The following is a 115,343-nucleotide window of genomic DNA, read 5'->3' on the forward strand; positions in this document are numbered from 1 at the left end:
TTGATAGTTTTGAATTCCTTTCCTCTAATGTTTTTATTCAAGTACTTTTTTTATATATATAGGTTGATAGTACTCTTTACTATTACTTTAACTGAATAGCTTTTTGTTTTGTAATTTATAATAATATATATCGAACAAGTTATTAAAGTCTTTTGCTAAATAAACTGATATATAAAATTAAATCTAAAAAGATATATAAACTATATATAACAAAAAAGACTGCTTATTTTTCATAGCAGTCTTTTTAATTTTTCAGATATGTTCTAGCAGATTATCTTTTAGCTCTGTATTCGCTAACAGTTAATTGCTTTCTTCCTTTTGCTCTACGTCTTGCTAAGACTTTTCTTCCGTTAGCTGATGCCATTCTTTCACGAAAACCATGCTTGTTTCTTTTCTTTCTTTCTGAAGGTTGAAATGTACGTTTCATCGGTTGTTATCTTATATCTTTATATTCGTTAATCTTTTTCGAGGTTGCAAAGATAGCATTTATTTTTTATATTCCTACTTTTAATTGTTTTTTTGTGTAAAAAATTTTAGGTGTAACCGTAAGGTAGTTATAGGTTTATAGTCATAAACAAGGTTATTGTAGGTTATTTCTTCAATTTACATGACAAATGTTACTATTAGTAAACTTCTTCTTAGTTGTTATTTTTATATGTTCTGTCAAGAAAGAATAAATCTTGATTGTTCTTTTATATTAAGGTAACTTATATTTTGTTTTCGTGAAATCAATTTTATACTTATCAATAAAAAAAGCTATCATTAATGATAGCTTTTTCAATTCATTATAAAGTAGTAATATGAATATTACCCGTTAATTTTAGCAATTCTTTGAATCAATTCAACAACTTTGTTAGAATATCCCCACTCATTATCATACCAGCTCACTACTTTAACAAATTTAGGGCTTAATTGTATCCCTGCTTTTGCATCAAAGATTGATGTACGTGGATCTGTAATAAAGTCAGAAGAAACAACTTCTTCATCGGTATATCCTAAAATTCCTTTTAATTCACCTTCTGATGCTTCTTTCATTGCTTTACAGATTTCATCATAAGTTGTTTCTTTAGCTAAATTTACTGTTAAGTCAACTACTGAAACGTCTAAAGTTGGTACACGGAATGCCATACCTGTTAATTTTCCGTTCAAAGAAGGAATTACTTTTCCAACTGCTTTAGCAGCTCCAGTTGAAGATGGAATTATATTTCCTGCTGCTGCTCTACCTCCCCTCCAATCTTTTGCTGATGGTCCGTCAACAGTTTTTTGAGTAGCAGTAGTAGCATGTACTGTAGTCATTAATCCTTCTAAAATACCAAATTTTTCATGTAATACTTTAACTACCGGAGATATACAGTTTGTTGTACAAGATGCGTTAGAAATAAATTGAGTACCTTTTACATAGGTATTATCGTTTACTCCGCATACAAACATAGGGGTATCATCTTTAGATGGAGCAGACATAACTACATATTTTGCTCCGGCGTCGATGTGACCTTGTGCTTTATCTTTTGTAAGGAATAAACCTGTTGATTCTACTATATATTCTGCTCCGATATCACCCCATTTAAGATCTGCAGGATTTTTTTCAGCAGTTACTCTAATTGCATTTCCATTTACTACTAATTTACCATCTTTAATTTCAATCGTTCCATCGAATTTACCATGAACAGTATCATATTTTAGCATATAAGCCATATATTCAACATCAATAAGGTCATTGATTCCTACAACTTCAATATTTTCATTATGTTGAGCCGCACGAAATACTAATCGTCCTATACGACCAAAACCATTGATACCAATTTTAATTTTTGACATAATACTTTACTTTTTTAAGTTTGTTTCTAAATTAATTTTTTTATTTTATCTATGTAGATAAGATATCTGCTACTTTTATTAGATCCTTATCTATTTCATTATGCTTTTTGATTGCTTCTTCTATAGGAGTAAAAACGATTTTGCTTGATTGCATTCCTGCCATTACATTAGATCTACCCGCCATTAATCCTTCAACTGCAGCAACACCTAACCTTGAAGCCAACACTCTGTCGGCAACTGTAGGAGATCCTCCTCTTTGAATATGACCTAAAACGGTAACTTTAACGTCAAATTCAGGGTATTTCATTTTAGTAAATTTAGCCAAATCATATACTCCTCCTAATTTTTCTCCTTCAGCTACTACTACAATACTGGATGTTTTTCCTTTTTGTTTTGCATTGTCAAAAGAAGAAAATAAATCTTCAATACTATCTTTTTGTTCAGGTATAAGTATATCCAAAGCTCCGGTAGCTATACCGCTGTTTAAAGCAATAAATCCGGCATCCCTTCCCATAACTTCTACAAAGAAAACTCTATTATGCGAAGTGGCTGTATCTCGGATTTTATCTATTGCATCAACGACGGTATTTAATGCGGTATCATAGCCTAAGGTGAAATCTGTACCGAATATATCGTTATCGATAGTTCCGGGAATTCCAATAAAAGGTACTCCTTGTTCTTTTTGGAAAACAGTTCCACCTGTGAAAGATCCATCTCCTCCTATGACTACTAATGCATCTATATTATGTTTTTTTACTGTTTCTGCTGCTTTATTTCTTCCTTCAATAGTTCTAAATTCATCGGAACGTGCAGATTTGAGCTCAGTTCCTCCTCTATTTATTAAATTTCTTACTGAACGAGGACCTAAATCAACAACCATATCATTAATCAGTCCATCATATCCCATTCGTATTCCACAGCATTCTATTCCATAATAATTAGCTGCTCTTACAACTGATCTTATGGCAGCATTCATCCCGGGAGAATCTCCTCCTGAGGTTAAGACACCTATTTTCTTAATTTTATTTGTGTTTTTAGACATGTTTTTTTATATAGATTTTTACATTCTAAGATCATACAAATATACTAATCATTTGTGGATTATGCATTAAGAAAAGGACATATATAATAAAATATATATCATGTGATTTTATATTGATTTAAAATTAATTTTTTCTTAATTTTGTAGCTATCACCTTTAATTTTAAGGTAACTTATTTATTTTATATCCACATTTTAAATTAGATATATTACGAAGTTATTAGTATAATAAATTGTATTGATAATTTACAGTTTTATATATCAAAAATAATACCATATTCCTTTATAATACAACATTTATACAGCTTCTTAGTCGTAAAATAAAAAATCATTTATGCTGATTTTCATAAATTTTTTATTAATTATTTTAAACTTCCTACCATGTCTTCCGGTCTAACCCATTGATCAAATTGTTCGGCAGTTACTAAACCTAAATTAATTGCTTCTTCTTTTAATGTTGTTCCGTTTTTATGTGCTGTTTTAGCAATTTTGGCAGCATTTTCATACCCTATATGTGTATTTAAGGCTGTCACCAACATTAGGGAATTATTAACGAGTTCTTTTATTCTTGTATAATTAGGCTCAATTCCGATGGCACAATGATCGTTGAATGATTTACAAGCATCTCCCAATAGTTGGGCTGATTGTAAAAAATTATAGGCCATAACCGGTTTAAAAACATTGAGTTCATAGTTTCCTTGTGTACCGGAAAAAGAGATAGTTGTATCATTACCCAATACTTGAGCACATACCATGGTAATTGCTTCATTTTGTGTAGGGTTTACTTTGCCCGGCATAATGGAAGATCCGGGTTCATTTTCAGGTATAAATAATTCTCCTATTCCGCTTCTAGGTCCGGATGCTAATAGTCGTATGTCTTGAGCTATTTTAAAAAGTGAAACGGCTAATTGTTTTAATGCTCCGTGTGTTTCAACTATTGCATCATGAGCTGCTAATGCTTCAAATTTGTTAGGAGCAGTAACAAATGGCAATCCGGTAAATTTAGATATATATTCTGCAACTTTGACATCATACCCTTTAGGAGTGTTCAATCCTGTCCCTACAGCTGTTCCTCCTAAAGCTAATTCTGATAAATGCGTCAGGGTATTTTTTATAGCTTTAATGGCATGATCCAATTGAGCTACGTATCCGGAAAACTCTTGTCCTAAAGTTAAGGGGGTGGCATCCATTAAATGAGTCCTTCCTATTTTTACTACATCTTTAAATTTCTCTGATTTTTTTAACAATGTATTCCTTAATTTTTCAACTGCCGGTAAGGTATGTTTTACCACCTTTTTATAGGCTGCAATATGCATTGCTGTTGGGAAGGTATCGTTTGAAGATTGGGATTTATTTACATCGTCATTAGGATGAATAGGACTCTTTTCACCTAGTTTACCTCCACCTAATACCAATGCTCGATTAGATATTACTTCATTGACATTCATATTGGATTGAGTTCCTGAACCGGTTTGCCATATAACAAGCGGGAATTGATCATTTAATTCTCCTTTACTGATTTCATCACATACTTTGGCTATTAAATCCCTTTTTTCTGAAGGTAATACTCCTAAATTAGTATTAGCATACGCGGCCGCTTTTTTTAGATAGGCAAATGCTTCAATTATCTCTTTGGGCATTGATGCCTCCGGTCCAATCTTAAAATTATTTCTTGATCTTTCTGTTTGGGCGCCCCAATATTTGTCAGCGGGAACTTGTACTTCTCCCATAGTATCTTTCTCTATACGGTAATTCATGGTTATGTTTTTTATTTTATATGAATCTTTCAAAAATCATACAAAAATAAAAAATCAGCCAAAAAGGCTGATTTTATTACTTCTATTATAGTGATTGATTTACTTTTTCTTATTTTTATTTTGATTCATTTTTTGTTCTTGAATCTGTTTTTGTTGCTCTTGGGCTTGTTCCAACATGGATTGCATTTTTTGCTGCCATTTACTTTTTTTCTTACCCGGCTTTGTTTTGTTCTCTTGCATCTTAGCATGCAACTTTTCTTCATTGATCATAAAGTTTTTAATCAATAAGATTAAAAGTATATTTATAGCATTGGATACTAAATAATACCAAGAGAGACCTGATGCATATGAATTTAACCAAAATATAAACATAACCGGCATCAAATACATCATAAACCTCATATCCGGCATTCCTTCTTGTGTAGGTGCCTGCATGGTAGAGGTTGACATTTTAGTATAAATTAATAATACTAAACAGTATAATATTGTAAACAGACTTATGTGGTTTCCGTAAATACTTGATAAAATCGGAATATGTGTTGTCCATTCATAAATAGAATCATAAGCGGTCAGATCATCTGCCCAAAGGAAGGACTGTCCTCTTAAAGCTATATTATTCGGGAAAAATCTAAATAATGAATAGAAAATAGGTATTTGTATTAATGCCGGTAAGCATCCTGCTAGTGGATTAACCCCTACTTTTCTATATAATTCCATCGTAGCTTGTTGCTTTTTAATCGGATCTGAATTTTTGTGTTTTTCGTTTAATTCGTCAATTTCCGGTTTTAAAATTCGCATTTTTGCTCCTTGAATGTATTGTTTATACATAATAGGAGAGGTAACTAATTTTACCACGATGGTCATTAAGAAAATTATCCATCCTGCTGCAATACCGAATTTTGATAAAAATTCATAAATCCATAAATAAAATATACAAAGCCATTTCATCCATCCAAATGGAATGTTGTATGAAAACTGTTTACTGTCTCCATTATCTGCTTTGTAAGATTTCAATAGATCATAATCTAAGGGTAGAAAATTCCAAGTATATTTTTGATTAATTTCTCCTTGTTGGATAGGAACTATACTTGTAAACGTAAAATTCTTAAGATAATCAGGGTTATCTCTTTCTGCTTCTTGTGTACCTTTGGATTTGTAAAATCCGTTCTGTGCTTCTAAAATAGTTGCAAAGAATTGTTGTTTAACACTAATCCAATCTATTTTGTCTTTATCTTCTGTAAATCCGTTTGTATCGTAATCAGTTTGAGAATAATCGTTTAAACTGTATCTAAACTCTGTATAAGTGGTTTCTTGTGATTTTCCTTTTTCAAGAGCGATCGCATTTTGATTCCAATATAATTCGGCATCTTGCTGGGAGGTAATTTTTGATAATCCTTTCGATACAACCTGAAAATCTAAAGAATATTTTCCTTTCAGTGCATAACGAAATTGAATAAAACTCGTATTATCTAAATTCGCAGTTAAAACGGTTACATTTCCTTCCGTTGATGGTGTAAAAACTAAATCTCTTGTATTAATTATTTTACCTGCCTTATCTTTAAATGAAATATTGAAATCGGTATTTTCATTATTTACAAGATATAAAGGTTTTTTGTGAAGGGTTGTATCCTTATCATAAGCCGTCCATTTTTTTAAACGTACTTCACGTAGTTGAGCTCCTTGTGTGCTGACTTTAACTTCTATTTCATCATTTGAAAAAGGTAATAATTCTACCTTAGCCTGAGCAAGTGAGTCTAACTTTACGGGTGCTGACTTATCATTGGTATTCTGAGAGATATTTTCAGATTTGATTTGTTGCTGTTCGGATTTTTGGGCTTCATCTATCGCCTGTTTTTGTTGATTATTAGAATAAATCAAAAATCCAATTAAAATAATCCCTATAAGAATAAAACCAATCAGCTGGTTTTTATCAAATTTGCTTTCCTGTTGCATTCTTTACTTTGTTTATCTGATAATTTTGAGATGCTTTAACTAATGCTAAAAATAATGGGTGGGGTGAAGCTACCGTACTTTTATATTCCGGATGGTATTGTACACCTATAAAGAATGGATGATCTTTTACTTGTATAACTTCCACCAACCCTGTATCAGGATTAGTTCCAATGGCTTCTAAACCATTGTTTTCAAACTCACTTATATATTCATTGTTAAGCTCGTATCTATGTCTGTGTCGTTCTTCTATATTTTGTGCATTGTAGATTTTTTCTGCTATAGAGCCTTTTTTAAGTTTACATGCCCATGCTCCCAGTCTCATAGTGCCTCCTTTATTGGTGACATTTTTTTGTTCTTCCATTAAACAGATAACCGGAGCTGAGGTATGCAAGTTAAATTCAACACTATCTGCATCTTTATATCCAAGTACGTTTCTAGCAAATTCTATGACCGCAATTTGCATACCTAGACAGATTCCTAATACAGGTATTTTATTAACTCTAGCGTATTGACAGGCTATAATTTTTCCTTCAATTGCTCGATCTCCGAATCCGGGAGCTATTATAACTCCATCCACACCTTTTAAATAATCGGAAATATTTTCATAAGTAAGATCACCGCTGTATATCCAACGAATATTTACTTTAGTTTCTAAAGTAGCGCCTGCATGTATTAGAGCTTCTACAATAGATTTATAGGAATCTTGAAGAGATACATATTTTCCTACTAAGGCTATTTCAACATTACTCTTTGGATTTTTATATTTATCCAGAAAATCATTCCATTGTTTTAAATCCGGTTTTTTATCTGTGGATAAACCTAGTTCTTTTAACACTAATGCATCAAAATTCTGATTTTGCAGATATAAAGGAACTTCATAGATGGTAGGAAGATCTTTACTTTCAATTACATTATCAATATTAAGGTTACAGAATAATGCTAATTTAGAGCGTACTTCTTTAGATATTGAGCATTCTGTCCTACATACCAGAAAATTGGTTTGTACTCCATATTCCATAAGTTGACGTACGGAATGTTGAGAAGGTTTAGTTTTTAACTCTCCACTGGCTGCTAAATATGGAATTAAAGTTAGGTGTACTACAATCGAATTTTGATATCCTAATTCCCAGCGTAATTGACGTACGCTTTCAACATAAGGCAAGGATTCAATGTCTCCTACCGTTCCTCCTATTTCAGTAATAATGATGTCAAAATCTCCTTTTTTGCCTAATATTTTAATTCTTCTTTTTATCTCATTAGTAATATGAGGGATTACCTGTACCGTTTTTCCTAAAAAGTCTCCTCTTCTTTCTTTATCAATAACTGTTTGGTAAATTTTTCCGGTAGTAACATTGTTGTCTTTGCTGGTAGGACTATTTAAGAATCTTTCATAGTGCCCTAAATCTAAATCAGTTTCAGCTCCATCTTCAGTAACATAGCATTCTCCATGCTCATAGGGATTTAGAGTTCCCGGATCAATATTAATATATGGATCGAGTTTTTGAATGGTTACTTTGTAACCTCTGGCTTTTAAAAGCATTCCTAAAGATGCAGCGACAATTCCCTTTCCAAGTGAAGAAGTAACACCACCTGTAACAAATATATACTTTGGAGAAGATTGGTCAGACATAATTTTAAAGTTTTGAAAAAATTTAGTTTATATAGTTTAGAATAGTTCAGTCAGTACCAATAAAAAAAGGCAAGCTACCTGCATCACACCGCTACAACCGTTTACCTTTGCTGCGTTCCCACCCTGGAGGATTCACAGGAGCTGGTTGTGCAGGACTTGCCGGTGCAAAAGTATAACTTTTTATAAATAATACAAAATTATAAGGCTTTTTTGAATAATATTTTTTTCAGCACTTTTTGAATCATTATATTAAAAATAAATACTGATTTCAAATAAAAATAATCCTATTTTACAACATTAGGTGCTATATATTATTTTATCTTTTTGAAATTTGATGAAGATTATTTATTAATTGATAATTATTAATATAAAAATTTCAAGAAAAGGATTTATAAAGTTTACTATTTTAATTTCATCAATTGAATAATTAATTTAAGTCAATTTTCACTAAATTTAATACATATTATTTTAAATTTCTTTTGCATCAAATTATCCTTTTATATAAAAGATAACACTAATGATATATTAATTTAAAAATTTTTAATTAAAGCTATTTAAAAGAAGTATAATTATACTTTTTGTTCATCAATTATGAATCAAAATATCATACTCTTATTTATCTTAATCAAAAAAAATAATTACTATATTAGCTACTGATCAAAATACTAAACAAAATGAGCATAAAATTGCGGCTAATTATTCTTGTTTTTCTTCAATATTATATTTGGGGTTCTTGGTTAATATCCTTAGGAGGATATGCCGGATTACCTATAACTGAGGGTGGTTTAGGATTTACCGGAATCCAAATTGGAAGTTTATTTGCAACTATGGGATTTACTTCTCTTTTTATGCCCGGCTTATTGGGTATAGTTGCCGACCGATGGATAAATGCTGAAAAATTATTAGGTATAAGCCATATTCTAGCTGCCATATTTATTTTCATGGCTTCTCAAGTTAAAGAATACCATATATTTTATCTTTTGCTATTCCTGCATACATGCTTTTATATGCCAACCATATCATTGACTAATTCTGTTTCTTATAATGCTCTTGAAAAAAATGGTTTAAATTCAGTTACCGATTTTCCTCCTATACGAGTTTGGGGAACCATTGGTTTTATTGCAGCTATGTGGACGGTTGATTTCTTAGGTTTTGCCAGAAGTTCTGTTCAACTTTTCATTAGCGCGGGAGCCGGAATTATTATGGCCTTATATTCCTTTACGATGCCGGCTACACCACCAACTAAAAATGTTGATAAGAAAGGATTAGTACATGCACTAGGCCTGGATGCTTTTGTTTTATTGAAAAATAGGAAAATGGCTATATTTTTCTTTTTTTGCATGCTGTTAGGTTGTTCACTTCAAATAACCAATGCTTTCGGAGGTCCTTTTTTAGATAGTTTTAAATCCACATATCCCGATTCTTTTGGCGTTAAACACCCTAACTTATTATTATCTATTTCACAAATTTCTGAAACTTTATGTATTTTGCTAATACCATTCTTTTTACAAAAATTTGGAATCAAAAAGGTGATTATGATAAGTATGTTTGCATGGTTTCTACGTTTCGGACTGTTTGGATTAGGAAATCCGGCTAATAAAATTTATCTTTTAATTTTATCCATGATTGTATATGGAATGGCTTTCGATTTTTTCAATATTTCAGGATCTTTGTTTGTAGATAAAGAAACTGATAAGAGTATGCGTTCCAGCGCTCAAGGGTTATTTATGATTATGACGAACGGACTGGGTGCTATTTTAGGAAGCTACGGTAGTGGATGGGTGGTTGAGCATTTTACAGTCAATGGCATTACCAATTGGCCATATGTTTGGTTTACTTTTGCAGCTTATTCTCTAACAATTTTTATCATTTTTCCATTTGTATTTAACCCTAAAAAATCTTCTTAGAAATTAGATATTTTCAAAATGGACTATTAAAAATATTTTTATTTAAGAATAAATATTTGCGTTTTAGTAAATAACCATCCTATTAAAACGCCGACAAATGCTCCTGAAAGAACATCCAGAGGAAAATGTACTCCTACATATATTCTGCTATAAGATACCAAAATAGCCCAAGAGAATAATAAAATGGATGAATATTTATATTCTTTTTTAAAAAGAAAAGTTAAATAGGTAGCTAAACTAAAAGAATTGGCAGCATGTGCGGAAAAATAACAATAGGATCCTCTACATTTTTCAATCACTAGCCTAAAAACCCCTTCTAATTCTGGATTTCTACAAGGTCTTGGTCGCTGAATCCAATTTTTAACCAATGAGGATAAAGAATCGGTTAAAGAAATCATTAACGCAATACTTAAACCGATTAAAAGAACTTTTTTCCATCCATATTTTTCTAAAATAACTAAAAATATAAAAAAATATGTAGGGATCCAATAGTATTCATTAGTTATAAATAACCAAAAAGCATCAAATTTTGGGCATCCTAAATTATTTAAATATAAAAATAATTCTTTATCCCATTTTATAATTTTATCCATTAACTTCTTTTTACAGGACCGTCGAACGTATCATCCATAAAATCATTTAAATGATCAGTAGCCTCACTTACCTTTTGATCCATATTTTTTTTGGCCTCATTTATTTCATCTTCAATTTCCTTAACTGATCCGTTGTCATCAACTTGAGACATGATTTCTCTTTTAATATTATCGGTGGCATCTTTCATAGCTCGTACCCCCTGACCTAACCCTCTTGCTATTTCAGGAATCTTATCAGGGCCAAATAATAAGACCACTACTAAAAGTATAACTATAATTTCTCCAAAACTCACAATATCTACATTTATTTTTTACAAATTTACAACTTTCTCATATGTATTGTCCGATTTTAAATGAATTTAACGTATTCATATTAATTAAATTCTAATAAGTGCTTGTAATAATTATTTTAAATAATAAATGAGAATTTTTATGTGTGAAATATCATTTTAAGCCTAACAATCCTGTAAAATTCAAAATTCACTTACCCTATACATATTGTTTATAAAAAAAGGTCTTGAAATTCAAGACCTTTTTTTTATTACAACATAAAATATTTATTTTATAGTGGATACTTTCGTATTTGAATGTTCTTTATCATAATTATATTTAGTTAAATCATAAGATAAAGAAGATGCTATGTATATAGATGAATACATACCAAATGTAAATCCTAAAAATAGTGCAAACATAAACCCTTGTAAAGTTTCACCGCCGAAGAAGAAGATAATAACTGTTACCATAATTGTAGAAACACCCGTATTAATAGTTCTTCCTAAAGTATGATTAATTGCATCGTTATATAATTCCTCTAAAGTCATTAAGTGGTGCGCATTATTTTTCTTATTTTCTCTAATCCTATCAAATACAATTACAGTATCATTAATTGAATAACCGATAATGGTTAAAATAGCAGCAATAAAGGATTGATCTATTTCCACGGAAAAAGGTATGATTTTTAGCCAACTCAACACGGAAAATGCACCCATTACAACTATCGAGTCATGTAATAAGGCTGCAACCGCACCGGTCGACATTTGCCAATTTCTAAATCGTACCAAAATGTAAATGAAAATACCTGCTAATGCAATAGATACGGCAATAACTCCATTTCTAACGATCCCACTGGCTACTGTAGGACCCACTTCTGAACTTGATTGAATTCCATAAGGAGTACCTTTTACAAAACTTTCTTTAGAATAATTAGCCGGAAGATAATTTTTTAATCCTGTATATAATTTTTCACGAATTACCACATCAATATTCGGATCATTACTATCCATTCCATATTTAGTAGTTATTCTTACTTGATTACCTTCTCCATATTTTTTAGCATTAATATTCGAAGATTCTCCATCAGTAGTAAATAATTTTTCTAATGATTCGGTTACTTCTTCCGGATAAATATTTTTTTCCAGTTTAATTACATAAGTTCTTCCTCCCGTGTAATCTACCCCTTTATCAAAACCTTTGGTGAACATGGAAACCAAGGCAATAACCATTATAACCAATGAGAAAATATAAGCATATTTTCTTTTTTCCATCCATTTAAAATGAACATTGGTAAACCAGTTTTTAGTTATGCTTGTAGCTAAAGAAAAGTTTTTACCTTTTTCCATAGAACCATAAATAAGCATACTGGTTATAAATATTGCAGTAAATAGGGTACAGAAAATACCAATAACTAAGGTAACCGCAAAACCTTTGATCGGTCCGGTGCTAAATAAAAGCACGATACCCACAATTAATGTGGTTAAGTTTCCATCAATAATTGCTGCTAAAGCATGTTTTTGTCCTTCAATAAATGCTTGTTTTAGAGGTCTTCCTCGTCTCAATTCTTCTTTAACTCTTTCAAAAATAATAATGTTAGCATCTACTGCCATTGCCATAGAAAGTACTATCCCTGCAATTCCGGGAAGAGTTAAAACAGCACCCGTGGAAGCCATAATACCTATTAAATAAAATAAATTTAATATAAGAGCTATATTCGCGTATAAACCTGCTTTTCCATAGTAAAAAATCATCCATCCTAAAATAAACAAGTAGGAAACAACTATAGATATCAATCCATTGTTTATAGATTGTTGACCCAAAGTTGGACCTACAATTTCTGATTGGATAATTTTTGCTTTTGCCGGTAGATTACCGGATTTTAAAACATCAACCAAATCGTTAGCTTCTCTTTCTGTAAAATTACCGCTAATAACTGATTGACCGTTAGGAATTACTGAATTGACATTAGGAGCAGTATAAACTACATCATCAAGAACAACTGCAATGGGTTTACCAATATTTTTTTCAGTCATATTTTTCCAAACCAAGGCACTTTCCGGTCCCATTTGCATACTTATTTGTATTCTGTTGAATTGGTCGAAAGTTAAACCTGCTTCAGTAACTGCCCCGACTAAAGGAGCTTTGTTATTTTTAGTTCCACGAATGGCATATAATTCTAACTCGTTGTTAGATTGGGAATCTGGTTTAGAAGCCCATAATAATTTTATATATCGTAAACCAATCGGTAATAATTTTTTAGCTTTATCTGAATATATAACTTTATTAATTGCTGCTGTATCAGATAATTTAGCAACTGCTAATGCATTGGATCGATTAGACGGTTTCAATAAGGGCGTTAATTTGTTATTAGCAACCTTTAAATTAACATCCATTAGATAGGACCATGCGGTAGGTTGATCATACACTTCCCAAAACTCTAATCTCGCAGAAGTCTGAAGTAATTTTTTTACACGATCAGCATCAGTAACTCCCGGTAATTCTACTAATATTCTACCGGTACCGGGTACTCGTGCAATATTGGGTTCATCAATATTTAGTTTTTTGATACGGGCCCTTATAACATCTATTGCTTTAGTAACTTTGGATTCAATAACTCCGGAAATATATTTTTCAACTTGCTCGTCTGTTGTGTTATGTTGAATTTGATTGGATAAATCTCTAGTACCAAAAACATCAGGACTAGATAACTTTAAATCCGGCTGATTTAATTCTGATTTAGCTGTTTGAAATGCTTTAAAAAAATTAGCTGTATAGGTATCCCTGGATTTCACTTCCTCCGAAGTAGCTATATCTAAAGCTTTTCTAAATACCGGATTTTCTGAATTATCTGCCAAATCCAACAATAGATCTTTTTCGGAAATTTCTAATAATAGATTTAATCCGCCTTTAAGATCCAATCCTAACTTCATTTCATTCTTCTTGGCATCATAATAATTCATCTTAACTATTCCGAGATTCAAAGTATCTTTAGCTAATTTATCAAGCTCAGCTTTTTTACTCGCCTCCGTTCCGTTAGATAAACTGTTTGCTTTAGATTCTATACGGTTAACATATAATGTTGGAAATAATTCAGCCAAACATATTAACCCAAGAACAATTGCAAAAAATTTAACAAGTCCTTTTCCTTTCATTGGTAAGTTTTAATTATAAATAATGTATTTTTATTTGGTTTGCAAATATAACAGTCTATTTGATGACTGGCAATTATTTATATATTTTTTTGCTCATTAAAATAAATACTTTCAATAATATGCATAAAATTTTAAAATAAACTTATAAATAAAAAGTGTAAAAATTATTTTTATAAAAACTTGCCGTTTTATATTTGTATTTTAAATAATTATGGAAAAGGAAGAAATTGAAAAAGCAGTTGAAATTTTAAAAAAAGGAGGAACTATTCTGTATCCCACCGATACCATCTGGGGGATTGGATGTGATGCAACCAATGAGGAAGCCATTGAAAAAGTTTTCAAATTAAAAAATAGGGATAAATCTAAAAATTTAATTATTTTGGTAGAATCTGAAAGAAGGCTTCAAGAATATGTTAATGTTTCTTCATTGGCTTGGGATTTGATTGATTTTGCAAACAAGCCATTAACCATAATATATGATAAACCACAAAATTTGCCTGTTCTATTGATTTCTGATGAAAATACTATAGGAATTCGTTTAACGCAGGATCCCTTTTGTAAAAAATTAATTTCAAAACTTAATAAACCCTTGGTGTCGACCTCTGCAAACATCAGTGGTGAACCATCTCCGGAAAATTTTTCATCAATTTCTTGCAAAATTTTGGAAGGTGTGGATTATATAATAAATTTGCGCCACGAAGAAAATATGCAATTTGCATCTTCTTCCATTATACAACTATCTGAGGATGGACGAATTAAAGTAATTAGAGAATAAATACTAAATGAATTTAAGCCACGCAATACAAAATCCTATTTTTAAACTGATAACCCATGTTGTTTCGGACAAAAAACAACAAACTTTTGTTATCGGAGGCTTTGTTCGTGATCTCCTTTTGGAAAGACCGAAAGTTAAAGATATTGATATTGTAACTGAAGGTAGCGGTATTGAATTAGCTTTATCCGTTGCAGATAAACTACATTCCAAACCAAAAGTATCCGTTTTCAAACGTTTTGGTACCGCTATGATCCATGTTAAGGATTATGATGTTGAATTTGTGGGTGCGAGAAAAGAAAGTTATTCTTTTGATAGCCGGAAACCTTTTGTTGAAACGGGTACTATAGAAGATGACCAGAATAGAAGGGATTTTACTATTAACACATTAGCGATAAGCTTAAATGAAGAAAATTTTGGAGAATTGGTCGATCCATTTAATGGATTAGAAGATTTAAAAAGAAAAATCATTCGTACGCCTTTAGATCCTGAAATTACCTATTCAGACGATCCCTTACGAATGATTAGAGCCATACGTTTTGCAACTCAGCTAAATTTTACTATTGAATCATCTTCTTTTCTTGCGATTAAAGAAAATGCAGAACGATTTGATATTTTATCAAAGGAAAGAATTACGGATGAGTTTAATAAAATTATGATGTCTCCTCAACCTAGTATTGGTCTGAAATTATTATATGAAGCAAATCTTTTACAACGATTTTTACCGGAACTAACCGATTTGCAGGGTATTGAAGAAGTTGAGGGACAAAAACATAAAGATAACTTTTTTCATACTCTTGAAGTAGTTGACAATATTAGTAAAACTACAAATAATTTATGGTTAAGATGGGCTGCTTTATTACATGATATTGGTAAAGCTCGAACTAAAAAATTTGATAAAAAAATAGGTTGGACATTTCATTCTCATGAATTTGTGGGTAGTAAGATGGTTCTTTCCCTATTTAAAAGATTAAAATTACCTCTGGGCGATCCCTTAAAATATGTTCAAAAACTAGTTCAGAATAGTTCGCGTCCCATATCACTTATTACAGATGATGTATCGGACAGTGCTTTGAGAAGATTATTATTTGATATGGGTGATGATTTGGAAGATTTATTTTTACTTTGCAAAGCTGATATCACAACAAAAAATATAAAGAAACAAACCCGTTTCAAGCAAAATTTTGATTACGTTGAAGAAAAAATAAAGGAAGTCGAAGAAAAAGATAAAATAAGAAATTTTCAACCGCCTATTACCGGACATGACATTATGGAAGCTTTCGAAATTATTGAAGGAAAACAAATTGGTACAATTAAGGAAGCAATTAAAGAAGGTATATTAGAAGGCACTATTACAAACGACTATAAAAACTCATACAACTATATGTTACAATTAGGAAAAAAATTAAATTTAAAACGTAAAAACTAGACTATATGATTTATAAGATTAGAGTAATTCTTGAAACAGAAGGGGACGTTTTTCGAGACATTGAGATTAAGGATTTGCAAACATTGTGGAATTTATATGAAGGCATTAAAAGTGCTTTTAGTCTACAAGGTGACGAGTTAGCTTCATTTTATAAGTCTGATGATAATTGGACTCAAGGCACAGAGATTCCTTTAGAAGATATGGATGAAGATGGCGAGGGTGAGACCATGTCAGACATATATATTAAAGAAGTTTTTACAAAAGTCGGAGATAAAATGTTATTTGTTTATGACTTTATGAAAATGTGGTCTTTTTACGTAGAATTGTTAGAAATTATTGATAGAAAAGCGATAGGTGTTTATCCGTTAACGGTGTATCGTTTTGGTAAAATGCCTTTAAAAGCACCTGATAAAAAGTTTACTTCACCATCAAATATTGACGATTTCAGTGATGTGGGTGATGTTGACATGAATATTAAATTTGACGACGATGACGATTCCTATGACGACGATGATGATGATTCGTATAATGATGACGAACTTCTAGACGAGGATGAATTATAGAAACAAAAAAAGGAAATTAAATAAAATTTAATTTCCTTTTTTTTATTTAAATTTATAAATTTTCACATATAAATTCCATATATAAATTTACTAATAATATAGCTTATAGATCGTATTCATATTTTCTATCCAAAACAAAATCTTCCATAAATTTGGTCGTATAATCTCCTTTCAAGAAATTTGGATCATCCATAAGCTGTCTGTGTAAAGGAATAGTAGTTTTAACCCCCTCAATATAAAATTCATCTAATGCTCTCTTCATTTTAATAATAGCTTCACTTCGTGTAGGAGCTGTTACTATTAATTTAGCAATCATAGAATCATAAAAAGGTGGAATTGTATATCCTGAATAAACATGTGTATCAACTCTTACTCCATTACCTCCGGGAATATTCAAGGTAACTATTTTTCCGGGTGATGGACGAAAATCACTGTAAACATCTTCTGCATTAATTCTACATTCTATGGAGTGTCTTTGCGGATAAAAATTATTTTTAGGAACTTTAGCACCTGCTGCTAACTCTATTTGAAGTTTTAATAAGTCTAAGTCGGTAATTTGTTCAGTGATCGGATGTTCAACTTGAATTCTCGTATTCATTTCCATAAAATAGAAATTTCCATATTTATCAACTAAGAATTCAATTGTACCTACTCCTTCATATCCTATATATTCTGCTGCTTTTACAGCTGCTTCACCCATTTTTTTTCGTAATTCTTCTGAAACAAATGGAGAAGGCGTCTCTTCTGCTAATTTTTGATGACGTCTTTGAACTGAACAATCTCTTTCAGAAAGATGGATAGCCTTACCATATTTATCTCCGGCTATTTGAATTTCAATATGTCTAGGTTCTTCAATAAGCTTTTCCATATACATACCCCCATTCCCAAAAGCAGCTTCGGCTTCTTGAACTGCAGATTCCCAAGAACTTTTAAGGTTTTCCTCTTTCCAGATAGCTCTCATTCCTTTTCCACCACCTCCGGCTGTTGCTTTAAGCATAACAGGATATCCTATTTCTTTAGCAATTTTAACAGCATCTTCATACGATTTTATTAAACCGTCTGAACCCGGTACAGTGGGAACTCCCGCCTCTTTCATGGTTGCTTTTGCAGAAGCCTTATCTCCCATTCTTTCTATATTTTCAGGAGTACCACCGATGAATTTAATTCCCATCTTTTGACAAGATCTTGAAAAATTAGCATTTTCAGAAAGGAAACCATATCCCGGATGAATAGCGTCTGCGTTAGTAACTTCTGCAGCTGCTAAAATATTCAATTGTTTTAGGTAGGAGTCTTTACTTGATGAAGGTCCAATACATACTGCTTCATCTGCAAATCGTAAATGTAAGCTCTTAGCATCTGCCGTAGAGTAAACAGCAACCGTTTTAATACCCATTTCTTTTGCTGTTCTAAGAATTCGCATAGCGATTTCTCCTCTATTAGCAATCAAAATTTTTTTAAACATACACTTTAACTTTTAATTTTGATTATTTAAGATGGATCTACTAAGAATAAAGGTTGGTCAAATTCAACGGGTGAAGCATCATCAACTAAAAATTTAACAATTTTTCCTGAAACTTCTGATTCTATTTCATTGAATAATTTCATTGCTTCTATCACACAAACTATACTGCCTGCACTAACAGTGTCTCCTATATTAACAAATGCTTCTTTATCAGGGGAAGGTTTTCTGTAGAATGTACCAATCATTGGAGATTTTATAGTTACATACTTAGATGTATCTTCATCGTTCTGGGTAGCTACTGATTGGTTAGTTACAGTTGGCAAAGAAGCTACCGGATGATTTGTCACAGCTTGTATTGGTTGAGAAACTTCCGGTGTATATACTACTGAACCACTTTTGGTTTTAATGGAAATCTCAAATTCTTCTGTCTTATATGTTACTTCTGCAACATCTGATTTAGATACAAATTTAATTAAATTTTGAATGTCTTTAATGTCCATGAGCTAGAGCTTTTATTTAAATTTTCCCAAATGTAAAGGAAATAAATTAATTTTATACAGAAAAAAACCATTTAACTAATAAATTAAATGGTATTATATTTTTAGATTCTAACTAACTTAGATTTACTCTTCAACTTCTTCAACAGCCTTTTCCATAACTACTTTTCCTCTGTAGTATAATTTTCCTTCATGCCAGTATGCACGATGGAACAGGTGCAATTCTCCGGTTGTTGAACATTTAGCTAATTGAGGAACTGACGCTTTATAGTGAGTTCTTCTTTTATCTCTTCTTGTAGATGACTGACGTCTTTTAGGATGTGCCATAATTCTTCCTTAAATATTTTTTTATTTTATATTTTATTCGCCTTCTTCATCAGACAGGCCATACTTTTCAAGTAAATGGGTATGTTCGTCCTCATATCCTTCGGAATATTTAGGATGAACATGTTTCATAGGTATGGATAAAAGCACACTTTCATAAATTAATTGAGACACATTTATACTATGAGAACCTAAAGGTAAAATTAAAACTTCTTCATTACTATCATCATAAGATTCTCCAAACTTAACTAATGTTTTGATTTCATTTTTAACGGCTTGTTCATATTCTTCTCCGGATATATCACATTCTAAAACTACAACACCTTCTGTTTTTACTTTTAATTCTAAAAAAGAAGAATGTTTTATAATTTCAATGTCAACCTCAATTTTAGGACTTTTAAACTCCTGTATGAAATCAAACAATTCAAAAAATGGTTGCTCAATACTCATCTTAAAGCTATGGCTTCCAAGCTTTAATGATGAAAATAAAATATCATAATTGCGTAACCTTTCCATAAATATGGTTTGCAAAGTTAAGTATTAGTTATTAAAACTACAAATTTTTAATTTATTTTTAATTGGATGTAAGTTATTTAGTTAAACTGCCATATAATGTATATAAAAATAAATTTATCTAATTTATTTATTATTAGTATATATTTATAATTATTCTTTTGAAAATTTATAAATTTGTTAGAGAATAATTATCAATGAAAGATTATGCATTTTATTCAGGGTTAGGTTTTCAACTCATGGTAACCATATTAATTTTCACGGGAATTGGTTATTATCTAGATGAAAAATATCTTTCTATGAAACCTTTATTTATAATAATTTTCAGCTTATTAGGAATAGGAATCGGACTCATCAATATCATCCGCCAAGTATTAAGAAAACAAAAATAATATAAATCATATTTTCTTGGGTAGCAAACATTAAAATATGATAAAAATCATACACATGGAATGTGTTTTAAAAATATTTATATTTGCATATACATGAATCAGAAAAATATGATAAAATTTGCATTTAGCTTTTTAGTCTTAATTTTTACCTTTAATTTCACTTTTGCTGAGGGTACTACTAAAAGTAATGATTCAGAAACATTTAATCCTACTGAAACTGCCATGCACCATGTTAAGGATTCTCATCAATTTGAAATATGGGGCGATGATGTCACACTCTATTTACCTGTAATCCTCTGGACTGATAATGGATTAGTACTGTTTTCTTCTAAAGAATTTAAAGGAAATGATGATGGAGAAGTAGTAGTAGAGAAAAATGGAATGAGATTTATTAAATTTCATGAAAAAATATATTATGCTAATACCAAAAAAAATGCATCGGGGGAATATATAACAGAATCATCCCAAATTGTTCATTTGGACGATCAACATCATCCTATCAATAAAGCTCCTTGGGATTTTTCAATTACTAAAAATATATTTTCTATGTGGCTTTCCCTTGGGATTTTATTAATTGTATTTATTTCAGCAGCCAGATATTATAAATCAAAATCTTATAACGGAGTTCCTAAAGGAGTAGCTGCCGTTGTTGAACCTTTGATTGTATTTGTAAGAGATGAAATAGCTATACCAAATATCGGAGAAAAAAAATATAAAAAATATATGCCTTATTTGTTAACTGTATTTTTCTTTATATGGTTAAACAATGTTATGGGGTTAATTCCATTTTTTCCATTTGGAGCTAACCTGACAGGAAATATAGCTGTTACTTTTACATTGGCTGTTATCACTTTTATAATTACTAATATTAGTGGAAATAAAAATTACTGGAAACATATATTTTGGACTCCCGGCGTACCTGTACCGATGAAATTATTCTTAGCACCCATTGAAGTTATCGGTATTTTTACCAAACCCTTTTCATTAATGGTTCGATTATTTGCTAATATAACCGCCGGACACATTATTATTATCAGTTTAGTTTCTTTAATTTTTATATTTAAGTCTTATTTTGTAGCTCCTGTATCTATAATTGCAGTAGTCTTTATAAGTGTAATTGAAATTTTAGTAACTGCCTTACAAGCATATATATTTACAACTCTTTCTGCACTATATTTCGGTATGGCAACAGAAGATAATCACGAAGAACATTAATTTTTAATATATAATAAACATGGGAATGTCAGTAATTGGAGCAGGTTTAGCTGCTATTGGAGCAGGAATTGGAATCGGTCTTATCGGTGGAAAAGCGATGGAGGCTATTGCAAGACAACCTGAAGCTCAAGGAAAAATTCAGGCTTCTGCATTAATCTTAGCTGCATTAGTTGAAGCAGTTGCTTTATTTGCAATTGTGGTATCTTTGATTAAATAAGAAGAAAAATAACAGAAAACTCGAAATGATAACGGTTGGTTATTCGAGTTTTCTTTTAATTAAAAAAACATTTATTTAAACTCTTATTATAAAAAGTTAAAAAAGATATAAAATATGGATTTATTAACTCCTTCAATTGGTTTAATATTTTGGATGACTATTTCCTTTATAGTTTTATTAATAATTTTAGGAAAATATGCTTGGAAACCTATTTTAAAAGCCTTAGAAAATAGAGAAAACTCAATACAGAAATCTTTAGATGAAGCTAAAAATGCGCGGGAAGCAATGGCTAAATTAACCTCTCAAAATGAGCAAATTTTAAAAGAAGCTCGTATGGAGCGCGAAGCCATTCTTAACGAAGCCCGTGAAATTAAAGATAAAATTATCAACGATGCCAAAGATGCTGCTACTGCAGAAAGCAATAAAATTATTCAATCAGCTAAAGAAACCATTAATGCGGAAAGAATATCTGCGATCAATCAAATAAAAAGTGAAGTGGCAGATTTATCCGTTAATATAGCAAAAAAAGTTCTTCAAAAGGAATTATCTTCTCCTGAAGAGCAAAAAAAGCTTATTGATTCATTAGTAAATCAAGCAAAATTAAACTAAAATGTCAGTAGTTAGACTTGCTAAGCGCTATGCAACGGGTTTATGGGAGTATGCCCTATCTTTACATGAAAGTGAAACTATTATTAAAGAGATGAAATCTTTAATTGATATAATCAATCAAAATAAAGATTTTCAATTCTTTTTAAAATCCCCTATAATTGAAACCCATAAAAAAATTAACATTGTAAACGAAATTTTCAAATCCTTCTCTCCTACTTCTCGTAATTTTATTACTTTAGTAGTAAGGCATAAGAGAGAAAATGATTTATTGGAAATAGCACAACAAGTCTTGGAATTATACGATGTATATAATGGCATACAACGCGTTGAAATTATTTCTGCTGTACCATTAGATCAAGAAACCGTAAGCAAAATTTTAAATTCATTCCCAAAAATTAACCAAGAAAAAGCAATTATTGAAAATAAAATAGATGCATCTCTTATTGGAGGATATATTTTACGTATGGGTGATCAACAAATCGATGCAAGCGTAAAATCCGAACTAACTAATATTCAAAAAAAATTAAGTAATAAAATATTTTAATTTTTTAGCTATAACTTATAAATAAAAAGACCACAATGGCAGATATAAAACCAGCAGAAGTTTCTGCAATTTTAAAACAGCAATTATCAAATTTCGATCAAAATATTTCCTTAGAAGAAGTGGGAACGGTTTTACAGGTTGGAGATGGTATTGCCCGTATATATGGACTAAGTAACGCTGAACAAGGAGAACTAGTAAAGTTTTCCAATGGATTGGAAGGAATGGTTCAAAATTTAGAAGAAGATAATGTAGGGGTGATTCTTTTGGGTAAATCCAATGGCATAAAAGAAGGAGATATCGTTAAAAGAACTAAAACGATTGCATCTATCGATGTGGGTGAAGGAATGATAGGAAGAGTTGTCGATACTTTAGGTGCTCCAATAGACGGTAAAGGTCCGATTTCCGGAGAATTATACAGAATGCCTTTGGAAAGAAAAGCACCCGGTGTATTATTTCGCCAACCCGTAAATGAACCTTTGCAAACCGGTATTATAGCAATAGACTCTATGATTCCTATCGGTAGAGGCCAAAGGGAATTAATTATTGGTGACCGTCAGACCGGAAAATCTACAGTAGCCATTGACACTATTTTAAATCAAAAAGAATTTTATGATCAAGGCAAACCCGTATATTGTATTTACGTAGCTATTGCCCAAAAAGCATCTACAGTTGCGCAAATTGTTAAAACATTAGAAGATAAAGGAGCAATGGCTTATACGGTTGTGGTTGCCGCTAACGCTTCTGACCCTGCTCCTATGCAGGTTTATGCTCCATTTGCCGGAGCTTCCATCGGAGAATTTTTACGCGATACCGGTAGATCTGCATTAATTATCTATGACGATCTATCTAAACAAGCAGTTGCTTATCGTGAGGTTTCCTTATTATTAAGAAGACCTCCGGGACGTGAAGCGTATCCGGGTGACGTATTTTATTTGCATTCCCGTTTGTTAGAAAGAGCCGCTAAAATTATTGATAATGATGAGGTTGCTTCAACTATGAACGATTTACCGGAATCTTTAAAAAGTAAAGTTAAAGGGGGCGGATCATTAACAGCTCTGCCAATCATTGAAACTCAAGCAGGAGACGTTTCTGCGTATATTCCTACTAATGTAATATCTATTACAGACGGACAAATATTTTTAGAATCGGATTTATTTAATTCAGGAGTAAGACCTGCGATCAACGTTGGTATTTCTGTATCACGTGTAGGTGGAGCTGCTCAGATTAAACCTATGAAAAAGGTATCCGGTACACTTAAGATTGACCAAGCGCAATTCCGCGAATTGGAAGCATTTGCAAAATTTGGTTCCGATTTAGATCCGGCTACTGCCGCTGTTATTGCAAAAGGAGAGAGAAACGTTGAAATATTAAAACAGTCCGTTAACTCACCCATGCCTGTTGAAGAACAAATTGCTATTATATATGCAGGAACTCAAAATTTATTACGTGAAGTTCCTGTCAATAAAGTTCAAGATTTTAAAAGAAATTTAACGGAAACATTACGAACTCAACATGCCGATTTATTAAAAAGTTTAAAAGAAGGTAAAATAGATGATTACATTACTTCTTCTTTAGATACGATAATAGCCGGAGTTGTAAAAAATTATTCATAAATTAAAAAGAATATTCTAGAAAATGGCAACATTAAAAGAAATACGAAACCGAATTGCCTCTGTAAATTCGACTATGCAAATTACAAGTGCAATGATGATGGTTTCTTCATCTAAACTGAAAAGAGCGCAAGATGCTATTGTAAGATTACGCCCCTATTCAGAAAAAATGCAAGAATTATTATCAAATGTTAGTCCTTTTCTTGACTCTGATTCCGGTGGTGCAGAATATGCTAAAAAGAGAGAACTTAAAAAGGTTTTATTAGTTGTCATTACTTCCAATAAAGGACTTGCCGGGGCCTTTAACTCTACTATAGTTAAAGCTGTTAAAAATCTATTGGAAAATGATTATAAAAATACTCAAGTTGACCTTTTAACAATAGGAAAAAATGGATATGAAAATTTAAAAAAATCTGTATCTATATATAAAAATTGCAGTTCTCTATGGGATGCGCCAACCTATGAAAATTCTTGTAAAATATCTGAAGAACTTATGCAGTTGTTTTTAAATGGTGAATATGATCAAATTGAATTGGTATATAATCGATTTAAAAATGCGGTAGTTCAGCTTTTACAAGTCGAGCAATTTCTACCAATTGAACTTTCTAAAAATACCAATGATTCTTCCTTAGTTAGCGATTATATTTATGAACCCTCTAAGGAAAGTATTTTAACACATCTTATTCCTACTTCATTAAAAACTCAGCTTTTTAAAGCGATATTGGACTCAAATGCTGCAGAACATGGAGCAAGAATGTCTGCTATGCAGGCTGCCACAGACAATGCTAAAGCATTAAAAAATCAACTATCCATATCGTATAATAAAGCTCGTCAAGCATCCATAACCAATGAATTAATTGAAATTGTTAGTGGAGCTCAAGCCTTAGAAAATTAAGATTTTAAAATTATAATCTATATAGAAAAAGGTTACTATAAACGTAACCTTTTTTATTTTTATCCGGTTTTGGTTCAAATTTTGAGGGATTAAGAGCATAATTAAACCTATTAAAAAATCAAATAATGAATAATTTTGCCTTTGTAAATCCTGTAAAAATTTTATTCGGAAAAGGTATGATTTCCGAAATTACCAAAGAAATACCCTTACAAACTAACATATTAGTCATCTATGGTGGAGGGAGCATCAAAAAAAATGGTGTATATGAACAAGTAACGAATGCATTAAAAGGGTATCAATGGTTTGAATTTTCAGGCATTGAACCGAATCCTCACTATGAAACTTGTATGCGTGCTGTTGAATTTATTAAACAGAAAAATATCGAATATGTATTAGCTGTAGGGGGCGGTTCGGTTATTGATGCGACCAAATTTATAGTTGCAGCAGCTTGTTTCGATGAGGGAGATCCTTGGCGAATTCTTGCAGATCCTACTGTGGTTATAAAAAAAGCACTTCCTTTTGGTACTATTTTGACTATTTCTGCCACCGGATCAGAAATGAATACCTATTCTGTCATTACAAAAAATGAAACCCAAGAAAAATTATCTTTCAGCTCACCAATAGTCTATCCAAAATTTTCTGTATTAGATCCAAGTGTAACCTATAGTTTACCTCCGGTTCAAACCAGTAATGGGGTTATCGATGCCTTTGTGCATGTTATTGAACAATATCTAACGTATCCTGTAAACGGTTTATTACAAGATTTCATGTCTGAATCCATTCTAAAGACCTTAATCATTGAAGGACCTAAAGCTTTAAAAGATCCTAAAAATTATGATGTTCGAGCTAATCTGATGTGGGCTTCAACTTGGGCTTTAAATGGTTGGATTGCTTGCGGTGTACCACAGGATTGGTCTACTCATATGATAGGACATGAATTAACCGCTTTCTACGAAATAGATCATGCGCAAACACTGGCAATTGTACTTCCCGGAGTAATGGAAGTATTAAAAGAAGAGAAAAAAGATAAAATTCTTCGATTGGGAAGAGAGGTTTTTTCTTTACAAGCCGATTCTGTCGACGAATTGATCAAAGATACTATTAGTGCGGTTGAATCCTTTTTCCATAGCATGAATTGTAAAACCAGACTTTCTGATTATAATTTAGGAGAGGAAGCTATAAACCGAATTTCTGAACGAATAGAAAAAAGAGGTTGGCAATTGGGTGAACATCAAAATATTAAATCCCAAGAGGTTAAGAAAATATTAGAATTAAGAAAATAGAAAATTAATTTAGAATTCCGTCTTATAAATCAGGATAGTTTCCTATCCTGATTTTTTATTGCTTAAAAATTATATTTATTATAAACTTGATAGCGTATGATTGTTACCTAATCTTTTCCGTAACAAAATCTACAATTTCCTGAGTACTCTGATAATCGAACCAATTAACTGACTCATCTCTTCGATACCAAGTTAATTGTCTTTTAGCATATCTGCGTGAATTCTTTTTGATTTCATTTACGGCAAATTCTAAGGAAGAATTTCCATCGAGATAGTCAAAAAGTTCTTTATAACCAACGGTCTGTAACGCGTTTTTATGTCTATATGATTGCAAAGAAATAACTTCCTCCAATAATCCTTTTTCCATCATTAAGTCCACTCGTTTATTAATCCTATCGTAAATAAGATCACGAGAAGCTGTTAAACCGATTTTTACGGATGTAAAATTTCTTTTTTCTACCAGATTTTTTCTAAATGAACTGTAAGGTTTTCCGGTTCCTCTAAAAATTTCCAACGCTCTCATTACTCGCTGCGGATTATTATAATCCACTTGAGAATAATATTCGGGATCGTTCTTTTTTAGTTCTTCTTGTAAATAGGATAGTCCCTTTTCCTGTATTTCAACCATTAAATCTTCTCTGACTTTAGTATCTATATCGGGAAAATTATCTAAACCTTCATTAACCGCTTTTTCATAAAGACCAGACCCTCCTACCATAATGAGTTGATCATATTTATTAAAAAGCTCGTTTATCTTTCTTAAAGCGTCTTTTTCAAAATCGCCTACTGAATAATCTTGAGCAATACTTAAATTTCCTATAAAATGATGAGGAACTAAAGATAATTCTTCGAATGAAGGAGCAGCAGTTCCAATCTTTAATTCTTTGTAGAATTGTCTGCTGTCACAAGATACTATCTCTGTTTTTAAATTTTGAGCCAATTCAATAGATAAAGCCGTCTTTCCTATTCCTGTAGGCCCTACTATAGACCATAAAATTTTCGAATTTTTATTCAATGACAATAGTATTACGTTTTTGCTTTTCCCATGCTACATACTTATCAACTTCTTTGAATAATTTGGAAAATGCAAAAAAGGCAATAGTTAAATCATCAAGAAAACCTATGCCTACTAAAAAGTCTGGTATAAGGTCAATGGGAGATAGCACATAAATAATTAAAAAGGTGAAAATAAAAAGATTTTTAATTCCCGGTTTATATTGTCCCTTTAGAGAAGCCCTTAACATTCTAAATAAAACAGGAATTTTGGAAATAAATGATTTATCTTTAGATACTGCACCTACCAAATGTTTTACTTTCATTTTTTTATACTTGATTGATTAGCTAATTTCAATTTCTATTCCAAATATCACTCTCTGCCGCATTTGCAATTGACACCTCCTCCGCATTTTTTCTTTTTGGAAAAAAAAGTTTCCCTAAATAATTTAATCAAATACCAGACAGCTACTAGTAAAGTTAAGGCTATAAATGCATATTGAAGATAAATATTCACAACTAGTTAACTATTTAGATTAATTCTATGCGAAGATACAATTTTATTTTAAAATATTCTTTTATAAATGATTATTTGCTTTTCAATATTGTAATGGTTTTCAACTAAAAAAAACTTATTTTTGTAGAAATTTAGATGTTTTTTATTATGTTTAATAAAGAAGACGAAGAACTAGACCATTTCACACATACAGAATATACTCCTATTCGATCGGATGCCTTTGTTTTATCTCCTGAAGAGAAACAAAAAGCGATTCAAGAGCATTTTACTAAAATTATGCATATTCTTGGATTAGATTTGAATGACGATAGTTTAAAAGATACTCCTAAAAGAGTTGCTAAAATGTATGTAAATGAAATTTTTGGAGGACTTCTTCCCGAAAATAAACCGGAAGTGTCTACATTCAAAAATAGTTACAAGTATCGTCAAATGCTGATTGAAAAAGATATTACGGTTTATTCAACTTGTGAACATCACTTTCTGCCTATAATCGGAAGGGCACACGTTGCTTACTTTTCAAATGGAAAAGTTATCGGACTGTCTAAAATTAACCGAATCGTAAATTATTATTCCAGAAGGCCTCAGGTTCAAGAACGGCTCACCAGACAAATTGTTGAAGCTATTAAAGAAGTATTAAATACTAATGATGTTGCTTGTGTGATTGACGCTAAACATTTATGTGTTAATTCGAGAGGCATACAAGATACGGAAAGCAGTACGGTTACTGCTGAATTAAGTGGCTTGTTTTTAAACAATCCTACAACAAGAAAAGAATTTTTACATTATATTGGTATTGACTCCCATTTCAAAATTTAAATATGCGCAGCTATCTGAACAATCAAATAAAATTATATAATTCTTTACACGGTAAAAAAGAAGTATTTACCCCTTTGCATGAAGGTTTTGTAGGAATGTATGTGTGCGGTCCAACAGTATATAACAAAGTGCATTTGGGTAATTGCCGAACTTTTTTATCTTTTGATGTTATCAACAGATACTTGCGTCATTTAGGATATAAAGTAAGATACGTTCGTAATATTACCGATGCCGGACATCTTACCGATGATAATTCTGAGGATAAAATTTCAACGCGGGCTCGCCTGGAAAGAATAGAGCCTATGGAAGTCGTACAAAAATATTCTCTTAATTTTCATAAGGTCTTAGATCTATTTAATATGCTTCCTCCCGATATCGAGCCTACAGCTACCGGCCATATTGTAGAGCAAATAGAGCTAATAAAGAAACTATTGCATAAAGGTCTGGCTTATGAAGTCAACGGGTCTGTTTATTTCGATGTAAATAAATTTGATTTAGAAGGAGGCAACTACGGTGAATTAAGCGGCAGAAAAATAGAAGATATGATTGCCAATACTCGTGATTTAGACGGACAAGGAGAAAAAAGGAATCCTCAAGATTTTGCATTGTGGAAAAATGCGTCTCCTGAACATATCATGAGATGGCCTTCTCCTTGGGGAAACGGATTTCCGGGTTGGCATTTGGAGTGTACCGCAATGAGTACCAAATATTTAGGTAAAAAGTTTGATATTCATGGAGGGGGTATGGATCTTAAATTTCCGCATCATGAATGTGAAATTGCTCAAGCTAAAGGGTCTTTTGGTGAAGAACCTGTAAATTATTGGGTTCATACGAATATGCTTACCTTAAACGGACAAAAAATGAGTAAATCTACGGGTAATACCATTTTACCTGAAGAATTATTTAGCGGTGAAAATAGTTTTATTGAAAAACCTTTTCATCCGATCATTGTTCGTTTTTTCTTTTTACAAGCTCATTATAGAAGTGTCTTAGATTTATCCAACGATGCTATTATTGCTGCCGAAAAAGGATATTTCCGCTTAACTTCCGCGATTGAAAAACTCCCACATATTGCTGCTTCTGAAACTTCAAGTTATAACATTCAGGAATGGATTGATACTTGTTATGAAGCATTAAACGATGATTTTAATACTCCGGTATTAATTTCACATTTATTTGATATAGTTAAACTTATAAATAATTTAGATTTAAAAAAAGAAACACTAACTGCTACTGATTTAAAAAAGTTAAATACTGCCATTCATGTTTTCTTCTATGATATTCTAGGATTGGAACTTTTATCTGACACTATGAAAGATACCGGTAAACTTGATCAAGCCATGAAAGTTCTTATTGATTTAAGAAATAAAGCAAGACTTGAGAAGGACTGGGCTCTTTCTGACGAGATTCGTAATCGTTTGTCGGAAGCCGGTATTAATCTTAAAGATGGAAAAGAAGGAACAACTTTTGAAATTGAATAATTAAATGATCACAAAAAATGAAAAATATCAGTTATTTTACTATTATTTTAATTCTGTTAGCTTGTTACAGCTGTTCAAAATTAAACAAAAAAGAATCGGCAACTATTATTGCACCTGAAAATGTAATGAATGTTGCTGCTTCAAAAAAAGCTAAGGCAGAAATTACCGGAGAACAAAGCGGTGTATCCATTGCTAACGAAAAAATTAATGTTTGGAATATCGTTTACAGAGACGACAAAGGTAATTTACATTCAACTATTATAAAGAAAATGCCTGAAGATAAAAGTAAGGTAGGTGATTCTTTGTCTATTTATTATGATGAAACTAATCCTATGTCACTTCCTATTCACGAATCTCAATATGATGAAATGAATAAGTAAGTTACGTACTGAAAGCAGACACAGTTAAATTTCTAAAGGATATTTACGTCTTTTCTAATAAATTTATGATAAAAAAAATATGTATCTGTTTATTTTTACTAGTATTTACGATTATTGGTAAAGCCCAGCCTGCCACCTCGACTCAAATAATCAAGGATATTAAGGTAATCACTTTTTCAGATTTTGAAAATATTATTGAGAAAGAGAATGATAAATTTTTAGTCGTTAACTTTTGGGCTACATGGTGTATGCCTTGCGTTGTAGAAATTCCTTCCTTTATGAAAGTAAATGAAAGGTTTAAGGATAACGTCGGTTATAAAATGATCTTAATAAATTTAAATCCTGTTAAAAATATTGAATTTGTTAAAAAGTTTATACGTAAATATTCCATTTCAACCGAAGTTTATCTTCTAAATGATCTTGAAAATATGGATAAATGGATTCCTGCTATTGACCCATTATGGGAAGGAAGTATACCTGCAACCGTTTTTTATAAAAATGGAAGTAAGGTTTTATTTAAAGAGCAATTACTTAATGAAAAAGATTTAAAATCTATAATTATTGCCAACTTATAAAGTTGAATAAAGCTTAATTCATTCTCATTATGATAGTAATTGCTTTTTTTGTGGTATACACTAGTTAGCTTTATACTTTATTTTATACTGATACTATTTTATCTAAAGAATATATATTATAGATTGATTTCTTTCAATTAATTTTAAATATATTGGAAACCTTTAAAGTTATGGTTCTATCATTAATAAATTCAATCACAGTATCATTTGATAGTTTTTAGGAAACATTTAAAACACAACCATAACCCTTCCTTGTATTAAGTTAATGTTTTCTTTATTGGTTCCATAATTGTTATAAGGTCCTAAATTTAGGTAGGAATAATTAACTTTAAAACCTATGTATTTATTTAGATAGTAATTCACCGCTAATGATAAATCACTCATTCTCCCCCCTTTTAAAATTTCCGTATTATAGACCCCGTCATTAAGATCTGTATAATCATATCTAATAGCCATTTCCAAAGTATGATCTCCCGGTTTTTTCAATCGTCTGTCTCCTAAATTATATTTATAGGTTTTGTCTCCAAGTATTAAAAAACCCGTTTGCACATAAAAACCATCGGCGTTATACGAATGATTATTTGCTTTTCTATTGATATGAATCGAATAATATTCGCCTTGCAAAAAAGCAGGGCCGGCAGTCGCTAATAATTCCGTCACCCATCTGTACTGATCTTTTACGTTATTGATGGTTATGTCTAAGGGTTTCTTTTTTTCAACATTTGTATTTAAATTTCCGGAGTAACTCATAATCCGTTTGGTTTTTTTATTATCATCCAAACCATCACGATTACCGTTTCTATACTCTCCCGATATTCCTATATGAACTAATTTATCATTAGTACTGACAGGATCAACTGAAAATTTTCCTACAAAAGCATATCCTTGATTTCCTTCTTTGCTGTTGGTTATTGCATCGCTATCTGTATAAAAGCCACCGCTATAATATATTCTTTTATTCCATTTAACATAGGTAAAACCCAGCTGTCGACCCGAACCAAAAACTTGTGAACTAGCTGCCGCTGTCATAAATTTAAGCCATGCAGAACTTTCCCAATTTTCCAACCCGAGTTGCTCTCCGGCATATCCCAACTTAACCCAGGAATTTTCATTTATATTATAAATTAAATGGATGTCTTTGGTATTTACTTTTTTATCGGAAAAACCAAAATCTATTTTTGCATCCCATTTTTTATATCGCATTTTGGAGGTTAATCGCACATCAGATATAGTCATTCCATTACCCAATGGAGTTTTATCATCAAAATAAACAGCTCCGTCAAAAGCTATTCGACCTCCCATGGTTATTTTTATATTGTCCTCAGTATTCGTTCCTGTTTTTATTTCGAGTGTTTGAGCTTTAACAGAACTAACTAAAACGATAAGAAATAACAGACCAATTAAATTTTTTCTATTCATAATTGCAAGAACTTCAAAATATTTCCTCTGAACATTTTTAGATTGTTTAATTAATTCAGAGGAAATAAACTTAATTAATATTACTTCATTATGTAATCAACGGGTTTACCTATGGCACCGTTAGGCATTTGTATTTTTAATAATGCAGATATGGTAGGAGCAATATCTGTCATATAAACTTCTTCTGTAGTGCTTCCGTGAGGAATTTTCCAGCCCATTAAAATAAAAGGTATGTGCGCATCATCCGGTCCCCAAGTACCATGCGTACCTCCTTTGGTTGGATCATAGTATTCAAAATCATAAGATCCTCCATCTAAAATAATCTGTATTTCTCCGGAATATTCTCTGTTATACCCGTTAATGATTTTTTCTTTAATATATTGAGGAACTGTTGCTATAGATGCTTTTTTCATATCAACGGCATATAAGACCCCTTCCAGGGTTTGAAGATAATCAATACAGGTTTGTTTAAGATCTTCTAAATTTATTGAGGCTTGTTTAATTGCAGTATAGTTGAAATTTACTTGATAGTTATTAAAACTTCTAACTAAATCGTCTCTTCCGTATTTTGATTTCAAATAATCATTGATTTTCTTTTCATAAGGAGTTAATCTTCGAAGTGCACCGGCCATTTTATTGTCATTCATAAAATTTGCATTAGGTATTCCTGCATGATCGGCACTTAGAAAAACCAGGTAATTTCCTTTTCCTACTTTACTGTCTAAATGGCTAAACAAATCTGCTAATTCTTGATCCAATTTTATATAGGAATCCTCCGTTAGTATTGAATTGATTGAATAATGGTGAGCCATTTTATCGGGAGAAGAATAACTTATTGCTAAAAAATCGGTATCTCCTGATTTGTTATTTCCTAAATTCTCATGATCAATCGCCAACTTAGCTATATCTGTCGTGGTCGTGTTTCCATAGGGTGTGTATTGAATCAAGCTTACACCTAATGTTTTCATCATTTGGGAAGTCTTCATTGGAAAAGAGGGAGTTTCATATCCTTTAAATCCTACTTCATATTTACCCAGCATTTTGATATCCGGACTTTGTATGTAAGTTGAAATGGGATACGTTGGATTCCAATCTTTACTTAAATATTTTTCCGGCATATTTTTAGAATTATATTCTTTTAACCATTTCGGTAATTCTTTCATATAGTAGGTACTGGTTATCCATCTTCCGCTTTTTGCATCAAACCAATAGGCAGCATCCGCTGCATGTCCTGCTGGTAATATACTTCCTCTGTCTTTTAAAGAGATACCTATTACTTTTGATCTAGAATTGGTAGCATATTTAAGTTGATCGGTAACTGTTGATACTTTTAAATTATACGGAGACATTTTCCCTACTTTGTTTTCCGGATCATCCAATCCTACCCCTTTTACTTTGGAGTCTTCTGTGCAATAAATGCTCCTGCCGGTGTTTTGCTCTATATAATCATTTCCTGCAATTCCATGTATGGAAGGAACTGATCCGGTATAAACCGTACTGTGTCCTATGGCTGTAAATGAAGGAACATAATTTACCATGCAGTTCTCAAATGAAAATCCTTCATTTAAGAGTCTTTTAAAACCTGCATTTCCATATCTGTCATACAAGCGATATAGGTAGTCCCATCGCATTTGGTCTACAATGATACCAACTACTAACTTGGGTCTTTCTACCTGTGTTCTATTTTGTGCTTCTAATGATCCATATAGGGTCATCAAAGTCAGCAATGTGAGAGTAATTTTTTTTATTATCATATGGTGTATATAGTTCAAAAAATTGGTTACAAAATAAAGATATTTTTATATGTATTATATAATTATATTATATATATTGTAGCTTTACATTCAATCTTTTATCAATTTTGTTATTATTTAAAATAAGACAACATAAATTGCCATTAATTTAATATAATTAAATCTATAAATTAAATCAATTTATTGAAATTATCGTAATAAATCCTAATGATATTTATTATTTATATCTTGTTTTCAAATATAAAAAAATTTATCAATTAAATTAATAATATTTTTAATTTCAATAAAATTTCTTTTATATGGATTGTAAATCTATTAAAATGATTTAAGCTATAAATTTAATAAAGGTTTTTAAATTATATAATTTATCGGAAAAGATGTAAAAAAATAGAGGTTTATCTATGTTATATCTTTTAAGCAATATGCTTCTTTTTTAGTGAAATAATTATCAATAGATTAAATAGATTAAAGAAGAATGAAGAAAATTTTTAAATAGGTAATTTTCATTTGAATTAGATAAAATGCTTTTATAAAAATTTTAGCTTCAATACTGTTTAGGGTATTGAAGCTAAGTTTAAAATGCGAATAAATTAATTTATCTGTATTCTTTTTTAACCTCTTCGTATGCATTTACAATATCCACTTGAGTGTTGTCTTTTAAACGTCGGATGGTGTATGAAATAGGCGCAGATGAGGCTACTAGAGCTTTTTTTCCTAATAAATTCATATAATCCATGAATTGATCGTAATTAGTAACTATTTCGGATGGACCTCCTAGTACTGAAACTTTAATTTTATTAGAGTTAAACAACCTTTTAAATTCCTCATTCTTTTGATAATTCCCGCCAACTGAAATTCTACCAATTTTAAAGTCTACAGCCCCTTTAACCATATTACCGGTTTCTTGTGATGACTTTTTAGTTTCAATCAGCAAATAGGCCACTCTACCATAATCTATACTGCTGATATATACCGGTTCGTAAGGACCGCTATCTAAAACACTAATATCACCTTGTACCCAATTTGACCAATGCACCGGATCTATACCCGCAGAATATACGGTTTGTCTTAACTTAACCAAAATATAGCTGGATGATTTCACATTTGACTTATTATAATCATAATCAAAAGAGGAATTCGCTATACTAGCAAAATTTGCTTTTATATGCAGGTTGATTGTCTTTTTAAAACTCTCCTCTGTTGTAACATGCTCACTTTCATACGTATAATTTGCAGGTATATATTCTTCTGGAAAATAACCTGTATTATTTAATTTTAGATCCGATAAGGCTTGAAAAACTTCACTTCCTTTAGGAACAACATCTTTTTTAACATTAACATTGACTCCTTGGATAGTAAGAAACAAAGTAACCGGATTAAAAGAATTATGAAGTACTACCGGATCATACTTTCCATTTAAAAACGATTCCCCCCTAAGTATGCTTCCCGGATATAAGATTGTTTTTTCAATATTTGCTTCACTCATAATATCTGCAACCGAAAATTCGTTGTACCGACGCGTAACAATTTCGTATTCTTTACGGGGAACGCCATCAGCATCTATACTTGTATTTCCAGTAAATTTTGTAGAGATTTCCTTATCCGGTTCGGAATGAAATTTCACTTCACGCAATCCCCTACTACCGGAAACCGCATCATCGTCGCTACTGCAAGAGCTAAACACATTACCAAAGATAAATCCGAAAATCAGAACGGATACTAAATTTTTTTTCAAAGTCATTTCTGTATAGTTTTAGATTATTATAATTAAAGATTATTATTTCCTTCTGTTCCCCAATCATCTTTCCTTCCATAGAAAACTACGGGAATATTTTTGTATTCGATATTGGTGGTTACCCCATTTACTTCTTTTTTGAAAACAATTTTATCAATTGTATTTACCGTATATGCATTTTTACCTCCTTCCACTCTTTGTACTTCATAAAAATCTCTATTCTGTTTATTGCGAAAATTAGATTGCTCGAAACTTCGCGAATTATAATATACGTTATAGGTAAGATTCTCAAGATATTTATCATATTCTTCATTACCTGTGTCAATATAAAGTTTATGAAATACTCCTCTCAAGGAATGTTGCCATGTTGATGATTTCCTAAGCCTGATTTCATAATTGTAAGCAACAATTCTCACTGAATTAAAATACAGATCACTTTTTGAAATTAGTTTATTAGGAATTTCATTGTTTTCAGTATTTACAATAAAAGCAGTGTAGGCATGACTAAAATTACCTGCCTTTTTGATATAAAGGGTAAATTTACCTTGCTTTTCTAGCGTATTAATTTTATCAACCTTCTTATTTTTGTAATAAAGATCATAATCTTCTCCTAAAATTTGATGCGAAACAGGACCTCCGAGTTGAGGCATGATAGTAAATGCTTCATCCGATTTAATAGTGACACCAGTAATTTTATAAGCTATTACAAGTGAATCTCCAACTTGAAGATTATTCATGGTTGATCCACGGGATGTTCTGACAAATTTTAATGAGAATGTTGGATTTTCAATTAGAGTTTGATCTATAGTTTGATTTAAATTATTATCATCGGAATCGCTACAGGAATTGATACCAATATATAGCAAGAATAACAGTATTAATTTTTTCATAGTATAGTTTAGATTTTTTTATTAATACTTTATTAACGTAAAATTTAATTTATTATTTTATAATTAACTAAAATTAATATAGTTTTGTTCTATTAACGCAACAAATACTAATTAATTTAATATATTTACTAAATATTAAATCCTAAAATTATTTATATTAGAAAGAGAATTTTAATATCGCATCTGACATTTGGATAACATTTAAAGCATAATACTTAAGCAAAATTCAAAACGTAATTACAGTACATATTCATTTTATAACAAGCCAATTTCCCTTATTAAAACATTTAGCTTCAATACCAGAAAAGGTATTGAAGCTAAAATTTAGATATAGATAAGCACTATTTTTATCGGAGCTCTTTTCTGACTTCTTCGTAAGTGTTCACAATTTCAACTTTTGTATTATCTTTCAAACGACGAATGGTATATGAGATTGGCGCGGAAGAAGAAATGATAGCATCTTTTCCATATAAATTCATATAATTAATAAATTCGTCATAAGTAGTAACTGTTTTGGAAGGCCCCCCCAACACGGAGACATTGATTTTTTTTGAATTAAATAGTTTTCTTAATTCCTCATTTTTTATATAGTTTTCTCCTGATGTTAAATTTCCTATCTTGTAATCAACTGCACCTTTTACCATTTTACCGGCTTCCTTCGCTGTTTTATTAGTCTCAATTAATAAATAAGCTACCCTACCATAATCTATGTTGCTGATATATACCGGTTCATACAAACCAACTTCCGAGCCTTTTATATTACCTTCTACCCAATTAGACCAATTGGCGACATCAATACCTGCTGAGTAAACTGTTTGTTTTAGTTTTACTAAAACATAGCTGGATGACTTTACACCGGAGTTATTATAATCATAATCAAAAGAGGAATTTACAAGGGTTGAAAAATTAGATTTTACATGTAAATTGATAATTTTCTTAAAACTTTCTTCTGTAGTAACTTGCTCACTATCATATGTGTAATTAGCAGGAATATAATTATCAGGAAAATAACCGGAATTATTTGTTTTTAATTCGGTCAGAGTTTGTGAGACTTCACCTCCTTTAGGTAAAACATCTTTTTTTATACTAACATTAACCCCATTGATAGAAAGATACAATGTAACCGGATTATATGAATTCGTTAGGTTTAATGGCTCATAGTTACCTTTAATAAAGGACTCTCCCCTAAGTAAAGATCCTGGATATAAAATAGTTTTTTCAATAGTAGCTTCTTTCATTAAATCCGCTGTTGAAAACTCATTGGAACGACGAATAATAACTTCATATTCCTTACGTGGAACACCATTTTCATCCACGCCCGTATTACCTGTAGGCTTTGCAGATATTTCCTTATCTGACTCATAAAGAAATCGTACGGGACGAAAAAAATTAATATTTGAATCAGCATTATCATCACTGCTACATGAATAAAAAATACTACTTAGCATAAACCCGGAAAGAATACCGGATAATAAACGTTTTTTAAAAATCATTTTTTATAATTTTAGATTATTTATTAATATTATTTTTTCATAAATAGCTGATATCTTGATTAAAAATATTTACATTAAAATCATTTCTAAAATTCATATAAACAATAAAAAGCACTCAAAATATATATCTTTTCATATCAAGATAATAAAATTAAAAAATAAATATAATTATAATAACGTAAAAAAGAAGATAATTATTTTATTATAATATATATTTTAATTTTTTTTGTTCTATTATCATACTTAAAATATAATATTTAACCTGTATACATAAATTACTCTGATTTTTTTTATATAAAAAAAGGAGAATTAAAATTTTAATTCTCCTTTCTTTAATTCATAGAGTTAGTATGAATACAACGGTAACCAATAACCTAATTAACCCAAAATTTCTTTCACTTGTTTATACACATTTTCAGGGGTAAAACCTAGTTTTTGATCTAAAACTGCAGCCGGAGCAGAATATCCAAAAGAATTCATTCCCCAGATTTTTCCATTTTCTCCAACCAATCCTTCAAGAGTAACGGGAAGCCCTGCAGTTAATCCGAATTTCTTTTTATTTTTAGGTAAAACCAACTCTTGATAGTCTTTAGGTTGTGATCTGAATAATCCCTCTGATGGTACGGATACAACTCTTGTTTTTATACCGTCTTTTTTTAGTAATTCAGCTCCTTCCACCAGAGTGGAAACTTCTGAACCGGAAGCCAGTAAAATTATTTCATATCCCTCATCTTCCTGTACTATGTAAGCTCCTTTAGAAGTTTGTAAGGATTCATTAAATCGATCTTGTATAGTCGGTAAATCCTTAATATTTTGTCTAGACAAAATCAAAGCTGTTGGAGTATTTGTATTCTCCATTGCTAATTTCCAAGAAACAGTTGTTTCCTGAACATCTGCCGGTCTTAAGACTAACATGGAATTTTTACCTTTATGGTTTTGCAACTTTTCCATTAAACGTATTTGTGCTTCTTGCTCCACAGGCTCATGAGTGGGCCCATCCTCTCCCACTCTGAATGCATCGTGCGTCCAAATGAATTTAACCGGCTGTTCCATTAATGCAGCAACCCTAACTACAGGTTTCATATAATCAGAAAAAACGAAAAAGGTGGCACACGCAGGAATTACTCCTCCATGAAGACTCATTCCCACACATAAACAAGCCATAGTAAATTCAGCTACCCCTGCTTGTAAAAATGCTCCTGAAAAATCGTTTTTGGTAAATGGACGGGTGTGCTTTAAGAAGCCATCCGTTTTATCAGAATTTGACAAGTCGGCAGAAGATACAATCATGTTGTCAACTTGTTTAGCTAAAGTTTCCAACACCGTTGAAGATGCTGCTCTTGTAGCGGCATTGGGTTTTTGAGTAATTTCAGACCAATTGATATTTGGTGCAGCACCTGAAAACCATTTTTCCATTTTTTCGGCTAATTCAGGATTTTCTTTTACCCATTGTTCTTTTATTTCTTTTTTATTTTTTACTATTTCTTCTAATTCTTTGGCTCTATTTGCATATAATGCCTGAACTTCAGGAAAAATAATAAATGGGTTATTCGGATCACCTCCTAAATTTTCGATGGTTTTTGCTAAGTTACCTCCGGCTTCCCCTAATGGTTGACCGTGTGTGGATACTTTATTTTCAAAGGATTGCCCATTGGCATCCACGGCTCCTTTTCCCATGATAGTATTTCCTATAATAAGAGTAGGCCTGTCGTTAACTGCTTTTGCTTCATGTAAGGCTTTACGTATTTCTAAAGGATCATTTCCTTTTATAGTAATTACTTTCCAACCCCAGGCTTCATATTTTGCTGCTACATTTTCTTGATTAACTTCTTTTACTTGAGTAGAGAGTTGTATTCCGTTGGAATCATAAAACATAATTAGATTATCCAACCCTAAATGTCCGGCTATCCTTCCTGCTCCTTGAGATACTTCTTCTTGAATCCCTCCGTCTGAAATAAAGGCATAAATGGTTTGATTCATTAAATTTCCTAATCGAGCTTTTAAAAACTTTGCAGCTATTGCCGCTCCCACAGCATAAGCATGACCTTGTCCTAAAGGTCCGGAAGTATTTTCAACTCCCCTTTCAACATCTAACTCAGGATGTCCCGGAGTAACACTTCCCCATTGACGAAAATTCTTAAGGTCATCCATCGAGTATTTTCCGGCCAGTGCCAAAACTGAATATAACATGGGCGACATATGTCCCGGATCCATAAAAAATCGGTCCCTTCCTTCCCATCTAGGATTTTTGGGATCGTATTCCAAAAACTCCGAATATAATATATTAATGAAATCAGCTCCCCCCATGGCTCCTCCCGGATGGCCTGATTTTGCTTTTTCTACCATTGAAGCAGCTAATATTCTAATATTGTCCGCTGCTCTATTTAATGTTTTAATATCAGTCATTGTACTTTATAAAATTTTGGATTTCAAATTTACACTTTAATTGCACTTACTTCAATTATTCAGAGCAATATTGTGAAAAATTTGATTATTGAATTATTATTATTCTTTTATATAATTTTTAAAAGGGCGAGTTCTGTCTCTATCTGTTCACAGAGACAGATCCTCCAATACCCTTGAAAACTAATTTATATGATCTCTTTGATATTTTCTAAACTCAAGTATTTATTAAATTCTTGATTGTAATGTTTATTATATTCTTGGTTAGGATAATAGATATTTGAAATTTCCATTCCCATTTTACTCTGTGCTTCGGGTAAATTTTTATATACACCCGCAACTACAGCTGCACACATGGCAACTCCCAAAGCACATGCCTCACGGGTTGCAATAACTTTAATAGGCATTCCAATAACATCCGACATGACTTGCATTACATATGGTGATTTTTGAGATATCCCTCCAACGGCAATAATTTCTTTAAGTTTTATTCCGTTGTCTATAAATCGGTCAATAATATTTTTAGCCCCGTAAGCAGTTGCTTCTACCAAGGATTTATAAACTAAAGGAGCTACACTGGATAAAGCTATTCCTGTTATCGTTCCTTTTAATTCATAATCCACATTAGGAGATCTTCTGCCATTGATCCAATCGGTAGATACAATCTGACTGTCTTTGGGAGGTATGATTTTCGCTTGTCTGGCCAAATTAGGAATCATTTCAGCATATACCTCATCTCTTAAACTTTGCCGTGTCTCCGGATCTCCGATATTCGATTTTAGCATTATATTATCTAAAGGCCACATTAGCAATCTCTTAAACCAGGCATATAAATCTCCAAAAGCCGATTGACCTGCTTCAAATCCTACCATACCGGGAAGAATAATGTCATCTGCTTGTTGAGGAATTCCCGGAACTAATTTATTTCCTAAGCTCTTAGGTCCTACGGTAATGGCACAAGTGGAAGTTCCCACAATTTCCACCATAGCTTTATCTTTTACTCCCGCACCAACTGCACCTGCATGACAATCCAAATTACCGACGGCAATAAGTACATGTTCCGGAAGACCTAATTTATTAGCCCACTCTTTGGTGATCGTTCCCGCGACTTGGTCGCAAGTATATGCTTCTTTGTTAAATGTATCTACTAAGCCATCTAAAGACGGATCCAATGATTTAAAGAATTCATTGGGAGGATATCCCCCCCATTCTTTATTCCACATCACTCGAGATCCGGCTATTCCCATTCCTCTTTTTATCTCTTCGGGCTTAGTTAACCCACAAAGTAAGGCAGGCAGCCAATCACTGGACTCAACGAAAGAATAGGCGGCTTGTCTAATTTCGGGGATCTTAAATATATGTAATGCTTTGGTCCAAAAGTGTTCTGTGGAATAATCACCACAACCGGCAGACTTAGTATAGTCTATATGCCATTTTTTTGCAAAGTCATTCAGATATTCATTATCTTTTTGTCCTGTGTGATCTTTCCATAAAATAAACATAGCATCAGGATTTTCGGCAAATTCCGGCAACAAAGACAACGGGGTTCCTTCTTTATTTACCGCTACCGGCGTTGAACCGGTCATATCTGTACTGATGGCTTTCACGCGAGCGGCTGCTCCCGGCACTTTATATAAAACATCTTTAACGATATATTCGAGAACTTCGAGATAATCTAAAGGGTGTTGTCTAAATTGGGTCTTTACAGGATTACAATATAATCCTTTTTTCCATCTTGGATATTCTTTGATTGATAAGGCTAATTCTTTTCCGGTTTCTGCATCCATTAAAATTGCTCTTCCGGAATCTGTACCATAATCTAATCCTATTACTAAATTATTGGATAATTGCATTTTTTTGGGTTTAGTTTGAAGTTTTGTTTGATTGGAGACGGCGATCATTATTTTTTTACTATCCTCCGTCTCCGTAATATTATGGTTTTCCAGTTAGCTCTTTTACTTTTTCTAACCGTTTGTATTTTTCATATTCAACATTGTAATGTTGGTGATTTTGTTCGTTAGGATAGTAAATTGTTGAAATTCCCATTCCCATTTTTTCTTGAGCATGTTCCAATTTAGAATAAATTCCGGCGGTTACAGCTGCACACATCGCCACTCCTAAGGCACATGCTTCCCTGGTTGCGATAACTTTTATAGGCTTGCCTAAAACATCTGATAAAATTTGCATAACATAAGGAGACTTTTGGGAAATTCCTCCTACTGCGATAATTTCCTCAATTTCAATTCCATTGTTTATAAATTGTTCTACAATAGCTCTTGAACCGTATGCGGTTGCTTCTACTATGGATTTATATAGTAAAGGAGTACTGCTGGATAATGCCAACCCTGTGATAGTCCCTTTCAATTCATAGTCAACATTGGGCGTCCTTCTTCCATTAATCCAGTCAGTGGCTATAATATGGCTGTCTTTTGCCGGTATAAGTTTTGCTTGTCTGGCCAATTCAGGAATCATTTTATCATAAACTTCCTGAATTACTTTATCTTTTGTTTCTTTATCTATATATTCGATTTTTGCAAATATTTCTCGCAACGGCCACATTAAAACCCTTTTAAACCAAGCATAATAATCCCCGTAAACGGATTGTCCTGCTTCATAACCTACCATTCCGGGAATTATGGAATCATCTGCCTGACCGGATATTCCCGGAATTAACGGGTTATTTTCACTTTTAGGTCCTACAATAATATCGCATGTGGATGTCCCGATAATTTGAACAATGGCTTTATTTTTTACTCCTGCTCCAATTCCTCCTGCATGGGCATCTATATTTCCGGCAGCTACTTTAACGGCTGTGGTTAATCCTAATCTGTTAGCCCATTCTTCTGATAAATTTCCTATCGTTTCTACACAGGTATACACTTTTTTTGAAAAGGTGTCTACAATTCCATCTAAAACGGGATCTAATTCTTTAAAGAATTCATTAGGTGGATATCCTCCCCATTCTTTATTCCACAACACTTTAAATCCGGCTGTACATATATTTCTTTTTAAGTCTTCCGGTTTTTTTACCCCTATTATTAAATTGGAAAGCCAATCACAAGCATCTACAAAAGAATGCCCGATTTCTTTTATTTTGGGATCTTCTCTGAATATGTGAAGAGCTTTAGCCCAAAAATGTTCTGCAGAGTAATTTCCACCTCCTCCTGAATATCGGGTATAATCGGTATGCCATTTTTTGGAAAATTCGTTGATATGCTCGCAATCTTTTATTCCTGTATGATCTTTCCATAAGATAAACATCCCGTTGGGATCATCTAAAAAGTCTTCTCGTAAAGCTAAGGGGGTACCTTCTTTATCTACTACCACCGGAGTAGAGCAGGTAACATCTATTGCTAATGCTTTAACTCTTTCTTTTGCTACCGGAACTGTTCTAACTACTTCATTAATTATATATTCTAATACTTCAACATAGTCTAAGGGATGGTGCCTGAATTGGTAATTCACCGGATCGCAGTACATACCTTTTTTCCATCTCGGATATTCTTTTACTGAGAGTGCTAATTCTTCGCCGGTTTCAGCATCCATTAATATGGCTCTCGCTGAATCAGTTCCGTAATCAACACCGATTACTAAATTGTTTGAAATGCTCATCATTTTTTTGTTTATTCAGTTGGTTTATAGTAATTATTTGTTTTTTTCTTGTCCATAATAAGCATTCGCTCCATGTTTTCTTTCGTAATGTTTATGGATCAATGCTTCTTTCAATCTTGGGGCTTGGGGATTTATTTGCCTTGTTAAATAAGCCATTTTTGCTACATTTTCTAACACCGCACTATTGTAAACTGCTTTTTCAGCTGTTTTACCCCAGGTAAAGGGCGCATGGCTTCCTACCAATACCATTTCCATCTCTTTATGACTTAATTTTTTTTCTTTAAGAATATTGAGAATCTGGAAACCTGTTTGGTATTCATAGTCTCCTTGGATCATCTCATCACTCATAGGCGGAGCACAAGGTATATCAGAAATGGTATGATCTGCATGGGTTGTACCGAATATGGGAATATCCAATAAAGATTGCGCCCATGCGGTAGCATAGGTGCTGTGCGTGTGTACAATTGAGTTAACGTCTTTCCAATGTTTGTATAAAACGGCATGAGTGGGTGTGTCTGATGAAGGTCTTAGTTTACCTTCGACCACTTTACCGTCAAAATCAACCAGTACCATATCATCGACCTTTAACTTATCATAGGGCACTCCGCTAGGTTTAATAGCAAAAACTCCTTGATTGTGATCTGCGACACTTACGTTACCCCAGGTAAATAAAACTAAATTCAATTGGGGTAATAATTTATTGCCTTCGAATGCTTCTTCTTTTATTTGAGCATATTTTTTCATAGCTTTATTTTATATGTGAATATTCTATCAGGTTGCCTAATACCTCTATACTCGGCAAGACAATATCCAATTCAGGATCAGCTTTTTCCGCATCTTCCAACGTAGCTTCTCCGGTTAGTACCAATACTCCGAAAGCTCCGGCATTATGAGCCATCATCATATCTGTGTAAATGCGATCTCCTACCATAGCCACTTCATCCGGCTCTAAATTTTTCGCTGACAATATCCCGTCTAACATTTCTTTTTGTGGTTTACCCAACACAATATCCGGTTTTCTTCCCGTAGCGGTTTCTATAGATGAACATATAGAAGCACAATCAACTAAAACTACCGGTTTGTCGGTCGGACAAACTTTATCGGGATTGGTTGCTATATAAATTTTTCCTTGTTTCGCCCACCAAGCTGCTCTGCATAATCTTTCATAATTTAAAGTCATATCAAAAGCAACAATTAATGCATCGGGCTCATCTTGTGCTGAGTCTTCAGTAGATATATATCCTGCCTTATTGAATTGTTTGATCATACTGGGTGTTCCCAATATGAATAATTTTTTGATTTGTGGATGTTTCGCTTTTAAATAATCTATGGTTGCTACTGCGGATGAGTACATTTCTTCTTCTGAAGCATCAATTCCTAATCCTTCTAATTTTTGCAGGTAGTCTGAAATACTTTTAGACGGATTATTGGTAAGAAAAGAATAGCTTATGCCTAATCTTTTAAGTTGATTTAAAAAGCTTACTGTATATGGAAATAAAGTTGAGCCATTGTAAATCGTTCCATCCATATCCAAAGCCACATGTTTGAGCTTTTTTACTTTTTCTAAAAGAACATTTGAAGTCTTTTTTATATCTGTGATATAATTATTCATGCAATTTATATTTAAAAGATATAAAGGATATGCATGTAATTTTTTTATTACATGAATATCCTTTTAATTTATTTTCCTCTTAATGCTCCTTTTTCGCTGAATAATTCTTCAATCCATTGATCAAAATATCCTGCTCTGTAAGCAAAATCTAAAATTGTATATCTGCTTCGGATCTTATGTGCTCTGTAAAAACTATCTTTGAGTCTTTTTCTGGTAATACCGATTTCTTCAGGTTCAACAGGTGCTCCTACGGCTGCCAATCGTTTTTTTGTTTCCTCAAAAGGTATAACTTGATTTCTTAGTTTTTCTTTTAATTGCGGCCAATTCTTTTTAATTTTATTTAATTGTTCCCTTAATTCCTCTTTGGTAACGTATTTATCTGTAGTTTGGGCCACAGCAAAGGGATGTATTTCAGTCCCTGCAAACATTTCATCTATCTCTTTTAATTGAGCTTCCAGGGTCGGCCATTTTTCAACTGCCGCTTCAACATCAAGCCTGTCTATAGATTCTTTTAACATTACTTCATACAAAGCGGTAATTGCTAATGTACCAATACCTACTTTAAATCCATGCGATGGGGCTTGTTCATCTTGATTAGGATATAAACCGAATTTTTTGGCCATTTCTCCTTTGAAGGTGTGATGCTCCATATCCCACAGATGGCTGAATTGATGTTCTGAACCGGATGCCGGACGGCTTACTCCTGCCCCCCATGATTCCATGGATTGCATGGCGAAACCGCCTAGCATTAATCCTTCTGTTAATAATTCAATAGCTTTTGGATTTCCATTTTTTGCTCCTGCCGGATCTTGCAATGCCTCTGCCAGTCCATCTTGTACTATATTCCATGCACTAGTCATGGGCTCAATGCCTTTTTTTGGGTGATTGGGATCGGCTAATTCTGCAGCTAAAATCCAATCTGCTCCGGATACTACTTTAGCATATAAATCGGCATATCCGGAAGCGGTCATCAAAGGGGGAGCAGCAGCAATAATATCAATATCAGCTACTAAGGCTTGGGGAGCTTCACAGGCATGAGTGATTTTTGCTCCTTTGTTGGTTATGGATGCACCTGCCGAAGAATATCCATCCATGGATGCGGCAGTAGCAACACACATATACGGTCGTTTTAGTTCGGAACTTGCTCGTTTCGTAAGATCGTTTATAACTCCTGAACCAACCGCAATAGGTGTTACGTCTTTATCTTTTAAATAATCTCTTATTTTCTCTACAAATATATAATCTGCATATAAATTAGGATCATCTAAAATATACGGTTCTTCTCCTTCCAATCCGGCTTTTTGTAATGCTTCATGAACTTTTTTTCCTGCTACTCTATAGGTATTAGGATCTGCTATAATAATTGCTTTTTTTCCGGGAAATTGTTCCTTAAATATTTGCGGTACATCCTTTAAGATATTGGATTCTATTTCTAGAAACTTTGTTTCAGTAGCTTGTTTTAAAGCTGATTTAATGCTTTCTTTAGACATTTTATTTTTTATTTTTTGTGGTTTGTGATTGATATGGTCTCTTATTAAGTTTTAAAGTTTTTTAGAGTCTTCTAAAAACTTGGCTAATCCAATATCTGTTAATGGGTGTTTTAGTAAATCAAGTATGGGAGCTAAAGGAGAAGTAATCACATCAGCTCCTATTTTCGCACAATTGATAATGTGCATGGAAGATCGTATGGATGCGGCTAGTATTTGGGTAGAATAACCGTAGTTATCGTATATTTCTCTTATTTCAGCTATCAGGTTTAAACCGTCTGTTGATATATCATCTAATCTTCCTATAAAGGGAGATACATAGGTAGCTCCTGCTTTTGCCGCAAGAAGTGCCTGACCGGGTGAGAAAACTAAGGTACAATTAGTTTTAATTCCTTTACTTGAAAAATATTTAATAGCTCTTATCCCATCATGGATCATAGGAACTTTAACAGTTATTTGCTTATCAATTTCTGCTAATTCTTTTCCTTCTTTAATGATTCCTTCGTAATCGGTTGAAAGTACTTCTGCACTTACATCTCCATTTACGATTTCACATATTGCTTTATAATGAGCATATATGCTGTCCTTTCCGGTTATTCCAACTTTTGCCATAATGGAGGGATTTGTGGTAACTCCATCAAGAACTCCTAGATCCTGAGCTTTTTTAATTTGCTCTAAATCTGCTGTATCAATGAAAAATTTCATTTTTTTATTTTTTATGGTTTTATAATTGATTTGATTGTTTTAAAACATATTGTCCGGTTTTTATTTTAATTAAAATAACCTTTAACTAATACGTATAGTCCTGCAGCAAGTAATCCCCCTACTATTGGAGCAATGGAAGCGTACACAATTCCATATCCCCAATCACTATCTCCTTTGCCTTTTAAAGGGAGGATTTGATGAACTAATCTAGGCATTAGATCTCTGGCAGGATTTAAAGACCATCCGGTAACCCCTCCGTAAGCCATACCGATTGCAAATATCATAAATCCGGCAGGTAATGCTCCTAAAGATCCGAATCCTACCATCGAATGAGTAAATTGAGGAATACCTGTTGAATTTTCAATAATTACTCCTCCGTGATTGGCACTCATGGATAGCCCAATAAATACTAAGAAAAAAGTACCTATAGCTTCAGAGGAAAAATTCTGAATTGAGTTATTTTTTCTAATAGATGCATTGGTTGCAAAAACGCTTAAAAGTTTACTTGGATCTGAAGAAGTAGCAGTTAAATGACCTCTATATACAAAAGAAACAAGTAGAGCCCCTAAAAAACAACCGATAAATTGCGCTGTTATATACGGAAGAACAAATTTAGGATCTAAAACCCCTGCAGCCCATTGTGCTATGGTAACTGCCGGATTGAAATGCCCACCCGTATCAAATGGAGAAGAAATAATTACCGACATAGCTACAGCAAAACCCCAGCCAAGTGGCCCGCTTAAGGCTGCCTTATTACCTTCTCCGTATGATTTGTCTAAAGTAAGGTTCATGCTTATCCCACATCCTAAGGCTATTAATGAAAAAGAACCTAGTAATTCTCCTATAAATTTTGTTGCAACGACTGAATCCATAATCTTTAATTTTAGTTTTGATTTGAAATTTAATTTTATTGAATTTTTGTTTTACATAATTAAAACGTAACAAATGTATTTACTAAATCGAAACTAAACAATAATAAAACAAAATTTTTTTTTATAAATATTAAAATTATTTTAGCATAAAAATAGATTAAAAAGAATTAATTTATTATCTTTGTTGTTGATTGACAAATATTTATATATAAGTTTAACTATTTTCCAAATCGAAACTAATTACATTACCCTCTTCTGACAATTTAAATATTTTCGTAAATTTGATGCATAAAGCATTACGTTTAATTTCGTCCATGTCATTATATATCAACCTATGAAGAACAATAACATAAATAATATAAGACAACAGGAAATTTTAGAAGAATTAAATTTCAATCATTATGTTTCTGTAACAGACCTTTGTAAAAAATTAAATGTGTCTGCCGTTACCATTAGAAAAGATTTGACTCATCTGGAGAAGATCGGTAAATTATACAGAACCCACGGCGGAGCAACTCGAGAATCTTTTATTGTTAAGGAAAGACATGTTAATAAAAAGGAAACGCTACAGGTTGAAGAGAAATCGAAAATAGCCAAAGCGGCTCTTAATTTTATTGAAGATAATGATTTTATTACGATTTCATCAGGAACTACCACACAGATGGTTGCTCAGGTAATTGAAAATAATTATACTAAGTTAACCATTCTTACCTCTTCTTTAAAATCGGCTATGCTATTATATGGCAATCCAAATTTTGATGTAATACAACTGGGAGGAGACGTTCGAACCAAGTCAGGGTCTGTTATGGGGCCTTATGCGGAATTAATGATCAGTAATTATTCTTGCAGTAAACTTTTTATTGGCGGCGATGGGGTCGATTTTGATTTTGGCCTTTCCACTTCAAGTACTATGGAGGCTAAAATGAATCAATTGATGATTCAAAATTCAGAAAAGGTTATTGTTTTAGCAGATTCTACCAAAATTAGTAAAAGAGGATTTGGCAAAATAACTGATTTGGATAAAATACATGTTTTAATTACCGATGAAGGCATTAAAAAAAGAGATGTTGAAAGATTCGAAGATTTAGGTATTGAAGTTGTTATTGCACGATAAAATAAACCGGCTTTACTATCATAAAGTTAAGTTAAATTATTATGGAATTATCTGAATCTTTGATATCATAATCTCCAATTTTCTCCCTTCTCAATTTAGTCAAATACCCTCCAACTCCTAAGCTTTGTCCAAAATCATGAGCTAATGAACGGATATAGGTCCCTTTACTGCAATGGACTAAAAATTCTACATAAGGCAGATTAATGTTAGTGATTTTAAAATCGTAAATGGAAATTTCACGAGAAGGAACTTCAATAGCTATTCCTTTCCTTGCAAATTCATACAATCTTTTCCCATCTTTTTTTAAAGCAGAAAATACCGGAGGTTTTTGACTAATGGATTCCCCTATGAAATCCTGTACTGCCTCTTCTATATCTTTTATTTGTAAATGATTGTATTCTTTGGGATTAAACTCTTCTGTTTCTAAGTCATAGGAAGGAGTTTCTACTCCTAATTTAATTTCTCCGGAATATATCTTGGATGCATCTTGAATTTGTTGTATTTGTTTGGTTGCTTTACCAACGCATACAATTAATAAACCGGTTGCTTTGGGATCTAATGTTCCCGCATGACCTACTTTGATTTTCTTTAAATTAAATTGCTTTTTTATTTTCCATTTAACTTTATTTACTATATCAAATGAAGTCCAATCTAACGGCTTATCTATTAAAAATATTTTACCTTCCAGTAATTCGTCTAAATTCATTCATTCCTAAATTTAAAAGCAAATATAAACAACTAATATTTTAAGTCCATTTTTGAATATTGAAAAATATCGTAATTTTGCAAAAAGCAAATCAACCTTGTTGCTTCTATTTTTTATAGAAGAGGAAAGTCCGGACACCAAAGGATATCACAGCGGGTAATGCCCGTCCATCGTAAGATGAGGACCAGTGCAACAGAAAGGAAGTACAGTTCGGCTGTAGTGAAATCAGGTAAACTCTGTGAGGTGCAATGCTATGTATACCGGATTTATAAGGGCTATCCGTCCGATGCCGGGGGGTAAGCAGATAGAAATAAGGAGTAATTCTTATTCTAGATAAATAACAAGGCTTTTCAGTAATGAAAATGACAAAATCCGGCTTATTGATTTGCTTTTTTTATTTGTATATGTATAAAATAAGCTTGGATTTTATCCTATCCATTCATTGACATGTTCTCCTAATCCCATACTTATAGCCTTTGCTGATATGGTGAATGTTTCTGTAATCGAGGATCTACCTAATCCTAAGGAATCAAATTTTTCTTTATATTTTACTACATAACCGTCCGTAAAATTTAATTCTTTTAAAGGGGTGTTAGAATCCTTTTTTGTAAAGACTACTTTGCCATTTTTCTTTTCATAGCTATTAGTCATCCATTCAAAAAAACGAGTTTCATTAGTTGATCTTAAAGTTATCTCAATTCTTCCTCCTCTAATTTGTGCTGATGGTCGCCCGGTTGGATCTGTTTCTTGCGCTAATGAATAATTTACATTGATAATATTATATTTTCTTCCGGCTACCTCTAATCGTGCTCTAAATGACATAATAATAATGATTTTTAGTGAATTTTTCAAATTTTACAAATTTACGTATTTGAAAGTAGATAGTATTTTTCCATTAGTTAAATGCTTGTTAAAAATAAACAGCCCTATTTTGATAAACTTTATCTCTATATCATAAAAATATATGAAAATTAACTTTCATAATGCTCAATATTTTAGCAACTATTTATAACAATAAAAAAAAGAGATATTTATAATATCTCTTTTTTTTATAATTTAAATTTTTCCTAATTATTTCTCAATTAAAACATTTCCTGTCATTTCTGATGGAATAGGTAAGCCCATTAACGTTAATATGGTAGGAGCTATATCTCCTAATTTACCTTGTTTTAAATTGTATTTTTGATTATCTACTACAATTAAAGGGACTAAATTAGTTGTATGTTGAGTATTAGGTGAGCCGTCTTCGTTCTTCATTTTGTCAGAATTTCCGTGATCTGCAATAATCAGAGTTGTATATCCATTTTCTAACGCTGCTTTACAAATATCTCCGGCACATTCATCTACTACTTCCGCCGCTTTAACTGCTGCTTCAAATACTCCGGTATGACCTACCATATCCGCATTGGCAAAATTGAGACATACAAAATCCACTTCTTTTTTTTCTAATTCGGGAATAATAGCATCTCTTATATCATATGCAGCCATTTGTGGTTTTAAATCATATGTTGGCACATCTTTAGGAGATGGGGCTAAAATTCTTTTTTCATTTTCAAATACTTTTTCTTCTCCTCCTGAAAAAAAGAATGTCACATGTGGATACTTTTCGGTTTCGGCAATTCTGATTTGTTTTAAAGCTGCATTTGCTATCACTTCACCGATTGTATTTTTAATCGTATCTTCTTTGAATATGACACGAATGTTTTTGAATGTTTCATCATATTCCGTCATAGTAACGAAATATAAATCCAATTTTTTAATTCCAACTTCCGGGTGGTCATGTTGAGATAAAACATCCACTATTTCTCTCGGTCTGTCGGTACGGAAATTAAAACAGATCACAACATCACCTTCTTGTATTTTGGCTACCGGATTATTATTTTCAGTTACAACGATAGGCATAAGAAACTCATCAGTAATTCCGTCTTCATACGATTGCTGTATAGCTTGTAAAGGATCTTCTGTTTCATTTCCTTCAGCATTTACCATTACATCATATGCTATTTTAACTCTTTCCCAACGTTTGTCTCTATCCATAGCATAGTATCTTCCTACAATAGAAGCTAATTTTGCATTGTTATCTTTGCAAAATTCGATGGTATCTTTTATAAAACCTTTACCACTTTGCGGATCACAATCTCTCCCATCGGTAAAAGCGTGTACAAAAACATTAGGTACATTCGAAGAGTTTGCCGCTTCTACTAGTGCTTTTAAATGGCTTATATGTGAGTGAACACCTCCATTGGATACTAGCCCGATGAAGTGTACCGGTTTATTATTTTGTTTAGCATACTCAAATGCTTTTTTTAATTCTTCTTCATTTCCTAAGGTTCCGTTTTCTACGGCTAAATTTATCTTTGTCAAATTTTGATAAACCACTCTTCCAGCACCTAAATTCATATGCCCTACTTCTGAATTCCCCATTTGTCCTTTAGGTAATCCAACATCCAATCCATAAGTTACTAAAGTGGTATTGGAATATTTTTGAAAACAGCTGTCCATAAAAGGTGTATGAGCATGGTCAATAGCAGATACACTTTTATCTGTGGCTATTCCCCATCCATCCAGAATCATTAAGATTACTTTTTTATTCATAATTTATTATTTTTTTGTAAAATTAATCTATTTTTATGCGTATTTTTAATTTTAAAGTTACTGAATTTTTATGATTTTTGTTGAATATATATCGATAATCCATTCTTTTTTCTAATAAAAAAAGACTTGGCAATCAAGTCTTTTATATATTTAATAATTCATGATCTAGCGTTTATTCAACGGTAACAGATTTTGCTAAATTTCTAGGCTGATCTACATTAACCCCTCGTAATACAGCTATGTAATATGCTAACAATTGTAAAGGTATAACGGATAATAGCGGAGTAAAGCATTCTGAAACATCAGGAATTTCAATGGCTTCGGTTACCATATCTTTAACTACGGTATCGCCTTGGGTAACAATTGCAATTACTTTACCTTTTCTTGAATTAATTTCCTGTATATTACTTACAATCTTTTCATAATACCCTTTTTTAGGTGCAATGACAACAACCGGCATATTTTCATCAATTAATGCTATAGGCCCGTGTTTCATTTCTGCTGCCGGATATCCTTCTGCATGGATATAGGATATTTCTTTTAATTTTAAAGCACCTTCTAAGGCGATAGGATAATTATAACCTCTACCTAAATATAGGAAGTTTCCTGCTCCAACGTATTGCTCAGCTATCTTTTTAATTTGATTTTCAGTATTTTTGATTACTTCTGCTACCCTTTCCGGTATAGTCTCCAATTCTATGATCAGACTGTTGAATCGTTCTTTACTTATGGTACCTTTGTGTTTAGCCAATTTAAGTGCTATCATTGCCAATAGGGCAAGTTGAGCAGTAAATGCTTTGGTGGAAGCAACGCCAATTTCAGGACCTGCATGAGTGTAAGAACCGGCATCAGTTAAACGTGCTATTGAAGAGTCTATAACATTACAAATACCGTAAATAAATGCTCCTTTTTCTTTTGCTAATTTTAATGCAGCAATTGAATCAGCTGTTTCTCCTGATTGAGATATTGCAATAACGATATCTTTATCTGTTATTATCGGGTTTCTGTATCTAAATTCAGAGGCATACTCTACTTCAACCGGTATTCTGGCTAAATCTTCAATAAGATATTCTCCTACTAACCCGGCATGCCAAGAAGTTCCACATGAAATAATTATAATCCTTTCTGCATTTAAAAATTTTTCTTGATAATCCCAAATTCCCGCCATTTGAATTATGTCTTCATTTACTAATAACCTTCCCCGCATAGTATCCATAATAGATCTGGGTTGTTCGTGGATTTCTTTTAGCATGAAATGTTCATAACCTCCTTTTTCAATTTTTTCTAAACTCGTTTTTAATTCATGAATTTGAGGATTTACTTTTGAGTTATCTTTTATTTTATAAACATCTACTCCTTTTAGAGTTATAGTCGCCATTTCTCCGTCTTCAAGATAAACAACTTCATTGGTAAACTCAATGAAAGGAGAAGCATCTGAAGCTATAAAGTATTCATTTTCACCTATACCAATTGCTAAAGGGCTACTTAATCTTGCTACTACAATTTCTTGCGGTTGGTCTACTTCCATAACTGCTATGGAATAAGCACCTACAACTTCATTTAAAGCATATCTGACAGCTGTTGATAAATCTACAATTTGTGTCTCTTGCATATACTGTATCAAGTTCACTAATACTTCAGTATCGGTTTCACTTTTAAAAGTATATCCTTTAGAGGTCAGCATTATTTTTAAAGTTCCATAATTCTCAATAATACCGTTGTGAATAATTGCTAATTTTCCATTATTTGATATATGAGGATGTGCATTTATATCACTAGGAACCCCATGAGTGGCCCATCTTGTATGTCCTATTCCTACGGTTGCTTCAGAATTTAAATCTTTACATTTAGCTATTAAATCGGATACTGAACCTTTTGTTTTTCTTAATTCAAAGGCTCCGTTTTCATTTAAAACTATGCCCGCACTATCATAACCTCTATATTCTAACCTTTTTAAACCGTTTAATATTATGGGTAAGGCTTTTTTATTTCCAATATATCCAGTTATTCCACACATAATTTAATGTTTTTTAGATTTTTTTATATTAAATATAAATTTAATTTTTAGTATACAATATTTCTAATCTTAACTTCTTATCTCCAGAATTTTTATTACCATAAAAAGTTAATCGGAAAGGTTCATAAGCTCTTGTCGTCTTTGAATATCCTAAATATTCATTACTGTTGGTAGAACGGGTTATAAAATTACCCATTTCTACAAGTATTTCATCATTAGGTTTATTTTTTTCTACAATATCTTTGATTTGTTTGGTAACGTTAAGTGTATAATATTGGGGATTAGTTTCAAAATCGTACTTTGGATTAAAGAAATAACCCGCTAAACCGGAGTAAAAAGTTAAATCAGGCAAAAACTTCTTTTGTGTATAATTATATCCGTATATATAATCAGGTTTTGACTGTACGTTTTCTGTAAGGTGAAATTTCAATTTTGCTCCCGTAATAGCCCAATTGTGATTTTGTACCGAATCTTTTATTGCTTCTAATTGTGAATCATCTAATTTAAGATGAATGGAAGGCCCTCCCATACCTTGTAAAAATAAAATGGATTCACCTAACAGCTTATCCGGATTCTGCATTTGCTGCTTAAATTGAGAACTGGCAGTATTACGATTATAAAAGTTATATTCTCCAACCATCGAATTATAAGCCGAATTCATGGTAAATGAATAAGTTGCTGGTGTAAAATTATCTGATGATTGATCTTTATATCTATAATAAGCAATTAAGGTCATTTTGCTTACCGGGAAATTAAACATAAATTTTGAATTTTCATCGACCGGTTGTATTTTAATTCCTTTAAAATACTGAATAAATCGTGAATTATCACTAATATCTGCGCTTCCTTTTTTACTGAAAAAATATTGGTAGAAATAATCGGGATCTAATTTTATTCTATATCCGGCAGCAGTAGGTTCTGAAATAACTTTTCCATCACTTGTTTTTACCGATATACTGGTCAGTGAATCCCCTAATAGTGCAGTTCCTAATTTATCGCCAACATCAACTGTTTTATTGGAATAAAACTTAGAGGAGGTTGATTCCAAAAATGTATTAATCCTATTTACATTAACTTCCATGGAATTACCTGCTTTACCTAAATAGGAAGCTAATGTATATTTTTTAACGTATTTTATCGTATCGACACCACTGGTACTTCCGGGATTTAAAATGATTTTCTTTTCTTTGTAAGAAGAGGAATTGAATGCCGGATTAAGGCTTAATACAACAGAATCGACTTGCTGAATAGTACCTCTGATTTCATCGGCTGTACTTAATCTTACTTGAATATTAAAAGAGGCTTTTGATTTCCCAAATGTATTATCTTCATAAATACCGATTAATCCACTTCCTAGAGTGTTATAATCTGCTCGAATAGTATCGTTGTTAGAAATATTATACGCAACCAGATCAACAAATGTTTTATTTCCTTCTAATTTATCAGGTATTAGGTTAGCTCCAATATCTGTTGTATCGTTTTCACAACTTAATAAAAAAAAGGTTGGAAGTAAAGTTAGAGCTAATAACTTTACTTGAGACTTAAATATTTTCATAGTTGTTTTACTCTTGGATATTTATTTCGCTGGTGACGTGATAAATTTCTTTGACATCTTCATTTTGAATAAAATCAAATTTAGGATTGCTTGATTGTTTAAACATGTCTTCCAATTCGTCAATTAAAACTTCTTCGCCTTTTACAATAGTGTCGGATCCTTTCATGGCTTCCTTGATAATACTTACGTATTTGTTATCAGTTAAGTAATTTAATTTACTTGTATCTATATTATCAAATTCCAAAATATCTTTAAGATTATTGCTGAAAATCCCGTTACTTCCTTGGTTATAAACCGATGTGATCACTTTTATATCACTGAAGAATGCATCATTAGCATAATTAGTTTTCAAATAAATTGGTAAAAAGCTGGCCATCCATCCATGTAAATGAATGATATCGGGTATCCAATTTAATTTTTTTATTGTTTCTAAAACACCTTTGGTAAAGAAAACAGCCCTTTCATCATTATCTTCAAACCATTCATTTGCTTCATCTTTATAGGGAGATTTTCTTTTGAAATATTCATGATTTTCAATGAAATAAACTTGCATCCTTTCTCCCGGAAGAGAAGCAACTTTAATAACCAATGGCTGATCTAGGTCATTTATAATCAAATTCATACCTGATAGCCTGATTACCTCGTGAAGCTGAAATCTTCTTTCATTTATTTGCCCGAATCTAGGCATAAAGATTCTAACATCATTTCCTTGTGCAAACATTTGTTTGGCTAAATTGTAAACTCCTGATGAAATCGGATTTTCGTCAAAGTATGGTACTAATTCTGAAGTAACGTGAAGTATTCTTTTTGAACTCATTATAAATTGAAGGCTGATTATAATTTAACAAAGTTACAAAAAATTAATCAAACTGTAGTAAGTTTGCATTTTAAACCATGACATTCGTCATTTAAATCTAAAGTATGTTATTATTAAAAACCAGAAATGAATTATTTGATTTCATTCAATATATCCACGCTAAAAAATTAACTTTAGGATTTGTTCCTACTATGGGTGCACTTCACGAAGGCCACCTTTCTCTTTTTAAAAAAGCTATTGAAGATAATCAATATACTATAGGCAGCATTTTTGTAAATCCTACGCAATTTAATAATCAAGCGGATTTGATTAAATACCCTCGCACGGAAGAAGCAGACATTGCAAAATTGGAAAGTGTCGGTTGCGACGCATTATACTTACCAAGCGTTGAAGATTTATACCCAAATGGGTTGGAATGTGAATCAATAGATATGAACGGATTGGATGTTGTTATGGAAGGAGCTTTTCGCCCGGGTCATTTTCAAGGTATGGCAACGGTTGTAAAGCGTTTGTTATTACAAGTTCAGCCTACCAGAGCCTATTTTGGTGAAAAGGATTTTCAACAGTTACAAATTATTCGCCAAATGGTCAAAACCTCACAATTGCCTGTCGAGATTTTAGGAATGCCAATCATACGTGAATCCAACGGTTTAGCTATGAGTTCACGTAATATGAGGCTTACTGAGGAATTTAAGAAAAAATCATTATTTATATATCAATCATTACTTAAAGCTAAAGAATTATCTTCCCATTATGCTCCTGAAAATGTGATTTGCAAAATTGAAAAATTGTATCTCAATTCAGATTTAAAGTTGGAATATTTTACTATAACTGAAGAAGAATCACTACAAACGGCTCAGTTTTTTGATCCCTCTAAACACTATAGGGCTTTTATAGCAGTCTATGCCGGAGACATCCGTTTGATTGATAACATTCAAATAAGATAAAGCTTAATATAAATTATATCATTACAGACCATTAAAAAACTATTACATTATTTATTTTTAAATTATAAATACTTAATCTTTACTTAAATAATATTTATCTTATAACCTTAACTATTTATTTAAATTATAATATATTAAATATAGATTTATTATATTTATGTTTAATTATTACAGTTTTTCAACTATTTATATTTTAACTATTTTTAAGTTTTTTGATTTTGGAGATTATACGATTAATTATTATTTTGGTCTGAATAATACATTGAATACATGAATAAAAAATTAAAAAATATTCTTACAGTTTGTATATCTGTTATAATTGCCGGTGGACTAATGTTTTTAGTTTCTAAAAGCTTAGGTGGTGATTTTATAGAAAAAACCATATCAACTGCAAAAAAAGCAAACTATTTTTGGATAAGCATGGCTGCTATCTTCGGTTTAGGGGCTTATTGGATCAGAGCTGTCCGATGGAATTTACTTTTAGAACCCATGGGCTATAAAATTAAAAATTCGAATGCTTTATGGGCTCTTTCATTTGGGTATTTTTTAAACTTAGGAATTCCAAGAATGGGAGAAATAGGAAGAGCAACTGCTTTACAAACCGTAGAAAAAGTACCTTTTACCAATTCTTTTGGTACTATCGTTACTGAAAGAATTATCGACTTATTTTTTATGCTATTTTTTATTCTTTTAGCTTTAGTTTTTAATTATTCAACATTACTGTCTTTTTTTGAATTACTAAGTAAGAATAAAACGAATAATCCTGATGAAAAAAATTACACGCTTTATATTTCTATACTTGTCGTAATTTTATTATGCTGTATTCTAATGTATGTATTCAGAAAAAAATTGCTTCATTTATCAATTATTAAAAAAATAGTATTTTTCATAAAAGGAATTATTGACGGTTTAGTTTCAGTTTTTAAATTAAAACAAAGAGTGAAGTTTATTTTATTATCCTTCGGAATATGGATATGTTATTTTTTTGCTTCTTATCTTGTAGTTTTTGCCTTGCCAGAAACTTCTTCTCTTCCTATCCAAACAGGCTTTTATATTTTAGCCGTAGGTACTTTAGGCATGTTAGTACCTGCATCGGGAGGCATAGGTGCTTTTCACCTTGCAATGATGATCGGGTTTTCGGCTTTACATTTACAATCCGGAAAATCTCTAGATGAAGGTAAAGATATTGGCTATTCTTATGCAATACTTGCTCACAGTTTACAAATGGTTTTAATGATTATAATGGGAATCATTTCAATAATTATGCTCACAAGGAATAAAGAAAAAACAATAATTTAAAATTAAAAAAGTGATAAACTTTTTAATTATAACAAATTAGTTATATTTTATAAAAAATAAAAAAGCTGTTCGTTTTGAACAGCTTTTATTTTGATTTATATAGAATACTATAGATTCTAAATTAATTTCGAAAACTTTATGAGTATTAGTTTTCTGATTCGTCATCTGCAGAAGCAGCCTTAACATTTCTAGATGTTTTCACAGCTGCAATTACAGTATTAGCCGGATGCAATATTTGGTAATCTTTTAATTCAACTTTAGATACTTCAAATTTATTACCAACATCTAAAGAAGTTACATCTATAACAATTTCATCCGGTAAATTTGCTGGAAGGGCTTTAACTCTAAGTTTTCTTAAGTTAACACGTAATACACCTCCTCTAACAACTCCTTTTGCTCTACCGGTTATTACCACAGGTACTTCCATAGTAACATATTTTTCCGGATTTATTTGATAAAAATCAGCATGGATTATCTTATCTGTTACCGGATGAAATTGTAGATCTTGCAAAATAGCATCTATTTTTTCTCCATCTATTTCCAAAGTAACTGTGTGTGCTTCAGGAGTATAAACTAAATCAGTAAAGCTTCTTTCTTTAGTAGAAAAATGGATTACATTTTTTTCTCCATAAACAACACAAGGAACTTTTTCAGCATTACGTAAGGCTTTTGAAGAATTTTTACCTACGCTTTCTCTTTTTTCTCCTTGAATTGTAATTGATTTCATATAATATTTACATTATAAATTTTTTACTTATTGATTCTCTGTTATGTACCAAGTTCATCACTTCTCCAAACAAAGGGGCGCAAGATAACACTTTTATTTTACTTACCAAAGTATTTTTTAAAGGAATTGAATCAGTTACAATCACTTCCTCCAATTTAGAATCGTTGATCCTGTCATAAGCAGCACCTGAAAAAATAGCATGTGTTGCCATAGCTCGTACACTGGTTGCTCCTGCATCCATTAATATATCAGCCGCTTTAGTTAAAGTCCCTGCAGTATCAATCATATCGTCTACTAAAATCACATTCCTTCCTCTAACATCTCCGATTAAAGTCATAAAATCGACATTATTGGCTTTTTTTCTTTCCTTATAACAAATAACCACATCAGCATCTAAATATCCCGCATAGGTTCTTGCTCTTTTTGCTCCTCCCATATCCGGAGATGCAATAGTTAAGTTGTCTAGATTTAGTGATTTTACATAATTAATAAATATTGCAGACGCAAATAGATGATCAACCGGAATTTCGAAAAATCCTTGAATTTGATCAGCATGTAAATCCATAGTCATAACACGCGTTGCACCGGCAGCAGTCAATAAATTGGCTACCAATTTTGCTCCAATCGGAACACGAGGTTTATCTTTTCTATCTTGACGCGCTAAACCAAAATAGGGAATTACAGCTGTTATCTTATCTGCAGATGCTCTTTTGGCTGCATCTATCATTAACAACATTTCCATCAAATTATCTGCCGGTGGAAATGTTGACCCTATAATAAAGACTCTGGAACCTCTTACCGATTCTTCTAAACAGGGTTGGTATTCACCATCACTAAAATCAAAGAAACTCATTTTCCCTAGGGGCATTCCATAACTTTGTGATATTTTTTCTGCTAAAGAAACACTTTCTCTAGTCGAGAAAATATGGACTGGTTGAATCATTTATATGTGTTAAAAATATTTTCTGAAAACGAGTACTGCAAATTTATGATTTTTTTAATCATACCATAATAAAACTGAACAAAATTTGTTCAGTTTTATTAAATATTTGCTTTATCTTTAAGGAAACTTAACTGCTTGATATAGATTAGGATTAACGGAAGGAAGATTCGATTTAAATTTAAAGTTTATACTTTTAATAAATTCATTAGCTATAATGGCATACCCTCTTCCGGTTGGATGTATACCATCTAATGAAAAAAATCCTCCTGTTATAAATTCATTGGTATAACTTACTCCGTTGTAAAGAATACCTTCTTTTGTTTTTAAATTTTTAATTAGTGAATTTGTATCTGTGATTGCCAGATTATACTGTTTTGCTACAGTTTCAATGCTCTCATTAAATGCTTGAGTTGCATCTTTGATGGTTAGAATCTCCTTATCGGTCAAAACATATTGATCCTCTATAGGTTTTGAAGTTCCTCCTCCCGTTTTTAAAATGGAAGATACCGACAATAGAAATAAATCTTTTGAGGTAGACATCCTTATAGAAGGAAGTCCCATCGCATCTAAATTTGTTAAATTCTTATCTATTATTACTCCTCCATTAGCTTTATCTTCCGTAAAAACAATTTTTCTACTTGCGGCTTCTTCTTCTGTAATTATATTTTTTGCTTTTGCTTGATCCAAACCGGAATTATACTTTTGATAGGAAGCATTTAAATTTTTTATTTGCTGCGGTGTAAATTGATTGGCTTTAAAAGGTAAGGACGAAACTTTATTGAAAAAAGGAAAATCGGTAACGTCCGGAATTGTAGCTACCACTCCTTTTGCCGAATTTGAGGTAAGTGTTTGTACCAATGTACTATAAGCATTCTGAAAAGTTGAAATATCTGTAATCACAGCCGATCCATCTCCTCCGGAAGTGGCATAGCTTAAAATATCATTAATTCCAATCCATAAAGAAAAAAAGGTAGGATCTTGTTCCATTACATCTTCTACCACCGTTGCATTGGGCTTAGAAGCAAATCGTACAAAATAAGGATTGGATTTTTTGGAAGCTAAATGAGTCGGATTTCCATATCCCGCTGTAAGCAAATGAAATGATTTAGCTCCAGGAATACCCATATTTTGATATCCATCTTTTGAATATATATTTGCCAGTGTAGTTGTTCCTACACCCTTACTGGTAACCGGAGTAAGAGAACCCTCGGCTACTACCAATATTTTTTTATTATCTACTTTCGCACTCGGAATTCCTCCTAATTCATCTGCCATAAAAGGAATATTAAATTTTTGACAGCCTGAACGCTTCATTTGCTCGGCAATCATTAACGGAAAGGATTCCTTTTGTCCTGATATATACAGTGCATTATCTCTAAAACCTGCAGTAAACGAATCTCCTAAGGCTATATATTTAGAAAAATTTGCATCTCCCGAACTAAATACCGTATGTATATCTTCATTAAAGTCATTATTGCATGAAAGGAAAAAAATAAACATTCCTAACCAAAGCATTAGTATATTCTTACTCATTTCTAATATTTTAAAAAGTATTCCAAGCTAATCCCAGCCCGAACATAAAGCTATGCATCTTCACATCTCCTTTGAAATTATAAAATTTATTTACTACTTTTCTTGAATTACCAACATAATACATCCCTGTCATATCAAGCATTAATTTATCTTTTAAGAATTTATAACCAATACCTCCTGTTATGGCATTATTATCTGTACTTGGCATTTCCGGACTCCAATAGTCTTTACTGATCGGTGAAGGATCGTAGTAGTATCCTAAACGAACATCCAACTTATCAGATACGGAATATTCTGAACCCACTCTAAATGTATGAGTGTTATGTAAATTTTTAGGCGATGTGGATATCGTTGGATCGTTGGGATCATTGCCTACCTTATTTTGATTGAAATCAATTGTCAAAGCTTTGTATTTATTCCATCCCGAAATATTCAAATCGGTGGAAATCGTCCATTGAGGCAAAAGCCTATAGGTTAATCCCAGCGTGATTTCAGAGGTAAGGGGTAACTTTGCATTAAATCGGTCATTTTCCGTAGGAAATGACTCACTTCCCACTAATGATTTTGGAAGGTAGAACCGGGCTTTTCCGTTGACCGCATGAATATCGATATTGGAACGATAGGCTATACTGACATCCAAATTTTTAATCGGTCTGATATACATACCTACATTATACCCATTACCGGTTGCATTTTTATCAACCAGTTTCATTCTCCCGTCTATTGAAGATATAGCTTTTTGCAGATTAACGCTTCCTAAAGCATATATATATCCGGCACCCACGCTAAACCAATCATTTAGACGATAAGCTACTGTTGGTTGAAAGAAATACGACCGGATAGTTATTTTAGTAATTAAATCTTTACCTTCCCAATTTTGTCCCCAATCGACGCTGCTGCCGAAAGGAGTAGTAAAGCTAAAAGCAACGGATAGTTTATCAGTGGCTTTGTAGGCAATATTAAACAGAGAAGGCGTACTTACCGGATTATCTGTTTTTGTTTTATATAAAGTAGGTTTATTTTGAAAATCAGCTTTTCCCATTATTATGAAAGTTCCCGCTGCAATGCTTAATTTTGAGGGTATAAATGATATACCTGCCGGATTGAAGAAAGCAACACTTGCATCTCTGGTGTGGGCACTGGTATGTGCCATAGCTGCTTGTCTCGCTCCTTGAAGTGAAACTCTAAACCCTCCTCCTTGCATTATAATAGATGTCATAATAAAGAACATAAATACTGCTTTTCTCATCATTATAAATGTCATAGTGTAGCAAAACTATAGGATTTTTACGAAATTAATAAATTTCTATACGTTCAATTTTTGATTTGATAACATACCTTAAGTTTTTATTTTATCCCTATTACACAAATCTTTTGGTATCTAGTCTATTAAATAATTTTTGATTTTATTTAGATTAAATACAAATAATTCATATATTTGCTTGAGAATATTAAAAAGGTGTTTAGTTATAAAATCATGCTTACCCATAAATCCCTTTCATTTTTAAAACCAGCACAACAAGCAAAAGTTATAGGATTTTCTGAAGAAGATATACCCACAAAGATTTTAGAAATGGGAATAGTTCCCGGTGTTTTTGTTAAATTAAAACGTCAAGCTCCTTGGAACGGTCCTCTTTTTATTGAATACGGTAAAGAGAAAAGCACGGTAATGTTGCGTAAGGAAGAAGCAGATTGTATATTGATTGAAATGCAATAGAAAAAAACAATGAGTATTAAAACTATTGCTCTCATAGGAAATCCAAATGCCGGAAAAACAACACTTTTTAATCAACTAAGCGGATTACATCAAAAAACCGGAAATTATCCGGGTATTACCGTTGAAAAAAAAGAAGGTAAATTTACCTATAAAGATACTGACTATAGGCTAATTGACCTTCCCGGGATATACAGTCTTTGTCCTTCTTCAGCTGATGAAGAGGTGGTATTAACAATTCTTGCCAATCCTGATAATTTTCACTATCCTGATATTATTATAGTAGTAGCCGATGTGCATAATATGAAAAGAAGTTTATTTCTGTATGAACAAATCAAAGATTTAAAAATTCCTACTATTTTAGTTATTAATCAGATTGACAATATTGAAAAAGAAGGAATTCTAATTCGAGACAAAAATTTAGCCGATAATTTTTCTACTCCTGTTGTGCTTGTTAGTTCCAGAAAAGGTAAAGGTATTGATGAATTAAAAGAAATTATAAATAATGGTTTTGTCAATGAATCGTTCGAAACTTTTCAATATCCTAAAGAATTTGAAAAACCGGTAAGAGAATTATCCAATAAATTTGAAATTGATGATTATCTCGCTTGGCTTTTCTTGGCTCAAACAAAAACGAACAACATCCCGAGTGCGTATCGTGAAAATGTATCGGAAATTATAAATAAGTATAAGTTGATTCCTAAAAGGCTTCAACTTAAAGAAACTATTTTAAGGCATCGCCAAATTGATGATCTTGTAGAAAAAGTTGTCTATAAAGACCCAAACTATCAGTCTTTCACGAACAAATTCGATAAAATTGCAACACATCATTTTTGGGGATATTTTTTATTTTTTTCAATCCTATTTTTAATTTTTCAAGCTTTATTTTTTTTGTCAGGTTATCCTCAAGATTGGATTGAAACTCTTTTTTCCAATACTAGTGAAATTCTCGAAGCTTATTTACCGAACGGACCACTATCGGAGCTCATTACGCAAGGTATAATTCCCGGAATTAGTGGAGTTGCTGTATTTGTCCCTCAAATTGCAATTTTATTTTTCTTTCTGTTGATTATGGAAGAAAGCGGTTATATGGCTAGAGTTGTATTTTTGATGGATCGATGGTTCCGACCTGTTGGACTAAACGGGAAAAGTGTTGTTCCTTTATTATCCGGTGCCGCTTGTGCTATTCCTGCAATAATGTCGGCACGAAATATTGAAAATTCAAAGGAACGATTAATTACAATTTTGGTTACACCATTTATAACTTGCTCGGCTCGCCTTCCGGTATATTCCATCATCATCGCTTTAGTAATTCCTAAAGGAAATGGAATCTTTAATTTACAGGGCATTGTTATGATGATTATGTACTTATTGGGAGTCATAATGGTTTTTATAAGTGCATCCATTGCCAGCAAATTAATAAAATCTAACTATAAAAGCTATCTTATTTTGGATATGCCGAATTATAAAGTTCCTTTTTGGAGAAATGTATTTTACGGTTTATTTGAAAAATCATTAAGCTTTATAGCTAATGCCGGTAAAATCATCGTTGCTGTCAGTGTCATACTTTGGGCCTTAGGAAAATTTGGAAAGATAGACGAAAATGGTAAAACAAATTATCTGGCAGATGTTCCTTTAGAAAATTCTTATTTAGGAAATTTCGGAAAAGTAATTGAACCGGTTTTTAAACCTTTAGGGTATGACTGGAAAATTGATATTGGTATTCTTTCTTCATTTGCTGCCAGAGAGGTTTTTGTCGGAACCATTGCTTCCATATACAGTTTGGAAGATGATGGCAGTGAAAATCTTAAATTAAAAGAATTAATGAGAAAGGATCTAAACCATAATACGATGAAGCCTACATTTAATTTAGCGACAGGTATTTCCATTTTATTATTTTATGCTTTTGCCATGCAATGCGTCAGTACTTTGGCTGTTGTTAGAAAAGAAACAAATTCGTGGAGATGGCCGGCCATCCAATTATTTTTTATGACGGGCATAGCCTATTTAGTCGCTTTACTTGCTTATCAGCTCTTAAAATAAATTTTAAATATTTTTTACGAACTTTCTACAACTTAATCATTATAATATAACTCAATTAAATCCAAAATTTAGGATATTTTCTTTTTTTGCTCAGATTGTTGAATAGTAATGCAATAATCACCAAGACGATTGCTCCCGATAAAACCGGATTAATTAAAAAGTCCCACTTTACTCCTCCGGTAATAATAATAAGCGGATCTGCACCTGCCGGCGGATGGGTAGTCTTTGTTATTTGCATAACAAATATAGCTAATCCAACTCCCAGTGATAGGGAATACCATTCATTTTTTAGTACCACCGATACAATTAAACCCATAATTGAAGATAAAATATGTCCACCAATAATATTTCTAGGTTGAGACAATGGACTTTCAGGTACACCAAATGCCAATACACAGGTTGCGCCGAATGGTGCCATAATAAAAGGAATTGAGGTTGATTTTGTTAATAAGGCTATACACATAATTGCTAAACACCCTCCAATTCCCGATAAAATTGAAAAATTAAAATCAACTTTAAGAGGACTTCGTTCTCTACTTATAAATTTTGATAGATATTTTTTACTATTCATTTCATTAAATTTTTGACGTTATTTTTAGTTTTCTCTATAAGATTCTGTGTTCTATATACTTGACTATCGATCAAACATGCTTCAAAAAACATATAAATAATGAAGGCGTCGTTTTCCTCTCTTATTATATCAATAAAAAAATTCTGCAATTCTGTTTTATGTTTTTGTATCACACTTAAAATGCGAACATTATCCGGTTGTATTTCTGACAGCATGTTCAGAAAGCAACAACCACGAAAATTTTCTTTTTCATTCATTTGTTCTATATAATCAAAAGCTGATAGTACTTTTCCTTTCGGGGTTGTTTTTTCTTCAGTAAAATGTTTTAATCCTTCAAACCAGGTTTTATGACGAACTTCTAAATATTCCAGAGCTAAATTTTCTTTTGATCTAAAATGTTGATAAAAACTGGCTTTTGCAACCTTGGCTTTTTCAATGATTTCATTGATTCCTGTAGCATTGTATCCTTGCTGATGAAATAATTGTGATGCTACGTACACTATTCTTTCTCTGGGGGGCTTATTTTTTAATTCCATTCAACAAAGATAAAATAAATTTTCAAATATAGACATACTTGTCTGTATATTTTTGTTAAATATATTAATACCAAAGTTTACTCTCTTTTATAAAATATATAAACCAGCATAATAATAACGTATTTAGTTACTCTGCTTTATTACTCCTATACCAAATAGATATGTAATCCAATAAATTAATTATAATTATTAATTCATCCAGCAATATCTATATAGAAGCTCAAATATTTATCTTAATTAGAAATTGTGCTTTAATACTACTACTAAAACAGCATTAATATGATTTATAATAAAAACCATTAGCATAAAATATTATATTTTGTAAATTAGCGCATATTTAATAATTTAAGATGATATTTAAAAAAATTAACTCTGTAAAAAATGCCTACAAATCTCCTCTGCTCATTAAAGGATTATATGATTATTGTACTACTTTAAATCCTGATAATGAAATTATTTACAAAGATATTTCCAGATATAATTATCGAGAATTCAAAAAACGAGTTCAACGATATGCCAATATGTTAAGAAATCTTGGGATAGACGGAGGCGAAACCATTGCCGTAATGGATTATGACAGTCATCGATATCTCGAATCTTATTTTGCTATTCCTATGACCGGAAATGTTCTTCATATGATTAATTGGAGATTGTCAGCTGAACAAATTCATTATACTATTAATCATGCTGAAGATTTAGTTATCATTGCTCACGCAGATTTTCTTCCTATTTTGGAAAAATTTGCAGGAGATATGCCCTCTTTAAAATATTTAATCATTTGTAGAGATGATGATGCTATAATAACTTCTGAAAATTTAAGTATTACCGGAGAATACGAACAATTGATGGCTGAAGCTTCTGATTCATATGAATTCGAAGAATTTGATGAAGATGCGGTTGCCACAACATTTTATACTACAGGTACAACGGGCAATCCTAAAGGCGTATATTTTACCCATAGACAATTGGTGCTTCATACCTACAATACGGCAGCAAGTTTTGGATTTTCCGGTTCAATTGCATGTCGTTTAAATTCCAATGATGTGTATTTACCCTTAACACCGATGTTTCATGTTCATGCATGGGGATTTCCTTATCTTGCAACCACCTTTTCATTAAAGCAAATATATCCCGGAAAATTTAATTTAACCGGATTTATTGATATTTTCACAAAAGAAAAACCAACATTCTCTCATTGTGTACCTACTATTTTGCAAATGATTTTAGAGAGCAATGAAACTAAAAATATTGATTTCAACGGATGGAAAGTTATTATAGGTGGAGCTTCTTTAACCAAAAAGTTAGCAAAAAATGCCCTTGAAAAAAATATTGATATTATGTCAGGATACGGGATGTCCGAAACTTGTCCAATTATAACATTAACTCACATAGACCCTAAATATAAAAATTTAGATATAGATGAACAATCTGAAATGAGAATCAGAACCGGAACTCCTGTTCTGTTTACAACCGTAAAAATTATCAATGAACAAGGAAACCATATCCAAAATAATGATCTTGAACAAGGGGAAATCATTATTCGAGCGCCTTGGCTTACTCAAGGTTATTTTAAAGACGAAGAAAGAGGAAACGAATTATGGAATGAACAATATTTACATACAGGAGACGTAGCTACCATAAATTCCAATAATTCTATAAATATTACAGATAGAATAAAAGATATTATCAAAAGTGGAGGTGAGTGGATTTCTTCTGTTCAATTAGAAAATATTATTACTGGACATGAATCTGTGGCTGAAACCGCCGTAATTGGAATTCCGGATGAAAAATGGAGTGAAAAGCCTTGTGCATTTATCGTTTTAAAACCGAATATGACGTTAACTCATGATGAATTAAAAGATTATTTGAAACAATATACGGAATCCGGAATATTGAGTAAATGGGCTATACCTCAAAATATAAAATTTGTTTCAGAAATCCCCAAAACCAGTGTGGGAAAATTAAATAAAAAACTAATCAGACAACAATTTGTAGAAAATTTATAAGTGTTTAAAAATCTATTTTTTTAGTAAAGTAAAAAGGTTAATAAATGGTAATTATTAACCTTTTTATTTTTAATCTTTACTGTTTAAAGATGCTTACCAAACTTTTCGATTAAGCATAAGTATACCATAAGGTTTTTTTATTCATTGTATTAAACTAAAATTAGATTAAATATTTGTTTTACTGAGGTAAGTATTGTTATATTTGATACAAATCAATAGTTATCATGCAAAAAATAAAAGTACTTAATCCGGTTGTTGAAATGGACGGAGATGAAATGACAAGAATTATATGGAAGTTCATTAAGGACAAACTCATTCTCCCCTATTTAGATATAGATCTGAAATACTTTGATTTAGGTATTGAAAACAGAGATAAAACTAACGATCAAGTTACTATAGACTCTGCAGAAGCAACTAAAAAATATAATGTTGCCGTAAAATGTGCTACTATTACTCCTGATGAAGCTCGTGTTAAAGAATTTAACTTAAAAAAAATGTGGAAATCGCCTAATGGCACCATTCGTAATATTGTTGGAGGAACAGTTTTTAGAGAACCTATTATTATGAATAACGTTCCGAGATATGTGCAAGGATGGACACAACCCATTGTAATTGGCCGTCATGCTTTTGGTGATCAATATAAAGCAACGGATGTGGTAACTAAAGGTCCCGGTAAATTAAGCATGACTTTCACACCTGAAAACGGTGAGCCTCAAACTTGGGAAGTCTTTGATTTTAAAGATGACGGAGTTGCAATGTCCATGTATAACACCGATGAATCTATTGGAGGGTTTGCGCATTCTTCATTTCAAATGGCATTAACCAAAAAATGGCCTTTATATCTGTCCACTAAAAATACCATTTTAAAAGCTTATGACGGAAGATTTAAAGATATCTTTCAGAAAATATATGAAGATCATTATCAATCTAAATTTGAAGAACTGGGAATTACTTATGAACATCGTCTAATTGATGACATGGTAGCTTGTGCCATGAAATGGAACGGAGGCTTTGTATGGGCTTGTAAAAATTATGATGGTGACGTGCAGTCAGACACTGTTGCTCAAGGTTTTGGTTCTTTAGGCTTGATGACTTCTGTTTTGGTAACGCCTGATGGCAAAACCGTTGAAGCAGAGGCGGCTCATGGAACTGTTACCCGACATTATAGATTATATCAAGAAGGTAAAGAAACTTCTACCAATCCCATAGCATCTATCTTTGCATGGACCAGAGGCTTAATGCATCGTGGTAAATTAGATCATACTCCGGATGTTGTCAATTTTGCAGAAACGCTGGAAAAGGTTTGTATTGAAACTGTTGAAGGAGGTAAAATGACCAAAGACCTTGCTTTATTAGTAAAAGGTAAACAAATGACCAGAGAAGATTATCTTAATACTGAAGATTTTCTAGATGCTATTGACAAAGGGTTAAAAAATAAATTAGTTAAATAATCAAGTAATTTTAATCTGTCACACAAATATATTTATCTTATTAATCAACTACTTGTGTGACTAAATATTAACATATTTTTCTAATATGAAGAATTTCATATTTTTTTGCTATGTATTCTTGATTATTTAGAAATAAAATTGTAATTTTGCAACTCAAATTTTTAGAGAAATGAAAAAAGACATTCATCCGGATAACTATAGATTAGTTGTTTTTAAAGATATGAGCAACGACGAGGTATTTTTATGTAAATCTACTGCAGAAACAAAAGATACAATTGAATATGAAGGAGTAGAATATCCTTTAGTTAAGATGGAGATTTCAAGTTCTTCTCACCCTTTTTATACAGGAAAAGTTAAATTGGTTGATACTGCAGGTAGAGTTGATAAATTCTTTAACAAATACAAAAATTATAAAAAGTAATATAGTAATACTATTATAAAAATTAAATATACCCATAGTAGTAATACCATGGGTATATTTTTTTATCTTTTTGGCATAAATATTGATGGAAAGAATAGTAATTTAGGTTTCTGCCTTATTAAAACAACATATTATGAATGCTAAAATTTTAATTTTATTAGTAACAATGACCTTTTCTTCTATATTTGGTTATTCTCAAGAAAAATATAAATATAGAGAAGAAATACAATCTACCAATGAAAAAGTACAGAAAGTGGAAGCTTTGATTCAACAAGAATTTGGCTCTGCTTCTTCACCCGGAATTTGGACTTCAAATAATCCTGATTATGGTCTTATGATCAGAACAAAAGGGAATACATTTACCATAAGTGCCTGGCAAATTTCTGATAATACAGATATAAAGGCAAGAATTGAAAAACTTATGTCCAAAGTAAAATCTGAACTGTAAAAAAATTTTATATACCAAACTTTAAAACTTCAGTAATGACTTACTGGAGTTTTTTTAACTTAAAATTTGACCAATGAAATTAGATATATTAGCCATAGGCGCCCATCCTGATGATGTTGAACTAGGGTGTGGAGGAACTCTGGCCAAAATGATTTCTGAAAATAAAAAAGTGGGAATATTAGATCTGACGGAAGGTGAATTAGGGACAAGGGGAACAGCGATTACCAGAAAAGCCGAAGCCGAAGAAGCCAGTAAAATACTTTCGATTGCTTATCGTGAAAACTTAAAATTCAGAGATGGTTTTTTTAAAAATGATGATACTCATCAAATCGAATTAATTAAAATAATAAGAAAATATAAACCGGATATTGTTTTAGCTAATGCGGTAAACGATAGACATCCAGATCATGGGAAAGCTGCTAAACTTGTTTATGATGCCTGTTTTCTCTCCGGACTATTAAAAATACAAACAAGTTATAATGGGGTTACACAAGATACTTGGAGACCTAAACATATATTCAATTATATTCAATGGAATGAAGAAAAACCGGATTTTATAATTGATATATCTCATTTTTTAGATAAAAAAATAGAAGCTTGTATGGCCTATAAAACACAGTTTTATGATCCGAATTCATTAGAACCTAATACTCCTATTACTTCCATTAATTTTAAAAAAAGTATTATATACAGAGCAGAAAATTTGGGTAGGTTAATAGGATGTGATGCTGGCGAAGGCTTTACTTCTCAAAAATGGATTGGTCTGAAAGATTTTGAAAATTTTGTTTGATAATATGAAATCTATTCCTATATTTGCATTCCCAAAACGGTGGCCATAGCTCAGTTGGTTAGAGCGTCGGATTGTGGTTCCGAAGGTCGTGGGTTCGAGACCCATTGGCCACCCTAAGCTCCAAAGCATTCCTACAAAAGCTTTGGAGCTTTTTTAATAAACTACTTCAAGTGTATAATTACATAAAATGGCAATGTAATTATGGCAAAAAAATACTAAATTTGGTTTCTCCTCTTCAAATATAAGGATGTGTCAACCAAACTAGAAATCAAAATAAAAAAATTTATATTATATCTTTTTTATTAAAGATTAATATAAAATTGCTTAGTATTTTTTAGACGAAAATATTATAAATATTTTAAATTAATTAGGCTAATCATTCTGTTCTTTTTCAAAATTACTCTAATTATTATTATATTTATATTAATCCAATTATAACATACTACTAATGAAATTACAAAATATTTTTTTATACTTAAATAATTATTACATTAGTTATTATTGAATACAATCATATTAACTTATTTTATCATTAATTTTTCTAATCATTAACTAATTTATATAGTAATTAAACAATCCCATTAACTTCTTACTTTAGTTTAAATAATAAAATAGTTTAAATATCATTATTTTTATATGTTATTGATATAGTTATTATATAACAATTAAAATATTTAAATCATTGTTTAATTTTACAAAATATAAATGTCAGATTATTATAATATCAAATAATAATTTTATAATAATTTATTTATAAAGAAATCATTAGGTTTTATTAATATATAATTTTATTTTATCATGTAATATTAAAAATATTAATAATACAATTTAACTATATTTAAATTCAAAAATTATTAAAATTTATTATAATCATTTTTTTATAAATAATTATATTTTTATATCTTATTTGCAAATATATAAAGCATTATATAATTAAATAAAAATTTAATAAACAAATAAAAGTATTGTAAATTTATATGTATTATCATAATTAATGATATTTTTTATGGTATATTACTATAATAAAAAAATTTTATATATATTTGTCCAAAAATTAAATAAAAAATGCATTTATGAGGCAAATAATTAAATACACATAAATATTTATTAATAAGAATATTAAATCTTTGATTTTAATAATTAAGGACGTTTGGACATGTTATATTCTATTTAATTAATATTTTGATTTAATAGAATAATCGTTTATTATCTTAGTAACTATTTTAATTTATAAATTTAAATAATAATATATATGATAAATTTTAAATCTTTTATATCAATAACAGCATTTTTAATATCTTTTATCTTCTATGGACAAGATATTTCAGAGAGCACTGCAAGAAAAGTAGCTAATAACTTTTTGAAAATTAAATTAAATCATGAATTAAAAAAATCAAATGAAAATTTAAAAATAACCAACATTACTCACCAAATTAATAAAGAATATAATGGTTTTTACATTTTTACTATTAAAAACGGTAATGGATTTTGTATAGTTTCATCTGAAAGTGCAAATCATCCAATTTTAGCTTATTCAACAAATTCTACAATACCAGCATCAACTAATTGTTCACCTGGATTTTTAAATATTTTAAATAGTTTTGAATATTATAATATTAATCTTAGGAAAAAAATTCAAAAAAGATCATTCGATAAAAAAAATGAATTAATTAAAAAAGAATGGGAAGCTTTACTCAATGATCAACAATTACCTAATTCTCAAGAAATAAGCAATAAAGCATTATCTAAATCTTTTAATAATCCTCTAACTGTAGATCCATTAATAAAAACTATTTGGGATCAATCTCCCTTATATAATAAATTTACTCCTAATACTTATGAAAATGTGCCAACATATGCAGGATCTGCTTCTATCGCCATGGCTCAAATTATGAAATTTTGGAATTTCCCAACAAATGGTAGTGATTCTATGACATATTTCATACCTAATAAGTATTATTATTATAATTACGATTGGAAATGGAAAAAATTATCAGCTAATTTTCAAAATACTACCTATTTATGGGATAAAATGCCTGTTTACCTCTCTAAAAATTCTTCAGCTGAACAAATAGATGCAGTTGCTAAATTAATATCTCATGCAGGTATTTCAATCAAAACTATGTATGGTCCGATTGGTTCAGGTGCTTTTAGTACTAATGTTCCTCAAGCCCTTAAAAAATATTTTAAATATAGCCCAGACATTCAACTAATAGATAGAACTGATTTTGAATCTGATGATGAATGGCTAAATGTATTTAAATCTCAGGTTTCAAAAGGATTACCAGTTTATTTATCTGGTCAATATCCCGATGCTGAACATGCTTATATAGTTGATGGATATGACTCTCAAAATCTAATTCATCTTAATTTTGGATGGGGAGGAACTTCAAACGGATATTATTGGATAGATGAACTCAGAGGATATTCTTCAAGCCAAATTGCAATCATCAATATTTATCCTTCAACCTATTCTTCAAATCTAAATTGTGAAATTCCTTCAGGATTTTCAAGTTCGGATATTACTTTTCAGAGTGCTACTCTTAATTGGAACGCTAATCAAAATATAAATTATACCATTCAAATTAAAGCAGATACGGATAACGATTGGACTATAGTTGGTAATGATATTAGAGGATCTTCATATACTTTATCAAATTTAAGTCCAAACACATCGTACACGGCTAGGATTAAATCTAACTGTGATAATGGTAAATCTAGCAATTTTACTGAAGTTAATTTTAATACGACTTCTCATTCTAGCCCTTCATTAGCTTCATGTATTAATAATTTTGAACCAAATGATACATTTGATGATGCTTATTTAATTAAACCAGATTCTGTCTATTATGCAGGCATACAATCACATGGAGATAAGGATTATTTTAAATTCTTTATATCAAAAAATTCAGATATAGTGATTCGTCTTCAAAAACTTCCCAAAGATTATGACATAAAACTATTTAATAGTGGCAAGTTTGAAATAGGTCAGAGCGAAGCTGCAAATACCACAGATGAAAAAATCTTAATAAAAAACGTTTTACCTGGTACATATTATATAGAAGTATATGGATATAAGGAAGCATTTGATGAATCTCAATGCTATGAATTAGAAATTCACGCAACAACATCTATACCTTCATGCAGTAATAATTATGAGCCAAATAATAGTTTTGAAGAGGCCTATCCTATTGATACACATACTACTTATTTCGCAAGTATAGCTACCGCTAGAGATCAAGATTATTATACATTTACTTTAGATTCTGATTCAAATATAAATATTATTCTGCAAGATATTTACTATGATTACGATTTTAATCTTTATGATTCTTCAAAAAATTTAATTGAAAGAGGTAAATTAGATAGTCCCAATAGTAAATTAATTAGTGTAAAAAATCTTGCTGCTGGCAAATATTACATTCATATAACCGGTAAATATCATCCTACTTCATGTTATAGTTTGACCATTGATACTGTTATAGATAAATATTCATGCAATTTTAATTACGAAGTAAATGATACCTTTGAAAGTGCTGTAGAAATCAAAACAGATTATCCATATACTGCTAGTATCGGTTTTGCATATGATCAAGATTATTATAAATTTACTTTAGATAAAAAATCTAATGTTAATGTTGTACTACAAAATATAGGTGAAAAATATGAATTAAAATTATATAATTCAAATAAAACTGAAATAGGAAGTAAGTATAATGAAGATCAAAGTGATGAGATTATAAATATTAACGACCTTGAACCTGGTACCTATTATGTACTTATACAGGGTATTAATGGAGCATTTAATAACAGCAAATGTTATGGATTAATAGTTCAAACAACCCCTTCTACGCCTCCTTGTATACATAATTTTGAACCTAATGATACTATTCAAGAAGCAACCTCTATAGATCTAAATACAATATATGAAGCAGGTATAGGTTCTTCTAACGATAAGGATTATTATAAGTTTATATTAAATGAGGCTTCTGATATTAAAATCTTACTTCAAAATCTCCCAAAAAATTATGATTTAATTCTTTATGACAATTCTAATAATGAAATTGATAGAAGTATAAATAAAGGAAATAAAAGTGAAAAAATTGAGATAGAAAGTTTACCTGCTGGAACCTATTATATATATATATATGGAAAAGATGGTGTATTCGATACAAGTCAATGTTACAATCTTGAAGTAATTACATCAAGCATTTGTGCTTCAAACTATGAACCTAACAACAGCATAGATATGGCATATCCTATTAGAAATATTTTAACATATTCTTCTGATATTAGCTCTCCTACTGATGATGATTATTATAAAATATTTATTGGTGTAAAAGCTGATATTGAAGTTGTATTAGATAATCTTCCTGAAAATTACGATCTTAAATTGTATAATTCTTCAAAACAAGAAATAGGAAGAAGTTCAAATAGTGGTACCAATAAAGAAGTTATAAATATATATAATGTAGAAAGAGGTGTTTATTATGTATATGTATACGGATCTAATGGTGCTTTTGCTCCTGGTAAATGTTATGATTTAACAGTGAATTTTAAACCTACTAATACTACTCACCCTATACCGTCATGTGTAGGTAATTTTGAACCAAATAATACATTTGAAGAAGCATTTCTTATTAATACAAACACAAAATATGAAGCTGCAATTGGTACTCATAACGATCTGGATTACTATAAATTTAATTTAAGTGAAAAAGGAGATATTTTAGTTAAGTTAGATAACCTCACAAAAAATTATGATATTAAAATATATAATTCTTTAAAAGAAGAAATAGGAAGCAGTCTAAATATTGGTGATGCCAAAGAAGAAATAAATATTTTAAATTTGGATAAAGGAATCTATTACGTATATATTTATGGAAAAGATGGTGAATTTGATCCAACAAGCTGTTATAATCTAATTGTTAATTTTTATCCATTAAAAAATAATCCTGATATAAGTAATAATGAAGATTCTATTATATTATATCCTAACCCTGTCCATGATGTATTAAATATTAAAGGAATTAATAAAGATAAGGAAAAATTTACAACTTTTACTATTCTTGATAGTAGTGGACGAATAGTTAAAAAATTGCAAACAAAGGTTGATGATATAATTCCTATTAATGTCTCAGAATTATCTCCAAATCAGTATTATTTACAAATTCAAGGAAGAAATTTCAGATTCATTAAAAATTAAGTTTTTAATTATTAATTAAAAAACCGAAAGACAAATCTTTCGGTTTTTTTTATATTCATTAAACTGATATTATCAATCAACTCTTTTTTTATCAAAAAAATAAAGGGTCATACCAGCTCCTATGATTCCTAATCCAATAATACTCTCCCGAGGATGGTTAACAAAGGTAAAATACAAAATATAAAAGCTGAAAAGTAAAAAGATACCGGGCATTAGTAAAAAAATATTTCCTTTAAAAAGTACCCGATCTTTTTTCTTAATAAATAAAGAAGTACTCACAGCAGCCGTAGAAAGAAGTTGAAGTACAAATGCTGTGTAAATAAAAATTTCTTCAAATTTACCACTCAATATTATTAGTATACTGATAAGGGTATGAGCAACTACAGCCCAAATAGGTATTCGGTTTTTATTTTCTTTACCTAAATAACTCCAAAGATGATTTTCTTTTGCTGTTGCCTGGGTTACTCTCGATCCAACCCACAAATAGCCACTAATTGTTGAAACTAATTGCAATGCAATCAAATAACTTATCCATTTTACTCCCCGAACACCTAAAATATTGGTAAATGCGATATTGGCAATGTCTTCTTTTCCTTCCATTTGTTCGATTGAAGCATGTTTTAAAAAAACAAAATTTACCAACACATAACTTACTGTTACAAAAACAGTTCCTATTATCAACGCTTTGGGAAGATTAACTTTTGGCTTTTCAATTTCTTCAACAATATAAGAGGCAGAATTCCAACCGGTATAAGCGTAGGTAACAAACACTAACGAACTGGCAAAAGCCGGAACGATAATTTCATGAGACCAAGAATTATCCCATAATAATGCATTAGTAGGAGACGGACTTATCGAAATTCCAATTAAAATCAGTACTACAATGAATGCTACCTTAAGAACGGCAAATATATTTTGAAAACGACTGCTTACCTTTAGGCTGAAACATTGAAATACAGCAATAATAATGATAATGAGAATTGCTGTACTTCTTTCATTTTCAAAACCCAAATATTTAGCCATAGCCAATGCTGCTAAAGCAATTGGCCCGGAGAAGCCAACTATAAGCGATACCCAACTGGTGATGTATCCCATAATGGGATGATAAGTTCTAGAAAGATAAATATAATCTCCTCCCGATTGCTTAAAATGAGCTCCCAATTCCGCGTAGATAAAAGCACCTATTAAAGCCAGTATTCCCCCGATTGTCCATAAAAGAATAATGGTAAACGTATTGTGTAATTCCGGAACTTGATATCCTAAACTTGTAAACACTCCCGTTCCTACCATATTGGATATGACTATGGCAGTTGCTGTCTTCCAGCCTATTTTTTTCATATTTATGTTAAATATATAAGTCTAAATTTAGAAATTCATAGAAAGCTTAATAAACCAATTAGCTCCGGTTGTACCCATCTGTACCGGTGCATACTTGAAAACATTATAATAAGAATTTTCATAGATTTGCTTATCCGGAAAGACATCAAAAATATTATTTCCGCCCATCGTTAGTATTAAATCTTTTCGTATGGAATAACTGATACTAAAATCGGTTACTAATTTTGGATCGTGATGTTGTACCGAACCGTATGGATAACCATCTCTCGTAACTTTACCGAAATAGGTATTTCTTACTAATAAATTCCATTTCGAAACTGAGTAATTGAAGCCTAAAGTTGCCTTTGCTTTTGGACTTAAAGATTCAATTATATTGGTTTGATCGGGACCAAAATATTCATTTCTGTCTCCTTCAAAAACTTTGGGAAAATGATAATTAACAATTTCTGTTTCTGTATAGTTTCCTGATAAACTTATATCCAGATTTCCCCTTCCTAAACCAACTTTATATGTAGCCACTATATCAATACCTTTCGTTTCCGTATCCACAGCATTAGTAAAAAATCGTGCTCCTTCCACTCCATAAGATTCTACTTTTGCATTAACAAATTCACTAGTGAGTACAATACGATCTTTAACTTTGATATAGTAAGCATCAGCCGTTACATATATTTTTTTAGAAGGTTTAAATGTTAAACCGGCACTCGCATTTATAGATTTTTCTTCTTTAAGTTTATCAATACCTAATGCTTTTGCCAAAGGACTGTCATTTCTAAATATACCTTTAGAAACAACTCCTGATCCCGACGATGAGATACTGGAAAAAGAATTATTGAAATATTGCTGTTGCAGAGACGGGGCTCTGAATCCATTACTGAAAGCTCCCCTTACAGCAAATCCGTTTACATATTCATAACGCACCGCCAACTTTCCTATCCAAGAATTACCAAAATCGGAATAATGCTCATATCTTCCTGCCAAATCACCGGTAAATTTTCCTTTTTTAAATGCTACATCCGCATAACCGGATGCATTATTTCTGTCCTCCTTTAACGCATTTTCAGGAGAAAATCCTATAAAACCTTGAGCTCCCCCCTCTCCCAGTATATCGGTGGGAAGGGTAGATGCTGTTGCCGGACTACCAAATTTATCGTAACGCATCCATGAGCCTTCTTCTCCGGCTTTTATTCTATACTGTTCGTATTTAAATTCTCCTCCGAAGGCAATAGAAAGAAGTGTATTTATTTTTTTAGAAATATCCAGATTGATAATATTTTGCATAAACTCATGTCCCCCTGCTTTAAATTCCGTTGGAGAATGTATACCCAATGAAGCGTTGTTTGTATTCGTAGCCTTATAATTAAAGAGGTTTTCTCCAAAGGTATTACTTATATCTACCATCCAATTATTATGCATATATCTTATTCCCGTAGAGTTAGAAATATCATAAATAGTGGATTTTAATAAAGGTTGAAATCCTATCGGATAAAGTTCTTTAACTACATTAGTTTTTTCACTGGGAAGTCTTCGGAATTCAGCTCCTTCTCCTTGTCTTAAACTTGCTCCGCCGAATGAGTAGAACTCATACTTTTCGGATAATGGATAAATGGAATTTATAAAAAACTGTTGATTTTTAATTTGAGCATCTCCTGCCCTGAAACGGAAGTCTTTTTGGGTTAAACCCATTTCTGCCATAATTTTTTCATCGTTTATTCTGGCCTGATTGGGATCCGGTGCAAAATCATAGGCAAAGTTATCGCCAAACTTGTCCAGATTATTATCATAAGAACGATTGGTTTTATTTCTTTGGCTGACTACAAAAGAAAGATTGATACTTCCTCCTTTATCTCCTAATTTAGCCCCATAATTTCCGCTAAAATTGTAAGTTTCCCCGTCATTTCTATTAGTTAATCCATAGGAGATGGATGCCGAGCCGCCCTCAATCTTTTTTAAAATAATATTAATTACACCGGCAATGGCATCCGAGCCGTATTGAGCTGCCGCACCGTCTCTCAAAACCTCTATTTTTTCTATTGCTGAAACGGGTATGGCACTTAAATCTGTACCCACAGATCCATTACCTACCGTATTTTGATAGTTGACTAATGAGGTAGTATGCCGTCTTTTTCCATTCACTAATACCAGAACCTGATCGGGCCCCATACCTCTCAAGGTAGCCGGATCAATATGTTCCGTTCCATCGGAAGAAGATTGGCGAACTGAATTGAATGAAGGTACTAAATAATTTAATAAGTCGTTAACGGTTAATTGAGGAGATGCCTTTTCTATTTTTCTGACATCTATTACGTCTATGGCAACGGGAGAATTTACTTTGGTTCGTTCTGAATTTCTGCCACCGACTACAACAATCTCTTCAAGATCAAGGGAATCTACGGCTCGTTTTTCTTGAGCATCCACATAATTGGTAAATTCTAAAATTAAACTTACCATTAACAAAGAAACTTTTTTCATTATTTTTCTTACAGTTAGTAAATTATATTTATTAAAACTGTATCAAGAAAAACCGGAAAGGAAAAAAGAAATTATTCACAACTCAACACACTCACAACTCGCGAATCACTCATCTTTCCCCTCGGGGCTGGAATTAGCACCAAGCCTAAGCAGGCCGGTTGCCAAGGTTTCACAGGGCCAGTCCCTCCACCTTTCTTGATAAGTGATGTAAATATACCATAATTTTCATAATAAAATAATTTTATATTATATTATTTTACCTCTAAGATAAAGAAATAAATTTACTTTATCTTAAAAAATCTTACCAAGAAAATTATTCCTATTCCAAACAAGGAAATGAAAGTAAAAGATATTTGTAATGAAAATTTTTCAGCTAAAAAACCAATGCAAGGAGGACCTAGAAAAAAACCGATAAAACCAATGCTGGTAATAACTGTAAGCGCTTGTTCGGGCGAAGCAGTTTTTGAATTTCCCGCTAAGGTATATACTAAGGGTACCACTGCAGATATTCCCAATCCAACAATAATGAACGAAAGAAATGTGGTTAGCAATGTTGGAAATAGAACTGCAAAGACCATACCTATAAAAATTAAAGATCCGCTGATAATCAACGTAATTTTTGAACCGAATTTTCGAACTATAAAATCAGAAATGAATCGTCCGCAAGCCATGGCTGCCATATAGGCAGTCAATCCATATCCGATATATTTTTTATCGGCTTTCACTATATTCCTCATATATTCATTGGACCAATCGGTCATCGTTCCTTCAGAAACCATAGCAAAAAAAGCTAGAAATCCTAAGACAATAAGATTTTTATCAACTCTGATAAATTTTGATTTTTTTGGTAATTCCATTGGTTCTTCTTTGGATTCATCCGGCAACAAATATCTGAATAACCAAAGGGAAACCAGAATTCCTATGGAAGAATATAAAATAAAATGCTCAGAAGGTGGTATGTTTTTAGCAATCATTACCGCTCCTAACCAAGAAGCAAAAAAACCTCCAATGCTCCAAGTACCGTGCATGGAGCCTATTATTTGGCCTTTATAGGATTTTGACACATTAACAGCTTGTGTATTTATAGCTATATTGGTTAAATTACCTATGGCCCCGTAGGCTATTAAATTGAGTTTCAATTGCCATAATTCACCGCAAAATCCAATCCCGATTAAAAATATAAAGTAAAGAATGATAAATATAAGAGTCGATTTTTTACTGCCCAGCTTTTTTATAAGATTACCGGCAAAAGGTAATGTAATAAGTGTTCCGATGGATAAAAATAGTAAAACCAATCCCCAGTTGGAATCGGAAACATTCATCGATAATTTAATCGTTGGAATTCGTGAAGCCCAAGTCGCGGAACTGCCTCCAAAGAAAAAAAATACAAGGGTTACCGCCATTCTGGGCAAATGCTTTTTGTATATCATTGTTAATTCTCTCGGATTTTTATTGGATTATTCATTTATCATTAACTCCGCGCATTTATAACATAAAAAAGCCTGCTTGATTCAATCAAACAGGCTCTTCATTAATTATCTTTTTAATCTTTTGTCGGGGATTCTTTTTCCACCTCCCGTATTTTAATTTCCGTACTGTCTTTTTCTTTATTTAATTCAATATAGAGATGGTCTCCATCATGTATCGATGAATTGATAATTTCTTCAGCGATCACATCTTCCACATATTTCTGGATTGCTCGTTTAAGCTGACGTGCACCGAAATTTTTGTCCCATCCTTTTTCAATGATGAATTCTTTAGCTTCCGGAGATAATTCTACTTCATATCCAATTTTAGCAATTCTATCGTACACATTTTTCAATTCTAAATCTATAATTTTGGATATATCTTCCTTTTCCAAATTATTAAAGATGATAACATCATCGATCCTATTTAGGAATTCAGGAGCAAATGTTCTCTTTAAAGCGTTTTCTAAAGTAGATTTTGCTCTTATATCGGAAGATGATTTTTTGGCAGAAGTTCCAAATCCAACACCGTCACCGAATTCTTTGAGTTCACGAGTTCCGATATTGGAAGTTAAAATGATTATTGTATTTCTAAAATCTATTTTTCTTCCCAAACTATCCGTAACATGTCCGTCATCTAAAATTTGCAAAAGGATATTAAATACATCCGGATGCGCTTTTTCAATTTCATCTAAGAGGATTACAGCATATGGTTTTCTTCTTACGGATTCTGTCAATTGACCTCCTTCTTCATATCCTACATATCCCGGAGGAGCTCCAACTAATCTAGATACGGCAAATTTTTCCATATATTCACTCATATCTATTCTAATGAGAGCATCATCTGAATCAAATAATTCTCTGGCAATAACTTTTGCTAATTGAGTTTTTCCAACTCCGGTTGCTCCTAAGAATATAAATGTACCTATAGGCCTGTTAGGATCTTTTAATCCGGCACGATTTCTCTGAATGGCTTTTACAACTTTGTTGACCGCTTCGTCCTGACCGATAATTTTACCTTTCATCAGATCTTTCATCTGAGCAAGTTTTTTAAGCTCTCCTTCTGCAACTCTTTGTACAGGTACACCGCTCATCATTGAAACTACCTCTGCAACATTGTCTTCGGTTACTATCTCCCGATGTTCTCTTGAAGATTTCTCCCATTCTCTTTGTGCATTCGCTAATTTTGTTTCAATCTCTTTTTCGGTATCTCTTAATTTTGCAGCTTCTTCATACTTTTGGCTTTTAATTACCTTAGTCTTTTCAGCTCTGATTTTTTCTAATTCTTTCTCATAATTAACTATTTCCTTTGGAACTTTGATATTTTTAATATGGACTCTTGATCCCGCTTCATCGAGCGCATCAATCGCTTTGTCCGGTAAATATCGGTCGGTAATATATCTTGTAGTAAGATTTACACAAGCTTTAATTGCCTGCTCGGTATAAGTTACATTATGATGTTCTTCGTATTTATCTTTAATTTGATTTAATATGATAATGGTTTCTTCCGGAGAAGTTTGCTCTACCATTACTTTTTGAAATCGTCTTTCTAGGGCGCCGTCTTTTTCAATATATTGCCTATATTCATCCAAAGTAGTCGCTCCGATGCATTGTATCTCTCCTCTTGCTAATGCCGGTTTGAACATATTGGAAGCATCTAAAGAGCCTGTGGCTCCTCCGGCTCCTACTATGGTATGGATTTCATCAATAAAGAGAATAATATCCGAGTTTTTTTCAAGCTCATTCATGATGGCTTTCATTCTTTCTTCAAATTGTCCTCGATATTTAGTACCTGCAACCAGTCCGGCTACATCTAAGGTAACTACTCGTTTATTGTATAAAACACGAGAGACCTTTTTTTGAACAATTCGTAAAGCGAGGCCTTCTGCAATGGCTGATTTACCGACTCCGGGCTCTCCTATTAACAAAGGATTATTCTTTTTTCTTCTGCTTAATATCTGAGATACTCTTTCTATTTCTTTTTCCCTTCCTACCACCGGATCTAAACGACCTTCGAGTGCAGCGGTGGTTAAATCTCTACCGAAGTTATCTAATACCGGTGTTCTGCTTTTCGAAGGATTAGATCTGCTTCCTTTAGGTGATTCGTATTGATTTCCTTCACTAATGCCTTCTTCTTCAGAAAATTCATTGGTGGGTTGTTCCGTAAAATCTTCTTGAAACTGAAATCTATATTCTTCTTTAAGGATATTAGCATCGATATTATACTTTTTGAAAAGCTGGGTTACTGGATCGCTTTCTATCCTCAAGATACATATCAATAAATGTATGGTTTCTATTTCCGGGCTTCTAAAAAGCTTAGCTTCTAAAAAGCTTGTTTTTAAAGCTCTTTCGGCAGCTTTAGTAAACGGGATGCGATTCCTGTCTACTTTTATACTTATTTCAGGTTTATTAAGATTTTCTATTTTTCTCCTTAAGTCACCTAAATCAACATTTAAACTTTGAAGTATGGTAATAGCTTTGCTGTTACCTTCACGTAAGATACCCAGTACAAGATGTTCCGTCCCTATATGGTCATTACCTAATCGTAATACTTCTTCATTACTGAAGCTTATTACATCTTTTACTTGTTGTGAAAAATTTTCGTCCATGTATGACTTACTGTTCTATATATTAATATTTTACGATTTGAATCTTGCATTTATCATGCCACTTTACTTATCGGTTATTTTGTCATATTCCTTGATAAAGTAAAATATTTTTTTCTGATAAATGTACTCTATTATTTTAAAATATCATATAATGTCGGAACTATTTCTCGGGTACGTATATTATTTCTCCATTTTCCAGTTCATAAGCTATCCCTACTTTTTTCCCTTTTTTACCTGTGGATTTCTCTTGGGACGGGGTATACTTGTTTATTTTATTTCCTTCTTTGGTTATTATTTCCATATCTTCTTTTCCCGGATTTTTAACAACGGTAAAATCTTCATTGGAAAATACTTCACCCATATTTAAATTCATAACCATGGCAACCATAAGAGCAACGGCAAAAACCATAGCTACATCAAATAGGTTTACGATGACACTAAGCGGATCGGTATCTTCTTCTTTTAGAAATCTGTTAATTCTTCTTCGCCTTTTCATTCTTAATTTACATTACCCGTTACTACTCTTGCTACATAATCTAAATTGTTAACTTCTTTTGCATACCATCGTTGTTTAACTTGTAAAGTTACTAATCCGATTGCGCTTACTACCAATCCCACCACAGTTGTTGCAAAAACTACTTGCATGTTATACGCCATACCGGAAATATCCCCGGAAGATAGTCCAACCAGTGCCGGACTCATGGCTATCAGAGTACCGATTAAGCCTAAGACAGGTCCGAGTTTTGCAAGCATTTTTGATAAGGAAAGGTCTTTATCTACTTCATTTTCAAAATTAGAAATGGTAAAATCGGCATAGGCTTCATGGGTGGTATTTTCCAATAATGTCCTTAAATATTTTATATATAAGGAATTGTTTTTTGAAGGCAAGGTTGCTTGTAAATCTTTTAATTTTTCTTGAGTAAGGTTTTCAATAACCGGATTTATCTTTTTATCGTTATTCCTTTTAACGATAAATTGATTGTAAAAGCTTCCTAAAAGAAGCAATGAACGAGCGAATAATATTAGTAAGATGATGATATCGGGAATTAATAAACTATTCGCTACCCAGAATAATACTTTTGATATAATTTCCATATTTATTAGTTAATTTAATTTTTTCTTTTAGTGTTTAACAATTTTTTCATTTAGTTAACCTCCATTTAATTTTATTTCCTAAAAATCCTATTAGAAAAAAGAAAATGAATAGTCCCATCGATAAAAGTATATAGTTAACATTTATGGTTTCTTCTGAGGATTTATATACTATTTTTCCATCAACGGTGGTTATGAGTCCTAGTATACAAATGATTAAACTCACCATAAAATGTATTTCAAGTCTTAAATCAAATTCCGGAATCAGTTTTTTAAGAGTTATGACAGCTAAAATCATACATAAAATAACGATTGATGCATAAAGGATTGCCATGGTTAAAAAGTGGAAACCGGTAAAGGTAAATGCGGCTTGAGTCAATCCATAAAATAAAACTAAAAAAGGTAATATTCCCGGATAATATTTTAACATTAATCGAACTATCTTATGTTTTTTACTTCCAAACCGTCCCATTAGTGCTGCAATACAGAAAGCAAAACATACCGCCGATTCTACCGTAACTACTACGGACATGTTTTGCATCATCACATGATCAGCTAAAAAATCTTCTATCTGTGTTTTAGATTGCTTAATGGCTAAGGGATAAATTAAAAGTATATAGAAAGTGTATATTAGCATCATTAAGGCTATTTGCCCTCTTTTCCAAAAACTTAGCTTAATAATACTATTTACTAGGATAAGAGCCATTAATAAATGTATAATGAGTTCCATAAAGTACTATTCTTTTATCTTAGCTGTTTTTTCTTCTTTTCCGTATATACAGTAGTAGTAAAAGGGCAACAATGCTTATAACCGTAACTATAATTACTCCGTTAACTGCTGTTTTTTCTGATTTATTAACTCCTTTGGAAACTTCTTCTTTTTTCAAAACCATCCCCTCTTTAGCATCTGATAAGGATTCTCCTATTTTCATTTTAGTTACTTGTTGCTTATATTCTGTAGATTGCTGAGGGGTAACTTGGTTTGAAATATAATCCTGGAGTTTTTTATTATTTCCGGAAAATCCTGCTCCTGAATGTCCAAATTCTTTCACAACTTGTGTATGTACGAGGGCCGTTTGTTTTATTTGTTCTTCAGTGGCTTTCCACAACCCTTTTCTTGAGGTTTCAAGCATGATTGCTGTAATTTCTTCTAAGGCTGCCGGACTCACTTTTTTGAAAAATTCTTTGGTTCCTAAATTAGTTTTATCGGTTATATAGGTATCATAAATCTGATCCCACATTTCATTATCGATCACATCGGGCTTCATTACATTCCAACCGTAGGTATTGGTTATAACCTCTGTTATATCGGCCGCGCTGGATGCTCCCCCTTTCATCTTCTCTTTAATATAGGCCGGATTGAAGATGGTGGTACGAGCTTCTACTCCTATAGCTTCTTTCAATTCCTGTATTTTGAAATTAGTATGATTTCTGTAGTCTGCAAAATAGGCATCGGGATCTTTGCCTGTAACATTGCGAATGGCTAAATTCATTCCTCCCATAAACTCGTATACATGATCTAGACTTAAAGCTCCCCAGGTATTGCTTTGTCTTGGATGAACAACCATATCCGTATTTTTTAGTACAGCTTTTAGCAATCCCTTGTGAAAATCACCCCAATTTTTATCACTGCCATATATTGCTCCCATATTATTGATATAGGTTTCTGCTATTTCTTTTTCATCTTCCCATTTATCTCCGCTGGTTACCATTTCTTGAATTCCTGTTCCATACATTCCGTTAACTCCTCCGAATATTCGTTGCGTTGAAATCTGACGGGCTTCTTGAGGAGGTATTCCTTCATCGACTAAACTTTTTTCTATATCCAGAGTGCTTTGAGCTACTAGATTTTCATAGTTGGAATCTTTTGCAGATGCTGCCATTTCCACAGCTCGGGATAGTAATGCCAAACGGGAGGCTGCCATATCTCTAAATTGCCCTGAAGTTTGCACCACTACGTCAATTCTCGGTCTTCCTAAATCTTTGGATTCGATTAATTGTAAATCGGATACTCTTCCGAAGGCATCGCGAACCGGTTCAACTCCCAACATATATAAAACTTGCGCTATGGTTGTTCCTTCGCTTTCAATAAATTCACTGCTCCAAAAGGTATAATTAACTTTTTTAGGATAGGTTCCATGCTTTGCTTTGTATTGTGCCAAGGTTGCATTAACAAGTTCCTTTCCTCTGTCCCAAGCTATCTCGGTAGGAGTTGATTCTGCATTAATGGAATACAAGTTTCTACCTGTCGGAACTCCGTTCGGATTAGCCACAGCATCTCCTCCTGAAGAAGGCTCAACATAGCCTCCGGATAGTGCATTGACTAATGCTTTAAATTCCAATTCCGGACTTTCTTCTAAACTTTTTTCGTATTTTTTTATGTTGGTGATAGTTCTTTCTATCTCAACAATGGCTCTCGCTCTAGATTTTTGCTCTTTGGTATAAGTTATCTTTTTACCTGCCATTCCATGCATAGGCTTTTTCTCTGATTCCTTTGGAGCTGTATGTGCAACTTGTTGCGAAGAGGTATTTTTGGAATGACCTGGAGAATTTTCCATTTTAGAAGGTTTACTTGCGGTACTTTTAGTACTTTTTTTAAACGTTCTTTTTGGAGGAGAAATAATCATTTTAGATTGTTCCAATTCTTTTTCATCAATTCCGGCAACGCTGCAAATAAATGCAGGACTTGCTTCTTTACCTGATAAAATTTGATTAACTATATTTTTGGCTGCGTCTAAATATCTTTGTTTAAAATATACTTTATTTTTGAGTTGTTTTTCGGTTACTTTTCCTCTTTGTTTATCCAAGGCGGCCAGACTATAAGCAATCGGATCTGTACTCATTGCCTGAACGGTTGATATGATTTTATCTTTAGTATAAGGTATACCGGAAGTATAAAGATGCCCGGACATTTTCTCATTGGAAATTTCTTCGGCAAAATTTTCTATTCTTTCTATTTCCTCTAAATTATAGGGTTTGGTTGCTATACTATCTAAACGTAAATCTCTGTGCAATCCCATTTTTACCGCTATTTTCTTTACTTCAAGGGATGCTAACGGCTGATTGGATTCTTCGGATTTATAGTAATATTGTATCTTATCTTGCAATTCTTTAAATTGAGAACGGGTTTGGCTTTCCATAAATGCAGGAGTTAAATAAGATAGTAAGGTGGCATAGGAACGTCTTTTAGCCATCATACTTTCTCCGATATTTCCAATGGTATAATAATAAAAATGTGGCAAGGTTCCGACTAGTCTATCCGGCCAATCTTCATTACTCAGAGCAATTTGTTTTTGAGGGGTAAATTCAAGACTTCCGTGTGTCCCAAAATGAATCAATGCATCGGCTTGGAATCCGTGCTGTACCCAAAGATACGACCCAATATAAGTATGAGGTGGAGCTGTTTTTGCTCCATGGATTATGGCAAAGGTATCATCTCCCAATCCTGCCATAGGTTGAGGTAATAGTACAATATTTCCGAATTGAACTCGTGAAATCGCTAAATACGATTTTTCACCTATATTTTTACTCATGTAATTACCCGGAGCTTCGCCGTAAACCGCTGTAACTTCGGCATATTTTTCGGGGGTAAGTGTTTTTTTTGCCCAGTTTTCATACGTTGTTTTATCAATCAATTCGGGATTGCCATTTTTCAAGTATTCATCAAAAGCTCCTTGGGCGTAAGTACTCATTACAGAACCTTGAGTCATCAAGATTTTTTCAAAATCTTGTACATTTTCGGGTAAATTATCTACTTTATATCCTTCCTTTTTTAATCGTTTTAAAAAATTATAAAGTGAAGGAACGGTTTCCAGTCCTTGTGCGGTTAAGGATTCTTTACCCGGTCCTTTATAATAGTAGACAGCTATTTTTTTATCTTCATTTTTTTTATGTTTTAACTCTACAAAATTGTGAATGATTTGAACAAAATTTTGGAGTCTTTCGGGCACTGTTTTAAATAAATAAAGATTGTTATCTGTTAATTCTTGGGTATTTAAAACGTATGGATATATAGATCCGTCCAATTCAGGCATAACTACACTTTGTGAGAGGAAACCTCCCATCATTCCCATGGGATCTTTAAGCCATTCTTCTTTAGTTTTTAGTATAGTAAGTGGCGTAAATACGGGAATATTTCTTTGTTTTAACCAGTTTACTGCTTCTTCTGCTTTTCCTAATGCTAGTCTTCCGTGTGCGAAATGTATAACTGCATCCGGTTGTATTTCCTTTAAAAATTCCAACCTCTCAAATGTAGAGGATACGGGATAAACGTTAAATCCTTTCTTTTGTAAAGAAACGAGTAAGCTGTCTAAGTTATCTCTATTTCCACTATAGGGATCATTTAATCCACCCAAAATGACAACTTTAGGCGCGCCCTCTACATAAAAATTATTTTTCTTTAAGTAATTTTCGTATTCACTAACATTTTTAAATGCCAAGTCTTCATCTAAATGATACAAAACATCTTCTGCAGTCTCAACTATAGGACTTGGCTCCGTAACAAAAAATATCTTTTTATCTATATTTTTACGAATATATCTGGCAAGGCTTTGATAATTTTTTTTGTTTCCACTATCCATAAATGCTTCTACCGCTTTCATCCGGGTGCTGTCTAAATTACACAGATTATTTTCAGGATTGGTTGCGCGGTATATATAAAAGGGTTTACCGTCTTGCATAATTTTTTTTAACTGCTCCCTTTCTTCCGCGGATGCTTTCATTCCCATACCGAATCCTAAAATAAAGTCGTACTTCTTTAATTTAGACAAATCTTCTAAAGAGACTTCTTCGTATTGAATGAAGGGGTCTTTATTGGATTGAATAAGACTGGTGGTTTGAAATTTTTGAAAGTTTACTAAAGCTACTTTTGTTGGTGAGGCAGTTTTATTCCAAATGATCCAACTTGCCATTAGTAATACTAATAGACACACTATTATACTCAATAAGAGCTTCTTTTTTTTCATTTTCATAATATTTATGTAAGCCTGATTTTTCTTTGATAAACGTTTATTTGACAATGATTTTTTTAGTCGCTTTATGATCACCTACTTTGAATACGAGAATATAAATCCCGGGTGTTAAGGCAGATAAATTCAATTCTTTTGAATAAAAACCGGCTTGCCCCAAGATTTTATCTTCGTACATTTTCTTACCACTTAAGCTATATATGGATAATTCTGCCTTATTTGCATTGGAATTTTTAATATCATATAGTAAGGTAGCCGTTTTATTTACTATTGGATTAGGATAAACCGTAAAGGAAGAATGATCTGTCAATTCTTCTATTCCTAAGTTATTTATTTTTTTATAAGTGAAATTGATAGTTCCTGTAGCTGCTCCTCCAAAATCCGTAAACCATAATTCATATAAGCTCGTTGTATGATCTTTTTCTGTTTTAACGTAATATTTATTTTTTGGAATTATGTATGAATAACCGGATAGTTCCTTCCATCGGTCTCCTATGGTATTAATCTCTTTTTTAAAATTTTCATTTTGAAGTTCAGTTTGGTCGCCTTCTAATTTTTTTGCAACGGCAACGTGAGTATTTTGTAAAGCTCCTGTTACAGAAACATAATCTATGTTTTTATAGAACGAAGTATATTTTGTAAAAAGAAAATCCCAATCTGCATCCAATGGAATTGTATCTACCAATTTATTATTTTTCAATGAATAATAGTTAAACATTTTTCCTTCACCTGTGGAATTTAAGATTGTAAAGGATCGATCTGAACTCCATGATGTTCCCTCCCAAATGGCATATTTACATGTATATCCTTTAAAATAATCTTCAATCATAAATTTCATAAGAGTACCATCGTCATATTCTAATACAAATATGATTGAACCTACTACATGATGGGTGGGCATAAAATATTCCCCCCATCCGTAGGTCGCCGAACCGTTATCGAACGCTCCTTTTTCCCATTTAACCTCGCTATTATATAATTTTTTCCATTGTTGTTTCTTAGATACATCAATAGTATTCCAATCTGAAGCTGCATTTGCTGCTTCATAAACTTTAATGCGTGCATCATTCACGCGTGTAGCAAAACTTCTGGCATCTTTTCTTAGAAAAGCTAAATCCCAATCTGTTGTGGGCAGGGTAGTTTGATTATTAGAACCCAATTGAAAATATACTTGTTGGGTATAAGAAGAGCCTAAGGAAAGAGCGATATTTTTTTCTTGAGCATGTACGGTAACTTGCACCATAAACCATACTATAAGCAGTATAGTCCTTTTCATAATCAATAGATTTAAGTTTTTATTCTATTTTTATTTAGGGCAAATATAATTATTATTTAGATTTATTCTCAATAATATTTAGATTTATTCTAAATTATTTTTACTTTTGCTAAAAAAACTATGAAAGAGAATAGCTCCAATAAGTTCTTTTTATTATATATATCTCTGATTTTAAGTAATTTATCTTATTCTCAAGAGACTAATGACAAAAAAAATAAAGTAAAGGATATTGACGAAATTGTGGTAACAGGTCAATATCATCAACAAAGTGTTGATAAATCCATATATCAAGTTGAGGTCATATCCCAAGAAGATATTAAAAACAGAGCAGCATCCAATATATCGGACATTTTAAGTTATTATCTTAATTTTAATACTCTACCCAACAGTAAAAACGGGGATTCTGAAGCTTCTCTTTTCGGTTTGGATGGTCAATATTTTAAAGTATTGATAGATAATATTCCTATGGTGAGTGATTATGGAATGGGCTCCAATGTTGATTTAACCAAAATTAATTTAGATAATGTGGAACGGATCGAGATTGTGAGAGGGAGTATGGGTACGGATTACGGTTCTAATTCACTTACGGGTATTGTCAATATCATAACCCGTAAAAAAATCAATTCTCAATGGAAAATTTCCGGTTATGTACAAGAGGAAACGGTAGGTAAAGAATATGATTGGAAAGAACAGGGAAGACATATTCAGTCATTAGATATTTCTCATTCTTTATCAGATAAATGGTTCTTATCTTTAGGAGCAAATCGTAATGATTTTAAAGGTTTTTTCGGAAATAAAAAGGGTAAGAGATATTATGAAAATGATGGTAATAGAGGATATGAATGGCTTCCTAAAAAACAATGGAACTCTAATGCTCTTATTCATTATAAAACTAAAGACTTCAATGCTTTTTATAATTTACAATTCTTAAATGAGTTGACTAATTATTATAATCCTATCGTTGATTACAGGGCATTGTCTGAAGGAGGTCTTTTTACTTATGCTTCTAAGGATCGAAATTTTAAAACAGATCGTTGGCTTCATCATCTTTTTTTAAGTGCCAAACTTTTCAATTATCTAACTTATAACGGAGATTTTTCTTATCAAAAACAAAGTAGAAAAAGCAGGGATTATACGTACGATATTGGTATGAGAGAGGTTTTTGGAAAGAAAGATGCCTATAAAAAATATGCCGGAACTGATGCCTGGTATACTCGCGGAACTTTTAGTTCTCCTTCCCTTAGTAAAATATTATCTTATCAAATTGGCTATGAATTTAATTTTATTGAAGGATTAAGGTCTGCGAATTCCAGTTCGATTGGAGGAATGAACACTTCCGGCTTTCAAGAAGATTTGAAAAAACATTTAGACAATTATGATGTATTTGGATCTGCTGAAATCAAAGCGAACCCGGACCTATATTTAAAACCCGGATTCCGAGCCAGTTTTAATACAAAATTTGATAATCAGTATTCTTATTCACTGGCTATGAAATACCAACTATCTCCTAATTCTAATTTTCGTACGGAAATTACTTCTACCAATCGAACTCCAAATTTTGACGAATTGTATACGTATTTTGTAGATACTAATCATAATGTACAGGGAAATGAAAATCTAGTTCCCGAAAAAGGATATTCCAGTTCCATTTATTGGAATCAGAAATTTAAATCTAAAGATAATTTTAAAGGTGATATCACGCTAAGTACGTTGTATATTAATTTAAAAGACAAAATTGAACTTGCAACGGTTAATATGCAACCGTTAGAATATAAATATTTGAATGTGGATAAGTTCAAAACATGGGGAGTACAATTCAATTCAAATATGAGAATTCAAAATTTTCATTTTAACCTGAATGCTTCTTATTTTGGAGTTTCTCGAACGCTAGAAGACAATATCAACGGAATTCCTATTACAACCCCTGATAATGATTATTTGTATACCTTCCAACTAAACTCAAATGTTAACTATACAATTAAGAAATGGGATACTACTTTTTCTCTTTTTTATAAATATAACGGAAAAGAATCTTCTTATGTATTAGATTCTAAAACTGATTCTTATTACTTGGGAAAACAAGATGATTTTAATTTGTTGGATTTTTCGGTTAGGAAATCATTGTTTAAGAAATTTATTGAACTTACGGCAGGGGTAAGAAATATTTTTGATGTTAAGAAAGTAAATACTACTGCTGCACAAGCAGGAGCTCACGACGGGCCTATAAAAAGTATCAATTTATTTTATGGAAGATCATACTTCGCTAAACTTGGTTTTAATTTTAATATATAAATGATGAAAAAATATTTTTTACCTATACTCATTTCTTTTGTTGTTCTTTTAAATTGTAAAGAAGATGATAGTCCTATCGTGGTTCCTCAACCGGAAGCTACTTTAGATGTTCCCGTTGGAGGACCTACCGAACCTAATCAAGTTTGGGTTGATCTGGATCAAAATCGGATGAATGTAAATCAAAGGGATTCTTGGGATTTTGGATTTTATGGTGGGGATAAGTTCCGTGTTATTTTAAATAATTCCACATTAATGGCTGCAGGTAAATTGAATTCTACTTCGATAGATGAAGTGAGAGAATCCGATATCGCTTCTATGAAATCGGTAGTAACGGTAGGTAATTTTCAAGCAGATAATGTGCAGTATGTTGATGATATTATGGGAAATTATTTGGAGCGCACCGCCATTGAAGAAATAAGCGAAAAAAATGAAGAAAACCATGTGTATCTTGTTAATATGGGATATTCTGTATTTAGCGGTAATACGAATGATTTAACGGTTGTAGGAAATCACAGAGGATGGAAAAAAATTAGAGTTCTTCGTAATGATTCTAATAGTTATAAAATTCAATTTGCAGATATAAATGATACAACGCATCATGAAATGATAGTTAAAAAAGATAAAGAGTATCATTTTTCTTATTTAAGCTTATCTGTTGGCATCGTCAAAGTTCAGCCTGCCAAAAACTTGTGGGATCTATGCTTTACAGTTTTCATCAATGAAAATAAAGGACATGGTACGTATACTTTTTCTGATTTTGTGACCTTAAATACGATGAATAACACCGGAGCCTATCAAGCAAATATATCTGATGTGGGAAGTTACGAAGATTTTACTAAGGAAAAAGTAGATTATACAAAATTCGTTTATAATGATCACAGAGTTATTGGCTCCAGTTGGAGAACAACGTATGGAGGGGCTAAGGTATTTACGGATCGGTTTTATGTTCTTAAAGATTCTAAAGGCAATTTATTTAAACTCAAATTTTTAAATATGACGGATAAGGATGGACGAAGAGGATATCCGAAATTCGAATACAAATTACTCACTAATTAATTGCTCTTTATTTACAGGTTGTTGATTTTTCAACAACCTGTTTTTTTATTTATTTTTATTATTTATTTCTTTGCTGTAAGCATATAGGGTATTTTTCAAGAGCATGGCTCTGGTCATAGGCCCTACGCCTCCGGGAACCGGAGTTATCCAAGATGCTTTTTTGGACACTTCTTCAAAATCAACATCTCCGGCTAAATAGTACCCTTTTTCGTGTGTGGAATCCTCAACTTTAGTAATTCCAACATCAACAATTACCGCTCCTTGTTTAATCATGTCTGCTTTTAAAAAGTGGGGAACTCCTAAAGCGGTTATAATAATATCTGCATTTCTTGTATGCTTAGGTATATCAACGGTTTTAGAATGTACTAAAGTAACCGTCGCATCCCCGGGATTTCCTTTTCGGCTTAGAAGAATACTCATCGGACGCCCTACAATTCTGCTTCGGCCAATGACAACCACTTCTTTGCCCTCGGTTGGAATGTTATATCTGGACAGCATTTCCATAATTCCGTAAGGAGTTGCGGGTAAAAAACTTTCAATTTCTAAGGCCATTTTTCCAAAATTTACGGGATGAAAACCATCAACGTCTTTATCGGGATTTATAGCCGTTATAATTTTTTCTTGATTTATATGTTTGGGAAGAGGTAATTGAACTATAAATCCGTCCAATCCTTCCGTTTCATTAAGTTTTTTTACTTCCTCAAGTAATTCATCTTCTGTTACAGTACTCTTAAGTTTTAATAAGGAAGATTTAAATCCTACTGCTTGACAATCTTTAATTTTATTGTTTACATAGGTTACACTTGCAGCATTTTCGCCCACAAGAACAGCTAATAAGTGAGGTTGACGATGCCCTTGGTTTACATATTGGATTACTTCTTCTTTAATTTCTTGTTTTATTTGCTTAGATAATTTGATACCGTCCAATATATTAGCCATATTTTTAATTTTAAAAGTGATACAAATGTAAAAATTAACTTCTAAATGATCGGTATTATATCAATTGTTTTTATCTGATTTATCAATCAAATATTTTTTCTTATTTACATACATGTAATAGAAATTTGGATAAAAATAAATTAATTATTATAGCCTAATTGTATTACTTAACTATACGATAAAATAGACTTACAAAAATATTGTAAGGAAAATTCGCTTATGAAATTAAGTAAGATTATTAGTAAGTATTATTCTTTTAATCTGGCTATTACCCGTTCTCCTCCATCAGGTATAATATCTCCTACTTTAACTAAAATTTCAGTTCCCAAAGGAAGAAACACATCCATTCTAGAGCCGAATTTTATAAAGCCAAAATCTTTACCTGCTTGAGCTGTATCTCCTATTTGAGAATAAATTACTATCCTTCGAGCCATTGCTCCTGCAATTTGTCTAAAAAGAATTTTTTGTTTTTGTTCCGTTTCTACAGCAACTGTAGTTCGTTCGTTTAATTCAGAAGATTTTTCATGCCAGGCAACTAAAAATTTACCCGGATGGTATTTCTTAAATATAACTTTTCCGCTTACCGGATATCTGCAAACGTGTACATTTAAAGGAGACATAAAAATAGATACTTGGATGCAATTGGTTTTAAGAAATTCTTTTTCATAAACTTCTTTCACAATTACCACCTTTCCATCTACAGGTGCAATAATTTCATTTATCTTTGCTTCATAGCTTCTTATCGGATTTCTGAAAAACCAAATAATAAAAAATGATAATACCAGAACCGGTACCGCTATTATAAGTCCCCAATAGTTAAGAAAATAAATGGAAAGGATACTTATTAGTATGCTTACTATTAAACTAATACCTATAATGGTTTTACCTTCTTTGTGTAACCTCATACAATAGTATTTATTAAATAATAGGCAAATATAGCAGGGATGCAAAAGATAAAACTATCTAATCGATCCAATACTCCGCCATGTCCGGGAATTAAATTTCCGGAATCTTTAACTTTAAATTTTCTTTTCAGCTTAGATTCGGCCAGATCACCTATTGGTGCAAATATAGCTATAATTATACTTATTACAATCCAATTACCACGTAAACCCGGCTCCAGATATTCGATAACTAATCCTGCTATTATAGTAGACACTATTCCTCCGATTAACCCTTCAACAGATTTATTAGGTGAAATCTTGGGAGCTAGTTTCCGTTTACCGAATTTACTGCCTATTAGATAAGCAAAACTATCACTAATCCAAAGTAATAAAAAGACATAAAATATTTCAGGAGTTAAAGGATTGATACTCATCGGTATAGCTAGACTCAACCCAAAAGGTATACTTAAATATGCTGTAGTAAATATTAGTTTTGCACTGTCCGTATAAAGTTCATCAGAAAAATAAAATAGGGTTATAATGGATAGGCAAAATAAAACTAAAATAAGAATATATCTCCAATAGAGTAACCGTAAACTGAAACTGCTGTTAAAAAAATTTTGAGAGAAAGTATAATATATAATTCCTATTAGGACAAAGGTTAAAAGTTTATATATGAAATTTGAATATTTTAAAAGCTTTATTGTTTCAAAACTGCACCCTAATAAAAATAAGGTAAGCAAAGCATATAATAAATAGGAGGAATTTATTTTTAAGTCAAAGTAAATATAAAGTATATCGGATAGAAAATGAGTGGTGCATAAAAAAATAAGCAGCACATAGACAAGACCTGATAAGGCACGGACAAATATTGTTTTCACCAGTTTAAAAATTATTCTTCAACTAAAAGTAAATATAGTTTTTTAGCTGTAGATATACTACTAAATCCTTGTACTTGATTGCCATGTATTGAAGTAATATTGGAAGGAATATTATTCTTTTTAGCATATCTTATCTTAGCTAATCCTACACTTGAGGAAGAAATGATTTGACCTGGAGTAGCCCAAACAATAATTTTTTTGGGTAAATCCGTTTTTTTTAAGTGATAGGTTTGATCAGAAGAAATCATGATGGAACCATCCAAAGCCACTAAGTACTCACAATTAATGAGGGCAATATCTTGATCGCCTGTACTTTGTGTTGAATAATTGCAATCTAATTGATTAATCATAGATATTAGTTTAGGTTCTACACATAGAACTTCACTAATATCTTCATTCTTAAGTATTTCTTGTAAATAAAATAAAGATTCTTCCTGATTTTCACAGTAGAAGAACATCCCTCCTCCTGCTTTAAATTTCCTAGCAAATGCTACATCCTCTTCTTCTCCTTCATTGTAAAAATCCAGATTAGTAGTTTCTTCTTTGTTTTTTTTTCCAAATATTTTGTTAAGAAATCCCATTCACTTTTTAACACTTAAAAATCAAAATTATTATCAAATCAAATATATAAAAAACTTTTTATTTTATATGTTGTTTAGAATTTATCAAAATACTTGCCATTATTCGGATTTTGATTCACTATTTTGATCATTTTCTTTAAGGCTTTCCTCTTCTATTTCTTCGGAAAAAGTTTCTTCATCAAATTTTCTTTTACCGAAAATTTCTTCTAAATCTTCTTTAAATATAACTTCTTTTTCTAATAATTTATTAGCTAATCTAGTTAATTTATCTTTGTTATCTGATAAGATCTGAACAGCTCTTTTATATTGCGATTCAATGATCTTTGATATTTCTTTGTCAATAGTTTCAGCAGTAACTTCTGAGTAAGGCTTTGTAAAACCATATTCGTTGCCTGAGCTATCATAATAAGAAATATTCCCTATTTGATCACTCAATCCGTAAATGGTTACCATCGCATTGGCTTGCTTTGTTACGCGTTCTAAATCGGACAAAGCTCCGGTTGATATATTATTAAATATTACCTCTTCTGCAGCTCTTCCCCCTAAAGTAGCACATATTTCATCTAACATTTGTTCTGTGGTTGTTAACTGTCTTTCTTCAGGAAGATACCAAGCTGCTCCTAATGAGCGTCCTCTTGGAACAATAGTTACTTTTAATAAAGGAGCTGCATGTTCAACCATCCAGCTGATGGTAGCATGTCCTGCTTCGTGAAAAGCAACTCTCTTTTTCTCATGAGGCTTAATTACTTTATTCTTTTTCTCTAAACCTCCGATAATTCTATCCACAGAATCTAAGAAATCCTGCTTTCCTACACTTTCTTTTCCTTTACGTGCTGCTATTAAAGCCGCTTCGTTACAAACATTGGCAATATCTGCTCCACTAAATCCGGGAGTTTGTTTAGCCAAGAAATCGACATCTAGATCTTCATCTAATTTTAAAGGTTTCAAATGAACTTGGAAAATCTCTTTTCTTTCATTTAAATCCGGTAAATCAACATAAATGGATCTGTCAAAACGGCCCGGACGCATTAATGCCTTGTCTAAGATATCTGCTCGGTTGGTTGCTGCTAATACGATAACACTGGTATTTGTTCCAAAACCATCCATTTCCGTTAATAATTGATTTAACGTGTTTTCTCTTTCATCGTTAGATCCGGTAATATTGTTTTTACCTCTGGCTCTACCGATAGCATCAATTTCATCTATAAATATAATTGAAGGTGATTTTTCTTTAGCTTGTCTGAACAAATCTCTTACCCTGGAAGCCCCCACTCCCACAAACATTTCGACAAAGTCTGAACCTGATAAAGAGAAAAAGGGAACTTTAGCTTCTCCGGCTACCGCTTTAGCTAATAAGGTTTTACCGGTTCCCGGAGGCCCTACTAATAAAGCACCTTTAGGTATTTTACCTCCTAATTTGGTATATTTTTGAGGATTTTTTAAAAAATCAACTATTTCTTCTACTTCTTCTTTTGCTCCTTCCAATCCTGCTACATCTTTAAATGTAACTCGAACATTATCGTTTTCATCAAAAAGTTTTGCTTTGGAGCGACCGATATTAAAGATTTGCCCTCCTCCTCCGGCACTTCCTCCGGCCATCTTACGAAATAAGAAAAACCATATTAGTGCAAAGAAAAGAATTGGTAATAATAATTGAATAAATACATCTCCCCATTGACTAGGGTTTTCAAATTCTAAGTTGGTATTTAAATTATAATTTGCTTTGTCTTCGTTGAATCTTTTTTCAAAAAGTTGTTTATCTCCTGCTATGAATGAGAATTGTGGAGAATCAGAAAGTTGTTTAAATGGACTGAATCCTTGATTGTCCATGTTATAAACTTCAGGATTCTTCATTGCTTCCTGTGTCAAATATACTTTTACCTCAGAAGAGCCGTTAACAAATACTACATTTTTAACGTAACCTTTTTCTAAGTAGCTGAAAAATTTAGCAGAATCTATTTTTACGTCTTTTCCGGAATTTAAAAATTCTTGAGATACTAGTAGTATAGCAAATATGATAAGTATACCATAAAACCAATTAAACGAAAATGGTTTGTTATCTTTTTTCTTTTTATTATTTTTATTATTTGTTTCCAAAATTAAGTCTGATTTTTTATAATTATCGGATTATGTATATGTATAAGATCTTATTTGTCCGGATTAGGAATTCTGGTTATTTCCACATCACCCCATAAATTTTCTAAATCATAATATTCTCTGTATTCGGGTTGAAAAATATGAACAACTATAGATACGTAATCCATTAAAACCCATTGTTGATTATCAACTCCTTCAATATGCCAAGGCTTGTCTTTAGTATTTTTTCTTACGAATCTTTCCACAGAATTGGAAATTGCGGAAACTTGAGTATTAGTTCCCCCCGTGCATATGACAAAATAATCTGTAATTGTATTTTCTAATTTGGTAAAGTTCAAAATAGTTATATCGTATCCTTTAACTTCTTCTATCCCTTTTATAATATTTTCTAATAATTCTTTTTTTTCGATCTGTGTATCAGTCATCTAATCTATTTCTAGTATAATGTGTCTTTTATAAAATGTAATGAATTTATGCAAAAATAATCAATTTATCACTTATATTAATTATAATTTAATAATTTTATCATTTAATTATATTTGTCAAATCTTATGCCATTAGAATATTTTGATAGAATTGGTTCTACTAACGATTTTGTCAGAGAAAATATAAAGCAATATTCAACAAATTTCCACGGTGTATTTTCTTTTAATCAAACGAAAGGAAGAGGCGTTAATGGCCATCAATGGATGTCCGAACCCAGTAAAAATATTGCTATGACATTTTGTCTTACCACCCCTTCCCTTCCTAACAATTATCTTAGTTTTTGGGTGGCTATTCGAGTATGTTTATTCATAAAAAAAATCACAAAAACTGATGTTTTAATTAAATGGCCTAATGATATTTTAATTAATAAAAAAAAAGTCTGTGGAATTTTAATTGAAAAATCAGGAAATACGTTTATTGTAGGAATTGGCATCAATGTTCTTCAAAAAGAATTCTCGGGAATTCCTCATGCTTCTTCTTTACTTTCTTTTTCTTCTCAAAATTATAACTTAACGGAAATAGTACATGGTTTAATGAAAGATTTTGAAAATAATTTCCATTTACTTGATGATCCCTTGTATCTTCTTTCCAATTATAATGAATATCTGTTTGGTAAAGGAAAAGTACTGGCTTTTAAAATAGGCGACTCCATTAAAAACGGAATTATTCAAAAAGTTGAAGAAGATGGACTTTTAGAGGTTAGAATTGAAAATAAGGGGATTATGAGATTTAGAATCAAAGAAATCGAATTTTTATATTAAATTTTTTAAATTTTGTTTAATACTTGTGAATAATATTTTTTTTTTAATAGTTAAATTACTTTTTTTTTAATTATATTTACATAAATTTAAAAATAAAGTAAAAACTAAGTGGAAGATTTTTTTGACAATGAGCTGGTAAATATGTTTGAAGAAATGTTGGAAGAAAATAAATCCGTTTATTTTGAAGCGGATGAGTTTTGCGAAATTATTTCTTTCTACTTGGATATTTATGATTTTGAATATGCTATAAAAGCTCTTGACATTGCTTTTTCTCTTTACCCTAACAATATTGATATCAAAGTTAAACAGCTCGAATATTTTGTTGGAACCGAAGATTTACATAATGCTTCCGATTTAATCGATGAACTTAAGGAACTATGTTTTGCTGATACTGATTACTTAATTGCTACTGCAAAATATTGGTCTTTGCGTAAACTTCCTTATAAATCTATTGATTTCTATAAGGCTGCATTAAAAAATGAAGAAGATGAAGATTATATTTATAATTGCTTAGGCAATGAATATCTTGAAATTAAGGAGCCCACGTATGCTCTAAATTCATACAAAAAAGCATTAGAATATAACAAAAACGATGAGTATTCCTTATTTTCTTGCATACATTGTTACGAAATTTTAAATCAACATAAAGAATGTATAACTTTTTTAAATCAATTCATTGATGTAAATCCTTATTCCGATGAAGCTTGGTTTCAATTGGGATTACAATACTTAAATCTGAATTGGTATGAAAAAGCTTTAATTGCTTTTGATTACACTGTTGTAATCAATCCTAAGAGCATTGCCGGATATACACAAAAAGCCTTTTGCTATGAAAAATTAAACCAATGGGAAAAAGCGATAAGTGTTTATAACGAGTCTTTAGATTTTGACGATACGGCTGCTTTTACTCTTTTTAAGATTGGACAGGCTTATAATAAGCTTCGTAAACCTATACAAGCGCTTACCTCTTTTCAAAAAGCAGTTAAAGAAGATCCACAATTTGATAAAGCTTGGTATGAAATCTCAGACATCTATGATTCTTTGGGTAATAATGAAGAAGCTCTTCACTACATAAAAAAAGCTTTGGATATAGAATCTAAAGAGGTTAATTATTGGAAAAAATATGCTTACCTTAACATTCAGCTTGGAAAATATGAAGAAGCTTCTGATTCGTTTGAAATAATTATTGAGCTTGAACCCAATCATTTTTATAATTGGTTGGCTTTTTCCGAATTACTCATCAGTTTGGGGGATTATACTAAGGCCGCATTACTTTTGCATAAAAGTTTTAAGAATTTTCATAGAGCAGAACTCTACTATCAACTAAGCAACTGTTATTTCTTATTGAAGAATTATGAAAAGAGTGAAAAATTTTTAAAAATGGCACTAAAATTGAATCCTTCCATTAAACAAGAAATGCAGGAAAAATACTCAATTTTACTTAGGGATAACACAATTAAATATAAAAATCCCGGCATTATTTAAAACCTATTTATTAATAAAAACCATAAAGAATAATTGATAATATTCAATGAACATTGTAGCCCATCAATTGCTATCGTATCAAATTCCTGATATACAATTAGGTAATGTGTTGGGTGAAGTTGTTCGGGGTAAAGATTATCAAAATTATCCTCAGTCTATAGCTACCGGCATTCTTTTACATCGGCATATCGATTCATTTACGGATTCTCATCCTATTGTTAAAGAAACAACTAGTATTTTCCATAAATCGTATGGAAAATTTGCCCCTATAATCACCGATGTTATCTATGATTATTTCTTAATAAAAAATTGGCATCTTTTTTATGAAGAGGATTTTGAGCATTTCAAAAATTCATGTTATGATTTGGTTCAAAGTACGGAACTATTGTTTCCAAAAAAATTAGATACCATTTTAAAATCTTTAATTGAAGATGATTGGTTTGAAAAATACAGTACTTATGAAGGTATTGAATGGACGCTCCATCATCTAACCAAAAAATCCAAATTTAATCAAAGTATTGCTGATATGGGTAATTCAATTAAGGAGATATATTTACAAGAAAAAAAAATTGAACGGCATTTTCTTGATTTTTTCCCTCAACTTCAATCTTATTGTAAAAAATTTATTATAAAGTTAATGCCGGAATACGAAGTTTTAATTTTGCAAAACCATACTCATCGTTTATGAAAACATACATTGTTTTATTTGACGGCGTTTGTAATCTTTGCAATTCTACGGTTCAATTTATTATTAAAAGAGATAAACATAATCAATTTAAATTTTCCTCTTTACAATCCGAATATGGACAAAATTTTTTAAAGGAAAGAAATCTTGATTCTTCCGATTTTAAATCAATAATTTTATATGAACCCGAGGTAGCGTACTATACTAAAAGTAAAGCTGCTTTAAAAATAGCACAGAACCTTGGTTTCCCTTATAATCTCTTATCTGTTTTACTATTAATCCCTTCTTTTATAAGAGATTGGTTTTATTCTTTAATATCCAAATATAGATATCATTTATTTGGAAAAAAAGATAGCTGCATGGTTCCTACTCCTGAAAATAAAAGAAAATTTATTTAAAATTTCGGATAGATATTTTCTAGGTTACTTACATTAATTTTTATAAAAATTAATATTAAACTTTTTCAATTTCATAAACCGAAATTTTAGTTGTAAACAGTCCGTAATTTAGAAATGCGGTTTCTCCTTCAATTTTATCTATGGTAGCTACACTGGAGCTGCCTTTGATTCGAACTCTTTTCCCTTCTTTCATCCATTTTTTTGCTCTATCTGCAGTTGTTCGTACTTCTTCAGCCTTTGTTTCTTCTAATTGCTTTTTTATTTCTTCTTTTTTTAACTCGGTCTTAACTTTGTTTCGTTGCTTCTTAGTTTGAATTTTTTCAACTTCAGTAACTTGTGTTTTTTTATATTTTTCTTGTTCCAGTATTTTAGTAAAGTCTTTTATAATGTCTCTTTTTTTCTTACCACTTGAATATGCGTCTATATATTTTTCAAATTTTTGACCCAGTTGATTTAACTTAGTTTCTTCATCATACAACTTCTGAAAATTAATCAATTTTTGTTTATAATTATTGATCGTATCGGTCAATTGTTTTTTCTTCTCTTCTGAATGATCAATTTGCTTATTTAAATCGCCTTTTAATTTTTCAACTTGATATTTTTCCTGCTGTAAACGTACTATAGTTTTATCTAAATTAACCTTATCTTTTTCAATTTTTTGCTTGGCAACTTGAATAATTTCTTTAGGTATTTTATTTTTTTCTGCCACTTCAAACGTAAATGAACTTCCCACCTGTCCTACTTCCAACTTATATATAGGTTGCAAAGTTTTCTCGTTGAATAACATAGACGCGTTTTTGGTATGATTTAATTCTTCTATCTTCAATTTGATATTGGTATAATGAGTCGTAATAATACCGAATGATTTTTTATGATAAAAATATTCCAAAAATGCTTCTGCCAATGCACCCCCTAATTCAGGATCCGATCCGGTTCCAAATTCATCAATCAATAATAAGGTATGTGCATCGGCTTGTTTAATGATTTGTTGCATTTTCCTTAATCGAGAACTATAAGTACTTAACTGATTTTCAATCGATTGATTATCTCCTATATCGGTAAGTATTTTATTAAAAAATCCTACCTTAGATTTAGGATGCACCGGAATTAAAATACCACTTTGTATCATGAGCTGCAACAATCCAACTGTTTTCAGTGTAATACTTTTACCTCCGGCATTTGGACCTGAAATACATATAATCCGAATGTTTTTGTCCAGGGTAAGTGTCTGTGGAATCGTTGTTTTTTTCTCTTTTTTATTTGTAAGAAAAAGGATTGGATGATAAGCATTGATCAGATGAACTTCCGCTTGATCAGTAATTTCAGGCAATACTGCATCTAATGCTTCCGCATATCGAGCTTTTGCCTGTATTACATCCAATTTATATATATAGTGTTGATATTTTTCTAATAACGGGTAAAATTCAACCATTTGTTGAGTCAGGTTAAAAAGAATTTTTTCTATTTCCTTTTTTTCCTGATTGATTAATTCCATTAATCGTACATTGGGTTGAATCACAGATTCCGGTAGGATAAAACAGATCGAACCGGTTTTAGAAAAACCTAATACTCTGCCTTTGACTGATTTTTTAAAAGAAGATTTTACAGCCAACACTCGTTGGTCATCAATAACACTTTCCCTGATTTCATCTAAAACTCCTGTTTGAGAAAAATGAGTGACTGCCTTATCAAAATTTTCCTGTATAGTTTTCCTGACTATCTGGATATGCTCTCTTATATTTTGCAGGGTAACGGTTGCATCATTCTTAACTTCACCAAAACGATTAAATATTTTATTTACCATTAAAATAATCTCTTTGGTATATTCAATATGTGAGAGATTTTTATGTAGAGTAGGAAAATAATCTTTAAATTTTTCAAAATGAACAATTAGTGAATTCACTAATTGAGATAAATTTCTAATTTTATGAAAGGATCTTGCTTCTAACGTAAAATTTTCTATAAGAAGCATTTTTAATTCAGTTTCAATATCATCATATTCCCTGAACGGAATATAATTTTCATTAGAAAAGCTTCCTAAATATTCATTGACACAGTGAAGACTTTCTTTAATTTTTTCTTTTTTAAGAGGTTTGAGCTGAGCAACTAAAACCTTAGACTTTTCTGAATAACAAAAGGGTATTATTTCGTCAATAATCTTCTGAAATTCTAATTCTTTTAACGTATCTTCTGATATCTGCATAGTATCCTTTGTACTGTATATAATACGTATACAAAAATAAGGCTTTTTCTTCTTCTATATTTACTCTTCGATAAATTTCACTTTGAATTAAACCTAAATTTTGCTTAAATATCCAGTTACAAAGTCATGCCTATATCAATTCCCTTAATTTTTCTGTATAAATCTGTTGCGTAATTATCGGTCATTCCCGATACGAAATCAATAATACCCAAAACTTTTTCATAATCTCCTTTGTCTTCATATAGAAACTGTTTAGGAATGAGTTGAACCGCTCTTTTTTCATATCCTAAACGTTCTTTTTCTGATTTTAAAATTGACGGTATAAAATGATCCAGTAATTCATACATCACATTATATCCTGCATTTTCAATTTCAACTACCGATCGATGATTATATATATGGGTTTTGGAAAATTCTTTGATAGTTTGAATTGCTTTGCATTCCTGCTGAATTAAGTCATATATGGAAGTTTGCAAAGTACCTTTTATAATTTCTTCAAAGTATTTTTTATACAATTCCACTGATCTGGAAATTAATGCACCGATTGATACTGCACGCAGAAAAGAAATACGATCGTTTTTATCTTCAATACTATCCAATTTTTTCTTCACTCTGCTCCATTTATTATTACCGTGTATTTCTTCAATAATTTGCTGTAAAAGTTCTTCACATATTTGAGCACTTATAAATCCTAATCGTTGGGCATCTTCCAAATCAATAATGTTATAGCAAATATCATCGGCAGCCTCTACAATCCAAACAAAGGGATGTCTATGATAACACAAGGGATTTTCTTGTACCAAAATCATAGACGTTTCGTGGGCTATGTCTTTAAACGTATTTTTTTCGGATTGAAAAAAACCAAATTTTTTTCTTTCTATTATGTTTTTATTTTTTGCTATGGATTCACAGGGATATTTAGCAATCGACGCCAAAGTTGAATACGTAAGCATAGCACCTCCTTCGGACTTACCGTTTTGTTTTTGTGTCAAGATGCGTATGGCATTGGCATTTCCCTCAAAATTTAAAAAATCGCTCCATTCTAATGCTGAAAATTTATCTTTTAATTGAGATGCATTTCGTTGAAAATAACTGGCAATTGCATCTTCTCCGGAATGTCCAAATGCAGGATTACCAATATCATGGCATAAACAAGCTGTTGAAATTACGTTGTAAAGACTATGCCTGTATAATTCTTTATTTTGTTCTGTTAGCTCCGAAGCATAGGCTGTTGCTATAAAGTTTCCAATATCGCTTCCTAGAGATCTGCCCACTGAAGCCACTTCTAATGAATGCGTCAACCGATTATGTACAAAGACACTTCCCGGCAATGGAAAAACTTGTGTTTTATTTTGCAATCTTCTGAAAGAGGTTGAAAATATAACCCGATCAAAATCTCTTTGATACTCACTTCTTGCATCTGTCTGTTTATCCGTGGATATATATTGTATACCTGTTCTTTTTTCTGAGAACAGTTGGTTTATATTCATCATTCTTTTAATGATAATTAAAAATAAAAATTATTTTATATGTCTAAATATTGGTAGTATGCACTTTACGATACATCTCTTTATTCCAATTTATTTTTATTTAATTTATTAGATGATTGTATTTTTAACTTAAACCTTCTACTAAGCCATTAACCAAATTTATATGCATGGCTGCAGGATTTTTTGGCAAACCGGGCATACGCATGATATCTCCTGCAATTACTACTATAAATTCCGCTCCTCGGTTTATTACCAAATCCCTAATCTCCAAATCAAAGTCTTTAATAACTCCGTAAGCCGTAGGATTTGCAGAAAATGAAAATTGAGTTTTTGCGATGCAAACGGGAAATTTACTCATATCGCTATCTTCCAGTTTTTTTATTTTTTGAGATGCTTGTTTACTAAAACTTACCGATGAAGCTCCGTATATTTTTTTAGCTACTTTTTCAATTTTTACTTTAATTGAATCTTCATTTTTGTATACAAATTTCAATTTTTCGGAAGGACTATTTTCTATCGTTTCTACTACTAATTCTGCCAGGTCTACTGCTCCTTTTCCTCCCTCTGTAAATGCATTATTTATCGCAAAGCCAACCCCTCTTTTTTGACAAAATTCTTTTACTAAAGATATTTCTTTCTCTGTATCATTTGAATATTTATTAAAAACAACTAATACGGTTTGTCCGTATGATTTAATATTATCGATATGCTTTTCCAAATTTTGAAGCCCTTGAGCGATTCCGTCAACATTTTCTTCCTTTATATGAGATATAGGAACTCCTCCGTGCATTTTCAATCCTTGAGCCGTTGCCACGAGAACTGTGAGTTTAGGTTCTAACCCTGATTTTCTGCACTTTATATCATAAAATTTTTCAGCACCCAAATCAGCACCAAAACCCGCTTCTGTAATTACATATTCTCCATGACTCATAGCCATTTTTGTTGCCAGTACGGAATTGCACCCATGAGCTATATTGGCAAAAGGACCTCCATGTACAAAAGCGGCTGTATTTTCAGTGGTTTGTACTAAGTTAGGAAGAAGGGCATCCTTTAATAAAACCGTAATAGCTCCTGCAACACCCAAATCTTTTACAGTAAAAATGCTACCATCTGTTTTGTAGCCCAGTAAAATATTTTCAATCCTTCTTCGTAAATCATCTATATCCGTTGCCAAGCACAGTATAGCCATAATTTCTGAAGCAGGGGTTATATCAAATCCCGATTCTTGAATCACGCCGTTAGCATTCCCTCCCAATCCGGAAACTATATTGCGTAGATTTCGATCATTAACATCTAATACTCTCTTCCAAACCACTTCTTTTAATACCTCCGTAGTGCCTCTGTTTTGATAATTATAATTATCCAATAATGCCGTGATCATATTATGAGCTGAGGTTATAGCATGAAAATCTCCTGTAAAATGAAGATTGATATTTTCCATGGGCAGCACTTGTGCATATCCTCCTCCTGCAGCTCCTCCTTTCATGCCAAAACAAGGTCCTAAAGAAGGTTCTCTTAAAGCAACTATTGCTTTTTTACCAATTTTATTGAGCCCTAAAGCCAAACCTATGGATACTGTTGTTTTTCCTATTCCTGCTTTAGTTGGCGTTATGGAAGTTACTAAAATTAAATTGGATTTGTTTATTTTCTCTTTGGATTCCAGCTCAAGGGGAACTTTTGCTATATATTTTCCAAAGGGTATTATTTCCTTTTCAGGAATATTTATGTTTTCCGCTATTTCGTATATAGGTTTCAGTTTTATGGAACGAGCTATTTCTATATCTGAATTTATTTTTTTATATGTATGTTTACTTTCCATCTGATTAAAATTTAAATACTTAATTCCAAATATATATATTTTATATCAATAATCGTATAATAATAATTCAACATTATAACTTGTTTAACTTAGTACCTAAAATAGCAACAGATCATAGGTTTCCTGATTAGGAGATTCTAGGCTATAATTTTACATTTAATTTTACATTAAAAAACCTTCCCGTTAGTTTATTAGGTACTGCATAATAAGAAGTTGAATTGACATCTCTGATCCAATCATTACTGACCGTATTTCTGACATCAAAAACATTAAATATTTCTAACCCCAACGATAACTCCTTAAACTTATCCCAAGCGGTACCGATACGAGCTTTATTCTTTTTTTGATCCACAAAAACATAAGTCAAGCCAACATCGGCTCGTTTATAATCCGATAAGGTGGTTTGATAGTTATACGGATCTGAATATAAAGGGGCTCCGTTGGGAAGACCGGATGCATAGACTAAATTTACATTAGCTTTAAATCGAGGATATTTCTTCATATAATCCTGAAAAAATAATCCAATTTTAAATCTCGGATCTGTCGGACGCGGTATATAACCTCTTCCGTCAATATTCTCTTCGGTTTTACCGTAAGAAACCGATAACCACGATTCGGCACCCTCTACAAATTCACCATTCAATCGGGCATCTATTCCATAGGCATACCCTTTGGAATTATTTTCTCCGGTATAAATTATCCTTACATTATCTACAAAATAGGGTATTAAATCATCTAATTTCTTGTAATAAATTTCTGTTGTTAATTTAAATGGATGTTTGTTGAGCATTTTAAACTCAAAGTCATTACCTAAAATAAAATGTATGGAACGTTGCGATTTAATTTTATCATTAAGCGTACCGTCTAACCGTAAAGCTTCTTTATAAAAAGGGGGTTGATAGTAGAAACCCGTAGCAAAACGAAAAAGCATATCTATCTTCCAATCCGGCTTTAAAGCAATTTGTGCTCGAGGACTCACATTGGTTTCTCCATTAAAATCCCAATGGGTTGCTCGAACTCCTCCATTAATTAATACACGAGTGGTATTCCACATGAATTTAGTTGAATATTGCAAGTATCCATTAACTCGATTGGATTTTAACTTATTATTAGCTGAGACATGATTTATTAAAATCAAATCGGATTCATCTAAATTTCCCGGCGGTACTAAAGGTCTTGGTATGGCATATCCTGCCGAATCAATGAGCTGCCATTCGTTTTTAAGGTTTCTTATATCTTCATGTTGGTATTGTAAACCCGCTTCAAATGCTGAATTTACGTTTAAATTATATTTAGCCTTCAATTGTGTACCTAATACCAACATATCCAAATTGTTTCTCCCGTGATTTATTTGTCCTCCTGAATTGAAGGAAGGCAAGAAATCGCCTGTATCCTGATCTGCTTCTTGTAACCTATATCCGGCTGAAATATCAAAATATTCCTGTTCTTTAGAATGAAAAGCATATCCATCTAAATTAAAGGCTAGTTTATTTGAAGGTTTAAATTCTAAAGAGACCGTCCCGTTAGCCGTTCTATATTTATCTTTTTCATTCCCATTATAGGCGACATTTAGCTTGATAGGCTGTTGTAAAGTTCCAAATTCTACTTCTCTATTTTTGGGTTCCATTGTATAATCATTGGAAGCATAATTTCCTAAAAATGACAATTTCCATTGAGGAGTCCAGGTATACTGAAGATAACTTTGTACATCAAAATATTGCGGGTTGAAATCCGTATCTCCATCAAAAGTATTTAAAATGAGATCCGTATTTCTATATCTTGCACCTACAATTCCCGAAAATTTATTTTTTTTGTCTGCATACCCAACAGTTGCTCCGCCCCCTAATAAACTTGCTTCCAGACTAGATTCAAATTTTCGAGGTTTCCTGTATTGAATATCCAACACGCTCGACATTTTATCTCCGTATCGAGATTCAAATCCTCCGGCAGAAAAATTAATGGAAGAAACCATATCCGGATTAATGATGCTCATTCCTTCTTGTTGTCCGCTTCGCACGGTTAAGGGCTTATATATTTCTACTCCATTTATATAGACTAAATTTTCATCGTAATTTCCACCTCTAACTCTATAAAGTGAACTTAACTCACTGGCCGTACTTACAAAAACCGTATTTAATATTTCTTCTACTCCTCCGGAAAGAGTAGGTGTATTATCAAGATTGTGTACATCAATCTGCTGCATAGTTATATCAGCCGTTTTTTTTCGAGTTCCTTTAAACACAACTTCAGGAATTTCTTTTTCTTTATCGGGTATAAGATTAAAATCAATCTTGATATCTTGATCAGACGTTATAAAAGTTTTTGTATCTGATAAATACCCCTTATGTTCAACGGTTAAAGTTATAGTAGTATGGGAAGGTACCTGTAATCCATAATTTCCATTTCTATCAGATATGGAAAATGGTTCCGGATTTGCATAAATCTTAGCTTCGGATATTGGCTTACCGTGATTATCTTGTATTTTACCCGAAATAGTTATGGTCTGCCCCCATACACTATAGGAGATCGTCCATAAGACTAGAAATGTTAGAATTTTATAATTTTTCAAAGTCGCTCGTATATATCTTTTTATTATTTACTTTATCGGTAACTATTATCTCAACTTGATGCTTACCTGATCGAATTCCTTCTTTTTCTAAGTTAGAAATAAAAAGGCTGTTTTGCTTATATTCATATTCAGCAAGTACCCATTTTCCATCGATAAAAACATCAAAGGTTTTAATTCCCGATCCTGTGTCTTTAATTTTAAATGATAATTTATTTCCTATTTTTTTTGATTTTGTGAGCATCGGACAGCTAATAGTAGGTATTGATTCATCTAGTGCCAGATAGAATTTTCCAAAATCTTTAGGAGTTGCTTTATATTTTCCGTTTTCATAAGAGGTATCTAAATATTCTTTTTTTAATGGACCGAAATTAGATTCTCTGATAATAACATATTTATCTGCTTTAGATTTATCCAAATTGCTCCAATCGGGTGTTATAGTGATTTCATATTTTTTGTGAATAGGAACTGATGATTGATGCACTTGGTATTGATTACTTCCGATTTTTTTATAATTAAAAGTGAAATCTTCATAAAAAGATCCTTTTTCAAAGTTTACAAACAATCCGTCCTGTTTAAATGAATATGGATTTTTAAAATTTACTTTTAAAAGTTCATTTCCTGATTTTATTTTTTCCGCATCATCTGTATTTTTATAAGCAATACCATTCATGGTGAAACTTCGTGCGGTAACATTACCGGCATAGTCTCCCACTTCTATTTTAACTTGATACGTTTTACCTGCTTCTACTTTTAAAATTCCTCGATTAACCTTTTGTTCATACATCTGCAAAGAATTACCCGGTAATAAATAAGTCCGATATATCCAACTGTTGTTAGCCAATAATTCGGGATAGTCCACGGAAGC

Annotated in this window: 93 protein-coding genes, 1 tRNA gene, 2 other RNA genes and 1 riboswitch (1 of these 97 running past the window's edge); of the genes, 35 read left to right on the forward strand and 61 right to left on the reverse strand. The window is 31.8% G+C overall.

Going from position 1 to position 115,343, the window contains the following annotated elements:
• Positions 1-271: 271 nt before the first annotated feature.
• The 7 genes from rpmH to ffs form a co-directional block, all read right to left on the reverse strand.
• Complete coding sequence (gene rpmH / locus GFV01_RS09040) at positions 272-427, reverse strand: 50S ribosomal protein L34 (protein ID WP_055425699.1); 156 nt, start codon at positions 425-427, stop codon at positions 272-274.
• 380 nt (positions 428-807) lie between these two features.
• A complete protein-coding gene (gene gap, locus GFV01_RS09045) occupies positions 808-1,818 on the reverse strand; it encodes a type I glyceraldehyde-3-phosphate dehydrogenase (protein ID WP_160543085.1) in 1,011 nt (336 codons plus the stop codon).
• Positions 1,819-1,867: 49 nt separating this feature from the next.
• On the reverse strand, positions 1,868-2,860 hold the full coding sequence (pfkA, locus tag GFV01_RS09050) for a 6-phosphofructokinase (protein WP_160557897.1): 993 nt from the start codon (positions 2,858-2,860) through the stop codon (positions 1,868-1,870).
• A 361-nt stretch (positions 2,861-3,221) separates the two neighbouring features.
• Positions 3,222-4,616, reverse strand: coding sequence for a class II fumarate hydratase (gene fumC / locus GFV01_RS09055; protein WP_160566749.1), 1,395 nt, complete (start codon positions 4,614-4,616; stop codon positions 3,222-3,224).
• Between the two features lie 99 nt (positions 4,617-4,715).
• Positions 4,716-6,569, reverse strand: a complete 1,854-nt coding sequence (gene yidC / locus GFV01_RS09060; protein ID WP_160566753.1) for a membrane protein insertase YidC — start codon at positions 6,567-6,569, stop codon at positions 4,716-4,718.
• Complete coding sequence (locus GFV01_RS09065) at positions 6,547-8,199, reverse strand: CTP synthase (protein ID WP_160543081.1); 1,653 nt, start codon at positions 8,197-8,199, stop codon at positions 6,547-6,549. The genes yidC and GFV01_RS09065 overlap by 23 nt, the downstream gene beginning before the upstream one ends.
• Positions 8,200-8,263: 64 nt before the next feature.
• Positions 8,264-8,361, reverse strand: an RNA gene (gene ffs, locus GFV01_RS09070) — signal recognition particle sRNA small type.
• 512 nt (positions 8,362-8,873) lie between these two features.
• Here ffs and GFV01_RS09075 point away from each other — a divergent pair.
• On the forward strand, positions 8,874-10,106 hold the full coding sequence (locus tag GFV01_RS09075; RefSeq protein WP_160566756.1) for a nucleoside permease: 1,233 nt from the start codon (positions 8,874-8,876) through the stop codon (positions 10,104-10,106).
• A 38-nt stretch (positions 10,107-10,144) separates the two neighbouring features.
• Here the strand turns inward: GFV01_RS09075 and GFV01_RS09080 are convergent, their stop codons facing one another.
• The 3 genes from GFV01_RS09080 to secD all read right to left on the reverse strand — a co-directional run bounded on the left by GFV01_RS09080 (position 10,145) and on the right by secD (position 14,124).
• Positions 10,145-10,699 carry a phosphatase PAP2 family protein gene (locus tag GFV01_RS09080; RefSeq protein WP_160566759.1) on the reverse strand — a complete coding sequence of 185 codons (555 nt, stop codon included), beginning with the start codon at positions 10,697-10,699 and terminating at the stop codon, positions 10,145-10,147.
• Positions 10,699-10,992, reverse strand: a complete 294-nt coding sequence (locus tag GFV01_RS09085) for a twin-arginine translocase TatA/TatE family subunit (protein WP_255571010.1) — start codon at positions 10,990-10,992, stop codon at positions 10,699-10,701. Before GFV01_RS09085 ends, GFV01_RS09080 begins: the two co-directional genes overlap by 1 nt.
• 264 nt (positions 10,993-11,256) lie before the next feature.
• A complete protein-coding gene (gene secD, locus GFV01_RS09090; RefSeq protein ID WP_160566762.1) occupies positions 11,257-14,124 on the reverse strand; it encodes a protein translocase subunit SecD in 2,868 nt (955 codons plus the stop codon).
• Positions 14,125-14,335: 211 nt separating this feature from the next.
• On the opposite strand from secD, the gene GFV01_RS09095 reads away from it, so the two are divergent.
• The 3 genes from GFV01_RS09095 to GFV01_RS09105 are packed head-to-tail and all read left to right on the forward strand — an operon-like array spanning position 14,336 to position 16,888.
• Positions 14,336-14,899 (forward strand): L-threonylcarbamoyladenylate synthase, encoded by a 564-nt coding sequence (locus GFV01_RS09095; protein WP_185150346.1) that lies wholly within the window; start codon positions 14,336-14,338, stop codon positions 14,897-14,899.
• 7 nt (positions 14,900-14,906) lie between these two features.
• Entirely contained in the window at positions 14,907-16,325 is a 1,419-nt protein-coding gene (locus tag GFV01_RS09100) for a CCA tRNA nucleotidyltransferase (RefSeq protein WP_160566767.1), read from the forward strand.
• A gap of 5 nt (positions 16,326-16,330) precedes the next feature.
• On the forward strand, positions 16,331-16,888 hold the full coding sequence (locus GFV01_RS09105) for a plasmid pRiA4b ORF-3 family protein (RefSeq protein ID WP_160566770.1): 558 nt from the start codon (positions 16,331-16,333) through the stop codon (positions 16,886-16,888).
• Positions 16,889-16,991: 103 nt separating this feature from the next.
• Here GFV01_RS09105 and accC read toward each other — a convergent pair whose 3' ends face one another.
• The 4 genes from accC to GFV01_RS09125 all read right to left on the reverse strand — a co-directional run bounded on the left by accC (position 16,992) and on the right by GFV01_RS09125 (position 19,687).
• Positions 16,992-18,350, reverse strand: coding sequence for an acetyl-CoA carboxylase biotin carboxylase subunit (gene accC / locus GFV01_RS09110; RefSeq protein WP_105296983.1), 1,359 nt, complete (start codon positions 18,348-18,350; stop codon positions 16,992-16,994).
• 26 nt (positions 18,351-18,376) lie between these two features.
• Positions 18,377-18,850 (reverse strand): acetyl-CoA carboxylase biotin carboxyl carrier protein, encoded by a 474-nt coding sequence (gene accB / locus GFV01_RS09115; protein ID WP_160543074.1) that lies wholly within the window; start codon positions 18,848-18,850, stop codon positions 18,377-18,379.
• A gap of 123 nt (positions 18,851-18,973) precedes the next feature.
• Entirely contained in the window at positions 18,974-19,174 is a 201-nt protein-coding gene (gene rpmF / locus GFV01_RS09120; protein WP_055425712.1) for a 50S ribosomal protein L32, read from the reverse strand.
• A 33-nt stretch (positions 19,175-19,207) separates the two neighbouring features.
• Positions 19,208-19,687, reverse strand: coding sequence for a DUF177 domain-containing protein (locus GFV01_RS09125; RefSeq protein WP_160566773.1), 480 nt, complete (start codon positions 19,685-19,687; stop codon positions 19,208-19,210).
• Positions 19,688-19,881: 194 nt separating this feature from the next.
• Here GFV01_RS09125 and GFV01_RS09130 point away from each other — a divergent pair, with 194 nt between their 5' ends.
• From GFV01_RS09130 to GFV01_RS09165, 8 genes are all read left to right on the forward strand, one after another.
• Positions 19,882-20,076: an AtpZ/AtpI family protein gene (locus GFV01_RS09130; protein WP_160566776.1), complete on the forward strand. Its 195-nt coding sequence runs from the start codon at positions 19,882-19,884 to the stop codon at positions 20,074-20,076.
• A gap of 108 nt (positions 20,077-20,184) precedes the next feature.
• Positions 20,185-21,291 carry a F0F1 ATP synthase subunit A gene (atpB, locus tag GFV01_RS09135; protein WP_255448973.1) on the forward strand — a complete coding sequence of 369 codons (1,107 nt, stop codon included), beginning with the start codon at positions 20,185-20,187 and terminating at the stop codon, positions 21,289-21,291.
• Positions 21,292-21,310: 19 nt separating this feature from the next.
• Positions 21,311-21,508 (forward strand): ATP synthase F0 subunit C, encoded by a 198-nt coding sequence (gene atpE / locus GFV01_RS09140; RefSeq protein WP_055425716.1) that lies wholly within the window; start codon positions 21,311-21,313, stop codon positions 21,506-21,508.
• A gap of 114 nt (positions 21,509-21,622) precedes the next feature.
• On the forward strand, positions 21,623-22,117 hold the full coding sequence (locus GFV01_RS09145; RefSeq protein ID WP_160566782.1) for a F0F1 ATP synthase subunit B: 495 nt from the start codon (positions 21,623-21,625) through the stop codon (positions 22,115-22,117).
• A gap of 1 nt (position 22,118) precedes the next feature.
• Positions 22,119-22,661: an ATP synthase F1 subunit delta gene (gene atpH, locus GFV01_RS09150; RefSeq protein WP_160566785.1), complete on the forward strand. Its 543-nt coding sequence runs from the start codon at positions 22,119-22,121 to the stop codon at positions 22,659-22,661.
• A gap of 35 nt (positions 22,662-22,696) precedes the next feature.
• The gene (atpA, locus tag GFV01_RS09155; RefSeq protein WP_160566788.1) at positions 22,697-24,274 is read left to right on the forward strand and encodes a F0F1 ATP synthase subunit alpha; all 1,578 of its coding nucleotides are present in this window, start codon (positions 22,697-22,699) and stop codon (positions 24,272-24,274) included.
• 22 nt (positions 24,275-24,296) lie between these two features.
• Entirely contained in the window at positions 24,297-25,166 is an 870-nt protein-coding gene (atpG, locus tag GFV01_RS09160; RefSeq protein ID WP_160566791.1) for an ATP synthase F1 subunit gamma, read from the forward strand.
• 125 nt (positions 25,167-25,291) lie between these two features.
• Complete coding sequence (locus GFV01_RS09165) at positions 25,292-26,449, forward strand: iron-containing alcohol dehydrogenase (RefSeq protein WP_160566794.1); 1,158 nt, start codon at positions 25,292-25,294, stop codon at positions 26,447-26,449.
• Positions 26,450-26,552: 103 nt separating this feature from the next.
• Here GFV01_RS09165 and miaA read toward each other — a convergent pair whose 3' ends face one another.
• Together miaA and GFV01_RS09175 are read right to left on the reverse strand one after the other, a co-directional pair.
• Positions 26,553-27,470 (reverse strand): tRNA (adenosine(37)-N6)-dimethylallyltransferase MiaA, encoded by a 918-nt coding sequence (gene miaA / locus GFV01_RS09170; protein WP_255448974.1) that lies wholly within the window; start codon positions 27,468-27,470, stop codon positions 26,553-26,555.
• The gene (locus GFV01_RS09175) at positions 27,457-27,768 is read right to left on the reverse strand and encodes a YkvA family protein (RefSeq protein ID WP_160557883.1); all 312 of its coding nucleotides are present in this window, start codon (positions 27,766-27,768) and stop codon (positions 27,457-27,459) included. Before GFV01_RS09175 ends, miaA begins: the two co-directional genes overlap by 14 nt.
• 338 nt (positions 27,769-28,106) lie before the next feature.
• Between GFV01_RS09175 and folE the strand changes: the two genes are divergently transcribed.
• From folE to GFV01_RS09195, 4 genes are all read left to right on the forward strand, one after another.
• Positions 28,107-28,775 carry a GTP cyclohydrolase I FolE gene (gene folE, locus GFV01_RS09180; protein WP_160557882.1) on the forward strand — a complete coding sequence of 223 codons (669 nt, stop codon included), beginning with the start codon at positions 28,107-28,109 and terminating at the stop codon, positions 28,773-28,775.
• A gap of 2 nt (positions 28,776-28,777) precedes the next feature.
• Positions 28,778-30,256 (forward strand): cysteine--tRNA ligase, encoded by a 1,479-nt coding sequence (gene cysS, locus GFV01_RS09185; protein ID WP_160557881.1) that lies wholly within the window; start codon positions 28,778-28,780, stop codon positions 30,254-30,256.
• 17 nt (positions 30,257-30,273) lie between these two features.
• Positions 30,274-30,636: a hypothetical protein gene (locus GFV01_RS09190; protein ID WP_160566797.1), complete on the forward strand. Its 363-nt coding sequence runs from the start codon at positions 30,274-30,276 to the stop codon at positions 30,634-30,636.
• Between the two features lie 65 nt (positions 30,637-30,701).
• Complete coding sequence (locus GFV01_RS09195; RefSeq protein ID WP_160566800.1) at positions 30,702-31,211, forward strand: TlpA disulfide reductase family protein; 510 nt, start codon at positions 30,702-30,704, stop codon at positions 31,209-31,211.
• A 228-nt stretch (positions 31,212-31,439) separates the two neighbouring features.
• On the opposite strand, the gene GFV01_RS09200 is transcribed toward GFV01_RS09195, so the two are convergent.
• The 13 genes from GFV01_RS09200 to GFV01_RS09260 form a co-directional block, all read right to left on the reverse strand.
• Positions 31,440-32,630: an OprO/OprP family phosphate-selective porin gene (locus GFV01_RS09200; protein ID WP_160566803.1), complete on the reverse strand. Its 1,191-nt coding sequence runs from the start codon at positions 32,628-32,630 to the stop codon at positions 31,440-31,442.
• A gap of 80 nt (positions 32,631-32,710) precedes the next feature.
• Entirely contained in the window at positions 32,711-34,384 is a 1,674-nt protein-coding gene (gene pafA, locus GFV01_RS09205) for an alkaline phosphatase PafA (protein ID WP_160566806.1), read from the reverse strand.
• Between the two features lie 595 nt (positions 34,385-34,979).
• A complete protein-coding gene (locus GFV01_RS09210) occupies positions 34,980-36,125 on the reverse strand; it encodes a thiol-activated cytolysin family protein (RefSeq protein ID WP_160566809.1) in 1,146 nt (381 codons plus the stop codon).
• 26 nt (positions 36,126-36,151) lie between these two features.
• Positions 36,152-37,009 (reverse strand): hypothetical protein, encoded by an 858-nt coding sequence (locus GFV01_RS09215; RefSeq protein ID WP_160566812.1) that lies wholly within the window; start codon positions 37,007-37,009, stop codon positions 36,152-36,154.
• 347 nt (positions 37,010-37,356) lie between these two features.
• Positions 37,357-38,502, reverse strand: coding sequence for a thiol-activated cytolysin family protein (locus GFV01_RS09220; RefSeq protein ID WP_160566815.1), 1,146 nt, complete (start codon positions 38,500-38,502; stop codon positions 37,357-37,359).
• A gap of 378 nt (positions 38,503-38,880) precedes the next feature.
• Positions 38,881-40,908 carry a transketolase gene (locus GFV01_RS09225; protein ID WP_160566818.1) on the reverse strand — a complete coding sequence of 676 codons (2,028 nt, stop codon included), beginning with the start codon at positions 40,906-40,908 and terminating at the stop codon, positions 38,881-38,883.
• A gap of 185 nt (positions 40,909-41,093) precedes the next feature.
• The gene (locus GFV01_RS09230) at positions 41,094-42,806 is read right to left on the reverse strand and encodes a ribulokinase (RefSeq protein ID WP_221411124.1); all 1,713 of its coding nucleotides are present in this window, start codon (positions 42,804-42,806) and stop codon (positions 41,094-41,096) included.
• Between the two features lie 31 nt (positions 42,807-42,837).
• Positions 42,838-44,517, reverse strand: coding sequence for a ribulokinase (locus GFV01_RS09235; protein ID WP_160566821.1), 1,680 nt, complete (start codon positions 44,515-44,517; stop codon positions 42,838-42,840).
• Positions 44,518-44,550: 33 nt separating this feature from the next.
• Positions 44,551-45,261, reverse strand: coding sequence for an L-ribulose-5-phosphate 4-epimerase (locus GFV01_RS09240; protein ID WP_160543055.1), 711 nt, complete (start codon positions 45,259-45,261; stop codon positions 44,551-44,553).
• A 4-nt stretch (positions 45,262-45,265) separates the two neighbouring features.
• The gene (locus GFV01_RS09245) at positions 45,266-46,129 is read right to left on the reverse strand and encodes an HAD-IIA family hydrolase (RefSeq protein WP_160543054.1); all 864 of its coding nucleotides are present in this window, start codon (positions 46,127-46,129) and stop codon (positions 45,266-45,268) included.
• A 68-nt stretch (positions 46,130-46,197) separates the two neighbouring features.
• A complete protein-coding gene (locus tag GFV01_RS09250; protein WP_160566824.1) occupies positions 46,198-47,619 on the reverse strand; it encodes a sn-glycerol-1-phosphate dehydrogenase in 1,422 nt (473 codons plus the stop codon).
• A gap of 51 nt (positions 47,620-47,670) precedes the next feature.
• Entirely contained in the window at positions 47,671-48,321 is a 651-nt protein-coding gene (fsa, locus tag GFV01_RS09255; RefSeq protein WP_160543052.1) for a fructose-6-phosphate aldolase, read from the reverse strand.
• 65 nt (positions 48,322-48,386) lie between these two features.
• Positions 48,387-49,193 carry an MIP/aquaporin family protein gene (locus GFV01_RS09260; protein ID WP_160566827.1) on the reverse strand — a complete coding sequence of 269 codons (807 nt, stop codon included), beginning with the start codon at positions 49,191-49,193 and terminating at the stop codon, positions 48,387-48,389.
• Positions 49,194-49,527: 334 nt separating this feature from the next.
• Between GFV01_RS09260 and GFV01_RS09265 the strand changes: the two genes are divergently transcribed.
• On the forward strand, positions 49,528-50,307 hold the full coding sequence (locus GFV01_RS09265) for a DeoR/GlpR family DNA-binding transcription regulator (protein WP_160557867.1): 780 nt from the start codon (positions 49,528-49,530) through the stop codon (positions 50,305-50,307).
• Between the two features lie 31 nt (positions 50,308-50,338).
• Here the strand turns inward: GFV01_RS09265 and truB are convergent, their stop codons facing one another.
• Positions 50,339-51,013, reverse strand: a complete 675-nt coding sequence (truB, locus tag GFV01_RS09270) for a tRNA pseudouridine(55) synthase TruB (RefSeq protein ID WP_160566830.1) — start codon at positions 51,011-51,013, stop codon at positions 50,339-50,341.
• Positions 51,014-51,096: 83 nt separating this feature from the next.
• Here truB and rnpB point away from each other — a divergent pair.
• An RNA gene (rnpB, locus tag GFV01_RS09275) (RNase P RNA component class A) lies at positions 51,097-51,409 on the forward strand.
• A 30-nt stretch (positions 51,410-51,439) separates the two neighbouring features.
• Here rnpB and tssD read toward each other — a convergent pair.
• The 5 genes from tssD to GFV01_RS09300 form a co-directional block, all read right to left on the reverse strand.
• A complete protein-coding gene (gene tssD / locus GFV01_RS09280) occupies positions 51,440-51,835 on the reverse strand; it encodes a type VI secretion system tube protein TssD (RefSeq protein WP_160543050.1) in 396 nt (131 codons plus the stop codon).
• Between the two features lie 249 nt (positions 51,836-52,084).
• Entirely contained in the window at positions 52,085-53,608 is a 1,524-nt protein-coding gene (gpmI, locus tag GFV01_RS09285; RefSeq protein WP_160566867.1) for a 2,3-bisphosphoglycerate-independent phosphoglycerate mutase, read from the reverse strand.
• Between the two features lie 172 nt (positions 53,609-53,780).
• Entirely contained in the window at positions 53,781-55,625 is a 1,845-nt protein-coding gene (gene glmS / locus GFV01_RS09290) for a glutamine--fructose-6-phosphate transaminase (isomerizing) (protein ID WP_160566870.1), read from the reverse strand.
• A 40-nt stretch (positions 55,626-55,665) separates the two neighbouring features.
• Positions 55,666-57,180 carry a DUF4270 family protein gene (locus tag GFV01_RS09295; protein ID WP_160566873.1) on the reverse strand — a complete coding sequence of 505 codons (1,515 nt, stop codon included), beginning with the start codon at positions 57,178-57,180 and terminating at the stop codon, positions 55,666-55,668.
• Positions 57,181-57,187: 7 nt separating this feature from the next.
• Positions 57,188-57,997: a glycogen/starch synthase gene (locus GFV01_RS09300; RefSeq protein WP_160566876.1), complete on the reverse strand. Its 810-nt coding sequence runs from the start codon at positions 57,995-57,997 to the stop codon at positions 57,188-57,190.
• Positions 57,998-58,101: 104 nt separating this feature from the next.
• Here GFV01_RS09300 and panC point away from each other — a divergent pair, with 104 nt between their 5' ends.
• Both panC and GFV01_RS09310 read left to right on the forward strand, forming a co-directional pair.
• Positions 58,102-58,944, forward strand: a complete 843-nt coding sequence (panC, locus tag GFV01_RS09305) for a pantoate--beta-alanine ligase (RefSeq protein ID WP_160566879.1) — start codon at positions 58,102-58,104, stop codon at positions 58,942-58,944.
• A 270-nt stretch (positions 58,945-59,214) separates the two neighbouring features.
• Positions 59,215-60,243: a lysylphosphatidylglycerol synthase transmembrane domain-containing protein gene (locus tag GFV01_RS09310; RefSeq protein ID WP_160566881.1), complete on the forward strand. Its 1,029-nt coding sequence runs from the start codon at positions 59,215-59,217 to the stop codon at positions 60,241-60,243.
• Between the two features lie 145 nt (positions 60,244-60,388).
• On the opposite strand, the gene GFV01_RS09315 is transcribed toward GFV01_RS09310, so the two are convergent.
• The 4 genes from GFV01_RS09315 to GFV01_RS09330 all read right to left on the reverse strand — a co-directional run bounded on the left by GFV01_RS09315 (position 60,389) and on the right by GFV01_RS09330 (position 64,665).
• Positions 60,389-60,970, reverse strand: coding sequence for a 50S ribosomal protein L25/general stress protein Ctc (locus GFV01_RS09315; protein WP_105296945.1), 582 nt, complete (start codon positions 60,968-60,970; stop codon positions 60,389-60,391).
• Between the two features lie 7 nt (positions 60,971-60,977).
• Entirely contained in the window at positions 60,978-61,913 is a 936-nt protein-coding gene (locus tag GFV01_RS09320) for a ribose-phosphate pyrophosphokinase (protein ID WP_105296944.1), read from the reverse strand.
• Between the two features lie 117 nt (positions 61,914-62,030).
• Positions 62,031-63,446: an SGNH/GDSL hydrolase family protein gene (locus tag GFV01_RS09325; protein WP_160566884.1), complete on the reverse strand. Its 1,416-nt coding sequence runs from the start codon at positions 63,444-63,446 to the stop codon at positions 62,031-62,033.
• A 10-nt stretch (positions 63,447-63,456) separates the two neighbouring features.
• Positions 63,457-64,665 carry an OmpP1/FadL family transporter gene (locus GFV01_RS09330; RefSeq protein ID WP_255448975.1) on the reverse strand — a complete coding sequence of 403 codons (1,209 nt, stop codon included), beginning with the start codon at positions 64,663-64,665 and terminating at the stop codon, positions 63,457-63,459.
• A gap of 258 nt (positions 64,666-64,923) precedes the next feature.
• Between GFV01_RS09330 and GFV01_RS09335 the strand changes: the two genes are divergently transcribed.
• The gene (locus GFV01_RS09335) at positions 64,924-65,163 is read left to right on the forward strand and encodes a FeoA family protein (protein WP_105296941.1); all 240 of its coding nucleotides are present in this window, start codon (positions 64,924-64,926) and stop codon (positions 65,161-65,163) included.
• A 9-nt stretch (positions 65,164-65,172) separates the two neighbouring features.
• Positions 65,173-67,203, forward strand: coding sequence for a ferrous iron transport protein B (gene feoB / locus GFV01_RS09340; RefSeq protein ID WP_160566890.1), 2,031 nt, complete (start codon positions 65,173-65,175; stop codon positions 67,201-67,203).
• 55 nt (positions 67,204-67,258) lie between these two features.
• Here the strand turns inward: feoB and GFV01_RS09345 are convergent, their stop codons facing one another.
• Both GFV01_RS09345 and GFV01_RS09350 read right to left on the reverse strand, forming a co-directional pair.
• The gene (locus tag GFV01_RS09345; RefSeq protein ID WP_160566893.1) at positions 67,259-67,774 is read right to left on the reverse strand and encodes an HPP family protein; all 516 of its coding nucleotides are present in this window, start codon (positions 67,772-67,774) and stop codon (positions 67,259-67,261) included.
• Positions 67,771-68,310, reverse strand: coding sequence for a TetR/AcrR family transcriptional regulator (locus tag GFV01_RS09350; protein WP_160566896.1), 540 nt, complete (start codon positions 68,308-68,310; stop codon positions 67,771-67,773). Before GFV01_RS09350 ends, GFV01_RS09345 begins: the two co-directional genes overlap by 4 nt.
• A 350-nt stretch (positions 68,311-68,660) precedes the next feature.
• Here GFV01_RS09350 and GFV01_RS09355 point away from each other — a divergent pair, with 350 nt between their 5' ends.
• The 7 genes from GFV01_RS09355 (at position 68,661) to GFV01_RS09385 (ending at position 78,632) form a co-directional block, all read left to right on the forward strand.
• Positions 68,661-70,316 (forward strand): fatty acid--CoA ligase, encoded by a 1,656-nt coding sequence (locus tag GFV01_RS09355; protein WP_160566899.1) that lies wholly within the window; start codon positions 68,661-68,663, stop codon positions 70,314-70,316.
• A 224-nt stretch (positions 70,317-70,540) separates the two neighbouring features.
• A complete protein-coding gene (locus GFV01_RS09360; protein ID WP_160566902.1) occupies positions 70,541-71,767 on the forward strand; it encodes an isocitrate dehydrogenase (NADP(+)) in 1,227 nt (408 codons plus the stop codon).
• 169 nt (positions 71,768-71,936) lie between these two features.
• Positions 71,937-72,188 (forward strand): type B 50S ribosomal protein L31, encoded by a 252-nt coding sequence (locus GFV01_RS09365; protein ID WP_105296935.1) that lies wholly within the window; start codon positions 71,937-71,939, stop codon positions 72,186-72,188.
• 133 nt (positions 72,189-72,321) lie between these two features.
• On the forward strand, positions 72,322-72,636 hold the full coding sequence (locus GFV01_RS09370) for a hypothetical protein (protein WP_160566904.1): 315 nt from the start codon (positions 72,322-72,324) through the stop codon (positions 72,634-72,636).
• 73 nt (positions 72,637-72,709) lie between these two features.
• Positions 72,710-73,426, forward strand: coding sequence for a bacillithiol biosynthesis deacetylase BshB1 (gene bshB1 / locus GFV01_RS09375; protein WP_160566907.1), 717 nt, complete (start codon positions 72,710-72,712; stop codon positions 73,424-73,426).
• Positions 73,427-73,465: 39 nt separating this feature from the next.
• A tRNA-His gene (locus GFV01_RS09380) sits at positions 73,466-73,539 on the forward strand.
• 1,139 nt (positions 73,540-74,678) lie between these two features.
• On the forward strand, positions 74,679-78,632 hold the full coding sequence (locus tag GFV01_RS09385; RefSeq protein WP_160566910.1) for a C10 family peptidase: 3,954 nt from the start codon (positions 74,679-74,681) through the stop codon (positions 78,630-78,632).
• A 72-nt stretch (positions 78,633-78,704) separates the two neighbouring features.
• Here the strand turns inward: GFV01_RS09385 and GFV01_RS09390 are convergent, their stop codons facing one another.
• The 9 genes from GFV01_RS09390 to GFV01_RS09430 all read right to left on the reverse strand — a co-directional run bounded on the left by GFV01_RS09390 (position 78,705) and on the right by GFV01_RS09430 (position 93,852).
• Positions 78,705-79,970, reverse strand: a complete 1,266-nt coding sequence (locus tag GFV01_RS09390) for an APC family permease (protein ID WP_160566913.1) — start codon at positions 79,968-79,970, stop codon at positions 78,705-78,707.
• 27 nt (positions 79,971-79,997) lie between these two features.
• Positions 79,998-82,442, reverse strand: a complete 2,445-nt coding sequence (locus tag GFV01_RS09395) for a TonB-dependent siderophore receptor (RefSeq protein ID WP_160566916.1) — start codon at positions 82,440-82,442, stop codon at positions 79,998-80,000.
• A 106-nt stretch (positions 82,443-82,548) separates the two neighbouring features.
• Positions 82,549-82,647, reverse strand: a riboswitch (SAM riboswitch).
• Positions 82,648-82,723: 76 nt separating this feature from the next.
• Positions 82,724-83,872, reverse strand: a complete 1,149-nt coding sequence (locus tag GFV01_RS09400) for an MFS transporter (protein ID WP_160566919.1) — start codon at positions 83,870-83,872, stop codon at positions 82,724-82,726.
• 113 nt (positions 83,873-83,985) lie between these two features.
• Positions 83,986-86,517 (reverse strand): ATP-dependent Clp protease ATP-binding subunit, encoded by a 2,532-nt coding sequence (locus GFV01_RS09405; RefSeq protein WP_160566922.1) that lies wholly within the window; start codon positions 86,515-86,517, stop codon positions 83,986-83,988.
• A gap of 160 nt (positions 86,518-86,677) precedes the next feature.
• Positions 86,678-87,013 (reverse strand): DUF2149 domain-containing protein, encoded by a 336-nt coding sequence (locus GFV01_RS09410; protein WP_105296926.1) that lies wholly within the window; start codon positions 87,011-87,013, stop codon positions 86,678-86,680.
• A 2-nt stretch (positions 87,014-87,015) separates the two neighbouring features.
• Positions 87,016-87,612: a MotA/TolQ/ExbB proton channel family protein gene (locus GFV01_RS09415; protein ID WP_160566926.1), complete on the reverse strand. Its 597-nt coding sequence runs from the start codon at positions 87,610-87,612 to the stop codon at positions 87,016-87,018.
• A gap of 46 nt (positions 87,613-87,658) precedes the next feature.
• Positions 87,659-88,339 (reverse strand): hypothetical protein, encoded by a 681-nt coding sequence (locus GFV01_RS09420; RefSeq protein WP_160566928.1) that lies wholly within the window; start codon positions 88,337-88,339, stop codon positions 87,659-87,661.
• 19 nt (positions 88,340-88,358) lie between these two features.
• The gene (locus GFV01_RS09425) at positions 88,359-92,573 is read right to left on the reverse strand and encodes a cobaltochelatase subunit CobN (RefSeq protein WP_160566931.1); all 4,215 of its coding nucleotides are present in this window, start codon (positions 92,571-92,573) and stop codon (positions 88,359-88,361) included.
• 43 nt (positions 92,574-92,616) lie between these two features.
• Complete coding sequence (locus tag GFV01_RS09430; RefSeq protein ID WP_160566934.1) at positions 92,617-93,852, reverse strand: T9SS type A sorting domain-containing protein; 1,236 nt, start codon at positions 93,850-93,852, stop codon at positions 92,617-92,619.
• Positions 93,853-93,972: 120 nt separating this feature from the next.
• Between GFV01_RS09430 and GFV01_RS09435 the strand changes: the two genes are divergently transcribed.
• On the forward strand, positions 93,973-96,144 hold the full coding sequence (locus GFV01_RS09435) for a TonB-dependent siderophore receptor (RefSeq protein WP_160566937.1): 2,172 nt from the start codon (positions 93,973-93,975) through the stop codon (positions 96,142-96,144).
• 3 nt (positions 96,145-96,147) lie between these two features.
• Positions 96,148-97,200 (forward strand): HmuY family protein, encoded by a 1,053-nt coding sequence (locus GFV01_RS09440; protein ID WP_160566940.1) that lies wholly within the window; start codon positions 96,148-96,150, stop codon positions 97,198-97,200.
• A 45-nt stretch (positions 97,201-97,245) separates the two neighbouring features.
• On the opposite strand, the gene GFV01_RS09445 is transcribed toward GFV01_RS09440, so the two are convergent.
• The 6 genes from GFV01_RS09445 to rsfS form a co-directional block, all read right to left on the reverse strand.
• The gene (locus GFV01_RS09445; RefSeq protein ID WP_160566943.1) at positions 97,246-98,139 is read right to left on the reverse strand and encodes a bifunctional 5,10-methylenetetrahydrofolate dehydrogenase/5,10-methenyltetrahydrofolate cyclohydrolase; all 894 of its coding nucleotides are present in this window, start codon (positions 98,137-98,139) and stop codon (positions 97,246-97,248) included.
• A gap of 248 nt (positions 98,140-98,387) precedes the next feature.
• On the reverse strand, positions 98,388-99,044 hold the full coding sequence (locus GFV01_RS09450; protein WP_160566946.1) for a phosphatidylserine decarboxylase family protein: 657 nt from the start codon (positions 99,042-99,044) through the stop codon (positions 98,388-98,390).
• Complete coding sequence (locus GFV01_RS09455; RefSeq protein ID WP_160566949.1) at positions 99,041-99,904, reverse strand: phosphatidate cytidylyltransferase; 864 nt, start codon at positions 99,902-99,904, stop codon at positions 99,041-99,043. Before GFV01_RS09455 ends, GFV01_RS09450 begins: the two co-directional genes overlap by 4 nt.
• 11 nt (positions 99,905-99,915) lie before the next feature.
• Complete coding sequence (locus GFV01_RS09460; RefSeq protein WP_105296917.1) at positions 99,916-100,485, reverse strand: hypothetical protein; 570 nt, start codon at positions 100,483-100,485, stop codon at positions 99,916-99,918.
• Positions 100,486-100,584: 99 nt separating this feature from the next.
• Entirely contained in the window at positions 100,585-102,582 is a 1,998-nt protein-coding gene (gene ftsH / locus GFV01_RS09465; protein WP_185116732.1) for an ATP-dependent zinc metalloprotease FtsH, read from the reverse strand.
• Positions 102,583-102,632: 50 nt separating this feature from the next.
• Complete coding sequence (rsfS, locus tag GFV01_RS09470) at positions 102,633-103,007, reverse strand: ribosome silencing factor (RefSeq protein WP_105296916.1); 375 nt, start codon at positions 103,005-103,007, stop codon at positions 102,633-102,635.
• 126 nt (positions 103,008-103,133) lie between these two features.
• Here rsfS and GFV01_RS09475 point away from each other — a divergent pair, with 126 nt between their 5' ends.
• From GFV01_RS09475 to GFV01_RS09490, 4 genes are all read left to right on the forward strand, one after another.
• Positions 103,134-103,829: a biotin--[acetyl-CoA-carboxylase] ligase gene (locus tag GFV01_RS09475; protein WP_160566952.1), complete on the forward strand. Its 696-nt coding sequence runs from the start codon at positions 103,134-103,136 to the stop codon at positions 103,827-103,829.
• A 108-nt stretch (positions 103,830-103,937) separates the two neighbouring features.
• Complete coding sequence (locus GFV01_RS09480) at positions 103,938-105,314, forward strand: tetratricopeptide repeat protein (RefSeq protein WP_160566955.1); 1,377 nt, start codon at positions 103,938-103,940, stop codon at positions 105,312-105,314.
• Between the two features lie 46 nt (positions 105,315-105,360).
• Positions 105,361-106,002 carry an ACP phosphodiesterase gene (locus tag GFV01_RS09485; protein ID WP_160543016.1) on the forward strand — a complete coding sequence of 214 codons (642 nt, stop codon included), beginning with the start codon at positions 105,361-105,363 and terminating at the stop codon, positions 106,000-106,002.
• Entirely contained in the window at positions 105,999-106,397 is a 399-nt protein-coding gene (locus GFV01_RS09490; RefSeq protein ID WP_160566959.1) for a thiol-disulfide oxidoreductase DCC family protein, read from the forward strand. Before GFV01_RS09485 ends, GFV01_RS09490 begins: the two co-directional genes overlap by 4 nt.
• 55 nt (positions 106,398-106,452) lie before the next feature.
• Here the strand turns inward: GFV01_RS09490 and GFV01_RS09495 are convergent, their stop codons facing one another.
• From GFV01_RS09495 to GFV01_RS09515, 5 genes are all read right to left on the reverse strand, one after another.
• A complete protein-coding gene (locus tag GFV01_RS09495) occupies positions 106,453-108,600 on the reverse strand; it encodes a DNA mismatch repair protein MutS (protein ID WP_160566962.1) in 2,148 nt (715 codons plus the stop codon).
• A gap of 116 nt (positions 108,601-108,716) precedes the next feature.
• Positions 108,717-110,090, reverse strand: a complete 1,374-nt coding sequence (dgt, locus tag GFV01_RS09500; RefSeq protein WP_160567022.1) for a dGTP triphosphohydrolase — start codon at positions 110,088-110,090, stop codon at positions 108,717-108,719.
• 124 nt (positions 110,091-110,214) lie between these two features.
• Positions 110,215-111,909 carry a formate--tetrahydrofolate ligase gene (locus tag GFV01_RS09505; protein WP_185150015.1) on the reverse strand — a complete coding sequence of 565 codons (1,695 nt, stop codon included), beginning with the start codon at positions 111,907-111,909 and terminating at the stop codon, positions 110,215-110,217.
• 142 nt (positions 111,910-112,051) lie between these two features.
• A complete protein-coding gene (locus GFV01_RS09510) occupies positions 112,052-114,478 on the reverse strand; it encodes a TonB-dependent receptor (protein WP_255448976.1) in 2,427 nt (808 codons plus the stop codon).
• Positions 114,465-115,343 carry the 3' portion of a M23 family metallopeptidase gene (locus tag GFV01_RS09515; RefSeq protein WP_160566965.1) on the reverse strand. 795 nt of this gene lie beyond the right edge of the window, so 879 of the gene's 1,674 nt are visible here — the last part of the coding sequence; its start codon lies beyond the right edge, outside the window; its stop codon occupies positions 114,465-114,467. Before GFV01_RS09515 ends, GFV01_RS09510 begins: the two co-directional genes overlap by 14 nt.

Origin of the sequence: Apibacter sp. B2912 (genome assembly GCF_009827835.1) — a bacterium.
Lineage (GTDB): Bacteria > Bacteroidota > Bacteroidia > Flavobacteriales > Weeksellaceae > Apibacter.

Bases quoted from the DNA above. Each gene is read 5' to 3' on its own strand.
- GFV01_RS09355 (WP_160566899.1), top strand. From the start codon at position 68,661: ATGATATTTAAAAAAATTAACTCTGTAAAAAATGCCTACAAATCTCCT.
- GFV01_RS09415 (WP_160566926.1), bottom strand. From the start codon at position 87,612: ATGGAAATTATATCAAAAGTATTATTCTGGGTAGCGAATAGTTTATTA.
- atpA (WP_160566788.1), top strand. From the start codon at position 22,697: ATGGCAGATATAAAACCAGCAGAAGTTTCTGCAATTTTAAAACAGCAA.
- GFV01_RS09300 (WP_160566876.1), bottom strand. From the start codon at position 57,997: ATGAGTTCAAAAAGAATACTTCACGTTACTTCAGAATTAGTACCATAC.
- pafA (WP_160566806.1), bottom strand. From the start codon at position 34,384: ATGATAATAAAAAAAATTACTCTCACATTGCTGACTTTGATGACCCTA.
- accB (WP_160543074.1), bottom strand. From the start codon at position 18,850: ATGGACATTAAAGACATTCAAAATTTAATTAAATTTGTATCTAAATCA.
- GFV01_RS09260 (WP_160566827.1), bottom strand. From the start codon at position 49,193: ATGGATTCAGTCGTTGCAACAAAATTTATAGGAGAATTACTAGGTTCT.
- GFV01_RS09195 (WP_160566800.1), top strand. From the start codon at position 30,702: ATGATAAAAAAAATATGTATCTGTTTATTTTTACTAGTATTTACGATT.
- GFV01_RS09505 (WP_185150015.1), bottom strand. From the start codon at position 111,909: ATGGAAAGTAAACATACATATAAAAAAATAAATTCAGATATAGAAATA.
- GFV01_RS09350 (WP_160566896.1), bottom strand. From the start codon at position 68,310: ATGGAATTAAAAAATAAGCCCCCCAGAGAAAGAATAGTGTACGTAGCA.
- GFV01_RS09215 (WP_160566812.1), bottom strand. From the start codon at position 37,009: ATGAAAAAATTAATACTGTTATTCTTGCTATATATTGGTATCAATTCC.
- rpmH (WP_055425699.1), bottom strand. From the start codon at position 427: ATGAAACGTACATTTCAACCTTCAGAAAGAAAGAAAAGAAACAAGCAT.
- GFV01_RS09430 (WP_160566934.1), bottom strand. From the start codon at position 93,852: ATGAAAAGGACTATACTGCTTATAGTATGGTTTATGGTGCAAGTTACC.
- gpmI (WP_160566867.1), bottom strand. From the start codon at position 53,608: ATGAATAAAAAAGTAATCTTAATGATTCTGGATGGATGGGGAATAGCC.
- yidC (WP_160566753.1), bottom strand. From the start codon at position 6,569: ATGCAACAGGAAAGCAAATTTGATAAAAACCAGCTGATTGGTTTTATT.
- GFV01_RS09210 (WP_160566809.1), bottom strand. From the start codon at position 36,125: ATGACTTTGAAAAAAAATTTAGTATCCGTTCTGATTTTCGGATTTATC.
- GFV01_RS09360 (WP_160566902.1), top strand. From the start codon at position 70,541: ATGCAAAAAATAAAAGTACTTAATCCGGTTGTTGAAATGGACGGAGAT.
- GFV01_RS09105 (WP_160566770.1), top strand. From the start codon at position 16,331: ATGATTTATAAGATTAGAGTAATTCTTGAAACAGAAGGGGACGTTTTT.
- GFV01_RS09175 (WP_160557883.1), bottom strand. From the start codon at position 27,768: ATGAAAGTAAAACATTTGGTAGGTGCAGTATCTAAAGATAAATCATTT.
- GFV01_RS09130 (WP_160566776.1), top strand. From the start codon at position 19,882: ATGAAAGATTATGCATTTTATTCAGGGTTAGGTTTTCAACTCATGGTA.
- accC (WP_105296983.1), bottom strand. From the start codon at position 18,350: ATGTTTAAAAAAATTTTGATTGCTAATAGAGGAGAAATCGCTATGCGA.
- folE (WP_160557882.1), top strand. From the start codon at position 28,107: ATGTTTAATAAAGAAGACGAAGAACTAGACCATTTCACACATACAGAA.
- GFV01_RS09440 (WP_160566940.1), top strand. From the start codon at position 96,148: ATGAAAAAATATTTTTTACCTATACTCATTTCTTTTGTTGTTCTTTTA.
- GFV01_RS09475 (WP_160566952.1), top strand. From the start codon at position 103,134: ATGCCATTAGAATATTTTGATAGAATTGGTTCTACTAACGATTTTGTC.
- GFV01_RS09390 (WP_160566913.1), bottom strand. From the start codon at position 79,970: ATGAAAAAAATAGGCTGGAAGACAGCAACTGCCATAGTCATATCCAAT.
- GFV01_RS09315 (WP_105296945.1), bottom strand. From the start codon at position 60,970: ATGAAATCAATTACAATTCAAGGAGAAAAAAGAGAAAGCGTAGGTAAA.
- GFV01_RS09230 (WP_221411124.1), bottom strand. From the start codon at position 42,806: ATGATCGCCGTCTCCAATCAAACAAAACTTCAAACTAAACCCAAAAAA.
- fumC (WP_160566749.1), bottom strand. From the start codon at position 4,616: ATGAATTACCGTATAGAGAAAGATACTATGGGAGAAGTACAAGTTCCC.
- GFV01_RS09190 (WP_160566797.1), top strand. From the start codon at position 30,274: ATGAAAAATATCAGTTATTTTACTATTATTTTAATTCTGTTAGCTTGT.
- pfkA (WP_160557897.1), bottom strand. From the start codon at position 2,860: ATGTCTAAAAACACAAATAAAATTAAGAAAATAGGTGTCTTAACCTCA.
- GFV01_RS09250 (WP_160566824.1), bottom strand. From the start codon at position 47,619: ATGTCTAAAGAAAGCATTAAATCAGCTTTAAAACAAGCTACTGAAACA.
- GFV01_RS09410 (WP_105296926.1), bottom strand. From the start codon at position 87,013: ATGAAAAGGCGAAGAAGAATTAACAGATTTCTAAAAGAAGAAGATACC.
- GFV01_RS09075 (WP_160566756.1), top strand. From the start codon at position 8,874: ATGAGCATAAAATTGCGGCTAATTATTCTTGTTTTTCTTCAATATTAT.
- GFV01_RS09310 (WP_160566881.1), top strand. From the start codon at position 59,215: ATGAATAAAAAATTAAAAAATATTCTTACAGTTTGTATATCTGTTATA.
- feoB (WP_160566890.1), top strand. From the start codon at position 65,173: ATGAGTATTAAAACTATTGCTCTCATAGGAAATCCAAATGCCGGAAAA.
- rsfS (WP_105296916.1), bottom strand. From the start codon at position 103,007: ATGACTGATACACAGATCGAAAAAAAAGAATTATTAGAAAATATTATA.
- GFV01_RS09095 (WP_185150346.1), top strand. From the start codon at position 14,336: ATGGAAAAGGAAGAAATTGAAAAAGCAGTTGAAATTTTAAAAAAAGGA.
- GFV01_RS09065 (WP_160543081.1), bottom strand. From the start codon at position 8,199: ATGTCTGACCAATCTTCTCCAAAGTATATATTTGTTACAGGTGGTGTT.
- panC (WP_160566879.1), top strand. From the start codon at position 58,102: ATGTTATTATTAAAAACCAGAAATGAATTATTTGATTTCATTCAATAT.
- GFV01_RS09485 (WP_160543016.1), top strand. From the start codon at position 105,361: ATGAACATTGTAGCCCATCAATTGCTATCGTATCAAATTCCTGATATA.
- GFV01_RS09320 (WP_105296944.1), bottom strand. From the start codon at position 61,913: ATGATTCAACCAGTCCATATTTTCTCGACTAGAGAAAGTGTTTCTTTA.
- atpB (WP_255448973.1), top strand. From the start codon at position 20,185: ATGATAAAATTTGCATTTAGCTTTTTAGTCTTAATTTTTACCTTTAAT.
- secD (WP_160566762.1), bottom strand. From the start codon at position 14,124: ATGAAAGGAAAAGGACTTGTTAAATTTTTTGCAATTGTTCTTGGGTTA.
- bshB1 (WP_160566907.1), top strand. From the start codon at position 72,710: ATGAAATTAGATATATTAGCCATAGGCGCCCATCCTGATGATGTTGAA.
- dgt (WP_160567022.1), bottom strand. From the start codon at position 110,090: ATGAATATAAACCAACTGTTCTCAGAAAAAAGAACAGGTATACAATAT.
- gap (WP_160543085.1), bottom strand. From the start codon at position 1,818: ATGTCAAAAATTAAAATTGGTATCAATGGTTTTGGTCGTATAGGACGA.
- fsa (WP_160543052.1), bottom strand. From the start codon at position 48,321: ATGAAATTTTTCATTGATACAGCAGATTTAGAGCAAATTAAAAAAGCT.
- truB (WP_160566830.1), bottom strand. From the start codon at position 51,013: ATGAATTTAGACGAATTACTGGAAGGTAAAATATTTTTAATAGATAAG.
- GFV01_RS09080 (WP_160566759.1), bottom strand. From the start codon at position 10,699: ATGGATAAAATTATAAAATGGGATAAAGAATTATTTTTATATTTAAAT.
- GFV01_RS09165 (WP_160566794.1), top strand. From the start codon at position 25,292: ATGAATAATTTTGCCTTTGTAAATCCTGTAAAAATTTTATTCGGAAAA.
- GFV01_RS09235 (WP_160566821.1), bottom strand. From the start codon at position 44,517: ATGAGCATTTCAAACAATTTAGTAATCGGTGTTGATTACGGAACTGAT.
- tssD (WP_160543050.1), bottom strand. From the start codon at position 51,835: ATGTCATTTAGAGCACGATTAGAGGTAGCCGGAAGAAAATATAATATT.
- GFV01_RS09370 (WP_160566904.1), top strand. From the start codon at position 72,322: ATGAATGCTAAAATTTTAATTTTATTAGTAACAATGACCTTTTCTTCT.
- GFV01_RS09225 (WP_160566818.1), bottom strand. From the start codon at position 40,908: ATGACTGATATTAAAACATTAAATAGAGCAGCGGACAATATTAGAATA.
- GFV01_RS09240 (WP_160543055.1), bottom strand. From the start codon at position 45,261: ATGAAAAAATATGCTCAAATAAAAGAAGAAGCATTCGAAGGCAATAAA.
- GFV01_RS09460 (WP_105296917.1), bottom strand. From the start codon at position 100,485: ATGGGATTTCTTAACAAAATATTTGGAAAAAAAAACAAAGAAGAAACT.
- GFV01_RS09325 (WP_160566884.1), bottom strand. From the start codon at position 63,446: ATGAGTAAGAATATACTAATGCTTTGGTTAGGAATGTTTATTTTTTTC.
- GFV01_RS09100 (WP_160566767.1), top strand. From the start codon at position 14,907: ATGAATTTAAGCCACGCAATACAAAATCCTATTTTTAAACTGATAACC.
- GFV01_RS09425 (WP_160566931.1), bottom strand. From the start codon at position 92,573: ATGAAAAAAAAGAAGCTCTTATTGAGTATAATAGTGTGTCTATTAGTA.
- GFV01_RS09345 (WP_160566893.1), bottom strand. From the start codon at position 67,774: ATGAATAGTAAAAAATATCTATCAAAATTTATAAGTAGAGAACGAAGT.
- GFV01_RS09395 (WP_160566916.1), bottom strand. From the start codon at position 82,442: ATGAAAAAAGTTTCTTTGTTAATGGTAAGTTTAATTTTAGAATTTACC.
- GFV01_RS09330 (WP_255448975.1), bottom strand. From the start codon at position 64,665: ATGACATCTATTATAATGCAAGGAGGAGGGTTTAGAGTTTCACTTCAA.
- GFV01_RS09400 (WP_160566919.1), bottom strand. From the start codon at position 83,872: ATGATATACAAAAAGCATTTGCCCAGAATGGCGGTAACCCTTGTATTT.
- GFV01_RS09265 (WP_160557867.1), top strand. From the start codon at position 49,528: ATGAAGAACAATAACATAAATAATATAAGACAACAGGAAATTTTAGAA.
- GFV01_RS09295 (WP_160566873.1), bottom strand. From the start codon at position 57,180: ATGAAAATATTTAAGTCTCAAGTAAAGTTATTAGCTCTAACTTTACTT.
- glmS (WP_160566870.1), bottom strand. From the start codon at position 55,625: ATGTGTGGAATAACTGGATATATTGGAAATAAAAAAGCCTTACCCATA.
- GFV01_RS09405 (WP_160566922.1), bottom strand. From the start codon at position 86,517: ATGGACGAAAATTTTTCACAACAAGTAAAAGATGTAATAAGCTTCAGT.
- atpG (WP_160566791.1), top strand. From the start codon at position 24,297: ATGGCAACATTAAAAGAAATACGAAACCGAATTGCCTCTGTAAATTCG.
- GFV01_RS09145 (WP_160566782.1), top strand. From the start codon at position 21,623: ATGGATTTATTAACTCCTTCAATTGGTTTAATATTTTGGATGACTATT.
- atpE (WP_055425716.1), top strand. From the start codon at position 21,311: ATGGGAATGTCAGTAATTGGAGCAGGTTTAGCTGCTATTGGAGCAGGA.
- GFV01_RS09495 (WP_160566962.1), bottom strand. From the start codon at position 108,600: ATGCAGATATCAGAAGATACGTTAAAAGAATTAGAATTTCAGAAGATT.
- GFV01_RS09445 (WP_160566943.1), bottom strand. From the start codon at position 98,139: ATGGCTAATATATTGGACGGTATCAAATTATCTAAGCAAATAAAACAA.
- GFV01_RS09125 (WP_160566773.1), bottom strand. From the start codon at position 19,687: ATGGAAAGGTTACGCAATTATGATATTTTATTTTCATCATTAAAGCTT.
- cysS (WP_160557881.1), top strand. From the start codon at position 28,778: ATGCGCAGCTATCTGAACAATCAAATAAAATTATATAATTCTTTACAC.
- GFV01_RS09435 (WP_160566937.1), top strand. From the start codon at position 93,973: ATGAAAGAGAATAGCTCCAATAAGTTCTTTTTATTATATATATCTCTG.
- GFV01_RS09420 (WP_160566928.1), bottom strand. From the start codon at position 88,339: ATGGAACTCATTATACATTTATTAATGGCTCTTATCCTAGTAAATAGT.
- GFV01_RS09220 (WP_160566815.1), bottom strand. From the start codon at position 38,502: ATGATTTTTAAAAAACGTTTATTATCCGGTATTCTTTCCGGGTTTATG.
- rpmF (WP_055425712.1), bottom strand. From the start codon at position 19,174: ATGGCACATCCTAAAAGACGTCAGTCATCTACAAGAAGAGATAAAAGA.
- GFV01_RS09385 (WP_160566910.1), top strand. From the start codon at position 74,679: ATGATAAATTTTAAATCTTTTATATCAATAACAGCATTTTTAATATCT.
- GFV01_RS09335 (WP_105296941.1), top strand. From the start codon at position 64,924: ATGCTTACCCATAAATCCCTTTCATTTTTAAAACCAGCACAACAAGCA.
- GFV01_RS09200 (WP_160566803.1), bottom strand. From the start codon at position 32,630: ATGAATAGAAAAAATTTAATTGGTCTGTTATTTCTTATCGTTTTAGTT.
- GFV01_RS09490 (WP_160566959.1), top strand. From the start codon at position 105,999: ATGAAAACATACATTGTTTTATTTGACGGCGTTTGTAATCTTTGCAAT.
- GFV01_RS09450 (WP_160566946.1), bottom strand. From the start codon at position 99,044: ATGAGGTTACACAAAGAAGGTAAAACCATTATAGGTATTAGTTTAATA.
- GFV01_RS09245 (WP_160543054.1), bottom strand. From the start codon at position 46,129: ATGAATAATTATATCACAGATATAAAAAAGACTTCAAATGTTCTTTTA.
- atpH (WP_160566785.1), top strand. From the start codon at position 22,119: ATGTCAGTAGTTAGACTTGCTAAGCGCTATGCAACGGGTTTATGGGAG.
- GFV01_RS09365 (WP_105296935.1), top strand. From the start codon at position 71,937: ATGAAAAAAGACATTCATCCGGATAACTATAGATTAGTTGTTTTTAAA.